General features: G+C 71.1%; 103 protein-coding genes, 2 tRNA genes and 4 pseudogenes (2 of these 109 running past the window's edge). 42 read left to right on the top strand and 67 right to left on the bottom strand.

The features are described 5' to 3' along the window. The 6 genes and pseudogenes from AC0L6Y_RS08510 to AC0L6Y_RS08535 all read right to left on the bottom strand — a co-directional run. Positions 1 to 514: the 5' portion of an SOS response-associated peptidase gene (locus AC0L6Y_RS08510; RefSeq protein WP_473550873.1), read on the bottom strand. 119 nt of this gene lie to the left of the window's left edge; only the first 514 of its 633 coding nucleotides appear in the window; it begins with the start codon at positions 512 to 514; the stop codon falls past the left edge of the window. Between the two features lie 86 nt (positions 515 to 600). Then, positions 601 to 676 (bottom strand) — tRNA-Glu (locus AC0L6Y_RS08515). 52 nt (positions 677 to 728) lie between these two features. Next, complete coding sequence (locus tag AC0L6Y_RS08520; RefSeq protein WP_473550876.1) at positions 729 to 1,652, bottom strand: diacylglycerol/lipid kinase family protein; 924 nt, start codon at positions 1,650 to 1,652, stop codon at positions 729 to 731. A 112-nt stretch (positions 1,653 to 1,764) separates the two neighbouring features. After that, positions 1,765 to 3,834 (bottom strand): annotated as a pseudogene (locus tag AC0L6Y_RS08525) (heavy metal translocating P-type ATPase); the annotation flags it as partial. Position 3,835: 1 nt separating this feature from the next. Next, entirely contained in the window at positions 3,836 to 4,117 is a 282-nt protein-coding gene (locus AC0L6Y_RS08530; protein ID WP_473550878.1) for a metal-sensitive transcriptional regulator, read from the bottom strand. A 53-nt stretch (positions 4,118 to 4,170) separates the two neighbouring features. Then, entirely contained in the window at positions 4,171 to 5,139 is a 969-nt protein-coding gene (locus tag AC0L6Y_RS08535; protein ID WP_473550881.1) for an acetylxylan esterase, read from the bottom strand. Between the two features lie 34 nt (positions 5,140 to 5,173). On the opposite strand from AC0L6Y_RS08535, the gene AC0L6Y_RS08540 reads away from it, so the two are divergent. Then, positions 5,174 to 5,806, top strand: coding sequence for an MBL fold metallo-hydrolase (locus tag AC0L6Y_RS08540; RefSeq protein WP_473550885.1), 633 nt, complete (start codon positions 5,174 to 5,176; stop codon positions 5,804 to 5,806). Between the two features lie 210 nt (positions 5,807 to 6,016). On the opposite strand, the gene AC0L6Y_RS08545 is transcribed toward AC0L6Y_RS08540, so the two are convergent. The 4 genes from AC0L6Y_RS08545 to AC0L6Y_RS08560 all read right to left on the bottom strand — a co-directional run bounded on the left by AC0L6Y_RS08545 (position 6,017) and on the right by AC0L6Y_RS08560 (position 9,313). Next, complete coding sequence (locus tag AC0L6Y_RS08545; RefSeq protein WP_473550889.1) at positions 6,017 to 6,841, bottom strand: sulfite exporter TauE/SafE family protein; 825 nt, start codon at positions 6,839 to 6,841, stop codon at positions 6,017 to 6,019. A 45-nt stretch (positions 6,842 to 6,886) separates the two neighbouring features. Next, positions 6,887 to 8,332, bottom strand: a complete 1,446-nt coding sequence (locus AC0L6Y_RS08550) for an ADP-ribosylglycohydrolase family protein (RefSeq protein ID WP_473550893.1) — start codon at positions 8,330 to 8,332, stop codon at positions 6,887 to 6,889. A 79-nt stretch (positions 8,333 to 8,411) separates the two neighbouring features. Then, a complete protein-coding gene (locus AC0L6Y_RS08555; protein WP_473550897.1) occupies positions 8,412 to 8,834 on the bottom strand; it encodes an A1S_2505 family phage non-structural protein in 423 nt (140 codons plus the stop codon). Further along, positions 8,834 to 9,313, bottom strand: coding sequence for a 5' nucleotidase, NT5C type (locus tag AC0L6Y_RS08560; RefSeq protein ID WP_473550901.1), 480 nt, complete (start codon positions 9,311 to 9,313; stop codon positions 8,834 to 8,836). The genes AC0L6Y_RS08555 and AC0L6Y_RS08560 overlap by 1 nt, the downstream gene beginning before the upstream one ends. 147 nt (positions 9,314 to 9,460) lie before the next feature. Between AC0L6Y_RS08560 and AC0L6Y_RS08565 the strand changes: the two genes are divergently transcribed. Further along, a complete protein-coding gene (locus AC0L6Y_RS08565) occupies positions 9,461 to 10,150 on the top strand; it encodes an NUDIX hydrolase (RefSeq protein ID WP_473550905.1) in 690 nt (229 codons plus the stop codon). 47 nt (positions 10,151 to 10,197) lie between these two features. Here AC0L6Y_RS08565 and AC0L6Y_RS08570 read toward each other — a convergent pair. The 4 genes from AC0L6Y_RS08570 to AC0L6Y_RS08585 form a co-directional block, all read right to left on the bottom strand. Beyond that, positions 10,198 to 10,269 (bottom strand) — tRNA-Gln (locus tag AC0L6Y_RS08570). A 33-nt stretch (positions 10,270 to 10,302) separates the two neighbouring features. Continuing rightward, entirely contained in the window at positions 10,303 to 13,794 is a 3,492-nt protein-coding gene (gene cydC, locus AC0L6Y_RS08575) for a thiol reductant ABC exporter subunit CydC (protein ID WP_473558391.1), read from the bottom strand. Between the two features lie 5 nt (positions 13,795 to 13,799). Next, the gene (gene cydB / locus AC0L6Y_RS08580; protein WP_473550909.1) at positions 13,800 to 14,846 is read right to left on the bottom strand and encodes a cytochrome d ubiquinol oxidase subunit II; all 1,047 of its coding nucleotides are present in this window, start codon (positions 14,844 to 14,846) and stop codon (positions 13,800 to 13,802) included. Positions 14,847 to 14,869: 23 nt separating this feature from the next. Continuing rightward, positions 14,870 to 16,441: a cytochrome ubiquinol oxidase subunit I gene (locus AC0L6Y_RS08585; protein WP_473550913.1), complete on the bottom strand. Its 1,572-nt coding sequence runs from the start codon at positions 16,439 to 16,441 to the stop codon at positions 14,870 to 14,872. A 171-nt stretch (positions 16,442 to 16,612) separates the two neighbouring features. Here AC0L6Y_RS08585 and AC0L6Y_RS08590 point away from each other — a divergent pair, with 171 nt between their 5' ends. The 6 genes from AC0L6Y_RS08590 to AC0L6Y_RS08615 all read left to right on the top strand — a co-directional run bounded on the left by AC0L6Y_RS08590 (position 16,613) and on the right by AC0L6Y_RS08615 (position 24,484). Beyond that, complete coding sequence (locus tag AC0L6Y_RS08590) at positions 16,613 to 16,975, top strand: BlaI/MecI/CopY family transcriptional regulator (protein WP_473550916.1); 363 nt, start codon at positions 16,613 to 16,615, stop codon at positions 16,973 to 16,975. 5 nt (positions 16,976 to 16,980) lie between these two features. Then, complete coding sequence (locus AC0L6Y_RS08595; protein ID WP_473550920.1) at positions 16,981 to 17,748, top strand: M56 family metallopeptidase; 768 nt, start codon at positions 16,981 to 16,983, stop codon at positions 17,746 to 17,748. A gap of 99 nt (positions 17,749 to 17,847) precedes the next feature. Further along, positions 17,848 to 18,567 (top strand): CAP domain-containing protein, encoded by a 720-nt coding sequence (locus tag AC0L6Y_RS08600; RefSeq protein WP_473550923.1) that lies wholly within the window; start codon positions 17,848 to 17,850, stop codon positions 18,565 to 18,567. A 164-nt stretch (positions 18,568 to 18,731) separates the two neighbouring features. Beyond that, entirely contained in the window at positions 18,732 to 21,245 is a 2,514-nt protein-coding gene (locus tag AC0L6Y_RS08605; RefSeq protein ID WP_473550925.1) for an FAD-dependent oxidoreductase, read from the top strand. An 18-nt stretch (positions 21,246 to 21,263) separates the two neighbouring features. Beyond that, on the top strand, positions 21,264 to 23,366 hold the full coding sequence (gene pta / locus AC0L6Y_RS08610; RefSeq protein WP_473550929.1) for a phosphate acetyltransferase: 2,103 nt from the start codon (positions 21,264 to 21,266) through the stop codon (positions 23,364 to 23,366). Next, positions 23,363 to 24,484: an acetate/propionate family kinase gene (locus tag AC0L6Y_RS08615; RefSeq protein WP_473550932.1), complete on the top strand. Its 1,122-nt coding sequence runs from the start codon at positions 23,363 to 23,365 to the stop codon at positions 24,482 to 24,484. The genes pta and AC0L6Y_RS08615 overlap by 4 nt, the downstream gene beginning before the upstream one ends. Positions 24,485 to 24,618: 134 nt before the next feature. Here the strand turns inward: AC0L6Y_RS08615 and AC0L6Y_RS08620 are convergent, their stop codons facing one another. Continuing rightward, positions 24,619 to 24,816 carry a hypothetical protein gene (locus AC0L6Y_RS08620; RefSeq protein ID WP_473550935.1) on the bottom strand — a complete coding sequence of 66 codons (198 nt, stop codon included), beginning with the start codon at positions 24,814 to 24,816 and terminating at the stop codon, positions 24,619 to 24,621. After that, a complete protein-coding gene (locus AC0L6Y_RS08625) occupies positions 24,813 to 25,703 on the bottom strand; it encodes a universal stress protein (RefSeq protein ID WP_473550938.1) in 891 nt (296 codons plus the stop codon). The genes AC0L6Y_RS08620 and AC0L6Y_RS08625 overlap by 4 nt, the downstream gene beginning before the upstream one ends. Positions 25,704 to 25,798: 95 nt before the next feature. On the opposite strand from AC0L6Y_RS08625, the gene AC0L6Y_RS08630 reads away from it, so the two are divergent. The 4 genes from AC0L6Y_RS08630 to AC0L6Y_RS08645 all read left to right on the top strand — a co-directional run bounded on the left by AC0L6Y_RS08630 (position 25,799) and on the right by AC0L6Y_RS08645 (position 30,044). Continuing rightward, the gene (locus tag AC0L6Y_RS08630; RefSeq protein ID WP_473550943.1) at positions 25,799 to 27,538 is read left to right on the top strand and encodes a sensor histidine kinase; all 1,740 of its coding nucleotides are present in this window, start codon (positions 25,799 to 25,801) and stop codon (positions 27,536 to 27,538) included. Next, on the top strand, positions 27,535 to 28,164 hold the full coding sequence (locus AC0L6Y_RS08635; RefSeq protein WP_473550947.1) for a response regulator: 630 nt from the start codon (positions 27,535 to 27,537) through the stop codon (positions 28,162 to 28,164). Before AC0L6Y_RS08630 ends, AC0L6Y_RS08635 begins: the two co-directional genes overlap by 4 nt. 66 nt (positions 28,165 to 28,230) lie before the next feature. Continuing rightward, complete coding sequence (locus AC0L6Y_RS08640) at positions 28,231 to 29,106, top strand: pyridoxamine 5'-phosphate oxidase family protein (RefSeq protein ID WP_473550951.1); 876 nt, start codon at positions 28,231 to 28,233, stop codon at positions 29,104 to 29,106. Between the two features lie 29 nt (positions 29,107 to 29,135). Continuing rightward, positions 29,136 to 30,044 carry a cytochrome b/b6 domain-containing protein gene (locus AC0L6Y_RS08645; RefSeq protein WP_473550955.1) on the top strand — a complete coding sequence of 303 codons (909 nt, stop codon included), beginning with the start codon at positions 29,136 to 29,138 and terminating at the stop codon, positions 30,042 to 30,044. A 7-nt stretch (positions 30,045 to 30,051) separates the two neighbouring features. On the opposite strand, the gene gltX is transcribed toward AC0L6Y_RS08645, so the two are convergent. The 5 genes and pseudogenes from gltX to AC0L6Y_RS08670 form a co-directional block, all read right to left on the bottom strand. Next, positions 30,052 to 31,566 (bottom strand): glutamate--tRNA ligase, encoded by a 1,515-nt coding sequence (gltX, locus tag AC0L6Y_RS08650; RefSeq protein WP_473550957.1) that lies wholly within the window; start codon positions 31,564 to 31,566, stop codon positions 30,052 to 30,054. An 11-nt stretch (positions 31,567 to 31,577) separates the two neighbouring features. After that, the gene (locus AC0L6Y_RS08655) at positions 31,578 to 32,834 is read right to left on the bottom strand and encodes an MFS transporter (protein WP_473550959.1); all 1,257 of its coding nucleotides are present in this window, start codon (positions 32,832 to 32,834) and stop codon (positions 31,578 to 31,580) included. Beyond that, complete coding sequence (locus tag AC0L6Y_RS08660; protein ID WP_473550963.1) at positions 32,831 to 33,619, bottom strand: fumarylacetoacetate hydrolase family protein; 789 nt, start codon at positions 33,617 to 33,619, stop codon at positions 32,831 to 32,833. Before AC0L6Y_RS08660 ends, AC0L6Y_RS08655 begins: the two co-directional genes overlap by 4 nt. A gap of 7 nt (positions 33,620 to 33,626) precedes the next feature. Further along, positions 33,627 to 34,731: pseudogene (locus AC0L6Y_RS08665) on the bottom strand (branched-chain amino acid aminotransferase). Between the two features lie 70 nt (positions 34,732 to 34,801). Then, on the bottom strand, positions 34,802 to 35,854 hold the full coding sequence (locus AC0L6Y_RS08670) for a 3-isopropylmalate dehydrogenase (protein WP_473550966.1): 1,053 nt from the start codon (positions 35,852 to 35,854) through the stop codon (positions 34,802 to 34,804). A 217-nt stretch (positions 35,855 to 36,071) separates the two neighbouring features. Between AC0L6Y_RS08670 and AC0L6Y_RS08675 the strand changes: the two genes are divergently transcribed. Beyond that, a complete protein-coding gene (locus AC0L6Y_RS08675; RefSeq protein ID WP_473550969.1) occupies positions 36,072 to 36,287 on the top strand; it encodes a DUF6458 family protein in 216 nt (71 codons plus the stop codon). A gap of 24 nt (positions 36,288 to 36,311) precedes the next feature. Here AC0L6Y_RS08675 and AC0L6Y_RS08680 read toward each other — a convergent pair whose 3' ends face one another. From AC0L6Y_RS08680 to AC0L6Y_RS08695, 4 genes are all read right to left on the bottom strand, one after another. Beyond that, positions 36,312 to 37,316, bottom strand: coding sequence for a hypothetical protein (locus AC0L6Y_RS08680; RefSeq protein ID WP_473550971.1), 1,005 nt, complete (start codon positions 37,314 to 37,316; stop codon positions 36,312 to 36,314). A gap of 162 nt (positions 37,317 to 37,478) precedes the next feature. Beyond that, positions 37,479 to 39,071 (bottom strand): phosphoglycerate dehydrogenase, encoded by a 1,593-nt coding sequence (gene serA / locus AC0L6Y_RS08685; RefSeq protein WP_473550974.1) that lies wholly within the window; start codon positions 39,069 to 39,071, stop codon positions 37,479 to 37,481. A gap of 173 nt (positions 39,072 to 39,244) precedes the next feature. Continuing rightward, the gene (locus AC0L6Y_RS08690; protein ID WP_473550976.1) at positions 39,245 to 39,550 is read right to left on the bottom strand and encodes a hypothetical protein; all 306 of its coding nucleotides are present in this window, start codon (positions 39,548 to 39,550) and stop codon (positions 39,245 to 39,247) included. Beyond that, on the bottom strand, positions 39,547 to 40,056 hold the full coding sequence (locus AC0L6Y_RS08695) for a hypothetical protein (protein WP_473550980.1): 510 nt from the start codon (positions 40,054 to 40,056) through the stop codon (positions 39,547 to 39,549). The genes AC0L6Y_RS08690 and AC0L6Y_RS08695 overlap by 4 nt, the downstream gene beginning before the upstream one ends. 62 nt (positions 40,057 to 40,118) lie before the next feature. Here AC0L6Y_RS08695 and AC0L6Y_RS08700 point away from each other — a divergent pair, with 62 nt between their 5' ends. Continuing rightward, the gene (locus AC0L6Y_RS08700; protein ID WP_473550983.1) at positions 40,119 to 40,955 is read left to right on the top strand and encodes an FAD binding domain-containing protein; all 837 of its coding nucleotides are present in this window, start codon (positions 40,119 to 40,121) and stop codon (positions 40,953 to 40,955) included. Positions 40,956 to 40,957: 2 nt separating this feature from the next. Beyond that, positions 40,958 to 43,645, top strand: a complete 2,688-nt coding sequence (locus AC0L6Y_RS08705; RefSeq protein WP_473558394.1) for a molybdopterin-dependent oxidoreductase — start codon at positions 40,958 to 40,960, stop codon at positions 43,643 to 43,645. A 653-nt stretch (positions 43,646 to 44,298) separates the two neighbouring features. Here AC0L6Y_RS08705 and AC0L6Y_RS08710 read toward each other — a convergent pair. Beyond that, positions 44,299 to 45,267: an XdhC family protein gene (locus AC0L6Y_RS08710; RefSeq protein WP_473550985.1), complete on the bottom strand. Its 969-nt coding sequence runs from the start codon at positions 45,265 to 45,267 to the stop codon at positions 44,299 to 44,301. 38 nt (positions 45,268 to 45,305) lie between these two features. Here AC0L6Y_RS08710 and AC0L6Y_RS08715 point away from each other — a divergent pair, with 38 nt between their 5' ends. Further along, complete coding sequence (locus AC0L6Y_RS08715; protein ID WP_473550987.1) at positions 45,306 to 46,601, top strand: amidohydrolase family protein; 1,296 nt, start codon at positions 45,306 to 45,308, stop codon at positions 46,599 to 46,601. Between the two features lie 215 nt (positions 46,602 to 46,816). Here the strand turns inward: AC0L6Y_RS08715 and AC0L6Y_RS08720 are convergent, their stop codons facing one another. Then, positions 46,817 to 47,776: a PDR/VanB family oxidoreductase gene (locus tag AC0L6Y_RS08720; RefSeq protein WP_473550990.1), complete on the bottom strand. Its 960-nt coding sequence runs from the start codon at positions 47,774 to 47,776 to the stop codon at positions 46,817 to 46,819. A 43-nt stretch (positions 47,777 to 47,819) separates the two neighbouring features. Further along, positions 47,820 to 48,422: a helix-turn-helix domain-containing protein gene (locus AC0L6Y_RS08725; RefSeq protein WP_473550992.1), complete on the bottom strand. Its 603-nt coding sequence runs from the start codon at positions 48,420 to 48,422 to the stop codon at positions 47,820 to 47,822. Positions 48,423 to 48,628: 206 nt separating this feature from the next. Here AC0L6Y_RS08725 and AC0L6Y_RS08730 point away from each other — a divergent pair, with 206 nt between their 5' ends. The 14 genes from AC0L6Y_RS08730 to AC0L6Y_RS08795 all read left to right on the top strand — a co-directional run bounded on the left by AC0L6Y_RS08730 (position 48,629) and on the right by AC0L6Y_RS08795 (position 62,541). Then, the gene (locus AC0L6Y_RS08730; protein WP_473550995.1) at positions 48,629 to 49,879 is read left to right on the top strand and encodes an amidohydrolase family protein; all 1,251 of its coding nucleotides are present in this window, start codon (positions 48,629 to 48,631) and stop codon (positions 49,877 to 49,879) included. A 2-nt stretch (positions 49,880 to 49,881) separates the two neighbouring features. After that, positions 49,882 to 50,661, top strand: coding sequence for an ABC transporter ATP-binding protein (locus tag AC0L6Y_RS08735; protein ID WP_473550999.1), 780 nt, complete (start codon positions 49,882 to 49,884; stop codon positions 50,659 to 50,661). Continuing rightward, entirely contained in the window at positions 50,658 to 51,482 is an 825-nt protein-coding gene (locus tag AC0L6Y_RS08740; protein WP_473551002.1) for an ABC transporter permease, read from the top strand. The genes AC0L6Y_RS08735 and AC0L6Y_RS08740 overlap by 4 nt, the downstream gene beginning before the upstream one ends. Before the next feature lie 64 nt (positions 51,483 to 51,546). Then, positions 51,547 to 52,719: a substrate-binding domain-containing protein gene (locus tag AC0L6Y_RS08745; RefSeq protein WP_473551005.1), complete on the top strand. Its 1,173-nt coding sequence runs from the start codon at positions 51,547 to 51,549 to the stop codon at positions 52,717 to 52,719. A 47-nt stretch (positions 52,720 to 52,766) separates the two neighbouring features. Then, the gene (locus AC0L6Y_RS08750) at positions 52,767 to 53,513 is read left to right on the top strand and encodes an SDR family NAD(P)-dependent oxidoreductase (protein ID WP_473551008.1); all 747 of its coding nucleotides are present in this window, start codon (positions 52,767 to 52,769) and stop codon (positions 53,511 to 53,513) included. Between the two features lie 23 nt (positions 53,514 to 53,536). Beyond that, positions 53,537 to 55,660 carry a creatininase family protein gene (locus tag AC0L6Y_RS08755; RefSeq protein WP_473551010.1) on the top strand — a complete coding sequence of 708 codons (2,124 nt, stop codon included), beginning with the start codon at positions 53,537 to 53,539 and terminating at the stop codon, positions 55,658 to 55,660. Beyond that, positions 55,657 to 56,253, top strand: a complete 597-nt coding sequence (locus AC0L6Y_RS08760) for a pyridoxamine 5'-phosphate oxidase family protein (RefSeq protein ID WP_473551013.1) — start codon at positions 55,657 to 55,659, stop codon at positions 56,251 to 56,253. The genes AC0L6Y_RS08755 and AC0L6Y_RS08760 overlap by 4 nt, the downstream gene beginning before the upstream one ends. Positions 56,254 to 56,500: 247 nt before the next feature. Beyond that, positions 56,501 to 57,529 carry a methylenetetrahydrofolate reductase C-terminal domain-containing protein gene (locus AC0L6Y_RS08765; RefSeq protein ID WP_473551016.1) on the top strand — a complete coding sequence of 343 codons (1,029 nt, stop codon included), beginning with the start codon at positions 56,501 to 56,503 and terminating at the stop codon, positions 57,527 to 57,529. Next, positions 57,526 to 58,881 carry an allantoinase AllB gene (gene allB / locus AC0L6Y_RS08770; RefSeq protein ID WP_473551018.1) on the top strand — a complete coding sequence of 452 codons (1,356 nt, stop codon included), beginning with the start codon at positions 57,526 to 57,528 and terminating at the stop codon, positions 58,879 to 58,881. The genes AC0L6Y_RS08765 and allB overlap by 4 nt, the downstream gene beginning before the upstream one ends. Positions 58,882 to 58,893: 12 nt before the next feature. Next, positions 58,894 to 59,811 (top strand): factor-independent urate hydroxylase, encoded by a 918-nt coding sequence (pucL, locus tag AC0L6Y_RS08775; RefSeq protein WP_473551021.1) that lies wholly within the window; start codon positions 58,894 to 58,896, stop codon positions 59,809 to 59,811. A 5-nt stretch (positions 59,812 to 59,816) separates the two neighbouring features. Further along, positions 59,817 to 60,323: a nucleoside deaminase gene (locus AC0L6Y_RS08780; protein WP_473551025.1), complete on the top strand. Its 507-nt coding sequence runs from the start codon at positions 59,817 to 59,819 to the stop codon at positions 60,321 to 60,323. A gap of 94 nt (positions 60,324 to 60,417) precedes the next feature. Further along, entirely contained in the window at positions 60,418 to 60,831 is a 414-nt protein-coding gene (locus AC0L6Y_RS08785) for a DUF1761 domain-containing protein (RefSeq protein ID WP_473551027.1), read from the top strand. 29 nt (positions 60,832 to 60,860) lie between these two features. Continuing rightward, positions 60,861 to 61,247 carry a YciI family protein gene (locus AC0L6Y_RS08790; RefSeq protein ID WP_473551032.1) on the top strand — a complete coding sequence of 129 codons (387 nt, stop codon included), beginning with the start codon at positions 60,861 to 60,863 and terminating at the stop codon, positions 61,245 to 61,247. A gap of 82 nt (positions 61,248 to 61,329) precedes the next feature. Continuing rightward, positions 61,330 to 62,541, top strand: a complete 1,212-nt coding sequence (locus AC0L6Y_RS08795; protein WP_473551036.1) for an RNA polymerase sigma factor — start codon at positions 61,330 to 61,332, stop codon at positions 62,539 to 62,541. A gap of 4 nt (positions 62,542 to 62,545) precedes the next feature. Here the strand turns inward: AC0L6Y_RS08795 and AC0L6Y_RS08800 are convergent, their stop codons facing one another. The 3 genes from AC0L6Y_RS08800 to uraD all read right to left on the bottom strand — a co-directional run bounded on the left by AC0L6Y_RS08800 (position 62,546) and on the right by uraD (position 63,978). Next, positions 62,546 to 63,079, bottom strand: coding sequence for a hypothetical protein (locus AC0L6Y_RS08800; protein WP_473551039.1), 534 nt, complete (start codon positions 63,077 to 63,079; stop codon positions 62,546 to 62,548). Positions 63,080 to 63,145: 66 nt separating this feature from the next. Further along, positions 63,146 to 63,472 (bottom strand): hydroxyisourate hydrolase, encoded by a 327-nt coding sequence (gene uraH, locus AC0L6Y_RS08805; RefSeq protein WP_473551041.1) that lies wholly within the window; start codon positions 63,470 to 63,472, stop codon positions 63,146 to 63,148. Beyond that, positions 63,469 to 63,978 (bottom strand): 2-oxo-4-hydroxy-4-carboxy-5-ureidoimidazoline decarboxylase, encoded by a 510-nt coding sequence (gene uraD / locus AC0L6Y_RS08810; protein WP_473551044.1) that lies wholly within the window; start codon positions 63,976 to 63,978, stop codon positions 63,469 to 63,471. The genes uraH and uraD overlap by 4 nt, the downstream gene beginning before the upstream one ends. 16 nt (positions 63,979 to 63,994) lie before the next feature. Here uraD and AC0L6Y_RS08815 point away from each other — a divergent pair, with 16 nt between their 5' ends. Then, complete coding sequence (locus tag AC0L6Y_RS08815; protein WP_473551048.1) at positions 63,995 to 64,573, top strand: nucleotidyltransferase family protein; 579 nt, start codon at positions 63,995 to 63,997, stop codon at positions 64,571 to 64,573. A 31-nt stretch (positions 64,574 to 64,604) separates the two neighbouring features. Here AC0L6Y_RS08815 and AC0L6Y_RS08820 read toward each other — a convergent pair whose 3' ends face one another. Beyond that, positions 64,605 to 65,159: a helix-turn-helix domain-containing protein gene (locus AC0L6Y_RS08820; RefSeq protein ID WP_473558396.1), complete on the bottom strand. Its 555-nt coding sequence runs from the start codon at positions 65,157 to 65,159 to the stop codon at positions 64,605 to 64,607. A 67-nt stretch (positions 65,160 to 65,226) separates the two neighbouring features. Here AC0L6Y_RS08820 and AC0L6Y_RS08825 point away from each other — a divergent pair, with 67 nt between their 5' ends. Continuing rightward, entirely contained in the window at positions 65,227 to 66,177 is a 951-nt protein-coding gene (locus tag AC0L6Y_RS08825; protein ID WP_473551051.1) for an NAD(P)/FAD-dependent oxidoreductase, read from the top strand. A 53-nt stretch (positions 66,178 to 66,230) separates the two neighbouring features. On the opposite strand, the gene AC0L6Y_RS08830 is transcribed toward AC0L6Y_RS08825, so the two are convergent. The 5 genes from AC0L6Y_RS08830 to AC0L6Y_RS08850 form a co-directional block, all read right to left on the bottom strand. Then, a complete protein-coding gene (locus AC0L6Y_RS08830) occupies positions 66,231 to 67,142 on the bottom strand; it encodes a carbohydrate ABC transporter permease (protein ID WP_473551054.1) in 912 nt (303 codons plus the stop codon). Continuing rightward, complete coding sequence (locus AC0L6Y_RS08835) at positions 67,132 to 68,085, bottom strand: carbohydrate ABC transporter permease (protein WP_473551057.1); 954 nt, start codon at positions 68,083 to 68,085, stop codon at positions 67,132 to 67,134. The genes AC0L6Y_RS08830 and AC0L6Y_RS08835 overlap by 11 nt, the downstream gene beginning before the upstream one ends. Next, positions 68,085 to 69,164 (bottom strand): ABC transporter substrate-binding protein, encoded by a 1,080-nt coding sequence (locus AC0L6Y_RS08840; RefSeq protein ID WP_473558401.1) that lies wholly within the window; start codon positions 69,162 to 69,164, stop codon positions 68,085 to 68,087. Before AC0L6Y_RS08840 ends, AC0L6Y_RS08835 begins: the two co-directional genes overlap by 1 nt. 215 nt (positions 69,165 to 69,379) lie before the next feature. After that, complete coding sequence (locus AC0L6Y_RS08845) at positions 69,380 to 71,038, bottom strand: FAD-dependent oxidoreductase (RefSeq protein WP_473551061.1); 1,659 nt, start codon at positions 71,036 to 71,038, stop codon at positions 69,380 to 69,382. After that, positions 71,035 to 72,096, bottom strand: a complete 1,062-nt coding sequence (locus AC0L6Y_RS08850) for a LacI family DNA-binding transcriptional regulator (protein WP_473551065.1) — start codon at positions 72,094 to 72,096, stop codon at positions 71,035 to 71,037. The genes AC0L6Y_RS08845 and AC0L6Y_RS08850 overlap by 4 nt, the downstream gene beginning before the upstream one ends. Before the next feature lie 243 nt (positions 72,097 to 72,339). Between AC0L6Y_RS08850 and AC0L6Y_RS08855 the strand changes: the two genes are divergently transcribed. After that, the gene (locus tag AC0L6Y_RS08855; RefSeq protein WP_473551068.1) at positions 72,340 to 74,052 is read left to right on the top strand and encodes a DUF1349 domain-containing protein; all 1,713 of its coding nucleotides are present in this window, start codon (positions 72,340 to 72,342) and stop codon (positions 74,050 to 74,052) included. Between the two features lie 48 nt (positions 74,053 to 74,100). Here AC0L6Y_RS08855 and AC0L6Y_RS08860 read toward each other — a convergent pair. Next, positions 74,101 to 74,505: pseudogene (locus AC0L6Y_RS08860) on the bottom strand (DUF6855 family protein). A gap of 51 nt (positions 74,506 to 74,556) precedes the next feature. Continuing rightward, complete coding sequence (locus tag AC0L6Y_RS08865) at positions 74,557 to 75,249, bottom strand: hypothetical protein (protein WP_473551071.1); 693 nt, start codon at positions 75,247 to 75,249, stop codon at positions 74,557 to 74,559. Positions 75,250 to 75,299: 50 nt separating this feature from the next. On the opposite strand from AC0L6Y_RS08865, the gene AC0L6Y_RS08870 reads away from it, so the two are divergent. Together AC0L6Y_RS08870 and AC0L6Y_RS08875 are read left to right on the top strand one after the other, a co-directional pair. Then, positions 75,300 to 75,926 carry a class I SAM-dependent methyltransferase gene (locus AC0L6Y_RS08870; protein ID WP_473551075.1) on the top strand — a complete coding sequence of 209 codons (627 nt, stop codon included), beginning with the start codon at positions 75,300 to 75,302 and terminating at the stop codon, positions 75,924 to 75,926. 3 nt (positions 75,927 to 75,929) lie between these two features. Then, the gene (locus tag AC0L6Y_RS08875; RefSeq protein WP_473551078.1) at positions 75,930 to 76,244 is read left to right on the top strand and encodes a hypothetical protein; all 315 of its coding nucleotides are present in this window, start codon (positions 75,930 to 75,932) and stop codon (positions 76,242 to 76,244) included. 21 nt (positions 76,245 to 76,265) lie between these two features. On the opposite strand, the gene AC0L6Y_RS08880 is transcribed toward AC0L6Y_RS08875, so the two are convergent. From AC0L6Y_RS08880 to AC0L6Y_RS08920, 9 genes are all read right to left on the bottom strand, one after another. After that, entirely contained in the window at positions 76,266 to 76,607 is a 342-nt protein-coding gene (locus AC0L6Y_RS08880; RefSeq protein ID WP_473551081.1) for a cytoplasmic protein, read from the bottom strand. Positions 76,608 to 76,665: 58 nt separating this feature from the next. Beyond that, positions 76,666 to 77,958: an allantoate amidohydrolase gene (locus AC0L6Y_RS08885; protein WP_473551085.1), complete on the bottom strand. Its 1,293-nt coding sequence runs from the start codon at positions 77,956 to 77,958 to the stop codon at positions 76,666 to 76,668. Then, complete coding sequence (locus AC0L6Y_RS08890) at positions 77,955 to 79,181, bottom strand: pyridoxal-phosphate-dependent aminotransferase family protein (RefSeq protein ID WP_473551088.1); 1,227 nt, start codon at positions 79,179 to 79,181, stop codon at positions 77,955 to 77,957. Before AC0L6Y_RS08890 ends, AC0L6Y_RS08885 begins: the two co-directional genes overlap by 4 nt. Positions 79,182 to 79,236: 55 nt before the next feature. Beyond that, positions 79,237 to 80,778, bottom strand: coding sequence for an AtzH-like domain-containing protein (locus AC0L6Y_RS08895; protein WP_473551092.1), 1,542 nt, complete (start codon positions 80,776 to 80,778; stop codon positions 79,237 to 79,239). Next, positions 80,775 to 81,833 carry an acetamidase/formamidase family protein gene (locus AC0L6Y_RS08900; protein ID WP_473551095.1) on the bottom strand — a complete coding sequence of 353 codons (1,059 nt, stop codon included), beginning with the start codon at positions 81,831 to 81,833 and terminating at the stop codon, positions 80,775 to 80,777. Before AC0L6Y_RS08900 ends, AC0L6Y_RS08895 begins: the two co-directional genes overlap by 4 nt. 152 nt (positions 81,834 to 81,985) lie before the next feature. Next, positions 81,986 to 82,723, bottom strand: coding sequence for a sulfate/molybdate ABC transporter ATP-binding protein (locus tag AC0L6Y_RS08905; RefSeq protein ID WP_473551098.1), 738 nt, complete (start codon positions 82,721 to 82,723; stop codon positions 81,986 to 81,988). Then, a complete protein-coding gene (gene modB / locus AC0L6Y_RS08910; protein WP_473558405.1) occupies positions 82,720 to 83,544 on the bottom strand; it encodes a molybdate ABC transporter permease subunit in 825 nt (274 codons plus the stop codon). The genes AC0L6Y_RS08905 and modB overlap by 4 nt, the downstream gene beginning before the upstream one ends. Before the next feature lies 1 nt (position 83,545). Further along, the gene (gene modA, locus AC0L6Y_RS08915) at positions 83,546 to 84,388 is read right to left on the bottom strand and encodes a molybdate ABC transporter substrate-binding protein (RefSeq protein ID WP_473551101.1); all 843 of its coding nucleotides are present in this window, start codon (positions 84,386 to 84,388) and stop codon (positions 83,546 to 83,548) included. Next, positions 84,385 to 84,798, bottom strand: a complete 414-nt coding sequence (locus AC0L6Y_RS08920) for a TOBE domain-containing protein (RefSeq protein WP_473551104.1) — start codon at positions 84,796 to 84,798, stop codon at positions 84,385 to 84,387. The genes modA and AC0L6Y_RS08920 overlap by 4 nt, the downstream gene beginning before the upstream one ends. 361 nt (positions 84,799 to 85,159) lie before the next feature. On the opposite strand from AC0L6Y_RS08920, the gene AC0L6Y_RS08925 reads away from it, so the two are divergent. Genes AC0L6Y_RS08925 through AC0L6Y_RS08945 form a run of 5 tightly spaced genes read left to right on the top strand, consistent with a single transcriptional unit; the run spans position 85,160 to position 89,764 of the window. Then, positions 85,160 to 86,254, top strand: a complete 1,095-nt coding sequence (locus AC0L6Y_RS08925; protein ID WP_473551106.1) for a ThiF family adenylyltransferase — start codon at positions 85,160 to 85,162, stop codon at positions 86,252 to 86,254. Between the two features lie 2 nt (positions 86,255 to 86,256). Beyond that, a complete protein-coding gene (locus tag AC0L6Y_RS08930; RefSeq protein WP_473551109.1) occupies positions 86,257 to 87,471 on the top strand; it encodes a molybdopterin molybdotransferase MoeA in 1,215 nt (404 codons plus the stop codon). Further along, positions 87,468 to 88,565: a bifunctional molybdenum cofactor biosynthesis protein MoaC/MoaB gene (gene moaCB / locus AC0L6Y_RS08935; protein ID WP_473551113.1), complete on the top strand. Its 1,098-nt coding sequence runs from the start codon at positions 87,468 to 87,470 to the stop codon at positions 88,563 to 88,565. The genes AC0L6Y_RS08930 and moaCB overlap by 4 nt, the downstream gene beginning before the upstream one ends. Then, a complete protein-coding gene (locus tag AC0L6Y_RS08940; RefSeq protein WP_473551116.1) occupies positions 88,558 to 89,007 on the top strand; it encodes a molybdenum cofactor biosynthesis protein MoaE in 450 nt (149 codons plus the stop codon). The genes moaCB and AC0L6Y_RS08940 overlap by 8 nt, the downstream gene beginning before the upstream one ends. Before the next feature lie 43 nt (positions 89,008 to 89,050). Next, the gene (locus AC0L6Y_RS08945; RefSeq protein ID WP_473551119.1) at positions 89,051 to 89,764 is read left to right on the top strand and encodes an SDR family NAD(P)-dependent oxidoreductase; all 714 of its coding nucleotides are present in this window, start codon (positions 89,051 to 89,053) and stop codon (positions 89,762 to 89,764) included. A 6-nt stretch (positions 89,765 to 89,770) separates the two neighbouring features. Here the strand turns inward: AC0L6Y_RS08945 and AC0L6Y_RS08950 are convergent, their stop codons facing one another. From AC0L6Y_RS08950 to AC0L6Y_RS09015, 14 genes and pseudogenes are all read right to left on the bottom strand, one after another. Further along, entirely contained in the window at positions 89,771 to 90,028 is a 258-nt protein-coding gene (locus AC0L6Y_RS08950) for a MoaD/ThiS family protein (RefSeq protein WP_473551121.1), read from the bottom strand. Beyond that, a complete protein-coding gene (moaA, locus tag AC0L6Y_RS08955) occupies positions 90,025 to 91,092 on the bottom strand; it encodes a GTP 3',8-cyclase MoaA (RefSeq protein ID WP_473551123.1) in 1,068 nt (355 codons plus the stop codon). Before moaA ends, AC0L6Y_RS08950 begins: the two co-directional genes overlap by 4 nt. 163 nt (positions 91,093 to 91,255) lie before the next feature. After that, a complete protein-coding gene (gene ilvC, locus AC0L6Y_RS08960) occupies positions 91,256 to 92,281 on the bottom strand; it encodes a ketol-acid reductoisomerase (protein WP_473551126.1) in 1,026 nt (341 codons plus the stop codon). Between the two features lie 123 nt (positions 92,282 to 92,404). Further along, a complete protein-coding gene (gene ilvN, locus AC0L6Y_RS08965) occupies positions 92,405 to 92,914 on the bottom strand; it encodes an acetolactate synthase small subunit (RefSeq protein ID WP_294181318.1) in 510 nt (169 codons plus the stop codon). Positions 92,915 to 92,917: 3 nt separating this feature from the next. Next, complete coding sequence (locus AC0L6Y_RS08970; RefSeq protein ID WP_473551129.1) at positions 92,918 to 94,729, bottom strand: acetolactate synthase large subunit; 1,812 nt, start codon at positions 94,727 to 94,729, stop codon at positions 92,918 to 92,920. Positions 94,730 to 94,789: 60 nt separating this feature from the next. Beyond that, a complete protein-coding gene (gene ilvD, locus AC0L6Y_RS08975; RefSeq protein ID WP_473551132.1) occupies positions 94,790 to 96,511 on the bottom strand; it encodes a dihydroxy-acid dehydratase in 1,722 nt (573 codons plus the stop codon). Positions 96,512 to 96,622: 111 nt separating this feature from the next. Beyond that, positions 96,623 to 97,576, bottom strand: a complete 954-nt coding sequence (locus AC0L6Y_RS08980; RefSeq protein ID WP_473551136.1) for a GDSL-type esterase/lipase family protein — start codon at positions 97,574 to 97,576, stop codon at positions 96,623 to 96,625. Beyond that, positions 97,573 to 98,973, bottom strand: coding sequence for a sulfatase-like hydrolase/transferase (locus AC0L6Y_RS08985; protein WP_473551139.1), 1,401 nt, complete (start codon positions 98,971 to 98,973; stop codon positions 97,573 to 97,575). Before AC0L6Y_RS08985 ends, AC0L6Y_RS08980 begins: the two co-directional genes overlap by 4 nt. Beyond that, complete coding sequence (locus tag AC0L6Y_RS08990) at positions 98,970 to 99,803, bottom strand: oligopeptide/dipeptide ABC transporter ATP-binding protein (RefSeq protein ID WP_473551143.1); 834 nt, start codon at positions 99,801 to 99,803, stop codon at positions 98,970 to 98,972. Before AC0L6Y_RS08990 ends, AC0L6Y_RS08985 begins: the two co-directional genes overlap by 4 nt. A 10-nt stretch (positions 99,804 to 99,813) precedes the next feature. Further along, a pseudogene (locus tag AC0L6Y_RS08995) lies at positions 99,814 to 100,026 on the bottom strand (ATP-binding cassette domain-containing protein); the annotation flags it as partial. After that, positions 100,026 to 101,102, bottom strand: a complete 1,077-nt coding sequence (locus tag AC0L6Y_RS09000) for an ABC transporter ATP-binding protein (RefSeq protein ID WP_473551146.1) — start codon at positions 101,100 to 101,102, stop codon at positions 100,026 to 100,028. The gene AC0L6Y_RS09000 and the pseudogene AC0L6Y_RS08995, both read right to left, overlap by 1 nt. Next, complete coding sequence (locus AC0L6Y_RS09005; RefSeq protein ID WP_473551149.1) at positions 101,099 to 101,998, bottom strand: ABC transporter permease; 900 nt, start codon at positions 101,996 to 101,998, stop codon at positions 101,099 to 101,101. The genes AC0L6Y_RS09000 and AC0L6Y_RS09005 overlap by 4 nt, the downstream gene beginning before the upstream one ends. Further along, on the bottom strand, positions 101,998 to 102,891 hold the full coding sequence (locus tag AC0L6Y_RS09010; protein ID WP_473551153.1) for an ABC transporter permease: 894 nt from the start codon (positions 102,889 to 102,891) through the stop codon (positions 101,998 to 102,000). The genes AC0L6Y_RS09005 and AC0L6Y_RS09010 overlap by 1 nt, the downstream gene beginning before the upstream one ends. Before the next feature lie 79 nt (positions 102,892 to 102,970). After that, positions 102,971 to 104,482: an ABC transporter substrate-binding protein gene (locus AC0L6Y_RS09015; protein ID WP_473551156.1), complete on the bottom strand. Its 1,512-nt coding sequence runs from the start codon at positions 104,480 to 104,482 to the stop codon at positions 102,971 to 102,973. A 269-nt stretch (positions 104,483 to 104,751) separates the two neighbouring features. Here AC0L6Y_RS09015 and AC0L6Y_RS09020 point away from each other — a divergent pair, with 269 nt between their 5' ends. Continuing rightward, positions 104,752 to 105,723: a LysR substrate-binding domain-containing protein gene (locus AC0L6Y_RS09020; RefSeq protein ID WP_473551160.1), complete on the top strand. Its 972-nt coding sequence runs from the start codon at positions 104,752 to 104,754 to the stop codon at positions 105,721 to 105,723. A gap of 358 nt (positions 105,724 to 106,081) precedes the next feature. After that, positions 106,082 to 109,516, top strand: coding sequence for a polysaccharide lyase family 8 super-sandwich domain-containing protein (locus tag AC0L6Y_RS09025; protein WP_473551163.1), 3,435 nt, complete (start codon positions 106,082 to 106,084; stop codon positions 109,514 to 109,516). A gap of 14 nt (positions 109,517 to 109,530) precedes the next feature. Here the strand turns inward: AC0L6Y_RS09025 and mnhG are convergent, their stop codons facing one another. The 5 genes in view from mnhG to AC0L6Y_RS09050 are tightly spaced (each overlapping or abutting the next) and all read right to left on the bottom strand, a layout consistent with a single transcriptional unit that may run on beyond the window. Further along, positions 109,531 to 109,923 carry a monovalent cation/H(+) antiporter subunit G gene (mnhG, locus tag AC0L6Y_RS09030; RefSeq protein ID WP_473551167.1) on the bottom strand — a complete coding sequence of 131 codons (393 nt, stop codon included), beginning with the start codon at positions 109,921 to 109,923 and terminating at the stop codon, positions 109,531 to 109,533. Next, positions 109,920 to 110,216, bottom strand: coding sequence for an MrpF/PhaF family protein (locus AC0L6Y_RS09035; RefSeq protein ID WP_473551169.1), 297 nt, complete (start codon positions 110,214 to 110,216; stop codon positions 109,920 to 109,922). Before AC0L6Y_RS09035 ends, mnhG begins: the two co-directional genes overlap by 4 nt. Beyond that, positions 110,213 to 110,785, bottom strand: coding sequence for a Na+/H+ antiporter subunit E (locus AC0L6Y_RS09040; protein ID WP_473551172.1), 573 nt, complete (start codon positions 110,783 to 110,785; stop codon positions 110,213 to 110,215). The genes AC0L6Y_RS09035 and AC0L6Y_RS09040 overlap by 4 nt, the downstream gene beginning before the upstream one ends. Next, entirely contained in the window at positions 110,778 to 112,340 is a 1,563-nt protein-coding gene (locus tag AC0L6Y_RS09045) for a Na+/H+ antiporter subunit D (protein ID WP_473551176.1), read from the bottom strand. The genes AC0L6Y_RS09040 and AC0L6Y_RS09045 overlap by 8 nt, the downstream gene beginning before the upstream one ends. Next, on the bottom strand, positions 112,337 to 112,554 hold the 3' portion of the coding sequence (locus AC0L6Y_RS09050; protein ID WP_473551180.1) for a Na(+)/H(+) antiporter subunit C. 253 nt of this gene lie beyond the right edge of the window; 218 of the gene's 471 nt are visible here — the last part of the coding sequence; the start codon falls outside the window, past its right edge; its stop codon occupies positions 112,337 to 112,339. The genes AC0L6Y_RS09045 and AC0L6Y_RS09050 overlap by 4 nt, the downstream gene beginning before the upstream one ends.

Raw genomic sequence — 112,554 nt, forward strand, 5'->3', positions numbered from 1 at the left:
TCAGCGGCATCCGGTCGTGGATCTCGGTGACGTTCGGTGCGGCCGGCCGCGTGACGATCGCGTAGGAGACCATCCAGCTCTCGTCGGGCCGCTGGGTGACGTTGTAGATGCCGGCGAGCGCGAACAGGCCCTCGGCCAGCTCGAACGACCGGCCCTTCTCCAGGTACGAGGTCACCGGAACGAGCGCGCGCCGCGACTTCGTCGGCCCCGACCACGCGCCGGAGGAGAGCAGCTTCTCGACCCGGGCATTGATCGCGGGGAACTTCGCCGGCTGCCCGCCGACCCAGAGCTTCCACCAGGCGAGGTCGATCGTGCGCCGACGCTCCCCCTCGCGCTCCCGCTCGCGCACGATCGGGTTGAGGTTCAGCGCGTGCACGCCGGTCGGCTTGGCGGGCTTCTCGGCGTACTGCTCAAGCCAGGCTGAGAGAGCCGGGGCGCTGCCGCGCTCATCGAGCGTGCCGAAGGCGTCGTGGAGTTCGTCGGCGGTGACCTGCAAACCGTAGCTCGCGCACATACCGACAGTCTGCCGCGTGCGGCCGACGTCGCGCCCAGGAACTCCGGCAAAGAAAAAACCCTCGGCGAACCGAGGGTTTTTTGTGTTGGTGACCCCAGCGGGATTCGAACCCGCGTTACCGCCGTGAGAGGGCGGCGTACTAGGCCGCTATACGATGGGGCCGGATGACAACCGTACGAGTATGCCACAGCATCTGCGGCTCTCCCAAATCGGCTCAGGCGAGCACCTTGAGCGCGCCGGGAACGACCTCGAGGTCGAGCGGCAGAGGTGCGAAACGCTCACCATCGCCGTAGGCGACGATGCCCTTCGCCTCGATCCGGATGCGCTGCGCCTGACGCATGATGACCCGCGGATCGGTGACGTGCGTGCCCTCGAAAACGCGCGGGAAGATGCGCAGGAACGCGAGCCGCGACAGCGGCGTCACGATCATCACGTCGAGCAGGCCGTCGTCGAACTTCGCGTCGGGGGTGATCTTCATGCCACCGCCGAGCGAGGCGTTGTTGCCCACCGAGACCATGAGCGCATCGATCTCGAGCACCTCGTCGTCGAGCGTCAGCCGGTAGCGGATCGGGGCGAGTCGGACGAGTTCGACGAGCAGGGCGAGGATGTAGCGGCTGGGGCCTTTCGGGTGCCGCATCGAGTTGGCGCGCTCGTTGACGATGGCGTCGAAGCCGGCGCTCATCGACCCGGCGGACCAGCGCTCCCCCGCCGGTTCGCCATCCGTCGCGCGCCAGCTCACCCGCATCGCGTCGATCACGCGCGCGGGCTTCTGCAGCGCGGCGACGAGCGTCTCGATCGCGCGCTCCGGGTCGTCCAGCGGGATGCCGAGGCCCCGCGACATGTCGTTGCCGGTTCCGGAGGGGATGATGCCGAGCGGCACCTCAGTGCCCGCCACGAGGTTCGCCCCCAGGTTCACCATGCCGTCACCGCCGACGACGATGAGCGCGTCGGGGTGGGTGGCGACGGCGGCGCGGGCGGCCGCGAGCAGGGACTCCGCATCCGGCTCGGTCAGCGCGGTGACGGTGTGGCCGAGCTTCCGCAGCGCCTCGACGACCCGCGGCCCGACGCCCCGGGTGGAGCCGAACGAGGCGGAGGGGTTGATGGCGACGATGAGGTGCTTCGCCTGCGTCGTCGCCATCCCCCGAGTATGCCAGCGCGCGCGGGCTACCGCGCGAAGCGCACGGCGCGCAGCGCTGCGCGTTGAGCGCCACCACGACGGTGGATGCGCTCATCACGATCGCGCCGACCGCGGGCGGCATCAGGAAGCCGATCCCGGCGAGCACGCCCGCCGCGAGCGGCAGCCCGACGACGTTGTAGCCGGCCGCCCAGCCCAGGTTCTGCAGCATCTTGCGGTAGGTGGCGCGGCTGAGCGCGATCGCGTCGGCAACGCCCCGCGGGTCACTGGAGGCGAGCACGATGCCCGCCGACTCGATCGCCACGTCGGTGCCGGCGCCAATCGCGATTCCGAGGTCGGCGGTCGCGAGCGCCGGGGCGTCGTTGACGCCGTCGCCCACCATCGCCACCCTGTGTATCCCGCCGTTCTGGATGCGCGCCACGGTCGCCGCCTTCTGCTCGGGCAGCACCTCGGCGTAGACCTCGTCGATGCCGAGCTCGGCCGCCACCCAGTCGGCGACGGCGTGCGAGTCGCCCGTCATCATCGCGACCCGGATGCCGCGCTGCTTCAGCAGCTTCACGGCCTCGGCCGACTCGTCGCGCACCGCGTCGGCGAGCGCGAAGAGGCCCAGCACCTGGTCGTCCTCGACGAGGTAGACGAGGGTGTGGCCCTTGGCTGCGAGTTCGCGCTGCTCGTTGACCATCCCGTTCTCGAGCCGCAGGCCGGCGGCCGTGATCTGGCGTCCGCTGACGACGCGCAGCTCGCGTCCGTCGACGATGGCGCTCGCGCCGCGACCCGCCAGCGCCTTGAAGCCCTTGGGCCGGCCGAGCTTGAGCCGCCGGGAGCGCGCCGCGGTCACGAGCGCGCGGGCGATCGGATGCTCCGAGCGCGACTCGACGGCGCCGGCGAGCCGAAGGATCGCCTGCTCGTCCTGCCCGGGCGACGGCACCCAGCGCGAGAGCGCGAGTTCGCCGCGGGTCAGCGTGCCGGTCTTGTCGAAGACGACGACGTTGATCTCGCGCGCCGTCTCGAGCGCCGCGCGCTCCCGGATCAGGATGCCTCGCTGCGCCCCGATGGAGGTCGACAGCTGCGCGACCAGCGGGATGGCGAGCCCCAGCGCGTGCGGGCAGGCGATCACGAGCACCGTGACGACGCGGTTGATGACGAAGGCCGGGTCGTCCGGCATCAGCAGGTACCAGACGAGGAGCGTGATGACCGCCGCCGCGACGGCGACGTAGAACAGCAGCGCGGCCGCCCGGTCGGCGAGAAGCTGCTGCCCCGATTTGCTGGACTGCGCATCCGAGACAAGCCGCATGATGCCGGCGAGCGCCGTGTCGTCGCCGAGCTTGGTGACCTTGATCACGAGGGCGCCGCCCGCGACGACGCTGCCGCCGATGACCGCGTCGCCGGCGCTCTTCGCCACGGCAGCGGATTCGCCGGTGAGCAGCGACTCGTCGAGCTCGGCCTCGCCGTCGATGATCTCGCCGTCGGCGGGAACGCGCTCCCCCGGGCGCACGATCAGCAGGTCGCCGACACGGAGCTCCGCGGTCGGCACCCGCTCGCTCTCGGCATCCGGCGCCGCATGCTCGGCATCGCGCACGCGCTCCGCGGTGTCGGGCACGAGCTTGGCGAGCTCGCCGAGCGCGTTCTGGGCGCCCATGACGGCGCTCATCTCGATCCAGTGCCCGAGCAGCATGATGACCACCAGGGTCGACAGCTCCCACCAGAAGTCCATGCCCTCGAAGCCGAGGGTGACCGCGGCCGAGTAGCCGAAGGCGACGACGAGCGCGAGCGAGATGAGGGTCATCATGCCCGGCGACTTGGCGCGCAGCTCGTGCCAGGCGCCCTGCAGGAAGATGCGGCCGCCGATGACGAAGATCGCGAGGCCGAAGGCGGCGGGGATGAACTGGCTGCCCGGGAAGCGCGGACCGGAGAGCCCCAGGATGTCCTGCAGGCCGGTCGAGAAGACGAGCGTCGGGATGGTCAGGACGAGCGTGATCCAGAACAGCCGCTTGAACCGCGCCGGGTCGTGCGCGCTGTGGTCATGCGCACTGTGGTCGTGCGCACCGTGGTCGTGGGCACCGTGGTCGTGGCTGCCGTGCTCGTGCGCGTCGTGGGTGTGCGCGTCGTGCTCGACGGCGCCGTTCTCGGCCGTCTCGTGGTGGTCGTGGTGCTCGTGCTCGTTCGTGGCAGTGCTGCGTGCCATGTCAGTTCCCTCGGTTGTTCTGCAGCTCGAAGACCGTCAGCAGCTCGGCGACGGCCGCGTCGCGCGATTCGGCGCCCGCGTCGAACATCTCGCCGACGTGGGTGCGCAGGTGATTCTCGACGAGGAGCTTGTTGAGGCTGCGCAGCGAGCTCTGGATCGCGAGCGACTGCGTGATGATGTCGACGCAGTAGTCCTCGTTCTCGATCATCTTCTCGACGCCGCGCAGCTGTCCCTGCAGGATCTTCGTGCGGTGCAGGGCGCGCTTCTTGATGTCCTCGATCACACGTTGATAGTACCCCTAGGGGGTATCAATCGCCGGCAATTGCCACGGAATACTCAGGCAGTGCCGAACACCCCGTGCAGGACCTTCATGGTGCGGGCGAGCCCATCGGCGCCGCCGCTCTCGTGGCCGTTGAACGGCCAGACCGTGATCTGCTTCGCGCCGGCGTAGGCGTTGAACGCGCCGAAGATCGTCGAGGGCTTGCAGGTCTCGTCCATGAGGGCCACCGAGAACCAAGAGGGAGCGCTCGCGCGCGTGGCGAAGTTCACCCCGTCGAAGTAGGAGAGGGTCTCGAGCACCGTCTCGACCTTCTCCCGGTGCGTCCGCAGGTAGCGCACGAGCTCGTGGTACGGCTCCGAGTCGTGGATCGTGATCGCCCGCGGGAAGTCGCACAGGAACGGCACGTCCGGCACCGCCGCGACGAGCCCGTCGACGAGCCCCGACACCGCGAGTGCGATTCCGCCGCCCTGGCTGCCGCCGACGACCGCGACGCGGGAGGAGTCCACCGTGTCGAGCGAGCGGGCCGCGTTGACGGCGCGCACCGCATCCGTGAACACCCGGCGGTAGTAGTAGGTCTCACGGCTGTCGACGCCGCGCGACATGAAGCCGGGAATCTGGGGCCCTGCCGCCGCCGAGTCGGCGGTCGCGCCGGGCGACCAGGTCGAGCCCTGGCCGCGGGTGTCCATGTGGAAGTGCGCGAAGCCCGCCGAGGCGTAGAGCAGGTTCTCGGTGGGGCGCCCGCGGCCTCCGCCGTAGCCGACGTACTCGACCACCGTCGGAAGCGGCCCGCTGCGCTGCGCCGGCAGCCGCAGCCAGGCCTTGATCGGCTCCCCGCCGAAGCCCGGGAACGTGACGTCGAAGACCTCGACCGTCACCAGCCCGGTGTCGACCGGGGTGAGCGTGACCTCGCCGCCCGCGGCCCGCGCCTCCGAGATCGTGCGAGCCCAGAACTCGTCGAAATCATCGGGGGCGATCTGCGAGCTCTGGTACTCACGCAGCTGGGCTTCGGGAAGGTCGGAAAACACAACGCCACGATAGCGGCGCGGGTACGCTCGCCGTGTGAAGGTGACGAAGTACGAACACTCCACCCTGCTGATCGAGCGCGCCGACGACCTGCTCGTGATCGATCCCGGCTCCTTTCTGACTCCACCCGACTTCCACGGCACGGTCGCCGTCGTCATCACGCACGAGCACGCCGACCACTGGACTCCCGAGCAGCTCCGCCGGATCCTGGAGGACAGTCCCGAGGCCCGCATCTTCGGACCGCAGGGCGTCGCGGATGCGGCCAGCGAGTTCGAGGTCGAAGTGGTGACCGCCGGGCAGAGCGTCGAGGTCGGGGCCTTCACCCTGCGGTTCTTCGGCGGACGCCACAACGTCATCCACTCCTCGATTCCGGTCATCGACAACCTGGGCGTGCTGATCGACGATGAGCTGTTCCACCCGGGCGATTCGTACACCGTGCCCGATGTGCCGGTCGCGACCCTGGCGGCCCCGGTCGGGGCGCCGTGGCTGAAGATCGGCGAGGCGATGGACTACGTGCTCGCCGTCGGCGCGACGCGGGTCTTCCCGATCCACGAGATGACCCTCTCGGTCGCGGGGCTGCGGATGCACCGGGCGCGCCTCGAGTGGGCGACGACCCAGAACGGCGGCGAGTTCGTCGTGCTCGAACCGGGGGAATCGACCGTCCTCTAGCGCTGCGGCGCGCGCTCGCATCCGCATCCCCATCCGGCGGGCATCCGGCGGGCATCCGGCGCCCATCCGGCGCAAGTGAGTCGTTTCTCCGGGGGTTTCCGCGACGCACCCCGCACTTTCGGGGGCGCAGCCCACGGAGTGTGCGGATTCTCCGGAGAACGGACACACTGCGGGGCCGCGGCCCCGCGCAGGCGGGCCCTGCCCGCGCGACTACGCGTCGGTGTCGGGCTTGTCGTTGCGGGCGGCGCGGTGCGCCTTGATCGCGCGGATCGAGAGCTGCACCGAGGCGAAGAGCACCAGCAGAGCGAACAGGATCGCGGCGATGCGCGGCTCCATCCAGAACGCGAGGGCGACGCCGCCGAAGCTCGCGCCGGTCGCGAAGACGCCGACGATCAGCCCATCGGAGAGCCGCACGAGCCGGTTGCGGAGGTTCGCGATCGAGCCGGTGGTCGCGGTCGGAATCATCGCCAGCAGCGAGGTGCCCTTGGCGACCAGGTCGCCCATCCCGAAGAGTGCGATCAGGACCGGAACGGCGATGACGCCGCCGCCGATGCCGAACAGCCCCGCCGCGATTCCCATCGCGACGCCGAGGCCCACGAGGCCGACGATCGTCCAGGTCGTGAGCTCGAGGTCGACGCCGCGGGCCGGCGGCTCGAGGATCGTCTGCACGGCGACCACGAGCAGCAGAGCGATGAACAGCCAGCGCAGCCAGCCGATCGGCAGCTTCTTGAGCAGGCGGGTGCCGATGATCGAGCCGACGATGCCGCCGGCGGCGATCAGCAGACCGGCGAGAACGTTGACCTCGCCCTGCGCGAAGTAGCTGGCCGCACCCGCGATCGCGGTCGGCAGGATCGCCACGAGCGAGGTGGCGGCCGCGTGACGCTGGTCGAGCCCCGCCAGCCAGATCAGCAGCGGCACCATCACGATGCCGCCGCCGACGCCGAAGGCGCCGGAGAGCGCACCGCCGATCACCCCCACCAGGGCGAGCGCCAGATAGCGGCGCACGGGCGAAGGGGTGGCGGAATCGGTCGTCATGAAGGCATCCTGCGGGGTTGGGAAGAAGAAAAGACTCCCTTCACCCTAGGGGCGATTCGGGGTGCCCCCGTTCGCGACGATGCGCGCCACCGCCTCGCGGAGGAAGCGCGCCGGCGCGAAGTACGGCAGCGCGCGCTCGACGCCGCTCCACGCCGCGTCGAGCTCCGCGCCGCGGTGCCGCACCGCGTAGAGCGCCGCCACCGCCGAGGTGCGAGACCTCGCCTCGGCGCAGTGCACGAAGACCTCGGTTCCCTCGGCGCGGAGCTCCGCGATCGCATCGGCGGCATCGGCGAGCGTGATGTCGAGGTTGAGGTTCTGCCCGTCGGTGTCGATCAGCCAGACCCGAACGGACTCGATCCCCTCGGGCACCTCGCGGGCGCCGAGACGGCCGAGCGAGACGACCGCGCCCACCGACTCGGGCAGCGCGGAGAGCGCGCTCTGCGAGCCGAGCCAGACCCCCGGATCGTCGGGGTGGCGCACCGGCGCGGTGTGGCGGAACGCGGGGTTCAGCACCGAGTCTCCCGCCGGCCACCCCTGCCCGTCCGACTCCCCGCGGCGGGCCGCCAGGATCGCGAGCCGGACGAGGTCGTGGACGTCGTAGCCGGGCCAGCCGTGGATGCGGCGCTGCCAGGAGAGCGGGATCTGGCTGAGCCCCCACCGGGCGCCCGCGAGCGAGCCGGCGATCGCGGCGACCGTGTCGGTGTCGCCGCCGCCCTGGATGGCACGGCAGACCGCGCTGCGGAAGTCGCTCGCCCCGCTGACGGCGGCGTGCGCCGCCTGGAAGGCCCGCACCACCCAGCCGTTCTGCGCGCGGAGCTCACGGGGGTGCCGCCCGGGCGTCAGCTCGAGAAGGGCGGCGCGATCCGCGCTGGTCTCCAGCCCGTCGAGGAAGGCGCTCTGCTCCCCCGGGTCGAAGCCGCCGGTGCGGATCGCCTGCCGAATGAGCAGGCTCCACAGCGCCACGGCCTCGCCGTTGCTGGGCTCCCAGTGGGTCAGCTGCGCGATGCGCGCCGCGGCCTCCACGAGGTGCCGCTCGCCGCCGTCGTGCAGGTACGCGAGCGCGACCGGGGCGGTGCGCATCAGCGAGCCGTTCCCGGCACTGCGCCCCGACCGCTCATGGAAGCGCTGGGCGGCGGTGCGCGCCTCCTCCTCCGTGGAGGCGCCGCCGATCCCGGCGAGTACCGCGCGGGTCTGCGAGCCGACGTCTTTCGCCGTGCGCGACCAGCCGTCCCATTCGCCGACGATGCGCCCCAGGGTCACGGGGTCGCGCAGCGAGTCGCCGCGCGCGATCGCGTCGAGGATCGGCAGCGCCATGGCGGTGTCGTCCGTCCACTCCCCGACGGCATGCCCGAAGACGCTGATGCCGAACTCGGGAACGAAGTCATCGGGGTGCGAGGGGCCGAACTCGTACTGCGATCCGAGCGCATCGCCGATGGCCATGCCGACGATCGCGCCGGCGGCGCGATCGAGCTGCTGTGCGGTGGGTTTCATGGGGCCTCCTTCAGACCGGAAAGGCGGGGGTGATGGTGAAGTTGTCAAACGGCCAGCTCCTCGAGGTCGGCGAGGGCGGTCATCGCGCGCCGCCGATCAGCTGCGCGAAGGCCGCGGGCAGGGCGACGTTTCCCGGGGCGCCGGCGAACGCCGGGGCGACCTGACCCGGGGTGTACCCGGCGATGCCGCATCCGATCTCGGTGACGAGGAAGGTGAGCTCCGGATGCACGCGCGCGAAGGCCAGGAACGCGGCGATCTCGCCGAGCAGCACGCCCCGCCCGCTCATCGTGTCGATCGCGTAGCTGTGGCCGTGGAGGCCGTGGCCCTCGCCCCAGACGGCGCCGAAGCGGGCGTGCGCGAACGCGGCCGCGCCTCCCTCATGATGGCCGGCGCCGTTGGAGCCGAAGACGAAGATCTCCCCCGGCGCCAGGGCGCTGATCTTCGGCGAGCTGATCAGCTGGCCGGTGCGGTCGATCCAGGCGTTGGGCTGGGCGGCGGGCATCAGACGCGCTCCTTCAGGTAGTCGACGACGGCGGACCAGTCGGCGAAGCGGTCGCTGCCGAAGTGGATCCACTCGCCGCCGGGGTTGTGCTCGGGGAACTCGGCCGCCCCGTTGCGATCCCGGTCGTCGATCAGGAAGTCGCCGCGGTTTAGGTGCTTGTGGTGCGACAGGATGACCCGCTTCCACAGCGGCGTGCCCTCCTCCTGACCGAAGTGGCGCTGGATCCACTCGATCTTCTGGCTCGCTCCCGACATGTTGCCCCACGGCACCGTCGAGAGGACGTAGGTGTCGAAGATCTCGGTCAGCTCGGTGACCGCCTCGATCGCGCCGGGCATCGGGTCCATCAGGGCGAACAGCCCGGGGATCTTGTCCTCATCGCCTCGGTACTGCTCGCGCACGGTCTCGTCGAGTCGCGGGAATGCCGACTCGAAGTCGACGATGACGCCGTCCATGTCGATGTACAGGATCTTCTTGCTCATCTGCTGCCTTCCGTCCTCCGTCGCGACCCGTTCGCGGTCGTGTCGACCACCCGATTCGCTTTGGCTCATTTTTCGTCTATTTCCTCGTGCGGCTCCAGTATGCCCGATCCCGCCGACATTTGGCGAATATTCGTCTAAAGTGGTGGCATGGCGCACCTCACGACTCCGTATCGCGACTCCTCCGGGAAGTCGCTGACCGACTACCCGCGCCCCTCCGTCGCCGTCGACACCGCCGTGCTGACGGTCGCCGACGGTCAGCTCTCGGTGCTGCTGACCCTGACCAACGACGCGGCGCGCGGGGCCGGATCACCGGAGTGGCGCCTGCCCGGCACCTTCCTGCACGAGGGGGAACGGCTCGCCGACGCCGTGCGCCGCTCGCTCGCCGAGAAGGCGGGCATCCAGGGCATCGCCCCGCGACAGCTGCGCGTCTTCGACGAGCCGGACCGCGACGACCGCGGCTGGGTGCTGTCGGTGGCCCACCTCGCCGCGGTGCGCGTCGACCGCATCCCCGCCACCGAGCGCACGCGTCTCGTGCCCCTCGACGAGGTCGGTGATCTCGAGTACGACCACGAGCAGATCGTCGAGGCGGCCGCCGCCGAGCTGCGCGCCGAATACCGTCGGCTGCCCGACCCGGCGCACCTTCTCCCGGATGCCTGGACGGGCGAGCCCGCGGGCGCCGTCACGATCCTCGAACTCCGCCGCCTCCACGAGACGGTGCTCGGCGAGCGGTTCAACGCCGACACGTTCCGCCGCGCCATGCTGCCGAGCCTCCGCGCGACCGGGCAGTGGCGAAAGGGAGCGCGCGGCAAGCCCGCGGAGCTCTACGTTCGCGCCTGAGCGGCAAGCGAAAACCCCCGGTTTCCGCAGAAACTCGGGGGTGAAAGCTGGGGTACCTGGACTCGAACCAAGAACAACTGAACCAGAATCAGCCGTGTTGCCAATTACACCATACCCCAATGGCCTCACCGCAGTGGGGCCGAGGAGTCACTCTACCGTACGGACGCGAGGGGTTCGAATCGAGCGGTCATCGGCGGTACCGACGGACCCTCTCCGGCCCGGCCGAGCAGGATGCGCGCATCCCCCGACTCCGCGTCGGCGGCCCGGTGCGAGACCAGCACGACGATGCGATCGGCGGTCGCCCGCCGCAGGTCGGAGATCAGCGCGGCGGCCCCATCGGCATCCAGGTGGGCGGTCGGCTCGTCGAGCAGAACCACCTCGGCATCGGTGAGGAGCGCGCGGGCGACGGCGAGTCGCTGACGCTCGCCGCCGGACAGCGCCGCACCGCCCGCACCGACCCGCGTGTCAAGGCCGGCGGGCATGCTGGCGAGCAGACGCCGAAGCCCCACGCGGTCGAGCATCTCGCGGATGCTCTCGTCGCTCGGCTCCTGGCCGCGCGGCCGGGCGATGCGCAGGTTCGCCCGAATCGTTGACGAGAACAGCAGCGCATCCTGCGGGCACCACGCCACCCGGCGACGCTCCTCCCCCGCGATCGCGTCGTCGGCCGGCACCTCGATCGGCGCCCCGTCGAGACGGACCGCGCCGGATGTAGGACGCAGCCCGCCGAGCAGCACGGTCAGCAGCGTCGACTTGCCCGCCCCCGAGGGGCCGCTCACCTGCAGCCACTCGCCCCGATCGACGTGCGCGCTGACGTGCTCGAACACGAGCTCGTCGGCGCCGGGCCACCGGGCGGCGAGGTCGCTGAGGACGAGGCCGCGCGCGGCGTCCGCGGGCGGCGCCTCGGCGGGAGCCGCCGCAGCGTCTGCCACCGGGGCGCGCAGCGCCGAGAGCCGGCGCCAGGAGACGAGCAGGCGCGGCGACAGCCGCGTCGCCTCCACGAGCGCGAGCGCCGGGTCGAGCGTGGCCAGCGCGAGCAGGGCGATGACGGCGACGGTCGGCGCGCTGGTCGCTCCGGCCGCGACCAGCGGGGCCGCGAGGCTCGGGACGGCGACGGCAAGCCCCACCAGGGCGACGACGACGACCGCCGCCCCGGCGCCCTCGGCGCGGGCGGCGCGCCGCGCGAGGCGCGACGAGCGGTCGGCCAGACGGTCGAGCTCGGCCAGGGCCGCGGGCGCAAGACCCGACGCCCGCACCTCGTCGGCACCGCGCAGCAGCGCGGCAAGGGCCGCGGTGTGGGCCGAGCGCGCCTCGAGCCGCGGGGCGGCGCCGCGACGGTCGGTGAGCGCGGTCGCCAGCACCGCCAGCCCCACCCCGATGACGAGCGCGAGCGCGACCACGAGCGTCAACTCGGGCAGCACGAAGGCGGTCGTGATGACGACCCCGATCACACTCAGCACGCCGACGACGATCGGGGCGATGACGCGCGGTGCCAGATCGCGCACCTCGTGCACGAGGGTGACGAGGTAGTCGACCGCGGTGCCGCCCTCGCGCAGCCGCGCCGACGCCGCCCCGCGGGCGGCGATCGCGCGCCACACCCGCAGGCGCAGCGCATCGCTGGCGCGGAACACGGCGTCGTGGGTGACGAGACGCTCGGCGTAGCGGGCGACCGCGCGGCCGATGCCGAAGAAGCGCACGCCGACGATCGCGACCAGCAGGTACATCAGGTCGGGCTGCTCGCTCGCGCGCACGATCAGCCAGCCGGAGACGGCGGAGAGCGCCATGCCGAAGCCGGTGGCGGCCACACCCAGCAGGATGGCGAGGGAGGCGCGGGCGAGGATCGGCATCCGGGCGGGTTCGACGCTCGCTTCGCGCGCGGACTCCGCACCCGCCGCGCTCGGCGTGCTCGCCGTGCTCGGCCCCGTGCTCGACTCCGAGTGTGTCGTTTCTCCGGAGGTTTCGGCGCGGTGCGCCGAAACCACGGGGTCAGCACGGCGCTCATCGGCAGAATCTCCGGAGAAGCGAACCGCTGCGACCGGGTCGACGGCGGCGGGCGCGGCGGGCGCGGCGGGGTGCGCGGGCACGGCGGGCGGCGCGATCGGGATGCGAATGTCGGCGAGAGCGACCGTCGCGGGCTCGTGCGAGACGAGCACGATCGGAGCTTCGGTGCGCAGGCGGCTGATCTCGAGACGCACCAGCTCGGCGTGTGCCGCATCCAGGTGCGCGGTCGGCTCGTCGAGCACGACGAGCACGGCGCCAGGCGCCAGCAGCAGGGCGCGCGCGACAGCGACGCGGCGCCTCTCCCCCGGGCTCAGCAGCGCCGGATGCCGCCCGGCGACCGCGCCGAGGTCGAGCACCGCGAGCATCCGTTCGACCTCCCGGGCCGAGGCCCCCGTGAGGGCAAGTTCCTCGGCCGCGGACGCGGCGACCAGCCGCGGCGCCTGCGCTGCGTAGGCGATCGGGCCGCGCGGCACCCGGATGGCCCCGTGCACCTCGGCCTCGGCGGTGAGCGCGCCGACGAGCGCGGCGAGCACGGTCGACTTGCCGGCGCCGCTCGGGCCGGTGAGCGCCGTGACGCTGCCCGCGGGGAAGGCCGCGGTGACGCCGTCGACGGCGGCACCGTCGCGACCCGGGTAGCGCACCGCGAGCGCGTCGACGTGCGCATCGGCGCCGCCGACGCGCCGCCAGTCGGCGTCCGCGGGCTCGCGCACCACCTCGTGGGCACGGCGGAGCGCGCCGAGTCCCCCCTGCGCGGCGTGGAAGGCGACCCCCACCTCGCGCACGGCGGCGTAGACCTCGGGCGCCAGGATCAGCGCCGCGAGCCCGATCTCGAGGCCCAGCTGGCCCTCGACGAGTCGCAGCCCGATGGCGACGGCGACGAGCGCGACCGAGATGGTGCCGATCAGCTCCAGGGCGAGCGCCGAGAGGAACGCGACGCGCAGCGTGGCGAGCGTGCGCTCCCGGTACTCATCCTGAATGCGAGCGAGGGCGCGGGTCTGCTCGCCCACCCGGCCGAGTCCGACGAGCACCGGCAGTCCGCGCGCGAGTTCGACCAGGTGGTCGCCGAGACGCTCGAGCGCGCCGGTGGCCCGGTCGACGCGGTCGCGGGTGTGCATGCCGATGAGCGCCATGAACAGCGGCACCAGCGGCAGGGTGAGGGCGATGATGAGGGCGCTCAGCCAGTCGGTGCCGAGGATGCGCAGGCCGATCACGAGCGGCACGACGGCCGCCGAGACGGCCGCGGGCACCACCTGGCGGTAGTACGCGTCGAGTTCGTCGAGACCGCTGGTGGCGAGCACGACGGTGCCGCCGCCGGTCTCGCCCGGTGCGTCGAGCGCGCGCTCGACGACGTCGCGACGGAGCCGCTGCGTGGAGCGGATCGCCAGGCGCGCGGCCACGGTCTGCGAGGCCCAGCCGAGCGCCGCCCGGGCGAGCACGGCGGCCGCCCCGAACACCGAGGCGTCTCGCCACGCGTCCGTCCCGTCGGCGAGGGCCGTCACGCCGATCGCGATCGACTCGGCGATCACGACCAGCGCGACCGCGCGCAGCACGGCCAGCACCGTCAGCCCGACGAGCGGGCCTGGCCCCCCAACGCCCAGGCCCGCCTCCTCGAACCGCGCTCTCAGCTGGCCGAGTCGCGCGCGCATCCGGCTCACGGCTGGCGCACCGCCGGAAGGATCTCGTGCACCGCGGGGATGTGCTCCCCCGAGATGCGCTTGCGGAACACCCAGTAGCTCCACGCCTGGTAGACGAGCACGACGGGCAGCGCGACCGCTGTCACGACCGTCATCACGCCGAGCGTGTAGTCGCCGCTGGAGGCGTTGGAGATCGTCAGGCTGAAGGCGGTGTCGATCGTCGACGGCAGCACCACCGGGTAGGCGGCGGTGAAGATCGAGGCCGCCCCGGCGACCAGGAACACCGCGATGCCGAGGAAGGCACGACCCTCGCGTCCGGCCCGCGCGGCGACGTAGCCGAGCAGCACGGCGACGACGGCGACGGCGACGAGCGTCCAGGAGGCGACCCCGCCGCTCTGGAACTGCACCACGAGCACCCAGCCGACGATCGGCACGAGCGCGAGGATGCCCCATCCGCTGACGAAGCGACCGGCGCGCTCGCGCACCGGGCCGTCGCTCTTGAGCGCGAGGAAGGTCGCGGCGTGCACGAGAGCGAAGCCGACGACGGCCAGTCCGCCGAGCACGGCGATCGGGGTGAGGAACACGAACGGTCCGCCGACGCGGTCGCCGTTGGCGTCGATCGGCAGCCCCGTCGTGGTGAGGGCGAGACCCGCGCCGATGCCGAAGGCGCTGACGAAGGAGCCGAGGCCGATCGCCCAGTCCCACACCTGTGCCCAGCGGGCGGTGTGGTGCTTGCCGCGGAACTCGATCGCGACGGCGCGGAAGATCAGGCCGAGCAGCACGAGCGTGAGCGGCACGTACAGCGTCGAGAAGAGCGAGGCGTACCAGAACGGGAAGGCGGCGAAGGTGGCGGCACCGGCGGTCAGCAGCCACACCTCGTTGCCGTCCCAGACCGGGCCGATCGTGTTGAGCATGACGCGGCGCTGGCGGTTCTTCTCGGCCGCGTCGCCGCGCACGCCGACGAGCATGTGCATGCCGACGCCGAGGTCGAAGCCTTCCAGCAGCAGGTAGCCGATCCAGAGCGCGGCGATGGCGATGAACCAGATGGTGGGCAGAACGTCCATGTCAGTGTCTTCCGGTTTCCGGGTCAGTAGGCGAACGAGAGGACGTCGGAGCGCTTGTCCGGGTCATCGGGATCGTCATCGTGCGGCGCGAGTTCGGGCATCGCCGAGGCGACACCGCCGCGCACGTACTTGACGAGCAGCCACAGTTCGACGGCGAGGAGCACGGCGTAGACGAGGGTGAGCGAAATCGTGGAGAACAGCAGCTCCCCCGCGGTCACTCCCGGCGAGACGGCGGCGGCGGTGAACATGAACACGCCGTCGATGCCGCTCGGGTCCGGGTTCGGCGCCACCACGAAGGGCTGGCGGCCGAGCTCGGTGAAGATCCAGCCGGCCGAGTTGGCGGCGAACGGGGCGAGGATGCCGAGCACCGCGAGGCGCATGATCCACGGCGAGCGCGGCACGGTTCCCTTGCGCGTCAGCCACAGCGCCACCACTGCGGCGAAGGCGGCGATCGCGCCGAAGCCGATCATCATGCGGAAGCCCCAATAGGTGACCCAGAGCAGCGGCACGTACTGGATCTCGCTGCCCGCGTGCTCGCCGTAGAGGCCGTCGCCGACGAGCGTCGCGCCGTAAGTCTCCTGGTAGTACGGCAGCAGGTCGGTGATGCCGGGCATGTCGGTGACGAAGTCGCCGTTGGCGAGGAACGAGAGCACGCCGGGCACCTCGATCAGCGTGGTGACGCTCGAGCAGTCGGTCGCGCCGACATCGCCGAGGGTCAGGATCGAGAAGCTGGTGCCGGTGTGGCAGGCGCCTTCGGCGGCGGCCATCTTCATCGGCTGCTGCTGGTACATGAGCTTCGCCTGGAAGTCACCGCTGATGGCGACGGCCCCGAAGCCGATGATCGCGACGAGGGCGCCGAGGCGCAGCGACGTGATCCACACCTTGTGGTCGGCGCGGTCGCGGCCGGGGATCTCGGGAGCCTCGCCGACGACGACGCGGCCGGTGGCATCCACCGTGTCGATGCCGTCCTTGCGGCGCTGCCAGAGCTGGTACCAGGAGATGCCGAGCAGGAATCCGCCGGCGACGGCGAGGGAGCCGGCGAGGGTGTGGGTGTAGGCGGCGACGGCGGTGTTGTTGCCGAGCACGGCCCAGATGTCGACGAGCACGGGCCGACCGTCGATCAGCTCGACGCCGACCGGGTGCTGCATCCACGAGTTGGCGGCGATGATGAAGTACGCCGAGAGCCACGAGCCGATGACGGCGGCCCACAGGGTCGCCAGGTGCAGCTTCTTGGGCAGGCGGCCCCAGCCGAAGATCCAGAGGCCGAGGAACGTCGACTCGACGAAGAACGCGAGCAGGCCCTCCATGGCGAGCGGGGCGCCGAAGACGTCGCCGACGAAGCGCGAGTACTCGCTCCAGGCCATGCCGAACTGGAACTCCTGCACGATGCCGGTCGCGACGCCGACGATGAAGTTGATCAGGTAGAGCTTGCCCCAGAACTTCGTCATGCGCAGGTACTGCGGGTTGTCGGTGCGCACCCACGCGGTGTGCATGATCGCGACCGTTGCTCCCAGCCCGATCGTGAGCGGCACCATCAGGAAGTGGTAGACCGTCGTGATTCCGAATTGCCAGCGGGCGATATCTAGGGGATCCACGCGGGGTCTGCTCCTTCTCGTACGACGGGTCCGTGCCTCACGGCCCTGAGCAAGATTGGCGGCACGCGGTGTCCTCACCTAGGGCCGAAGGTCCCGTCCGCTGCTCCACCTCCACGATACCCGTTTTTCTACATGCTGTAGAAGTAGTTCGACGCGGCGTAGAATCGACACATGGCAGGACTGGGGCAGCTTGAGCGATCGGTGATGGATGCGGTCTGGGCTTCGCCCGTCCCCGTCACCGCCTACGACATTCTCGAGCGCCTCGAGGCCGGAGACTCCGGCCGCCCGTTGGCCGCCACCACCATCCTCACCGTGCTCTCACGGCTGGAGAAGAAGGGCTTCGTCGCGAGCGACCGCTCCGCCCGCCCGCACCGCTACAGCGCGACCGCCTCGCGCGCCGACCACGTCGCCGAGCTGATGCACGAGGTGCTGGGCGATGCCGCCGACCGCGGCGCCGTGCTGGAGCGCTTCATCGGCGGGGTGTCCGACGACGACGCGGCCGTGCTGCGCCGGCTGCTGGCGGGCAGCAGCTGAGTCCGATGCTCTTCGCCCTGTCGATCGGCCTGGCGCTGTTCGCGGTGGCGCTCGCGGTGCCCGTGCCGATCGCGCTCGCGCGCGCCGCCTGGCCGAGCGGCGCGCCGGTGCGCGCCCTGCTGCTGTGGCAGGCGATCGGCCTGGCCGGCGGCTTCTCGATGATCGGCGCGTTCATCGCATTCGGCTACGGCATCCTCCCCGCGTCACGCATCGGCGCCGGGATCGCGTTCGGCGCCGCGCTCGCGCTCGCCGGCTACCTGCTCGGGCACCTCGTCGCCACCGTCGTCATCGTCACGCGGCAGCGACGGCGCCACCATGCTCTGCTCGACCTGCTGACCTCGCCGCACCCCACCCGCGCCCAGACCCGCGTGCTGGACGACTCCGCCCCCGTGGCCTACTGCCTGCCGCGCGGGGTCGGCTCGCTCACCGTGCTCTCGCAGGGGCTGCTCGACCGACTGAGCCCGGCCGAGCTCTCGGCCGTGATCGCCCATGAGCGCGCGCACGTCGAACAGCGTCACGATCTGCTGCTGCTCGCATTCCGCGCCTGGCGCAGCGCCCTGCCGTGGTTTCCGATTGCCGTGCGCGCCGAATCCGAGGTGGCGGTGCTGGTCGAGATCCTCGCCGACGACCGCGCCCGCCGCACCGCCAGCGACGAGGTGCTCGCCCGCGCGATCCTCGCGGTGGCGGATGCGCGCGGAGACGGGGTGATCGACCTCGACCATCGCCGTCGCTCCGGTCGATCCGCCGATCGGGTGCGCCGACTCGTCGGCTAGCTCGCGTCACCGCCCCGCGCGCCGCCGAGCCCCGCGGGCGAGAGCCCGCGCGCCGCGATGTGACGGAACTCGCAGAAACCCCGTGTTAGACATGCCCCCATGTTGCGACGCGTCCTCCTCTCCACCGCCACCGCGGTGGGCGCGAGCATGCTGGTCGTCGGCAGCATCTTCCTGCTCGCCCCCGGCTCGGACGACACAGCCGCGGCGCCCGGCGCCGAGACCCCGAGCTCGTCACCGACGACCAGCGCCTTCCGGTTCACCGGATACGGGGTCGATCGCGACGCGATCCTGCGTGCCGCGGACGACGACGCGGACGCCGACAACGCGGAGGACGCCGGCGACGGCTCGACGGCTCCGGAGGGTCCGGCTGCGGCCGACGAGCCGAGCACACCGTCGACCCCGGACTCCGGAAGCGCGGCACCCTCGGGCCCGACGGCCGACTTCTCCGACCAGAAGGCCGCGCTGGCGCTCGTGAACTCGGCGCGCGCCGACGCGGGACTGCCCCCGATGACGATCAACTCGAAGCTGTCGTCCGCCGCCGGTGCGCAGGCCGTGCATCAGGCCAGCAGCCAGCAGATGACCCACGACGGGGGCGGCGGCCTCGGCGCACGCGTGAGCGCGACGGGCTACGCGTGGTGCGCCGTCGCGGAGAACGTCGCCGCCGGATACACCTCGGCGTCGGCGGTGCACAGCGGCTGGATGAACTCCTCCGGCCACCGCGCCAACATCCTGAGCGGCAACACCGAGATGGGTCTCGCCACGGCCACCGGCAGCGACGGCACCGTCTATTGGGCCCAGGTCTTCGGCACCCCCTGCTGACCGGGGCGGCGCCCGCACCGCGCCGGCTGGCCAGCCGCCTCGCTCGGGTGCGCCCGCACTGAGGGACCTTCGGCACTGTCGACGTGCCCGCGACCGCCCTTGACTGGGGTGAGTCGGCTCGCGACAGGCGCGGACGCCGGCTCCCCGGAAGGCGGAGGAACATCGTGAAGCTGGTCGTTGTCGGCGGGGTCGCCGCCGGAGCATCCGTGGCAGCCCGTGCGCGTCGTCTCGATGAGGACGCCGAGATCATCGTGCTGGAGCGCGGCCACCACGTCTCGTTCGCCAACTGCGGCCTGCCGTACCACATCGGCGAAGTCATCACGGATCGCTCCCGACTGCTGCTGCAGACGCCGGAGAGCCTGCGCGAGTCGCTCGACATCGACGTGCGCGTCGCCAGCGACGTGACCGCGATCGACCGTGAGGCGAAGACGGTCACGGTGCACGAACTGGAGACCGGGCGCGAATACACCGAGAGCTACGACGCCCTCGCGCTGTGCGTCGGCGCCGAGCCGATTCGGCCCCCGCTGCCGGGAATCGACCTCCCCGGCATCCACGTGCTGCGCCGCATCGGCGACATGGACCAGATCAAGGCCCAGCTCGACGCCGCGCTCGCCGCCGCGGAGGCGGGCGACCGCGGCCCCGTGCGCTGCGTCGTGATCGGCGCCGGCTACATCGGCCTCGAGATGGCCGAGAACCTGAAGCACCGCGGCGCGCTCGTCGAGGTCGTCGAGATGGCCGACCAGATCCTCCCGCCCCTGGATCACGAGATCTCGGTGCCGTTGGAGCGTCACGCCCGCAGTCGCGGCATCGGCCTGCACCTGAAGACGGCGGCCGCCGCGTTCACCCCGAACGACGACGGCTCGCTCACGGTCGAACTGAACAGCTCCGTGTTCCTGCCCGCCGACCTCGTCATCCTCTCGGCCGGCGTGCGCCCGTCCACCCAGCTCGCCGTGGCGGCGGGCCTCGAACTCGGAGCGCACGGCGGCATCGCCGTCGACACGCACATGCGCACCTCCGACCCGCACATCTGGGCGGCCGGCGACAGCGTCGAGACGCCGCACACCGTGCTGCCCGGCAGCTTCCTCGCCCCCCTGGCCGGACCCGCCAACCGCGAGGCCCGCGTCGCCGCCGAGAACATCTGCGGACGCACGACCGAGTACCGCTCCACACAGGGCACCTCGATCGTGAAGGTGTTCGACATGGTGGCCGGAGGCACGGGCGCGACCGAGCGCCAGCTGATCGCCGACGGCGTCGACTACCGGGCCGTCCACGTGCATCCCTCGGGCCACGCCGGCTACTACCCCGGCACGGCGATGATGAACATGAAGCTGCTGTTCGCGCCGAGCGACGGACGCATCCTCGGTGCTCAGGTCGCCGGCTTCGACGGCGTCGACAAGCGCCTCGACGTCTTCGCGACGGCCCTGCGTGCCGGGCTCACGGTGTGGGATCTGCAGGAGCTCGAACTCGCCTACGCGCCGCCGTTCGGCTCCGCGAAGGACCCGGTCAACATGGCCGGGTTCGTCGCCGGCAACGTCCTCCTCGGCGACTTCGAGCTCTGGTACGCCCAGGACTACCCGGAGGCGGTCGAGGGCGCCCGGGTGATCGACGTGCGCACGCCCGAGGAGTTCTCCATCTGGCACCTCCCCGGCGCCGAGAACGTGCCGCTCGCGACGATCCGCGAGGATTCCGAGGGATGGGATCGGGCGACGCCGATCCGCCTCTACTGCGCGGTCGGCTTCCGCAGCTACCTCGCGCACCGCTCCCTCGTGCAGCGCGGCTTCACCGACGTCAAGACCCTCTCCGGCGGCTCGGAGACGTTCCGCTCCTGGCACGAGCTCGCCCCGGACACGGCCGAGCCGACCCCGGCCCTCATGCCCTACGCCGAATCCGCCGAGCTCCACGCCGCGATCGCGCAGGCGAAGATCGTCGCCGAGGGCAGCGGCATCTCGGTCGACCTCGACTGCACGGGGCTCGCCTGCCCCGGCCCGATCATGAAGCTCGCCGACCAGGTGAAGACGCTCAACGCGGGCGACGAGGTCGTCGTGCACGTCTCCGACCCGGGCTTCGCCCTGGATGCGCCGGCCTGGGTGCGACGCAACGGGCACGAGCTCGTCGACATCACCCCGGAGGGTCCCGGCTACGTCGCGACGATCCGCAAGGGCGGGGCGGCACCCGCCGCCGGCCAGCTCGTCACCGCGGCGCCGACCGCGCCGAAGCTGTCGTTCGTCGTGTTCTCGGGCGACCTCGACAAGATGATCGCGGCCTTCATCATCGCCAACGGCGCCGTCGCGATGGGCGAGCAGGTGTCGATGTTCTTCACCTTCTGGGGCCTCAACGCCCTGCGCCGGGAGGATCCGCCGAAGCGGGACCGCAGCGCCATGGACAAGATGTTCGGCGCCATGATGCCGCGCGGCGCCGAGAAGCTCACCCTGTCGCAGATGCACATGATGGGCGCGGGCACGGCGATGATCAAGAACGTCATGAAGAAGAACGGCGTGCACTCGCTGCCCGAGCTGATCGCCTCCGCACAGGCCGGCGGCGCCCGCCTGATCGGCTGCACCATGACGATGGACCTGCTCGGCATCGCCGAGTCGGACCTCATCGACGACGTCGAGCTGGGCGGTGTCGCCACGTTCCTCGGCGAAGCCGCCGAGTCCACGACGACTCTGTTCATCTAGTCGCGTAGCGTGGGCGACGTGGCTACTCGGATCTACCTGAGCTCCGCCGAAGGCGGCACCGGAAAGTCGACCGTGGCGGTGGGGCTCGTCGCCACCCTCGGGCGCAGCGTCGAGCGGGTCGGGGTGTTCCGGCCGATCGCGCGCTCCACGACCGAGCCGGACTACATCCTCGAGATGCTGCTCGAGCACGCGAGCGCCGACCTGCAGTACGAGGAGTGCCTCGGCACCACCTACGGCCAGGTGCACGACGACCCGGATGCGGCGCTCGCCCGCATCGTGGAGCGCTTCGCCCGCATCGAGGAGCGCTGCGACGCCGTCGTCATCCTCGGCTCGGACTACACCGACGTCGGCACCCCGACCGAGCTGGGCGTCAACGGCCGGATCGCCGCCAACCTGGCCGCCAGCGTCCTGCTGGTCGTCGGCGGTCGCCGCGCCGACAGCGACGAGGCCCGCTCCCCCGAGGACATCGCGGAGGTCGCGGCGATCGCCGCGGGCGAGCTGCACTCGGAGCACGCCGACGTTCTCGCGATCGTCGTCAACCGGGCCGACCCGGAGCGTCTCGACGACGTGGTGTCGGCGGTGCGCCGCTCGACCCGCAACCACGACCTACCGACCTGGGCGATCCCGGAGGATCCCGAACTGGTCGCCCCGCTGCTGCGCACCGTGCTGCACGCCGCCGAGGCCGAATTGCTGCGCGGCGACCCCGAACTTCTGGATCGCCCCGTGCTCGACGTCGTCGTCGCCGGCATGACGCTCGAGAACGTGCTGCCCCGGCTCCTCGAGGGCGCCGTGATCGTCGTCCCGGGCGACCGTTCCGATGTGCTCGTCGGCGCGGTCGTGGCCCACCTCTCCGAGACCTTCCCGTCGCTGTCGGGGGTCGTGCTGAACGGCGGATTCCCGGTGGCGCCCTCGATCGAGACGCTGCTCGCGGGTCTGGACTCCTCGCTCCCCATCGCCCGCACGCCGCTCGGCACCTACGACACCGCGATGCGCATCACGAACGCCCACAGCCGCCTGGCCGCCGACTCCCCGCAGAAGTACGCGCGCGCGCTCGCGCTCTTCGACGGGCACGTCGACTCCGAGGCGCTGGTGAGCGCGCTGAGCCTCGCGCCGACCGCCGTGATGACCCCGGTGCGCTTCGAGTACTCGCTGCTCGAGCGCGCCCGGGCCCAGCAGCGCCACATCGTGCTGCCGGAGGGCGGCGACGACCGCATCCTGCGCGCCGCCGGACTGGTCGTGGCGCGCGGCATCGCGAGGCTCACGATTCTCGGCGACGAGCGCAGCATCCGCGCCCGCGCCGCCGAACTCGGGGTCGACCTCGGCGACACCGCGATCATCTCGACGAACGATTCGGAGCTGCACGAGCAGTTCGCGCTCGAGTACACGCGCCTGCGCGCCCACAAGGGCATCGCACTCGAGCAGGCGCGCGACACCATGACCGACGTCTCCTATTTCGGCACCATGATGGTGCACCTGGGGCTCGCCGACGGGATGGTCTCGGGCGCCGCCCACACGACCGCGCACACCATCCGCCCCGCCTTCGAGTTCGTCAAGACGGCTCCGGGCGTCTCGGTCGTCTCGAGCGTGTTCCTGATGGCGCTCGCCGACCGGGTGCTCGTCTACGGCGACTGCGCCGTGATCCCCGAGCCGACGACCGAGCAGCTCGCCGACATCGCGATCTCGGCGGCCCACACCGCGCGCACCTTCGGCATCGACCCGCGCGTCGCCATGCTCAGCTACTCGACCGGCGAGTCCGGCTCGGGCGCCGAGGTCGACCGCGTGCGCGCCGCCACCGCCCTCGTGCGGGAGCGCGAACCGCAGCTGCCCGTCGCCGGGCCGATCCAGTACGACGCCGCCGCCGACCCCACCGTCGGCGCCTCCAAGATGCCGGGCTCCGATGTCGCGGGACGCGCGACGGTGTTCGTCTTCCCGGACCTGAACACCGGCAACAACACCTACAAGGCGGTGCAGCGCAGCGCCGGCGCCCTCGCCATCGGTCCCGTGCTGCAGGGTCTCAACAAGCCCATCAACGACCTCTCCCGCGGCGCCCTCGTGCGCGACATCGTCAACACGATCGCGATCACCGCCATCCAGGCCCAGCACGGAAGCGAGCCCGCGTGACCCACGTCTTCGTTGTCAACACCGGCTCCTCGTCGATCAAGTACCGACTGCTGGAGCTTCCGAGCGGCGAGGTGCTCGCCTCGGGCATGATCGAGCGGATCGGCGTTCCCGGCTCCGGGGTCGCCGATCACAGCGAGGCGCTGCGCCGCATCCGCGAGGAGCTCGGCGACGTCCCGGTGGACGTCATCGGCCACCGCGTCGTGCACGGCGGCGCCATCTTCGACGGCCCGGCCCTCATCGACGACGAGGTGGAGGCGGCGATCGAACGGCTTGCGGTGCTCGCGCCCCTGCACAACCCGCCCGCTCTCCTCGGCATCCGCGGGGCGCGCACCGCGTTTCCGGATGTCCCCCACGTCGCCGTCTTCGACACCGCCTTCCACGCGACCCTGCCGGTGGAGGCGCGCGAGTACGCGATCGATCGCGAACTCGCCGCGCGCGCCGGCGTGCGCCGCTACGGCTTCCACGGCACCTCGTACCAGATCGTGTCGCGGCAGGCCGCGGCGCTCCTCGACCGGCCACTCGACGAGCTGCGCATGGTGATCCTGCACCTCGGCAACGGCGCGTCGGCGGCCGCCGTCTCCGGGGGCCGCTCGATCGACACCTCGATGGGCATGACCCCGCTGCAGGGTCTGGTGATGGGCACCCGCTCGGGCGACATCGATCCGGCGGTGCTCGTGCACCTGGCGCGCACCGAGGGCTTCACGATCGACGAGCTCGACACGATGCTCAACCGCGAGAGCGGCCTGCTCGGGCTCTCCGGCCACGCCGACATGCGCGACGTGCACGCGGCGGCGGATGCGGGCGACGAGGCCGCCCGCACGACCCTCGACATCGTGGTGCACCGCCTGCGGCACTACATCGGCGCCTACGCCGCCCAACTCGGCGGCTTGGACGCCCTGGTGTTCACCGCCGGCGTCGGCGAGAACGACGCCGACCTGCGCCGCCGCGCCGTCGACCGGCTCGGCTTCCTGGGGCTGTTCGTCGACGACGCGCTCAACGAGTCGGGCGCCCGCGGGGCCCGGCGCATCTCCCCCGACGACGCGCCCGTCGCGGTGCTCGTCGTGCCGACCGACGAGGAGCGCGAGATCGCGGAGCAGTCGGCGGCGTTCGTCGACTAGGCCGGCGCACGCAACGTCGGAGAACCGCCCGCCTCGTCCACGAGCCGTGGACATCCGCGCCGGATGTCCGAGTTTGCGCGGGCTGCGGCGTCAGAGTCCCTCACTCCTGCTGCCGCGGCCGCGAGGACGCTCCGCTAGTCGAAGTACTCGGGCGGCTCGACGCGGTCGATCGGCGGCTGCATGCGCTGCAGGTTGCTCGCCGTGTGGGCCTTGAGCCGGCGCCAGACGCGCACGGGAACCTCGCGCGGGCCCGGAGCGTTCGCGGCATCCGCCGCCCCGGGAAGCCAGCCGGGCAGGCCGGAGTAGTCGTCCATCGACGTGCGCTGGGTCATCGAGTGGTCGCCCCGACATGAGCGTCGGCGTCGAGAACGGCGGGGCCGTGACCGGTGCGCGCGATGAGCACCGGCGCGTTGACGTTCAGCAGCACGTCGTGCAGCACCGAGCCGATCGGCGAGCGCGTCGGCTCGAGCGAGCCCGGGCCGAGCACCAGCAGCGCGCGGTCGCGCGCCGCGTCGAGCAGAACCTCGGCCGGATCACGGTGCGCGATGCGCGCCCGGATCTCCAGCTGCGGCTGGACCTGCCGTGCGGCGCGCACCGCGGTGGTCACCACGTCGTTCTGCGCGGTGTCGGCGCGCACGGTCTCGACCGCGGCCCCCGGGATCCGGGGCGTCGCGTGCAGGAACAGCACCTCGTCGCCGAGCCCGGCGGCCTCGAGCGCCGCCGCGCGCGCGACCGAGGAGGCGGTCACGGCCCGATCGATCCCGGCGACCACGCCGCGACGGAACCGAAGCTCCACATCGGGGATGACGGCCACGTCGCACGGCGCCGCGGTCGCGATCTGAACGCTCCGCGACCCGAGCACCCGACCGTGCAGATAGCCGGTCTTGTGCGTTCCGATCACGAGAAGGTCCTCGGGGCGCACCGCGTGCGCGAGCGCCCACGCGACGCTGCCGTCGGTCAGGACGCTGGAGATCTTGACGTGCGCGTGGTCGACGGCGACCTCGGCCCGGGTGCGATCCAGCAGCTCTCGCGCGGCATTCCGCGCGTCGGCGCCGTAGGTCGAGCCCATCTCGCCGAAGTCGTCATCGACGACGTGGGCGAGGACCAGCTCGTTGCCGTCGCGCTCCGCACGACGCAGCGCCCAGCGCAGGGCGGCCTGGCTCGGCGCCGTGCCGTCGATCCCGACGACGATGCGCCCCCGCGGCTCGAAATCCGTCATGTCAGCCTCAACTCCTGTGGTCTGCCTCGATTCCACGCCACACGGCAGTGGACGAGTAGTGCCGAAGGTCCCAAGCGCGGCGATAAACTCGCGGCGTGCCGGATGACCAGAAGTCACGACCCGCGCCCGCTCCCGGAAACCTCGGGTTTCCGGATGCCCCGCGTTCCGAACTCGAGCGCTCGATCGGCGAGATGCTCGAGCACGCGCAGCGCGTGCTCGACACCGAGGGCCGGCTGCGTCACCTGCTGGCCGCGACGACGATCGTCGTCGAGGAGCTCGAGCTCTCCCAGGTGCTGCGCCGCATCGCCGAGGTCGCCGTCGCCCTGGTGGATGCCCGCTACGGCGCGCTCGGCGTGATCGCCCCGGACGGCACCCTCGAGCAGTTCATCCACGTCGGGATGTCGGAAGCGGATGCCGAGGCGATCGGGCACCTGCCGGAAGGTCACGGCCTTCTCGGCGCGGTCATCGACACCGGGGCCCCGATCCGCCTCGAGGACCTGCACGACGACTCTCGCTCGGTGGGCTTCCCCGCCCATCACCCGCCGATGGACTCGTTCCTCGGCGTCCCGATCCGCGTGCGCGACGAGGTCTTCGGCAACCTGTACCTCGCCAACCGGTCGAGCGGCCCGTTCAGTTCGGAGGACCAGGAGCTCGTGACGGCGCTCGCCGCGACCGCCGGCATCGCGATCGAGAACGCCCGACTGTTCGGCGAGACGCGCCGTCGACAGCGCTGGAGCGCGGCCCTCGCCGAGGTCAGCTCGGCCCTGCTCTCGGGGAGCTCGGAGAACATGCTCCATGTCGTCGCCGACCGGGTCGCCTCGCTCGTCGACGCCGACCTCGTCTCGGTCGTCATCCCGAGCGACGACGGGGAGGCCTTCCTCGTCGACACCGCCCGCGGCGAGGGCGCCGAGGCGCTCACCGCGCTGCGCTTCCCGGCCGCCGGCTCGATCTCCGCGCGCGCGGTCGAGAGCGGCCGCGCGATCGCCACCGACGACAGCGACGACGGGGTGATGTTCGGCGGTGCCGTCGACGTCGGTCCGGTGATCGCGGTTCCGCTCGCCGCCTCCGGGAAGCCGCTGGGCGTGCTGACCCTCTGCCGCCGACGCGGATCGCTGCGCTTCACCGAGGCGGACCTCGAGATGGCCTCCGAGTTCGCGACGCAGGCGAGCGTCGCCCTGGAACTGGCGCGCATGCAGGCCGACTCGCGCAAGCTCGAGCTGATCGAGGACCGCAACCGGATCGCGCGCGATCTGCACGACCACGTCATCCAGCAGCTCTTCGCCACCGGCCTGACGCTGCAGAGCGTCGCCGCCTCGGCGGGCGGTCCGGAGCGCACGATCCTGGAGCGCCAGGTGGAGGCGATCGACGATGCGATCTCCGAGATCCGCACCGCCGTGTTCACCCTGCGCACCCGCTCCGCGTCGCGCGCTCCCTCCCTCCGTCATCGCGTGCTCGACCTGGTCGGCGAGGTCACCGAGAGCCTCGAGTCGGCTCCGCGACTCACCTTCGGCGGCGCCGTCGACCTGCTCGTCGCCGAGGATCTGGCCGACGATGTCGTGGCGGTGGCGCGGGAGCTCCTCAGCAACGTGGTGCGCCACGCGCAGGCGGCGACCTGCGCCCTGGATCTGCGCGTCACCGACGCCGAGCTGACCCTGCGCGTCGAGGACGACGGCCAGGGCCTCGGCGCGGTCACCCGCCGCAGCGGTCTCGACAACCTGGGCGTGCGCGCGCGGCAGCGCGGCGGCACGTTCGAGGTCGCCGACGCTGACCCGCACGGCACGGTCGCGACCTGGTCGGTACCGTTGTCGACGACCCCGAACGGAGCCGACGCGTGATTCGAGTCTTTCTGGTGGACGACCACGAGCTGGTGCGTCGCGGCATCGCCGACATCGTGGATGCCGAACGCGATCTGGAGGTGGTCGGCGAGTGCGGCACCGCCGGGCAGGCGCGCGGCCGCGTCGGGGCCACCCGGCCCGACGTTGTGGTGCTCGATGTGCGACTGCCCGACGGCTCCGGCATCGACGTGTGCCGCGCCATCCGCTCGGAGCACCCCGACATCGCCTGCCTCATGCTCACCGCCTTCGACGACGACGAGGCGAGCGAGGCGGCGGTGCTGGCCGGGGCGTCCGGCTACGTGCTGAAGGACATCCGCGGCAAGAACCTGATCGACGGCATCCGGCTCGTGGCCGGCGGCGGGAGCCTCATCACCCGCTCCGTCTCCGAGCGCGTCGTGTCCCGCCTGGCTCCGGCCGAGGCGCAGGGCGGGCCGGAGCTCACGCTGCGCGAGCGCCAGGTGCTCGACCTGATCGGCGCGGGCCTCACCAACCGTCAGATCGGCGAGCGGCTCGAGCTCGCCGAGAAGACCGTCAAGAACTACGTGTCGGGGCTCCTCGCCAAGCTCGGCCTCGAACGGCGCACCCAGGCGGCCGTGTACGCGGTCAAGCGCGACATCGAGCCCTAGCGGGACCTTCGGCCCTCGCGATTTCCGCGATCCGCGCGCACACTGGCGGAAACGGAGGGATCGGCGATGGTGACGAGGAGCCGAGAGCGCGAACGCGCCGCTCGCGTGCGTCGCGCGCTGAAGGCCTGTCCGGATCTGGATGCCACGCGCATCCGCGTCGTCATCGAAGACAACGTCGTGCACCTGCGCGGCGCGGTCCGGGCCCACTCGGCACGGGTGCTCGCCCGAGCGCTCGCGTGCGAGGTCGACGGCGTCTCACGGGTCGTGGATGAGCTCGTCGTCGCCCCCGTCGCCACCGGCTGGCGACGCAGCGACGACGCGATCGCCCGCTCCGTGCGGTGGGCGCTCGCGCGCGAGCCTGCGGCGGCCGCGAACGTCGAGGTGACGGTGCAGCAGCACGTGGTGACCTTGACCGGCACGGTTCCCGACCGGCCCACGTCTGCAGCGCCTGCGCCACCGCGTGGAGCGCATCCGCGGCGTCCACTTCGTCCACAACCAGCTGCGAGTGCAAGGAGAATCATCATGACCGACGACCCGGTTCGCGAACTCGACCCCGAGGAGTGCTGGCAGGAACTGCGTCGAACATCGCTCGGGCGGCTCGCGCTGTGCGTGGCCGGCGAGATCGACATCTTCCCGATCAACTTCGTCGTCGACGCCGACAACGTGATCTACCTGCGCACCGCGCCCGGCACCAAGCTGCTCGAGCTCAGCATCAATGAGCACGTCGCGCTCGAGATCGATCGCGTGAGCGACACCGATGCGATGAGCGTCGTGGTCAAGGGCCGCGCCGAGCGCGTCGAGCTGCAGTCCGAGATGGACGCCGCCGAGCAGCTGGGCCTGGAGCCGTGGGTTCCCACGCTCAAGTACCGCTGGGTGCGCATCCACCCGGAGTCGGTGAGCGGCCGCGCCTTCGTGCGCGGACCCGAGCCGAGTCGCGATTGATCACTCCCCGGGGCCGCTAGCGTAGGAGCGTGACACGACTTCGCGAGCGACGCTGGTTTCCGCTCGTCTGGCTCATCCCGGCGGCGCTCGTGCTGCTGGCGCTGCTCGTGCTCGCCGCGCGCTGGCTGCGTGAGACCCCCGGCTGGCTCGACTTCGCCGCGAGCTTCCCGGGCACGACCGAGCTTCCCGCCGGCTCCCCCGTGGGCTTCCCCGCGTGGCTGGGCTGGCAGCACTTCCTCAACTCGTTCTTCCTGCTGTTCATCGTGCGCTCCGCGCTCCTGATCCGCGGCAGGCAGCGCCCGCCCGCCTTCGTCACCCGACGCAACGACGGGCTGATCCGCACGAAGGGCGCCCCGCGGCGGCTGAGCATCCACGTCTGGTGGCACCTCGTCGTCGACACGCTGTGGGTGCTGAACGGCATCGTGTACGTCGTGCTGCTGTTCGCCAGCGGGCAGTGGGTGCGCGTCGTTCCGCTCGGCTGGGATGTCATCCCGAACGCCGTCACGGCCGGGGTGCACTACCTCTCGCTGGACTGGCCGGCGCACGAGGGCTGGGTTCACTACAACGCGCTGCAGCTGCTGAGCTACTTCGCGACGGTGTTCCTGGCGGGGCCGCTCGCCCTGCTCACCGGGCTTCGGCTGTCGCCGGTCTGGAAGCACGAGTGGCGCGTCAACCGGCTGCTCACCGAGAGCCTCGCGCGATCGCTGCACTTCGCGGTGCTGGTGTACTTCATCGCGTTCACGATCGTGCACGTCGGCCTGGTCCTCACCACCGGGGCGCTGCGGAACCTCAACACCATGTACGCCGGTCGCAACGACGACTCCTGGCTCGGCGCGCTCGTCTTCGCCGGGTCGCTCGTGGTGATGCTGGTCGCCTGGGTGGTGCTTCGGGTGCCGGTGCAGAAGAAGATCGCCCTGCTCGGCAGCACCGTCCGCTAGGCCGCCGCTACGCCAGGTGCGTGCGAAGCCGCTCGAGCCGCGCGAGCGTGGAGGCCTTGCCGAGGATCTCCATCGACTCGAACAGCGGAGGGCTGACCCGACGGCCGCTGACGGCGGTGCGCAGGGCGCCGAAGGCGACCCGCGGCTTGAGCCCGGCGCCGCCGTCCTCGACCGGGTCGGTGAGCGCCGCGCGCAGCGCCGCCTCGATCTCGACGCGGCCGAACTCGGTCAGCGGCGACAGCGCGGCCTCCGCCGCATCCAGCACCAGTCGCGCCTCGTCGACCGCGTTCGGCTTCGGCAGCGCGTCGGCCTCGAACTCGATCTGGTCGTCGGGGGTGAACAGGAACGCCAGCATGCCGTGCGCCTCGCCCAGCAGGTTGATGCGCTCCTGCACGAGCGGGGCCGCCTCGCGCAGGATCGCCTGCTCGGCGGGCGTCGGCGGATCGCTGACGAGCCCCTCCAGGTAGGGCACGATCCGCGCCGCGAAGTCGTCCGCGCCGAGAAGGCGGATGTGGTCGCCGTTGATCGACTCGGCCTTCTTCAAGTCGAAGCGGGCCGGGTTCGGGTTGACGCTCTCGACGTCGAACGCGGCGACGAGCTCGTCGCGGGAGAACACGTCGCGGTCGGCGGCGATCGACCAGCCGAGCAGCGAGAGGTAGTTGAGCAGCCCCTCCGGCACGAAGCCGCGGTCGCGGTGGTGGAACAGGTTCGACTCGGGGTCGCGCTTGCTGAGCTTCTTGTTGCCCTCGCCCATCACGTAGGGCAGGTGGCCGAAGCGCGGAACACTGTCGGTGACGCCGATCGCGATGAGCGCTGCGTAGAGCGCGATCTGGCGCGGGGTGCTCGAGAGCAGGTCCTCGCCGCGGAGCACGTGCGTGATGCCCATCAGTGCGTCGTCGACGGGGTTCACGAAGGTGTAGAGCGGGGCGCCGTTCGGGCGCACCACCACGAAGTCGGTGAAGCTGCCCGCGGGGAAGGTGATCTCGCCGCGCACCAGGTCGTCGAAGCTGAGGTCGTCGTCGGGCACCCGAAGCCGCAGCGCGGGCTGGCGGCCCTCGGCGCGGAACGCGGCGCGCTCGGCCTCGGTCAGCTCGCGCTCGAAGTTGTCGTAGCCCTGCTTGGGGTCGCGACCGTTCGCAAGGTTGCGCGCCTCCATCTCCTCGGGCGTGACGAAGCTCTCGTAGAGGTAGCCGGCCTCGGTGAGCTTCTGGATGAGCTCCTGGTAGATCTCACCGCGCTGCGACTGCCGGTACGGCTCGTGCGGTCCGCCCGTCTCGACGCCCTCATCCCAGTCGAGGCCGAGCCAGCGCATCGCGTCGAGCAGCTGCTGGTAGCTCTCCTCGCTGTCGCGGGCGGCGTCGGTGTCTTCGATGCGGAACACCAGCTTGCCGCCGGTGTGGCGGGCGTAGGCCCAATTGAACAGGGCGGTGCGCACCAGGCCGACGTGCGGGGTGCCGGTGGGCGAGGGGCAGAAGCGAACGCGAACCTCGGAGCCCGAGGCGGCAGAGAACGGGAGCGACATCGGGATCGAGTCTAGTTGCGCGCGGCGGGGGTGCGGCGAACTGCTCGCCAGGTGAGCGCGACCAGGACCACGACGACGAGCAGCAGCGCGCTGAGCGCGAGACCCGCATAGCCGACGAGGGCGAGCACGGGCCCGGCGAGCGCGCCGCCGACGGCCCCGGTCGCGCTCATCAGCAGGTCGGAGCGGCCCTGGACGATCGTGCGCCGCTCGGCCGGGGCGGACTCGGAGATGAGCGCCGAGGCCGACACGGTGGCGGCGCTCCAGCCGAGGCCGAGCAGCACGAGCCCCACCACGACGGCCGCCTGCGACTCGGCGCCGAGCGCGGTCGTCAGCAGGCTCGCCAGCAGCATTGCCTGGCCGATCGCGATCGTGCGTCCTCGCCCGAGCCGATCGGAGAGGATGCCGAACAGCGGCGCGAGGGCGAACATCCCCGCGACGTGCAGGCTGATCGTCACGCCGACGACGACGAGCGTGGCGCCGTGCGCGACCAGATGCACGGGGGTCATCGACATGACCGCCACCATCGTCGCGTGGCTGAGCGCCAGCGCGATGAGCCCGGTGCGCACCCCGTTCGCATCGGCGACGCTCTCGATCACGGCCGAGACCGGCCGCTCGAGGCGCAGTCGCTCCGCCATCTTGAGCGGGTCCGGTCGCAGCGCGACGAGGTACAGGATGCCCGCGATCGTCTGCGCCGCCAGGGTGAACAGGAACGGGCCCGACAGCTCGGGCAGGCCCACCGCGATGCCGACCGCGTCGGCGGGCGCGATCAGATTCGGACCCGCGATCGCCCCGACGGTGGTCGCCCAGACGACAAGCGCCAGGTCGCGACCCCGATGCCGGGGCTCCGACAGGTCGGTCGCCGCGAAGCGCGACTGCAGGTTCACGGCGGTGCCGACGCCGATGAGCGCCAGCGCCACGAGCAGCAGCGGAAGCGAGACGAGCACCGCGGCGAGAATGCCGACCACGGCGCCGAGCGCCGCGGTGATCGCGCCCGTCGCGAGCGCCGGTGCGCGGCCGGCCCGGCGCGCGAGTCGGGCCAGCGGGACCGAGGCGAGCGCGGCGCCGACGGTGGTCATCGTGGCCGCCATGCCCGACCAGGCGGGCGACCCGCTCACCTGGGTGACGAGCAGGGCCCCGGCCGACAGCGTCGAGCCCATTCCGATCCCGGCGAGCACCTGCCCCGCGATGAGCACCGCCCGCGTACGGCTCTGCGCGCGCCGGACCTGCTCGTCGCTCAGCAGCGGCGAGCCGCCGGCCGGAACGGTCATGCGCCGGGCGTGGCGTCGCGCGCTTCGGCGGGGTTCGTCAGGCGCCCGATGCCCTCGATCTCGATGTCGACGGTCTGCCCGGCGACGAATCCGCCGAGGCCCGACGGCGTGCCGGTCATGATGATGTCTCCCGGCAGCAGCGTCCAGACATCCGAGATGTAGGCGATGAGCTTCGGGATGGAGTGCAGCAGCTCGGAGGTGTTGCCGTGCCGGCGGGCCTCACCGTCGACCCAGCTGTGGATCTCGAGATTCGACGGGTCGAGCTCGGTCTCAATCCACGGGCCGATCGGGGCGAAGGTGTCGTAGCCCTTGGCGCGCGCCCACTGCCCGTCGGCGAACATCTGGTCGCGTGCCGACACGTCGTTGCCGACCGTGTAGCCGAAGACGTAGTCGGCCCAGTCCTCCTCGCGCACCTGCTTGGCGATGCGTCCGATGACGACGACCAGTTCGCTCTCGTGCGTGATGCGCCCCTCGACCGGCGGGATCTTGATCGCGTCGCCCGGGCCGATCACGGCGGTGTTCGGCTTGAGGAAGATCAGGGGGTTCTCGGGCGCGTCGATGTTCGCCATGTCGCCGCGGTGCGCGGCGTAGTTGAGGCCGACGCAGACGACCTTCGAGCGCGGGATGACGGGGGCCAGCAGGCGAGCGTCGGCGAGCGCGACGCGCTCCCCGGTCGGCTGGAACCCCGCGAACATCGGGTCTCCTGCGAGCACCACGATCTCTTCGTCGTCGACGATGCCGTACCGGGGGTCCTCCCCCGCTGAGCTGAAGCGTGCGACCTTCATCCCGGGCCTACTCGGACGCCTCGGCGTCGAGTCGCATCATCCAGCCATGACGGTCCTCGGCGCGGCCGTACTGGATGTCGGTGAGCGCCCGGCGCAGCGCCAGGGCGACACCATCCTCCGGCGTCGGCATGTCGATGGTGAAGTCGGCGGCCTTCAGCGTGCCGATCGGGGTGAGCACCGCGGCGGTGCCGCAGGCGAACGCCTCCACGATCTCCCCCGAGGCGGCGCCCTCGCGCCACTCGTCGATCGAGACCTGGCGACGCTCGACCGTGTGGCCGGCATCCTCGGCGAGCTGCAGGATCGAGTCCCGGGTGATGCCCTCGAGAATCGACTCGCTCTGCGGCGTGACGAGCGTGCCGTCGCGGTAGACGAGCACGACGTTCATGCCGCCGAGCTCTTCGAGGTACTGCTCCTCCGCGGAGTCGAGGAACAGCACCTGCTGGCAGCCCTGGTCGTACGCCTCCTGCTGCGCGATCAGCGACGAGGCGTAGTTGCCGCCCGTCTTCGCGGCACCCGTGCCGCCCTTGCCCGCGCGGGCGTAGGTGGTCGACAGCCAGATCGACACCGGCGCGACGCCGCCCTGGAAGTAGGCCCCTGCGGGGCTCGCGATCAGGTAGTAGTTGACCTTCTTGGCCGGACGCACGCCGAGGAAGGCCTCCTTGGCGAACATGAACGGCCGCAGGTACAGGCTCGTCTCCGGGGCCGAGGGCACCCACGCGCCGTCGAGCGCGATGAGCTGGCGCAGGGAATCGAGGAAGTACTCCGTCGGCAGTTCCGGCAGCGCCATGCGACGCGCGGAGCGCTCGCAGCCGCTCGGCGTTCTTCTCGGGGCGGAACGACCAGATCGAGCCGTCCGCGTGCCGGTACGCCTTCAGACCCTCGAAGATCTCCTGCGCGTAGTGCAGCACGGCCGCCGCGGGGTCGAGCTGGATGGGGCCGTAGGCCTGGACCCGCGGCCGGTGCCAGCCGCCGCGCTCGGACCAGCAGATGTCGACCATGTGGTCGGTGAACTTCTGCCCGAATCCGGGGTTGGCGAGGATCGCCTCACGCTCGTCGGCGGGGAGGGCGGCGGGGTTCGGGGTCACCTGGAATGCGAGGTCCTGGTTCGCCATCGGGAGAAGTTGCATATCGCTGGCCGATCTGTCGGAGTGGAACTAGTCTGCGCCGGAGAGGGGACGACCGCTAGGGAGCGGCCACCGCCGCGGCGATGGCGGCGCCGATCTCGTCGGTGCGGCGGGGCGCGGTGCCTCGCGCGGCGACGTCCGCGGCGACCGCTGCCTCGACCCGCCGCGCCGCCTCCTCGAGTCCGAGGTGGTCGAGCAGCAGGGCCGTCGACAGGATGGCCGCCGTGGGATCGGCCTTCTGCTGTCCCGCGATGTCGGGAGCCGACCCGTGCACGGGCTCGAACATCGAGGGGAAGGTGCCGTCGGGGTTGATGTTTCCCGAGGCTGCCAGTCCGATGCCGCCGCTGATGGCGCCGGCCAGGTCGGTGAGGATGTCGCCGAAGAGATTGTCGGTGACGATGACGTCGAATCTAGCAGGATCGGTCACCAGGAAGATGGTCGCCGCATCCACGTGCAGGTAGTCCCAGGCCACGTCGGGGTGATTGGCCGCGTGGCGCTCGACGGTGCGCGCCCAGAGCGAGCCCGAGAAGGTCAGCACGTTCGTCTTGTGCACGAGGGTGAGCTTCTTGCGGCGCTTCTCGGCCTGGGCGAAGGCGAAGCGCACCACCCGGTCGATGCCGTACGCGGTGTTGATGCTCACCTCGTTGGCGATCTCCGCATCCGTGCCGACGCGAATCGCGCCGCCGTTGCCGACGTAGGGCCCCTCGGTGCCCTCGCGCACGACGACGAAGTCGACCTCGCCGGGGTTCGCGAGCGGGCTGACGACGCCCGGCAGCAGCTTCGAGGGACGCAGGTTGACGTAGTGGTCGAAGGCGAAGCGCAGCTTGAGCAGCAGCCCGCGCTCGATGATGCCGCCCGCGAGCCGCGGATCGCGCGGGTCGCCGCCGACGGCTCCCAGCAGGATCGCCTCGTGCGTGGCGAGCGCCTCCATGTCCTCGGCTTCGAGGATGCGGCCCGTCTCCAGGTAGTGCGCGGCGCTGAACGGGTAGGGCGTGGTCGCGACCGTCACCTCGTCGCCGACGGCGGCGGTCAGAACACGCACCGCCTCGGTCATGACCTCGGGGCCGATGCCATCGCCAGCGATCACGGCCAGGTCCAGGGTGCGGGTCACTCAAGCTCCAAAGTTCAGGGACGTCCAGGTTGTTCCCGGATTACTCCCAGAAAAGGCGACGTCGCCCAGCATTCCGGGGGTTTCCAGCCCTCCCAGCCTAGCCGCGTCGCCGGGCCGCTGCGGGCGCGCTTGCCCTCCGTCGAGAACCCGCCGCTAGCGTCGAGACGGTGCCGGGCCTCACAAGGCTGCCCGCATTTCTGAGGAAAGGGGAATCACCTTGAGTATCGGATTCGGAATCTTTCTGTTCGTCGTGGGAGCCATCCTGGCTTTCGCGCTCAACGTCGGCCTCGACTGGATCGACCTGACGCTCGTCGGCTATCTGCTGATGGGAGCCGGAGCGGTCACCACGATCATCGGCATCGTGCTGTTCTCGCGGCGTCGCACGACCGTCGTCCACGACGAGACGCCGCACCGCGACGAGGTCGACCGCTAGGGCCGACCCCGCCGCGACCAAGCCTCAGCGCGTGCGGTGCCGCGTCGAGCGGCGCATCGCGAGCACTGCGAGCGCGACGGCGCCCGCGAGCACCGCCCCGGCGCCGAGCACGGCCGCCGCGATCAGCGAGTCGGACGTGCCCGTGGCCGCCAGCTCGGCCGGTGCCGCCTCGCCGTCCTCCAGCGGAAGCGTCGGAAGCTCGACCTCGGGCGTCGACGCGGTGATCGAGAACAGCAGCCCGTAGGTGCCGCCCAGTCCGCCGCTGTCGTTGCGGAGAATGCCCGAACCGCCAGCACCGCCGTCGCCATACCAGTCGGCCTTCAGCGTGTTCCAGTAGGTCGTCGCCGGGTCGACGTCGGTGCCGACGGCGGGGGCGGTCGTGGCCAGCGCCACGTTCAGCGAGTTGTGCGGGCCCCCGACGCCGAGCGGCGCGGCCCCGTAGCTCTGGGTGTTGTAGGCGACCGAGACGACGACCCGATCCGGCAGCGTCACCGCGAGGCTCGAGAAGTCGAACGGAACCTCGAACGCGAAGCCGTTGGAGCAGTTCCCGGTCGCCTCGTGGTACCAGCGGCCGTCGCTGCAGTTGACGGCATCCGCGGACGGACGGAACGGCACGTCGACGTCCTGCGTCACCGTCGCGAGCAGCGCGCCGGGGAGCGGGTCCGCGCCCTCGGCGTAGATGTTCACCGTGACCGGGTGGCTGAAGCTCGAACCCGGCGTCGTCTCGCAGGTCGTGCCGCTCCCCGTCTCGCACGCCCAGTTGACCATCACGATCGTGACCGCCTCGAGGTCGCGGTCGGTGCCGGACAGCTCCACGAGGTCGCCGAACTCCGCGGTCTGCGTCGCCTGATAGCCCAGGCTGACGTAGGACGGCGCGAGCGTGTCCGGGATCGCGTCGTAGGCGTCGCTCGTCGCCGCGTGAGCGGCGATCGGCGAGGCCAGCAGCGCCATCGCGCCGGCGGCGAGCGAGACGGCGGCGAGCCGGCGTCTCGGGGTCAGTGAACGGGAAGACGGCTCAGCAAGGAGCATGGGTGTTCCTCCGGGGGAAGGCGAGCATGGGGGCCGCGAGCCGCCGGGATTTCGGGTGCAGGCATGCTCGCGTCAGCTCACGCTAACGCAACAGAGGAATCGTCACAATCGACAGATCTGTTCACCCCGACGAGGCGGAGACTGCCGGTTGATCAGGGGAAACTAGTCGGAGACGACGTCGATCTCGCGCAGCAGGGTGGCGTTGATCGCCTCGCGCACCGACTCGAGCAGCCCCTCGGGCGCCGGCGAGTCGATCGTCAGCACGCTGAGCGCCTCGCCGCCCGCGTGGTGACGTGCGATCTGCATGCCGGCGATGTTGATGCCCGCGTCGCCGAACTGCTGGCCGTACACCGCGACGATGCCGGGCCGGTCGGTGTAGAGCATCACGACGAAGTGCTCGGCGAGCGGCACCTCGACGTCGTAGCCGTTGATCTCGACGATCTTCTCGATCTGCTTCGTGCCGGTCAGCGTTCCGCTCACCGAGAGCTGCGTTCCGTCGCTCGTGGCGCCGCGGATCGTGAGCACGTTGCGGTACTCCTCGCTCACCGGATCCGTGATGAGGCGCACCGCGATGCCGCGCTGCTCCGCGAGCAGCGGCGCGTTCACGTAGCTGACGTGCTCGGTCACCGCGTTCGTGAAGACGCCCTTGAGCGCCGCGAGCTTGAGCACGCCGACCTCGAGGTCGGCGATCTCACCGCGCACCTCGACGTCGATCGAGGCGAGCGGGTCGTCGGCGAGACCGGCGAAGACCTGGCCGAGCTTCTCCATGAGCGGGATGCCCGGGCGCACCTGCGGGTCGATGACGCCGCCGGCGACGTTGACCGCATCCGGAACGAGCTCGCCGCTGAGGGCGAGGCGCACGCTCTTGGCGACCGACACGCCCGCCTTCTCCTGCGCCTCCGCCGTGGAGGCGCCGAGGTGCGGGGTGACAACGATGTTCGGAGCGCTGGTGAGCAGGTCGTCGGTGGGCGGCTCGCTCGTGAAGACGTCGATGCCGGCGCCGGCGATCTCCCCGTCGCGGAGAGCCTGGGCGAGCGCCGCCTCGTCGATGAGGCCACCGCGCGCGACGTTCACGACGTACGCGGTCGGCTTCATCGCCTTGAGCTGCGCCTCGCCGATCATGCCGGTGGTCTCGGGGGTCTTCGGCATGTGGATCGTGACGAAGTCGGCCGTCGAGATGAGCTCGTCGAGCTCCACAAGGCGCACGCCCAGCTGCTGGGCGCGAGCGGCCGTGACGTAGGGGTCGTAGGCGACGATCTCGACGCCGAAAGCCTGGAGGCGCGCCGCGATGAGCGCGCCGATGCGGCCGAGGCCGATGATGCCGACCGTCTTCTCGTACAGCTCGGTGCCGGTGTACTTGGAGCGCTTCCACTCCCCCGCCGCGAGACTCGCGTGCGCGGCCGGGATGTGGCGCGCCAGACTCAGGATGTGCCCGACCGTGAGCTCGGCGGCGCTGATGATGTTCGACGTCGGCGCGTTGACGACCATGACGCCGGCCTCGGTCGCGGCCTTGATGTCGACGTTGTCGAGTCCGACGCCGGCGCGGGCGACGACCTTCAGCTGACGCGCCGCGGCGATCGCCTCGGCGTCGACCTGCGTCGCCGAGCGGATCAGGATCGCGTGCGCCTCGGCGAGCGCCGAGAGCAGCGCCGGACGGTCGGTGCCGTCAACGGAGCGGATCTCGAAGTCGGGGCCGAGAGCCTCGACGGTTGCGGGTGAAAGTTCTTCGGCGATCAGGACGATCGGCTTGGCCACGTGGTCGTTCCTCGGGGTTCGGCGGCCAGAGGGCCGCAAGAGTGCGCCTCGGCGGTGGCGGGCGCGGCGGTACCGAGTTTAGTGGACGCGGGCCGCCCGCGACGACGGTGCGCACACCGACCGCGCTCCGACCTCGCTCCGAAACCGCAGCGGAGGCGCGGTGCCGGGCTCGCTCAGCCGATCGCGGGCTGGATCGCGCTGGCGAACGACACCGCGCTGAGCGCGAGCGCGTGGGTCGCGGCGAGCGCCACGGCGAGGATCAGCGCGCGATCGAACACGGTGACGCACCGGCGCCCCGCGAGCAGCGCGAGCCCGAAGAACAGCGGCGGAATCACCACCCCGGCGATGAGGAGGGGCCACGGGGTGGCCGCGCCGATCCCGAGCAGCTCGTAGTAGGCGGGCAGCACCAGCAGGTTCGAGATCGCCGTGAACTCGGCGAGACCGAACAGCAGCGCGAAGACGAGCACCACGGCGATCATGCGGAGGCCTCCGCGATCACGACGAAGACGAGTGGCCACGGCACCAGAATCGCCGTGCCGAGCGCCCACCAGCCGACGCGCTCGAGCGTCGATCGCGTGCGGGTGAGGGTGAACACGGCGCCGAACCACAGCATGCCCGCGACCAGCGCCATGAACTCGCCGAACTGCCAGGTGACGTCGACGAACAGCTCCGTCGATCCGGAGGAGGTGGACTGCACCGACAGCACCCAGCCGAGCACGATCGCGAGGTAGAGCGCCGCGAAGACGGCGGTGGCGGCGGTGCGCGCGGGGCTGCTCGGCGTGGGCGCGGCTGCCTCGGCATCCGGCTCGTCGCCCGTCTCCGCGTCCATCGGATCCGCCGCGACGGCGTCGCTCGCGGGGTCGGTCGCCGTCGTGCCGGAGCGGCGCGGTGCGACTCCCCCGCGGTCCTCGTCGCCGGCCCAGCTCAGGGCCTCGTCGTCCGGATCGTCGGGTCCCTCGGCGGGGGCGGAATCGCGCGTGCTCACCGTCCCATTGTCACGGTCCGGCGTTACATATCCGACACACACGTGATGTTGACTGTATGAACATGGACCTGATCGAGGTGCGCGCCCTGCGCGCCGCCCGCACGCGCGACGACCTGCGCGTGAACGAGCACGTCCGCCCGCTCGCGGGCGGCACGTGGCTGTACTCCGAACCGCAGCCCGGCCTCGAGGAGCTCGTCGACCTGATGACCCTCGGCTGGACGCCCGTCGACGCCGAGGAGGCGGGCGGGCTCCGCATCGCCGCGACGTGCACGATCGCGCAGCTGCTCGCGCATCCCGCCGACCCCGCCTGGGGCCCCGGCGTCGCGCCGCTGTTTCGCCGGGCCGCCGAGTCGCTCGTCGCCTCGTGGAAGATCTGGAATGCCGCCACCGTCGGCGGCAACGTCTGCATGGCCCTGCCCGCGGGCGCCATGACCAGCCTGACCTCCGCGCTCGACGGCGAGGCGCTCATCTGGCAGGCCGACGGCGGCGAGCGCCGCCTCCCGATCACCGAATTCGTGACCGGCGTGCGCACGACCGCGCTCAGCCCGGGCGAGGTGCTGCGCCGCATCGACCTGCCCGCGCACGCGCTGCGTGCCCGCGTCGGATTCCGGCGCTCCGCCCTCGCCCCGCTCGGACGCTCCGGCGCGATCGTGATCGCCCGGCGGGATGCCGCCGGCAGCTTCGTCGCCACCGTCACCGCCGCCACCACGCGCCCGCACCGCGTCTGGTTCGCCGCGCCCCCGACCGCCGACGAGCTGCGCGAGGCGATCGAGGCGAGCGTCGCCGCGGGCGACGGCTGGTACGACGACGCGCACGGCGCCCCCGACTGGCGCCGCGCACGCACCCTGGCGATGGCGGAAGAGCTGCGCCTCGAACTGACAGCGGAGGAGGCGCGGTGAGCATCCGAGTCGTGGTCGACGGCGAGCAGCGCGAGCTGGAGCCGCGCCCCGGGCAGGTGCTGCGCACCCTGCTGCGCGAGGCCGACGTGTTCAGCGTCAAGAAGGGCTGCGATGCGGGCGACTGCGGGGCGTGCAGCGTGCTCGTCGACGGCACCCCGATGCACTCCTGCATCACCCCGGCCCACCGCGCCGACGGCACCACCGTCACCACCGCGGCCGGGCTCGGAACGCCCGAGCATCCGCACCCCGTGCAGGAGGCCTTCGTGGCCGCGGGCGGCTTCCAGTGCGGATTCTGCACCGCCGGATTCGTGGTCACCGCCTCCGCCCTCACCGACGAGCAGCGCGCCGACCTTCCGAACGCGCTCAAGGGCAACCTGTGCCGCTGCACCGGCTACCGCGCGATCGAGGATGCCGTCTGCGGCACGGCCAACACCGAGACCGTGACGAGCGGCGCCGCCGCCGGGCGATCCGTCGCCCCGCCCGCCGCGCGCCGCGTCGTCAGCGGTCGCGAGGCGTACACGCTCGACGCCGCCATCGGCGTGACCGCCGACCCGGCCGACGCCGCCACCACGACGACCGGACTGCTGCACCTCGCGGTGCTGGGCTCGCCGCACGCGCACGCACGCATCCTGTCGATCGACGCCCGCCGCGCGCTCGCGCTCGACGGCGTGCACGCCGTGCTCACCCACGAGGACTCGCCGCAGACGCTGTTCTCCACCGGCCGCCACGAGGCGCGCACCGACGATCCCGACGACACGCTCGTGCTCGACACCGTGGTGCGGCACTACGGGCAGCGCGTCGCCGCGGTCGTCGCCGACACGGTCGGCGTCGCCACGCGCGCGCTCGACCTCATCGATGTCGAGTACGAGCTCCTGCCCGCCGTCTTCGACCCCGAGGACGCGCGCTCCCCCGGCGCCCCGCTGCTGCACGCCGAGAAGCCCGCGTCGTCGCGCATCGCCGACGCCGCCCGCAACACCGTCGCCGAGGTGCACGGCGAGCGCGGCGACGTCACGGCGGCCCTCGCCGAGGCCGACGTCACCGTCTCGGATCGGTTCTTCACCTCGCGGGTGGCGCACGCCGCCCTCGAGACCCACGCCACCCGCGGCTGGCTGGACCGCACCGGCACGCTCGTGCTGCGCACCTCCACCCAGGTGCCGTACCTGATCCGCGACGAAGTCGCCCGCATCTTCGACCTCGAGCGCGAGAAGGTGCGCGTCTTCGCCACCCGCGTCGGCGGCGGCTTCGGCGGCAAGCAGGAGCTGCTGACCGAAGACCTGGTGACGCTCGCCGTGCTCAAGACCGGGCGCGCGGTGCAGTACGAGTTCACGCGCACCGACGAGTTCCGCATCGCGCCGGGGCGGCATCCGATGCGGGTCGGCGTCACCCTCGGCGCCCGCCGCGACGGCACCCTCACCGCACTCGCCATCGACCAGATCATGGACACCGGCGCCTACGGCAACCACGGCGTCGGCGTCATGTACCACTCCGTCCACGAGTCGGTCGCGACCTACCGCTGCGACAACGTGCGGGTGGATGCGCAGTCCGTCTACACGAACAACCCGCCCTCGGGCGCGTTCCGCGGCTACGGCCTCGGCCAGGTGATCTTCGCGATCGAATCGGCGATGGATGAGCTCGCCCGCGAGCTCGGCATCTCCCCGTTCGAGCTGCGCCGACGCAACGGCGTGCGACCCGGTGATCCGATCCGCACCATCGAGGAGGACTCCGGCGACATCGCCTACGACGGCGCCGACGGACTTCGCCAGTGCCTCGACCTCGTCGAGGCGGCGCTCGATCAGGACGGACCCGAACTCGGCCAGCTGGGCCGCGGCATGCGCTCGCTCGACGCGGGCCGCGACTGGCGGATCGGCGACGGCGTCGCCCTCGCCATGATCGCCACGATCCCGCCGCGCGGGCACTTCGCCGAGGCGACCGTGCGGGCTCTCGACGGGGAGCAGCCGGACGGCGCGCTCTACGAGGTCCAGGTCGGCACCGCCGAGTTCGGCAACGGCACCACCACGGTGCACGCGCAGCTCGCCGCCACGGCGCTCGGGACGACGCCGGAGCGGGTGCGCATCCGCCAGTCCGACACCGCAGTGGCCGGGGCGCGGCACGACACCGGGGCCTACGGCTCCACCGGCGTCGTCGTCGCCGGCAAGGCGGTCTTCGCTGCCGCGACGGCGCTCGCCGCGCAGCTCGCCAAGGGCGGGGAGCGGGTCGCCACCGCCACGCACGACGGAACGCCGCGCACCGTCGCGTTCAACGTGCACGGGGTGCGCGTCGCCGTCGATCCCGGCAGCGGTGAGGTGCGCATCCTGCGCTCCATCCAGGCCGCGGATGCCGGCACGGTACTGAACCCGGAGCAGCTGCGCGGCCAGATCGAGGGCGGTGCGGCGCAGGCCTACGGCTCGGCGCTCTACGAGGAGGTCATGCTGGAGGAAGGACGGATCACCACCGACGTGTTCCGGAACTACCACATCCCCCAGTTCGCCGACCTGCCGCGCACCGAGGTGCTCTTCGCCGAGACGCACTCGGACCTCGGCCCGCTCGGTGCCAAGTCGATGTCGGAGGCGCCGTACAACCCGGTCGCCCCGGCCGTCGCCAACGCGATCCGGGATGCGCTGGGCGTGCGCCCGGTCGAGATCCCGATGTCACGCGACCGCGTCTGGCGCCTCGCCGCGGGTCGCGCGTAGGGCCCGCGCGCTCGCGCTGCGCGTAGGGCCCGCGCCTAGGGCCCGCGCCGCGCGCACCTGGCACGCGCATGCACGCCGCGCAGAGCGCGGGCCGCGCGCGCACCCCACACCCCCGCGAGCGGTGCCAAACGTGCGATCCCGCGCGCCCACACCCCGCTTTTCGCACCGCTCGCGCCCATGACGCCGTGCACCAGCGGGCGGCGTGCGTACACTCGCACCCCGCGCGGGGCAGCCGCGCCGGGCGCCGCGCGCGAGCGCGCTGCGCGCACGCGAGAGCCCCCAGCAACCCCTGACACCCCGCGAGCGGTGCGAAACATGCGATCCCACGCCCCCACACCGCGCTTTTGGCACCGCTCGCGCCCATGACGCCGTGCACCAGCGGGCGGCGTGCGCACACTCGCACTCCGCGCGGGGCAGCCGCGCCGGGCGCCGCGCGCGGGTGCGCCGAGCGCACCCGCGGCCCCCAGCAAACCCTGGCACCCCGCGAGCGGTGCCAAACGTGCGATCCCGCGGGCCCACACCCCACTTTTGGCAACGCTCGCCGGGGGTGGGGGTGAGGGTTGGCGCGGGAAAGCGGGGCGCGGGTCAGCGCGGGGCACGGCGCGGGGAGGGGCGCGGGTCAGTGTGCGGCGCGGGTCAGCGCGGGGCGCGGGTCAGCGGGCGGGACGGGCGGGGCGCGCGTGGATGGCGCCGTCGAGGTCGGCGAGCGGGCGGGCGCTTGCGGCGGCGCGCTCTTGCAGCACCTCGGCGAGGATCGAGACCGCTGTCTCCTCGGGGGTGGATGCCCCCAGGTCGAGCCCGATCGGCGAGTGCAGTCGAGCGAGCTCCTCGCTGCCGGCTCCGAGCTCCGCGAGTCGCGCGCGGCGACGCGCATCCGTGCGCCGCGAGCCCATCGCGCCGACGTAGCGCGCGGGCGAGCGCAGGGCGAGCAGCAGGGCCTCGGCGTCGAAGCGGTCGTCGTGGCTCAGCAGGCAGATAACGCTGCGCTCATCGAGTTCGGTGTCGCGCACGAACTCGGTCGGCCACTGCACGACGAGCTCGGCGCCCGGGAAGCGCTCCGGGGTCATGAACACGGCGCGCGGGTCGCACACGGTCACGGCGTAGCCGAGCGGCTGCGCCGCCGCCGCCAGGGCGACCGAGAACTCCATCGCGCCGACGATGATCAGACGCGCGGGCGGCACCTTCTCGTCGACGAAGAGGCTGTCGCACTCATCGATGGCGAACCCCGCCTCGGTCAGTCGGATGCGGGACGACCCGCCCGCGGACGCGCGTTCGAGGGCGGCGAGCGCCGCATCCGCCGGACGCAGCAGCGCCAGGTGCAGGGTGAGCGCGCCGCCGCAGCTGAGACCGGCCTCGAGCGCCAGTTCCCCCGCCGCGCCGTCATCGGGGACGCCGAACTCGATCACGCGTGTCACGCCGTCGTCGAGGACGCGGTCGGCGACGTCGAGCACGGCGCCTTCGACGCATCCGCCGGCGATCGAGCCGATGACCCGCTCGCCGTCCCACGCCATCGAGGTGCCGAGGGTGCGCGGGGCGGACCCGTCGACGCCGATCACGGTCGCCACGACGAGCTCGCGACCGGCGTGCAGCCGGGCGAGGAGGCGATCCGCGAGCTCAAGCACGACATCAGCGTGACACATTCGGATGTCAGGATCGTTTCGTGATTCTGAGCAACGCGACCGCGATCCTGCACGACGCCGCCACCGAGTCGAGCGGCGAGCTCGTTCTGGACGGCGCGGTCGTCGCCGAACCGGGAGCCGAGCCCACTGGCGAGTCGCTCGACGTCTCCGGATGCGTCGTCACGCCCGGCCTGGTCAACGCGCACCACCACCTGATGCAGTCCGCTTTCCGCACGCTGCCGGGCACGCGCGGGGTTCCGATGGCCGAGTGGCTGCCGACCATGGCCGCGGCATATTCCCGTGTCGGCATCAGCCCTGAGCTGATGCGCGCCGCGGCCTCGGTCGGGGTCGCCGAGGGGCTGCTGTTCGGGGTGACGACGGTCGCCGATCACCACCTGAGCTGGCCCACCGGGCTGCCCGCCGAGGCCTCGGTCGAGCTCGCTCGCGCGACCGCGGAGGCGGCGCGCGAACTGGGCGGACGCCTCGCCTTCGTACGCGGCGCCGCGCGCGACGACCCGAACGAGGCGGCGGCGAGCGCGGAGGCGATCGTGCAGGCGCTGCTGCCCGGGGCATCCGGCGGTGTGTCGGAAGACGGCATGCTGCAACTCGCGGTCGGACCGGCGGGGGTGCACAGCGATCCGCGCGAGAGCTTCGCGCTGCTCGGTGAGGTCGCCGCACGCCACGGCCTCCGGCGCCGCACCCAGTCGAACGAGCAGGTCGACGTGGCGATCGCGCTCGAGAAGTACGGCAAGCGTCCGCTGGACCTGCTCGAGGAGTGGGGCTGGCTCGGCCCCGACGTCACGCTCGCGCACCTGTGCGATGTGACCGATGACGAGATCGCGCGACTCGCCGCGGCGGGCGTCACCGCCACGCATGCCCCCGGCTGCGACGTGCCGATGGGCTGGGGCATCGCCCCCGTCGCCGCACTGCGGGCCGCGGGCATCACCGTCGGCTTGGGCACCAGCGGCGGCGGCTCGAACGACGCGGGGCACCTGCTCGCCGACGCGCGCCTGGCGATGCAGGTCTCGGGGCTGGTCGGCGACCAGCTTCCCGCCCGCGAGGTGATCGGGATGGCGACCGCCGGATCCGCCACCGGCCTCGGGCGCGACGAGCTCGGGCACCTTCGCCCGGGCGCCGCCGCGGATCTCTGCGTGTGGGATGTCTCGGGCGTCGCGGATGCCGGGGTCGCCGATCCGGTCGCCGGCCTGCTGTGGGCGAACCCCGGCCGTCGGCCGCGCCACGTGATCGTCGCCGGACGCGTCGTGGTGCGCGACTACGAGCTGGTCACCGGTGACGCGGCGGCCCTCGCCGCGTCCGTGCGCGAGTTCGTCGCCTGAGCCGTCCCGCTGCCGATCTCGCACACCGCCCGGCGCCGTATCCGCCCCCACACTGTGTCGTTTCTCCGGAGATTCCACGCGCCCGCCCCGGAAGCACGCGGCCTCGACGTGAGCGCACGGCACTATCTCCGGAGAAACGACGCACTGAGCCGCGCTGAGCGGCCGCAAGGTGCCAGCGCGCGGCGCTGAGCGGCGGCGGGCGCCGAGAACGGGGCCTAGAGCTCGAGCACGAGCTTCGGGCAGGCCGCCCGCGAGACGCAGACGTACATCACGTCGCCCCGCTCGCGCTCCTGCGGGGTGAGGATCGAGTCGCGGTGGTCGACCTCGCCCTCGATGACCGGCGTCTCGCAGGTTCCGCACGTGCCCTCGGTGCACGAGGAGAGCACGAAGGCCCCGTTCTCCTCCGCGACCTCCAGGATGCTGCGCCCCGGCGGCACCTCGACGGTCACCCCGGTGAGGGCCAGTTCGACCTCGAAGGCGCCGTCCCACACGGGAGCGGCGGCCTCGACGGCCTCGAAGTGCTCCAGGTGCAGTTCGAGTCCGGCTGCCTCGGCGGCGGCCGAGACGGCGTCGAGGTACTCCCCCGGCCCGCAGGCGTAGACGACGGTGCCGGCCGACGCCGAGCCGAGGACGGCCGCGAGATCGACACGCGTTCCCTCGCCCGAGACGTGCGCGACGAGCCGCTCGCCATGCAGCCCCTCGAGCTCGTCGAGCAGCGCCATCCGCTCGCGGGCGCGACCCGAGTAGTGCACCTGGTAGTCGAGCCCCGCCGCCGCCGCGGCCGCCGCCATCGGCGCGATCGGGGTGACGCCGATGCCGGCCGCGAAGAACAGCACCGGAGCGTCCGCGGTCGGTGCGAAGAAGAAGTGGTTGCGCGGCCCGGCGAGGCGCAGCGCGGCGCCCTCCTCGACAGAGGAGCAGATCCACTCGGACCCGCCCCGACTGACCTCCTCCCGCAGCACCGCGATGCGCCAGTTCGCCGCGGTCGGGTCGCCGCACAGCGAGTACTGCCGCACGAGCCCCGAGGGCATCAGCACGTCGATGTGGGCACCCGGCTCCCACGCCGGAAGCGGAGCGCCGTCGAGGGACGCCAGCTCGAGCATCGTGACCGTGTCGGTCGCGGCGATTCGGGAAACAACGGTGACCTCGGCGTCGGCGGCGCGGGGGCGTGACATGGGTGCCTCTCAGGGGTGTGCGGTGGTGCGATCGTGCGGCGACTCAGAGCGTCGCGGGGTGCTCTTTCACGATGAACAGGCGGTAGCCGCCGTCGGCGAGCGATCGCCAGCGGTGCGGCGTTCCGCCGACGTAGTACAGGGAGTCTCCCGCGCTGAGCTGGAAGACGCCGCGATCGCCCAGGTCGATCTCGATGCGCCCCTCGACGACGTGCAGGAACTCGTCTTCGGCGTGCTCGAAGGCATCCCCGAAGTCGGGGTTGGAGCCGGTGACCATCATCGGGTGGAAGCGTGCGGAGTCGCCGGCGACGAGCATCCGAGCCTCGCCTTCGGCGTAGTGCCCGCGCGTGCCGCCGACAGAGCGCACGAGCGACACGGGGGCGTCCGCGTCGCCGTCGGCGCCACCCGCCCCGGCGAGGAGCTCGACCTGACTGGAGCCGAGCGCGCGGGCGATCTTCTCGAGCGAGGAGATGCTCGGGCGGGCGCGGCCGCGCTCGAGCTGCGAGAGGAACGGATGCGAGAGCGCCGCCTTGTCGGCGAGCTGGACGAGCGTCATGCCGCGCGCGTGGCGCAATTGGCGGATGCGCGCCCCGATTCGCTCGGCCTGAACGTCCGGCCCGGACACCGACGCGGTCTCGATCGGCGACATGGTCCCTCCTCTCTGCTCCAGCAAGGGGTACCACAGCCGACAACGCCGCGACGAACCGGGACCGCCTGAGTTAATACGGCGAAACTGCCGTGTTACGCAACGGAAACGCACCGTCCCTAACTTGAAGCATGTTGAAACTATCAACATTCACCCGCTCGTCACCGGCGCCGCAGCGGCCTCCGCTTTCCCCCCGAGGAGACCCACCCGTGACCCTGTTGCCTGCCTCGATCGCGCTGCTGCGACACGCGCGCCTTGCGGACGGCCAACGGGTCGACGTCGTGATCGAGGGCGACACGGTCGCCGACATCCTCCCCGCGGGCACCGCCGCTCTTCCGGCCGATGCCTCCACCGTCTTGGACCTCGACGGCTACCTCCTCGTCACGGCCGCGGCCGAGCCGCACGCCCACCTCGACAAGACGCGCTCGTGGGATGCGATCCGTCCGCCGATGGGCGACCTGGAGCTGGCCATCGAATCCTGGCGCGCCTACGCGGCCACCATGACGGTCGAGGATGTGGCCGAGCGCGCCCGCGCCCAGGCGCTCGCGATGCTCGCCAAGGGCACGACCGCGATCCGCACCCACGTCGACATCCTGCTCGGCGACGAGCCGCTGCGCGGAGTGCACGCGCTGCTGCAGGTGCGCGACGAGCTCGCCGACCTGATCGACATCGAGATCGTCGCTCTGCCGGGACCCGACATCGACAGCGCGGCCGTCGAAGCCGCACTGGATGCGGGAGTCGACGTCGTCGGCGGTGCCCCGCACCTGGCGCCCGAGCCGCTGGATGACCTGCGCCGCCTGCTGGAGATCGCCGAGCGCCGCGGCCTGCCGGTCGACCTGCACACCGACGAGAGCCTCGACGGCGCCGTCACGTTGGGCGAGTACGCCCGCATCGTGGCGACCTGGACGCAGAACACCTCCGCCGGTCACTGCGTGCGCCTCGGCACGCTGCCGGCCGCCGAGCGCGACGGGCTGGTCAGCGCGGTCGTCGCGGCCGGCATCGGCGTCATCGCCAACCCGATCACGAACCTCTACCTGCAGGGCTGGGGCGACGACGTCGCCACCCCGCGCGGCCTCACCGCCGTGCGCGCCCTGGTGGACGCGAAGGCCCGCTTCGCCGCCGGCGCCGACAACGTGCGCGACCCCTTCAACCCGCTCGGCCGCTCCGACCCGTTCGAGACGGCGATGCTGCTCGTGACCGCCGGTCACCTCACCGTCGACGAAGCCTGGACGGCGGTGAGCGACGGCGCCCGCGAGGTGCTCGCGCTGCCGACCGCGGGCGTCACCGTCGGCGCCGCCGCCGAACTGCTGGCCGTGCGCGGCGCGAGCCTGCCCGAGGTCGTCGCCGAGGCCTCCGCCGAGCGCCTCGTGATCCACCGCGGCCGACTCGTCGCGCGCACCACGGTCTCCTCCGACGTTGCCGTCCCCACTGCCCACCTCACCCCGACGGGAGCGCGATAGCCATGGCGCAGACAGAAGTCAGTCCGACAACAACACCGAGCGCGACGGGCGAGCCGCTGCTCGACTTCGAGAACGTCGAGATGACGTTCCCGAACGGCACGGTCGCCCTGCACTCGGTCGACCTGAAGGTTCGCCGTGGCGAGTTCGTCACGGTCGTCGGCCCCTCGGGCTGCGGCAAGAGCACGCTGCTGCGCATCGCCTCGGGGCTGGAGAGCGCGAGTGACGGAACCGCGTCGCTGGCGACCGACCGCATCGGCTACGTCTTCCAGGACGCGACGCTGCTGCCGTGGCGCAACGTCATGGCGAACGTGGAGCTGCTCGCCGAGCTGCAGTGGGACACGATGGCGGTTCGGCGCAAGAAGGCGCAGGAGGCGATCGACCTGGTCGGCCTGAGCGGCTTCGAGAAGCACCTGCCGAAGCAGCTCTCCGGTGGCATGCGGATGCGCACCTCGCTCGCCCGCTCGCTCACCCTCGACCCGGAGCTGTTCCTCTTCGATGAGCCGTTCGGCGCGCTCGACGAGATCACCCGCGAGCGCCTCAACGACGAGCTCATCAAGCTCTTCGCCGAGAAGCAGTTCGGCGGCCTGTTCATCACCCACTCGGTCTCCGAGGCCGTGTACCTCTCGACCCGCGTCATCGTCATGTCGGGCCGCCCCGGCACGATCGTCGACGAGTTCGAGGTCCCCTTCGACATGCCGCGCGACCCGGAGATCCGGTTCACGGGCGAATTCGCCGAACTCGTCGGCAAGGTCTCTCACGCACTCCGAGGAGCACACTCATGAGCGCCGAATCCACCGCGGTCGCCCCGCGCATCACCTCCGGCCGCGGCGCCGGCCCCGCCAAGATCGGCATCTGGGGTCCGCCCGTCCTGGTCTTCGCCGGGGTGCTGGGCCTCTGGTACGCCATCTCGGCCTCGCTCGGCCAGCGCAGCTTCATCCTGCCGCCGCCGCATCAGGTGCTCGGCGTCTTCCTCCGCGACTCGACCCGCGAAGAGATCTTCGCCGGGCTCGGGGTCACGCTGCAGACGACGCTTTTCGGTCTTCTCCTCGCCGCCGTGATCGGCATCGTGTGGGCGATCGCGATGAGCCAGGCGAAGTGGATCGAGCGCTCGACCTACCCGTACGCGGTGGTGTTGCAGAGCATCCCGATTCTCGCCATCACGCCGCTGATCGCCTTCTGGGTCGAGGACGGCTTCTACGCCCGCAGCGTGGTCTGCCTGCTGATCGCGCTGTTCCCGATGGTGTCGAACACCTACTTCGGCCTGCAGTCGGTCGACCGCAGCCACCGTGAGCTGTTCCAGCTGCAGAAGGCGACGCGCTGGGTCGTGCTGACCAAGCTGCAGCTGCCCGCCGCCTCCCCCGCGATCTTCGCCGGTCTGCGGATCTCGGCCGGGCTCTCGGTCGTCGGCGCGGTCGTCGGCGACTTCTTCTTCCAGCAGGGCGTCATCGGCATCGGCGCCCTGATCCGTCGATACCAGGCACGACTGCAGACCGATGAGCTCTTCGCCTCGGTGCTGCTCGCGTCGCTGCTCGGCGTCGTCGTCTTCCTAGTCTTCGGTCTGATCGCGCGGCTCGCGGTCGGCCGATGGTACGACTTCGGCTGATCCCGAAGTCTCTGCACCACCCCGCACCATCCACTGCACCACACCACATCTCGAAGGAGTACCCATGCGAATCACCCGCACCCGCGGTGTCGTTGTCGCCGGAGTCGCCATCTCGTCGCTTGCCCTTGCCGGCTGCGCGACCGAGGCGACCCCCGCGGAGGAGACGACCGAACTCACCATCGGCTCGATCGACCTCGCTGCGGCCAACTGCCCCGCCGACATCAAGATCGCGACCGACTGGTTCCCCGAGGCCGAGCACGGACACCTGTACGAGCTCGTCGGTGAGAACCCGACCTTCGAGGCGGCCAGCGAGTACTCGGTCACCGGCCCGCTGATGGCCAGTGGCGAGTACACCGGCGTCGACATCACGATCGTCTCCGGCGGATCGGCGCGTCCCGACTTCCTCCAGCCCGACGGCATGCTGTACGCCGAGGATGACATCTTCGCCGGCTACGTCGGCTCGGATGAGGCCGTCGTCCACTCGGGCACCTACCCGACGGTCGGCGTCTTCGCGCCGCTCGAGAAGGACCCGCAGATGATCATGTGGGACCCGGAGACCCTCCCGGACGTCGAGACGATCGCTGACCTCGGCGAGGCGGACGTGCCCGTGCGCGTCTTCCCCGGCGGCTACTACATCGACTACTTCGTGTCGACCGGCGTCTTCTCGGCTGAGCAGATCGACTCCACCTACGACGGCGCACCGGACGTGTTCGTCGGCGCTGGCGGAACGATCGCGCAGCAGGGCTTCGCCTCGGCCGAGCCGTACATCTACGAGAACGAGATCGCTGCCTGGGGCAAGCCGATCGCGTTCGAGCTGATCAACGACGCGGGCTACCCGAAGTACCCGGCCGTCGTCTCGGTGAAGCCGGAGACGATCACCGAGTACGCCGACTGCCTCACCGCCCTCGTGCCGGTGCTGCAGCAGGCCGCGCTCGACTACTACGCCGACCCGGTTGAGACCAACGCGCTCATCATCGAAGCGGTGGAGGCCTACAACACCTTCTGGATCTACAGCGCGGACGTCGCCGAGTACTCGGTCGCCGCTCAGCTCGACCTCGGTCTTGCGGGCAACGGCCACGACGACATCATCGGCAACATCGACCCCGAGCGTCTGCAGTCGCTCATCGACATCGCCACCGAGATGTACGGCGCTGACGAGGAGAAGGGCATCGTCACCGACCTGACGGCGGATGTCATGTTCGACGACTCGTTCATCGACCCGTCGATCGGCTTCTGAGCTCCACCGAACAAGAAACACAGCACAACGCCATGAACGCTCCCTCGGTGACGACCACTCCCCGACTCTCGGGATCCCGAGTCGTCGTCACCGGGGGAGCCCGTGGCATCGGCGGTGCCATCGCGGCCCGCCTCGCGGTCGAGGGTGCAGACGTCTGCATCCTCGACCGGCTGGTGCCGGAGGGCACCGCGCACGCCGCCGCGATCGGCGGGCGCTTCATCGAGGTCGACCTCCTCAAGCCCGACGACATCACGCGGGCGATGGATGAGGCCCTCACCTCGCTCGGCGGCGTCGACGTGCTCGTCAACAGCGCCGGCATCTTCAAGCTGATTCCGCTCCTCGACATCACCGTCGAGGACTGGAACACCATGTTCTCGATCAACACGCGTGCGATGCTCACGACGATGCAGTCGGCCGCGCGCAGCATGATCAACGCCGGCACCGGCGGATCGATCATCAACCTCGCCAGCATGGCCGCCAAGAAGGGCGGCGCCATGGAGGGCCACTACGCCGCGTCGAAGGCCGCGGTCGTCGCGCTCACGCGCGCCGCCGCCCTCGAATGGGGCGAGCACGGCATCCGCGCGAACTCGATCTGCCCCGGCTACATCCTCACCGAAATGGGCGCCGCCACGCGCACCGACGAGCAGATCGCCGAATGGACGAGCTACTCGCCGCTCGGCCGGCTCGGCGTGCCCGACGACGTTGCGAGCCTCGCGCTCTTCCTCGCCTCCTCCGAGGCCTCCTACCTCACCGGCCAAGCCCTGAACGTCACGGGCGGCATGGTGATGCACTAGCACCACCGAAAGGATCCACCCTGATGAGCACCCTCCCCGCCGTCGACCCGGCCCGCGTCGACGCTCTCGCCGCCGAACTGCGCACCCTGCTGGGCGAGCTCGGCGTGAGCAGCGAAGACGCGAGCCTCGAGCGCGCCTCCATCGACGGCTCGCACCTCTCGCCGGTGATCGGCGAGCAGTTGCCGCTGGGTCGCGCCCAGCTGGTGGCGTTCCCGACCACGGCCGAGCAGATCGCCGAGGTCGTCGGCGCCGCCGTGCGCCACGGCGTGCCGATCACGCCTCGCGGAAAGGGCACCGGGAACTACGGCCAGGGCATCCCGATGTCCGGCGGCCTGGTGCTCGACACCTCGAAGGCGCGCTCGATCATCGAGGTGGGCGATGGCTACCTGATCGCGGATGCCGGCGCGACGATGATCGCGCTGGAGCAGGCCGCGGCCAAGACCGGCCAGCAGCTGCCGATGTACCCGTCGACCGCACAGTCCACGCTCGGCGGCTTCGTCTCGGGCGGCTCCGGCGGCACCGGGTCGATCAAGAACGGCATGCTGCACACCGGCTTCGTCACCGCGCTCGACGTGGTGCACGCGGTGCCCGACGCGCAGCTCGTGCACCTGGAGGGTGAGGCGACCGAGCCGTACATCCACAACTACGGCACCGCCGGCATCCTCGCGCGCATCACGCTGCGGCTGGAGCCGCGGCAGGAGTGGCGCGCGTTCCTCGCCAGCTTCGACGACTTCCAGCAGGTGCTCGACCTGATCACCCCGTTCTCGAAGCTGGAGCCGACCCCGCGCCTGGTCTCCGGCGACCTCGCCACCCTCGCCGAGGCGCTGCCGAAGGACCCGGCGATCCCCGCCGGCCGCGCCAGCCTGCGCGCGATCCTCGACGTCGCCTCCGTCGACGAGGCGCGCGCGCTCGTCGAGGCCGCGGGCGGCCGGGTCGAGGATGTCCGTGAGGGCGCCCAGGCCACCGTCAAGCTCAGCATGACCAGCTACAACCACCCGATCGAGTGGCTGCAGAAGGCGTACCCGAACACCTACTTCCACGTCGAGGTCGCCGGCGACGCGCTCACCACCCGCATCGACGAGGTGCACGCCGTCTACGAGGGCGGGATGCTGCACATCGAGGGCCAGAAGGATCGCCCGATCGGCATGCTCGCCGGGCGATACACGAGCGCGGAGGACGTCTACGCGGGCTTCGCGAAGCTCGAGGCGCTCGGCATCGGGTACCACAACCCTCACCAGTGGTTCGTCGACTATGAGCCCGTGCGCACCGCCGAGCTCGCCGAGACGACCGACCCGCAGGGCCTGCTCAACCCGGGCAAGCTGCGAGCGCGCGGCGCCCGTCGCCACCGGCAGCCAGCTGTGAGCGGCAGCACGCGCGAACTCGCCGAGCTCTCCGGCCCGGCGCTGGCGACCACCCTCACCGCCGACTCGATCATGGTGCTGCCGGTCGGCTCGATCGAGCACCACGGCGCCCACCTGCCGCTCGTCACCGACCTGCTGATGGCCGACGAGATGTCGGCGCGCGTCGTGGATGCCGCCGTCGAGACGGGCCTGGATGTCTGGCGGATGCCTCCGCTGGCCTACACCAAATCGGACGAGCACCACTGGGCTCCCGGCACCGCCTGGATCGGCGCCGACACCCTGCTCGCCACCCTGCGCGAGATCGGCGCCTCGATCGCCAACACCCGCGCGAAGACGCTCGTGTTCTACAACGGGCACGGCGGCAACGTGGCGCTGCTCCAGGTGGCACTGCGTGAGCTTCGCCGCCTGCACGGGCTTCGCACCTTCCTCATCAACGTGGCGGTTCCCGCCGGTGACGGGGTCGACGGTCCCGACGAACGCGGCTTCGGCATCCACGGCGGCTGGGGCGAGACCTCGCTCGTCATGCACCTGCGCCCCGACCTGGTGTCGCTCGAGCTCGCCGAGCGCGCCGTCCCCGACCAGATCGCCGACTTCACCCGGATCGGCTTCGCCGGCAAGCCGGTGCAGTTCGGCTGGCTGAGCGACGACTTCGACTCCGCCGGCGTCGTCGGAGACCCGACCGGCTCGAGCGCCGAGGTGGGTGCACGCGTCGCGGCGCAGCTCGTCGCCGACGGCGTCGCCGCGCTCGACGAGGTCTCGCGCTTCTTCCCCGGAGCGTCGCGATGAACCTCAAGCTGCACAACGTTCCCGCCGACCCGTGGGAGCTGCTCCACGAGTGGCTGCCCTCGAACGAGAACCCGGAGCGCCCGGTCGTCACGGTGGCGACCATCGGCCTGGACGGCATCCCCGACGCACGCACGCAGCTTCTGAGCGAGTACGACGAGCACGGCTTCTACATCCACGAGGACTCGCGCTCGCGCAAGGTCGCCCAGCTGGCCGCGAACCCGGGCGCCGCGATCGTCGCGCGCTTCCCTGACGAGGCTCGCCAGCTTGTCATCCAGGGTCTTGCCGAGGTCGCCTCCGCGGAGGAGCAGGCGCGCGCCTACGCGAACCGCTCCGAGTACCTGCAGCAGCTGGCGTGGCAGAACACGATCGAGTTCGCGAGCCTGCCGCAGGAGGATCGCATCGAGTCGTGGGCGGCGTTCAAGGCCGCGCACGCCGACGGGATCGGGCAGCCCCCGACCTGGATCGGTCACCTGGTCCGCCCGCTGCGCCTGAGCTTCTGGATCGGCAGCGCCGAGACGGCGAGCCGCCGCGTCGACTACACGCGCGCGAGCGTCACCGACACGCAGTGGACGGTGAAGCTCCTTGCCGGCTGACGATCTGAGCCGGTCGAGTAGCCGCGAAGCGGCGTATCGAGACCCCGCCGGTTTCGATACGTCGACTCCGTCGACTACTCAACCCGCAAGCGTGAGCCGGTCGAGTAGCGCCGCAGGCGCGTATCGAGACCCCGCCGGTTTCGAGACGTCGACTCCGTCGACTACTCAACCCGCTCAGCACTCCCCCGGTTTCGATACGTCGGCTGCGCCGACTACTCAACCCGCGGGGTTCGCGTGCCCGAAGAGCATGGAGTACGGCCCCTGCGGCGGCGTCGAGTTTGACGGCACCTGCGAGGTCGCCGACCACGCCTGCGTATTCGTCGACGCCGCCACCGTCACCTGGCGCGGCATCGCCCCCGCACTCCGCGAACCCCCGCGCATGATGGCCGACCCGGTGCCCGATCCGGTCCCCTCCGCGGGCGGCGAGGCGATGCGCGAACTGATCGCGAGCCGCCCGATCGTGATCGCCGACTTCCCGGCGCGGGCCCTCGACCCCGACTCGCTGCGCGACTGCGCACGCACCCTCCGCGGGCACGTTGACGTGGTGCTCGCCGGCGACTCGGGCACCGCCCGGGTGCAGTTCCCGCCCGCGTACCGGGCATCCCTGATCCAGGCCGAGGGCCTGGCGGCCTGGATGGGCGTCAACGCGCGCGACCGCAACCGCGTCGCGCTCGAGGCCGAGCTCGCCGCCCTCGCTCACGCGGGCGCCGCGGGCGTGCACTCCGTCACGGGCGACCACCCGCGCATCGGATCACGCCCCGACGCGGCACCCGTCTTCGACCTCGACTCGACCGAGATCGCCGCCCTCGCGAAGCGCGCCGGACACCTCGTGTCGGTGGCCGAGGCCCCGCTCTCGCCGCCGACCGATCAGCGACCCGCTCGGCTGCTGCAGAAGCAGCACGCGGGCGCCGACATCTGCTTCGTGAACCACGCGGGCGGCGTCGAGCCGGTGCGCGAGTTCATCGCGTCGGCTCGGGCTCTTGACGTCTCCGTCGGGTACATTCCGTGCGTGCCCATCATCGTCGACCGCGGCAGCGCGGAGCTCATTCGCGGCTTCACCTCGCTCGCCCTGCCCGAGGGCTACCTCGACGGCATCCTGGCGGCGGACGACCCGCGCGAGGCGGGCATCGCGGCGGCGGCCGAGCTGTCGGCGCGCTTCCTCGAGCTGGAAGGCGTCGTCGGCGTCGACCTCTCCGGAGGCGCCGGCCCCGGCCAGGAGCTCTCCTTCGCCGAGGCTCTCGCCGAGATCTCCGACCGGATCGGGGTGGCGGCATGACGAGCTACGACCTGGTGATCCGCGGACGCGGTCTCATCGACGGCGCGTTCACCGATGTCGAGATCGGCGTCACCGACGGCACGATCGTCGCGATCGCCGAGCACGCCCCGGATGCCCCGGTCCTGTCGGGCACCGAGACGGTCACCCTGGCCGCCGACGAGGTGCTGCTGCCGGGCCTCGTCGACACCCACGTGCACATCAACGAGCCGGGCCGCACCGAGTGGGAAGGCTTCCTGAGCGCGACCGCCGCGGCCGCCGCAGGCGGAGTCACCACCGTGATCGACATGCCGCTGAACTCGGTTCCGCCGACCACGACGCCCGAGAACCTGGCGACCAAACGCGCGGCGGCCGACGGCCAGCTGAGCGTCAACGTCGGCTTCTGGGGCGGCGCCGTGCCGCAGAACCTGGGCCACCTGCGCGAACTGCACGACGCCGGGGTCTTCGGCTTCAAGTGCTTCCTCGCCCCGAGCGGCGTGCCCGAGTTCGAGCATCTCGACGCCGAGCAGCTGCGCGCCGCCATGGTCGAGATCGCCGCCTTCGACGGCCTGCTGATCGTGCACGCCGAGGACCCGCACGTGCTGCACGACCACGAGAACGCCGGCGGAGCCCACTACGCCGACTACGTCGCGAGTCGCCCCGACGACGCCGAGGTCTCGGCGATCGAAGGCGTGATCGCGGGGGTGCGCGAGACGGGCTGCCGGGCGCACATCCTGCACCTGTCGAGCGCTGCGGCGCTGCCGGCGATCCGCGCCGCCAAGGCCGAGGGCCTGCCGCTGACGGTGGAGACCTGCCCGCACTACCTGTCGCTCACCAGCGAGCAGGTGCCGGATGCGGCGACCAGCTTCAAGTGCGCCCCGCCGATCCGCGACGCCGCCAACCGCGACGCCCTCTGGGAGGCGCTGATCGACGGCACCATCGACATCATCGTCACCGACCACTCCCCCTCGACGGCCGAGCTGAAGTTCACGGGCGACGGCGACTTCGGTCAGGCCTGGGGCGGCATCGCCGGGCTGCAGCTGGGGCTGTCCGCCGTGTGGACCGCCGCGTCGGTGGCCGGGGTGCCGCTGTCGAAGGTCGTCGACCTGATGGCGCGCGCCACCGCCGACTTCGCCCGACTCGAGCGCAAGGGGCGGCTCGCGGTGGGCGCCGACGCCGACCTGGCGGTCTTCGCCCCCGACGCCTGGCGCGTCGTGGATGCGGGCGAGCTGCTCCACAAGAACCCGGTGACCGCCTACGACGGCCTGGAGGTGCGCGGCGAGGTCCGCCGCACCTGGGTCGGCGGCGTCGCCCCGGCGGCGGGTGCGGGCGTCATGCTCGAGCGCCCGGCCCCCGACACATCCCCCACAGCCTGAGAGGATTCACCCATGGCCATCTCCCTCACGAACCACCAGTACGGCAAGGCCGAGACGCACCTCGTGCGCATCGTCCGCGACACGGCCCGTCACGAGATCCGCGACCTCAACGTGTCGACGGCGCTGCGCGGCCCGTTCGACGAGGCGTATCTGACCGGCGACCAGTCGCTCGTGCTGCCGACCGACACCCAGAAGAACACCGCCTACGCCTTCGCGAAGAAGCACGGGGTGGCCTCCCCCGAGGCCTACGGCGTCACGCTCGCCCGCCACTTCGTCGACGACGTCGAGCCAGTCGTCGGCGCGCGCGTCGAGATCGAGGAGTTCACCTGGCAGCGCGCCGTGATCGAGGGCGTCGAGCACACCCACACCTGGACCCGCACCGGCCCCGAGGTGCGCACCGCCGCGATCACGATCGAACCGGGCGAGGCTGGCGAGACGGTCACGCACGTGATCGGCGGCCTGAAGGACTTCATCATCCTGAAGTCGACCGGTTCCGAGTTCCACGACTTCCTGCTGGACGAGTACACGACCCTGCAGCCGACCACCGACCGCGTGATGGCGACCTCGCTGACCGCGAAGTGGCGGGTCGACCCGGCCGCGGTGGACAGCGTCGACTGGGAAGCCCTCTACCCGGGCGTGAAGGCGGTCATGATCCGCGAGTTCGCGACCCTGCAGTCCCTCGCCCTGCAGCAGACGCTGTGGCACATGGGCAAGGCGGTGCTGGAGACCTTCCCCGAGCTGGTCGAGATCCACCTGGTGGCCCCGAACAAGCACCACTTCGTCGTCGACCTGGCGCCGTTCGGCCTCGAGAACAACAACGAGGTGTTCCACGCCGACGACCGGCCCTACGGTCTCATCGAGGCGACCATCGCGCGCGACGACGCCCCGGATGCGGGCAGCGCCTGGCGCCACTCGGCAGGCCTCGCATGAGTGGGTTGAGTAGCCGCGACAGCGGCGTATCGAAACCCCCTGCCGACGCCGACCACCTCGCCCGCGCCGTCACCCTCGCCACCGAGAACGTCGCCGCCGGCGGCGGCCCCTTCGGCGCCCTCATCGTGGCCGCCGACGGCACCGTGATCGGCGAGGGTCAGAACCGCGTCACGCGCGACCTCGACCCGACCGCGCACGCCGAGGTGATGGCGATCCGCGCCGCCTGCCAGACGGTCGGCGACTTCTCGCTCGCGGGCGCCACCCTCTACACGAGCTGCGAGCCGTGCCCGCTGTGCCTCTCGGCGGCGCTCTGGTCGCGCCTGGATCGCGTGGTGTTCACCGCGAACCGGCACGACGCCGCCGAGGGCGGATTCGACGACTCCGCGTTCTACGCGATGTTCGAGCAGCCGAGCTCCGAGTGGCAGCACCCGAGCGTCGATGAGGTGCGCACCGAGGACGCCGTCGCCCCGTTCGACGCCTGGCGCGCCAACGAGGCCCGCACCGACTACTGAAAAAAGTTTCCGCGGAGGTGTCGATCCGGTCATCCGCGTGCGTCATGTTCTCGAGAGTGCGGAACGGTTCCGCTTCTTCGAGAGGAACGCAGGAATGGAACTCCAACTCAACTGGGTCGCGATCGCGATCGCCACGGTCGTCGGCATGGGCGTCGGCGTGGTCTGGTTCGCGAAGCCCGTCTTCGGTCGCCCGTGGCGTCGGATGGCCTCGTTCGGCCCCAACGCCGACGCGCCGTCGCCGATCGTCTACATCGCGGCGCTGCTCGGAACGGCGGTGTTCGTGCTGACTCTCGCCGTGGCGACGTCGGTCGTCTCGGCCGCGTTCGGCATCCCGGTGCTGGCGGCCGCCTTCGCGGCGGCGGGCGTGCTGTGGCTCGGGGTGCTGGTTCCCCGCCACGCCGCGATCGCGCTGTTCCAGGACATGCCCCGACCGCTGTTCCTGATCTACATCGGCCACGATGCCACCGTCCTGGTGCTCGCGGCTGTCATCATCGGACTGCTCGGCTGAGCCGAGAGAACCCAGAGGAGACGCACGTCATGGAATACATGCTCATCATCGCGACGGATCGCGACATGCGGGAGCCGAAGCCGGGCGAGGCGGGGTTCGAGGAGTTCGTCGGCGCGTGGGGCGAGTTCACCCGCGAGCTGATGTCGGCGGGGGTCTTCGTCGACGGGGCCGGACTGCAGCCGGTCGACACGGCGACGACGGTGCGCCGCACCGCGGGCGCCGAGCCGACGATCATCGACGGTCCGTTCGCCGAGACGAAGGAGCAGCTCGGCGGCTACTACCGCATCGAGGTGGCCGATCTGGATGCGGCGCTCGAGTGGGCCACGCGCATCCCGATCCCGGCGGGCGCGGTCGAGGTGCGACCGATCGACCAGATGCCGGATGCGGACGGCGCCCCCACGCCGGCGAACGCCTGATCGACGCGGGCTTCTGAGCGCGGGAACTCGCATCGACGTCAACGCCGCGATCACGCGGCTGTCTCGGGAGGAGGGCGGGCGTGTGCTCGCCCTCCTCGCGGGCCGGTTCGGCGACCTCGACCTCGCCGACGAGTGCGTCCAGGACGCGCTCGTGCAAGCGGTCGAGACCTGGGCCGCGGACGGGATTCCCGCGAACCCGGCCGCGTGGCTGTTCACGGTGGCGAAGAACCGCGCCATCGATCGCCTGCGTCGCGAGGCGGCGGAGTCGCGGCGGCGCGAGAAGTCCGCGCACGAGCTGACGCGGGCGCCCGCGAGCGACCCGTCGTGGCCGGGGCACGAACCGGAGGAGGTGGAGATCGTGGAGGAGTCGGAGGTCGGCGACGAGCAGCTGCGGCTGATGCTGCTGTGCTGCCACCCGGCGCTGAACCGCGACGCGCAGGTCGCGCTCACGCTCCGCCTCGCGGGCGGCCTGACGACGCCCGAGATCGCGGCGGCGTTCCTCGTCGACGAGAAGACCCTCGCCCAGCGGATCGTGCGGGCGAAGCGCAAGATCCGCGCGGCGGGCATTCCGCTCAGCATCCCGGCGCGCCTCGACGAGCGCGTGGCCGTGCTCGCCACGGTGCTGGGTCTGATCTTCAACGAGGGCTACGTGGCCCGCACCGAGAGCGCCGCGGGGCTGACCCGGGCCGAGCTGGCCGATCAGGCGATCCGCTTGACGGAGGCCGCGGTGCGGCTGCTGCCGGAGCACCCGGAGCTCGGCGGCCTGCTGGCGCTGGAACGCTACGCCCGCTCACGCGAGGCGGCGCGCACCGACGCCGCGGGAGACCTGGTGGTGCTGGATCGGCAGGACCGCACGCGGTGGGATGCCGAGCTCATCGCGCGCGGCAACGACGCGATGCGCGAGGCGGCCTCCCACGGTCGTCTCGGCCCCTGGCAGCTGCAGGCGCTGATCGCCTCGCTGCACGCGAACGCGCCGACCGCGGCCGACACCGATTGGGCGCAGATTGCGGATCTGTACGCGATGCTCGAACGCATCCAGCCGTCGCCGGTGGTCACCCTCAATCGCGCGGTCGCGGTGGCCATGGCGGACGGGCCGCACGCGGGGCTCGCGCTGCTCGAGTCGATCACCGGTCTGGAGAGCTACCACCTGTTCCACGCCACCCGGGGCGAGCTGCGCGCACGCTCCGGCGATGCGGCGGGCGCCGCCGAGGCGTTCGATCGGGCGCTCGCGCTCGTGGCGAATCCGGCCGAGCGACGCCACCTGCAGCGCCGACGCCTCGCCGTGGGCGGCTGAGGCGTCAGTCGAGCCCGTACTGACGGTGCTGCGCGGCGTCGAGGTGGCGCAGGGTGCGCAGCATTCCGGCGGGAAGCCCGACGTGGATCCAGTCCCACACGACCCGCGCGGCCGCGGTCGCCGTGAACAGCTCGACGTCGTGCAGCGGCCGGTCGCCCGATGCCGCGGCCGGATAGTCGCTCGCGCGGTCGCCGCGGAACACGCGCTGGGCGAAGTCGTTGCTGCCGCCGTTGTGCACCTCGACGATGTACGTCGACGCCTCCCCGCGCTCTGCCACGTTGAAGACCTGCCCCCAGCGCTCTCCGGTGGAGACGCCGCCGATCGCGAAGCCGAATTTCTGAGCGGCCAGCCGCCCCATCAGCTCGGCCAGGTGCGAGACGTCCGAGACGGGAGTGCCGGCGGGCTTGCTCCACAGCACCGGCTCGGCGGGCTGCGGCGCGAGCTCGCGACTGAGTTGCAGTTCCAGCTCGGCGAGCTGGCTCGTGACGGGCGCGCCGACGACGGCGACGTCCGGTGCATCCTGCGCCATCTGCCTCATGCCGGTGCTCCTCTCGCTCGTACTCACAGCGTCTCGGAGACCACCGACATCACGCGGCGTCGCGCATCAGCTCCCGCGGTAGGTGCTGAAGCCGAACGGGTTCAGCAGCAGCGGCACGTGGAAGTGCTCGTCGGGGTCGCGCACGTGGAACGCGATGGTGACGCTCGGGTAGAACGCCTCCACCTCGATCAGGTCGAAGTAGCGCTGCGTGTCGAAGACGAGCGTGTAGATGCCCGCCGCGAGATCCTCGGGGCCGAGCTCCTTGACGCGCCCATCGGCGTCGGTGTGGCCGGTGCCGATCGTGGCGCCGTCGCCGTCGAGCAGGCGCACCGGCACGCCGGCGGCGGGCATCCCGTGGGCGGTGTCGAGAACATGGGTGGTGATGCGGCTCATCCGAGCACTCCCTCGTGGAACATCTGGTCAAGGCGCAGCAGAGCGATCTCGAGCAGCTGCTCGCGCACGTTCTGCAGCTCCGACTCGTGGTCGAGCGCGATGCGGCGGTCGAGTTCGGCGAGGATCTCGGCCCGCGAGCGTCCCGCCGCGCGAATCAGGAACACCCGGTCGAAGCGGGCCTCGTAGGCGGCGTTGCCGGCGGCGATCCGCTCGTTGATCTCGGCGTCATCGGCGTCGACGGAGGCCTGCTCGCGGCGGCTGAACGCCTGCGCCGCCCCCTCGCCGACCGGCTTCTCGCCGATGCGCGGGTGGTGCGCGAGCGCCTCCTCGATCTCGCGATCGCTCAGGTCGGCTCCCGCCGCGGAGGCGACCGAGCGCAGCTCGGCCAGGTCGGCGAACGGAGCCGCCGAGGCGACCTCATCCACCCAGCGCCGCACGCCGAGCGCCGCCGTCAATCCGGCGCGCAGCGCGTCTTCGTCTTCGCCGATCAGGCGTGCACCGCTCATGTGCTCAACTGTAGTCATGGTGGATTTCGCGCGCGTGTCCGGTCTCGTGCTCGCCGCCGGCGCAGGCACCCGCGCGGGCGGGCCGAAGGCGCTGCGGCGCGATGAGGCGGGCACCCCGTGGCTGCACCTCGCTGTGACCGCGCTGCGGGCGGGCGGATGCGCCGACGTCGCCGTCGTGCTCGGGGCGGACGCCGCCGAGGCGCGCGCTCTCGTGCCGGAGGGGGTCGCGGTCGTCGTCGCTGAGGATTGGGAGCAGGGGCTCTCCGCCTCGCTGCGCGCGGGTCTGCGCGCCCTCGAGAGCTCCGCAGCTTCGGCCGCCCTCATCACCCTCGTCGACCTGCCGGGGCTTCCCGCCGGGGTGGTGTCGCGCGTGCTCACTAGCGTGGAGCCGGGCGCGGGCGCGCTCGCTCGCGCGGTGTTCGAGGGGCGCCCCGGGCATCCGGTGCTCCTCGGTCGGGATCACTGGGCCGCCGTCGCCGCGGAGGCGCACGGCGACCGCGGCGCGGGCCCCTACCTGCGCGCCCACGCCGCGCTCGAGGTCGACTGCGCCGACCTCTGGACCGGCGCCGACCTCGACACCCCGCCCCTGCCCTGACCTCCCGCCAGCCCCGACGGAAGGGGCGGGGCTACGGGGAGGCGTGGGTGTGCAGGCGCGCGCCGGACTCGTCGAAGATGCTGATCACCTCGGCCGGGCGCGCGCCGACGGCGCTGATCGAGTGCGGGGTGCGGGTGTCGAATTCGGCCGCTTCGCCGCGGGAGATCACCAGTTCCTGCTCCCCGAGCACCAGCCGCACCTTGCCGCTGAGCACATAGAACCACTCGAATCCGTCGTGGGTTCGCGGGGTGTGCGGTTCCGCCTGCGGGGCGAGCGTGATCTTGAAGGCGAGCACGTTCGAGCTCTCGCGCGTGAGCGGGGCGACGATGCGGCCCGGGAGCCGGGTCGCGGTGCGGTGCACCCGCGGATCGCTCGCCGGCGCGGCAAGCAGATCGTCGACGCGGATGCCGAGCTGGCGCGTCAACGGGATGAGCAGCTCGAGGCTGGCCTGGCGTTTGCCGCCCTCGAGCCGCGACAGCGTGCTCGCCGACATGCCGACGCGAGCGGCCAGCTCGTCGAGGGTCCAGCCGCGGGCGTGCCGTGCGTCGCGCAGTCGTGCTCCGAGGCCGTCGAGTTCGTTCACCATGCCACCACCGTACTTGCCGATTCTGCAAGTTGGGATGCGAATCCCGCCGACCGCGGTTGGATCGAGCATGACCGATTCTTGGGACACCATCATCATCGGCGGAGGCGTTGCAGGTCTCGCCGCCGCTCAGACGCTCGGGCGCTCCCGGCGTCGCGTGCTCGTGCTGGATGCGGGCGAACCGCGCAACCGCACCTCGCCGCACGCCCACACCCTGCTCGGCCACGACGGCATCGCGCCGCGCGAACTGCTCGCGCGCGGCCGCGTCGAAGCCGAGAGCTACGGCGTCGAGTTCGCCGCCGGAACCGTGCGCACCGTGCGCGACGCCGGAGCCGCTCTCGCCGTCGAGCTCGATACCGGCGCAGCCGTCGCCGCCCGCACCGTGCTGCTGGCGACCGGGCTCCGAGACGAACTTCCGGACATCCCGGGGCTCGCCGAGCGCTGGGGCCGCACCGTGCTGCACTGCCCGTACTGCCATGGCTGGGAGGTGCGCGAGTCACGGCTCGGCGTGCTGCTGCTCTCGCCGATGGCGGTTCACCAGGCGCAGCTCGTGCGCCAGTTGAGCGAGCGCCTCACGGTGTTCACGGGAGGATCCGACTCGCTCGACGAGGGCACGCGCCGTCGCTTCGCCGCGCGCGACATCACGATCGTCGACAGCCCGGTGACCGCGATCGGCGGCGCCTCGGATGCCGATGCGCCGATGCGCGTGCACACCGCCGACGGCGCCGAGCACGAGCTCGACGCTCTGTTCGTCGGCGCGCCGATGACGCCGCTCGACGCGAGCGTCGCGGGGCTCGACCTCGCGCGGACCGACACCCCGGTGGGCAGCTTCCTGAGGGTGGATGCGACGGGCCAGACGAGCAACGCCCACGTCTGGGCGGCGGGCAATGTCGCGAACCCCGGCGCCAACTTGGCGATCTCGAGCGCCGCGGGAGTGACGGCGGGCGCCGCGATCAACGCCGCGCTGGTGACAGCCGAGTTCGACAACGCCGAGGCCGCTCGGGCGGGCCGCGCCGCCTGAGCCCGCCCCGCCCCGCCGCGCCCCGCCTGGCGGGCGGGGCGCGGCCGTGGGGGTCAGCCCTTGAGTCCGGTCTGGGCCAGGCCCTCGACGAACTGCTTCTGCGCGAAGACGAAGACCACGAGCACGGGCAGCGCGGTCATGGTGGCCGCCGCAAGCTGCACGTTCCACATCTCTCCGCCGTAGGCGTCCGTGTAGCGCGTGAGCGCCTGCGGCAGCGTGAACAGCTCCGGCAAGAGCAGATACACGGTCGGCTCCAGGTACAGGTTCCACACGTTCAGGAACGTGAAGATCGCCACCGCGGCGAGCGCCGTGCGCGCCAGCGGCATGGCGATCCGCCACCAGATCGCCAAGCGCCCCAGTCCGTCGAGGCGCGCGGCCTCTTCGAGCTCCACCGGCAGCGTGATGAAGAACTGCCGCATGATGAACGTCGCCAGCACGCTCGGCGCGCCGAAGGTGGTCACCAGCAGCAGCGGCCAGTGCGTGTTGATCAGACCCCAGGTGTTGAAGATCTGGAACAGCGGCACGATCGTCACTTCGCTCGGGATCAGCAGACCTGTCAGCACCACGAGGAACAGCGCGTTCTGGCCGGGGAAGGTGATCCGCGCGAACGCGTAGCCGGCGAGCGACGAGATGAGCATCGTGCCGAGCGTCACGAACGCGGCGATGTAGAGGCTGTTGAAGTACTGCTGCGCGAAGGGCTGCAGCGTGAACGCATCCACGTAGGCCTGCAGGGTCGGGTTCGCGGGCCACAGCGTCGGCGGGAACGCGAAGATCTCGCCGACCGGCTTGAACGAGGAGGTGATCATCCACCAGGTCGGGAAGACGAATGGCACCGCCAGGATGCTGAGCACGCCGTAGAAGACGACACGGCGGGCAGGCGCGACGGTGACGCGCCGGGTCGGCGGGACCCGCGTCGCGACCGGCAGCGCCTCGGCTGCCGGGGCGGGTGCGAGCTCAGTTCTCATGGAAGACCCATTTCTTGCGCAGCTGCCACTGCACGATCGTCAGCACGAGCACGATCAGGAACAGCAGGATCGCGAGCGCGGACCCGTAGCCGAACTGATGGAAGTCGAAGGCCTGCTGCACGAGGTAGTAGACGAGCACGGTCGTGGAGATGCCCGGGCCGCCCTGCGTGAGCACGGCGATCTGCGCGAAGACCTGCAGCGATCCGACGATCGTGATGATCAGGGTGAGCAGGATGGTGGGCGAGATGAGCGGGAGGATGATCCGCCCGAAGATCGTGGCGCGTCCGGCCCCGTCGACCCGGGCCGCCTCCTGCAGCTCCTGCGGAACGCCCTGCAGGGCGGCGAGGAAGAGCACCATGTTGAGTCCGACGTTCTTGAAGACCTGCACGATGATGACGGCCAGCATCGCCGTCCACCCCTCGCGCAGCCAGTTCGGTCCGTCGACGCCGATGACGGCGAGCAGGCCGTTGATGCCTCCGTTGTCCTGCAGCAGGAAGCCCCACACGATCGTCCAGGCGACCAGGGAGACGACGACGGGCGAGAAGAAGATGGTGCGGAAGGCGGTGATCCCCCGCCAGCGGCGGTTGAGCAGCACGGCGAGCAGCAGCGCGAGCCCGAGGTTCAGCACCACGAGACCGCCCGAGAAGATGCCGGTAGCCTGCAGCACCGGGCCGAGGCGCGGATCGGTGAACAGCTTCTCGACGTTGTCGAGCCCGACGAAGGTGAAGGTGCCCGCGAGCACGTTCCACTCGTGGAAGGCGTAGTAGAAGATCAGCCCGAGCGGCACCAGCACGAACAGCGTGATGCCGATGAGCTGCGGGGCGACGAAGAGGTAGCCGACGAGCGCGTCACGCTGACGGTGACCCAACCGCCGCCGGCCGGGGGCGCCCCCGGCCCGGGCCGAAGCCCGAGCCGGAAGCACCGAAGGGGTGGATGCGGTCATCAGCCCGCGAGAAGCGACTCGATGTCGCCACAGGTCGTCGCCAGCACGGACGCGATGTCGGCATCGGCCGTCCAGATGGCGTCGAGTGCGGCGCGCACCTGCTGGCTGATCTCGGCCGAGTCGGTGTGGCTGGGCCGCACCTCACCGGTCGCGATGCCGGGCACGACGACGTTCTCGATCTGCTCCGGCGTGAGCAACGGGTTCGCAGCCGAGAGGGTCTCGGCGTTGAGCTGCGACTCGCGCGGCGGCGGGAAGTAGGCTGCGAGCTGCTTCGAGTTCTCGGGGTTCGTGAAGAACGCCAGGAACTCGGCCGCGGCCTGGGTGTTGGCGCTCTGCGAGAGCACGCCGATGCCGGCCTGGCCGGTCACCGAGTACTCCCCCTCGGGGCCTTCCGGAAGCGGGAGCAGGTCCCACCCGAAGCCGCCGTCGGCGAGCAGACTCGCCCGCGAGATCTGGGTGACCGTGAAGGCCGCCTCACCCGCGAAGAAGTCGGCGGTCGTTCCCGGGCCGGGCATCGAGTTCTGCTCGAACGCGGCGGCGTGCAGGAACTCGAACGCCTCCACCATCTCGGGCGAGTCGAAGGTGCACTGGGCGCCGTCGTCGCTCCACGGCGCGGCACCCCAGCCGTTCCAGACGGTGCTGAGGTAGTCCCAGTTGAGGTACTCGAAGTCGCGGATGACGAAGCCGGCCTTGCCGGTCGCGTCGTTCACCGCGGACCCGATCTCACTGACCGTCTCCCAGTTCCAGTCGCCGCTTGCCAGCAGCTCGGCGCCCGAGGGCTGTCCGGCTTCGGCGAGCAGATCGTCGTTGACGAACACGACGAACGGCGAGGTGCTGAACGGGTAGGCGACGAGGTCGTCGCCGCTCATCCAGAGGCCCGCGGCGCTCGGCGAGATGTCGTCGTACTCGTAGCCCTCGACGCTCTGCAGCGTCTCGGTGAGCGGCAGCAGCGCACCGCTCGCGACGAAGTCGGGCGCGGCGTTCTCCAGCACCCACGCCAGGTCGGGGGCGTTGCCGCCTGCGATCTGGGTGGTGATGGTGCTGGTGTAGCCGTCGAAGGGCAGCGGGTCGAAGGTGATCGAACGCGATCTCCGGGTGGTCTGCCATGTAGGCGTCGGCGATCCCGTTGAAGAGCTCGAGGTGCGCCTCGTTCGACGACCAGATGGTCATCCGGAGGTCGATGTCCTCGGTGGGTTCGGCCGGGCCGGCACTCGTGCAGGCCGTCAGTGCGAGCGCGCTCGCTGCTAGCAGGGTGACCCCCGTCAGCTTCCTTGCTGATCTCATTGGTGTTCTCCTAGTAACCGGTGACGTCGGGCCAGTGCAGCTCGACGCCTCCTTGGGTGAGCAGGGTTTGGAACTCCCGCAGCAGCGCGGGAGCGGTGTGGACCGCGCGGGGGCCAACCGCGCGATCCAGGCAGAAGGCTGCTAGCGTTCCTGCCGCCTCGCCGATGTTCCACTCCACCGGGTGGAGCCGCAGGGCCCCGTTGGTGATGTGGGTGGTACCGACGTTCTTTCCCGCGGGAAGCAGGTTCGTCATCCGTTGCGGGATGAGAATGCCCAGCGGAATCTCAAAGGGTCGACTTTCCATGTCGAGGTAGTTGTCGCCGCCCGTGGTCGGGTGCAGGTCGATGCGGTACATGCCCACGCCGACGCTGTCGTCGGTGGTGTACGGCCCGGACTGCCCGGATGCGGCGATCGAGAGCTCGTTCTCGGTGAGGCGCCCGACGGTGAGCATGCGGCGCGACTCGCGGATGTACGGCGCCATCATCAGGCCGTCGGGGCCCTGGCCGAGGTCGCCGCGCAGGCGCAGCCCCGGCAGTCCGGTGCCGCCGTCGGCGCGCGGCGCCTCGGTCTGCAGCCAGTAGAGCATCGCGAGCGACTGCTCGCGGGCGGACTGCATGGCTCGCTCGGCGTCCTCGGCGGTGACGCCGGGGCCGACCAGCGGCGCGTTGATGTGGTCGATCATCGGCCAGTTCACGAGCACGACATCGCTCGGGTAGGCGCCGTCGACGAAGTTGGTGCGGTCGATGATGCGGCGGAAGGTCCACAGCTCGCGGTCGCCCGCATCCTTGCCCTGGTCGGCGACGAGGTCGCCGAGGGGCGCCGGGTTCGGCGTGAAGGTGCGGGTGAAGATCTCGAGGGTGCGCGGGTCGGGCCCGGTGAGCGAGATCATCGGGGCGCCCCAGAACTCGGGCTGCCGCGCGCGCCAGTAGTCGTAGTTGGCGGGCTTGTCGATGGGGTGATCGCCCTCGACGTGGTCGACGATGAAGCACCAGCTGAAGGCCTGCTGGTTGAGCGGCTGGGCCTCGTCGGGGGCGCTCGGCTCCCCGGTGTCGGCGCGGGATTCGAAGCCGGTGACGTGCTCGGCTCCGGCGAGCGGCAGCAGGTCGCCGAGCTCGGTGGCGTCGAGCACGAAGCCCGCCGTGATCGTGACGTCGCGGTCGTCGTCGGTGAGACGCACGGTGACCGAGTCGACCCGGTCATCCGTGACGGAGGCGGCGACCGGCACGGCCGGCTGCAGCACGATGAGGCGGCCGGTGGCGCGATACGGCGCCAGCATCTCGTCGAGGACGGCGACGCTCGCGAGCGGCTCGGCGCAGACCCGGCCGACGAGTCCGTTGCCCGGGTTCAGGGTCGGCAGCGCGCGTGCCGCCGCCGTCAGCGGGTAGTGGCGACGGTAGTAGTCGCGGATGCCGTCGCGCAGCGCGCGGAACCGTGCGGTCACGCCGAACTGCTCGACCCAGCTGTGCTCGTCCGCGGGAACGCCCTGGCTGGTGAGCTGTCCGCCGAGCCAGCGGTACTCCTCGGTGAGCACGACCGTGCGGCCGGCGTCGAGGGCGGCGATCGCCGCGGCGACGCCGCCGAGCCCTCCCCCGACGACGAGGATGTCGCAGGCGAGCTCATCACGGTGTCCGCCGCGCGCCGGGGCGCCCAGTCCGGTTTCGGTGGTCATCGAGTGGTCTCCGTTCGAGGCGCCGCCAGCGTGGCGCCGTCGGTGATGGCGCACGGCAAGGTGATGCGCAGCTCGTCTGCGGGCACCTCCGTGCGGGGGTCGAGGATGCGCCCGAGCAGGGCGAGAGCTTCGGAGCCGAGCTGCGTGCGCGGCGGGCTCAGTCGGGTGAAATCGGGGCCGATCTCGGTGCCGCGCGAGGGGTCGGCGAGCGCGATGATCGAGAGGTCTCGCGGGATCTGGAGGCCCTCCGCCTCGGCGCGGCGGGAGATCGCGAGCGCGTGGGCGGGTGCTTCGACGAAGAGAACGGTGGCGCCGGAGCCGCGGAGGGCCGCCCAGTCGGCGTCGAGGTCGTGCCCGTCGCTGGCGCGCAGGAGCACCGGTTCGGTGCCGCGGCGGGCGAGCTCCTCAACGAGTCCAGCGCGGCGGTCGAGCACCGACTCGCCGGTGCTGTCGAGGTGCAGCATCGCGACGCGGCGATGGCCGAGCTCCCAGCTGCGGGCGACCAGCTCGGCCGTTCCGGTGACGTAGTCGGCGGCCACGTAGGGAACGCCGGCGGCGTCGCGTCGACCGATCGCGACGAACGGGAATCCGCTCTCGACGAGCCGCTCGAGCTCGATGCCGTCCATCTCCTGACCGAGCAGCAGGCAGCCGTCGGCGAGACGGAGTCGGTTGCTCTCGTGGAACAGGCTGCGCCGCCCGCCGCTGACGGGGGCGCTGGTGAACAGGAGCAGGTCGTAGCCGAGCTGCTCGGCCTCGGACTCGATGCCGGTGAGCAGGGCGGCGTAGAAGTCGAGGCTGGCGCTCGGGAAGGCGGGCTCGTAGGTGAAGACGCCGATGAGCCGGTTGCCGACGCCGGCGAGACGGCGCGCGGCGGGATCGGCGACGTACTCGGCCTCCTTGATGACCCGCAGCACGCGCTCGCGCGTCTCGGCGGGGATGCGGCTGAGCGCATCCGCCTTGCCGTTGAGCACCAGCGACACCGTGGACTGGCTCACGCCAGCGAGCTCGGCGATGCGGCGCTGGGTGACGCGCTGCGAGCCGTTCTGCGGGTTCGTCATCGAGGTCCTCGTTCTGTTCGGCGGCGATGCCGGTGGTGCGGTCGGCTCGCGCCGATCAGGCGTGCACCTGATGAGCAGATATTTCTAGAGCCGAGGCGCTCATGCGCATTAGCATCGTGGCATTCACCTGCTAATGCGCATTAGCACTGCGGGTGAGTATACGCAGACGACACGGCGTCGTGTCAACTGCCGGCGACAACGGCGGCAACGAAGCCGCCGCGCCAACGACGCAAGGAGGAATCGATGACGATCTCAGCGCATCGCGCGCGACGAGCTCTTCCCGCTCTTGTGACCGCAGTGGCCCTCGTGGCCGCCGGCGTGATCACCGGGCCGGGCGCCGTCGCGGCACCCGAAGCATCCACGGCCGCGCAGGCGGTCGCACCCCCACCGGCCGGCTGGCCGTCGTTCGGCTACCAAGGGGTGATCACCGACAAAGACGAGATGATCTACAACCCGACGAACGAGTACATCTTTCCAAGCGTGTTCCACGCTGGGGCGCACCTGACCGACCCGCTCGGCGAGTGGTACCTCTATGCGGCACCCCACGACGCCCCCGCGGGCATCATCTTGATGTACGCCGACAGCCTCGAAGGTCCGTGGACGGAGTATGCCGCGAACCCGATCATCGCGAGCAGCTGGTCGCCGCACTACAGCGTCAATCACGTGTCGAGTCCCGACGCGATCTGGAACGAGGCCGCCGGCGAGGTGTTCCTGTACTTCCACGGCGCGAACGACAAGACCCGCTACGCGCACAGCACCGACGGGGTGAACTTCACCTACGGCACGACCGTCGTCTCGAACTCGATGGGCGGGTACGGCACCACCGAAACCAGCTATGCCCGCGTGTTCGAGCACCCCGACCCGGCTTCGCCGTACGAGTACGGGATGTTCTACATGAGCAACCAGGCCGACAACATCCGGCGCATTCGACTCGCGGAATCGGTCGACGGCGTCACCTGGACGGTCGACCCGAACTACGTGGTCGTTCCAGGTTCCGAGGAGGGCCAGAACGTCTCGGGCGCCAATCTGTGGGAGTGGAACGGGCAGCTGTACGTGACCTACCACGCGTCGAGCGGCAAGAGCTACGCCCGCACGATCGACGAGACCCTGCGAATCGTCGGCACCGAGCCGATCGTGCTGCACCAGGCGAGCGGCGTCGGTGACGACGTCGGCCGCGTCGCCTCCCCCGAGATCGTCACCTTCGGCGGCGAGACCTATCTGTTCTACGAGTCGGGCGACCGGCTCGGGGCGACGGTCGCGTGGGCGAAGGACGGCGCCGCGACCACCGATCCGACGCCGGGCACGGGCTTCGGCGGGTTCCCGGAGGATCCCGCGAATCCGGTGTTCGCTCAGTGCGCCGCGGACGGCAGTGACGAGTTCGAGGGCACGTCGCTCGCCAGCGGTGTCTGGGATCGCGAGCTGCGCCCGATGGCGACGAGCGTCGTCGCCGGTGGGACGCTGACGATGCCGACCTCGATCGGCGGTGTCGCGCAGGCGCCGTTGCTGCAGCAAGAGCTGCCGACGGGCGCGTGGCAGTTCACGACGCACGTGCAGATCGATCCGACCCAGAGCTACCAGCAGGCGGGGCTGCTGCTCTACGCGAGCGACACGCATTACGCGAAGCTCGATCTGGGGCACGCGACGCCGGGCCGAACGGTCGAGCTGGTCTACAAGAACGGCAGCAGCAACCGGCAGGACACGGCCGCCCCGCAGGTTGCGGGCGCGACCGAGATCTGGCTGCGCTACACGAGCGACGGCACGAGCATTCGCGCGTCGGTGTCGTATGACGGCATCGAGTTCGATGACTACGGTCGCGACATCGCGGTGGCGAGCGCGGCGTTCACGCACGTCGGTCCGTACGCATTCCGCGGCACCACGAGCGCACCCGAGATCGACACGAGCTTCTCGTGGGTGCGGTTCTCGCCGACCGCAGCCGAGTACGAGAGCTGCATTTAGCCGTGCGACGCGCAGCTCGGGGCGACGGACCGCCCCGGGCTGCGCGCGTCAGATCGCGCGCACTCGGTTGTTGCGGGCCTCGTGGGTCAGCTCGGCGAGGCCGAGCGCCTCGAGAAGCGGGGGCAGGTACATGCCGAAGCGCCCGCGGTAGCCCTTGCGGAGGCCGTACCAGCCGCCGACCGGATTGGATGCGTCACGGCCCCACGCCTCGACCGTGCCGGGGGCAGGCTCCTTCTTCTCGTCGGCCGCCCCGAGGTCGACCCAGTCTCCCTGCTCACGCAGCCACGCGTAGAGGTCGTCGATCGCGCTCACGTGGTACTAGAGCTTCGTCGAGCCGACCTGGCAGACGAGGGCGGGCGGGTCGGCGTCGAAGTCGCGGTACATCGTGTACGCGCTCGACCCGGGCGCGGTGGTCAGCTCCCAGGGCTCGTCTTTGGTGCCGCTTCCGCTCATCGCCGTCTCCTCCGTCGTTGATTCGACGCTACTCTGCGACCCCGCCGGGGGCTAGGGCGCCGGCGGCACGGCGGCGTCCAGCAGCGCCGCGACGTCGTCCGGCAGCTCGCGGAGAATCATCAGCTCGCTGACCTGCCGTGTTGAGCCGTCGGCGGGGATCGCGCCCACGACGCTCACGTCGATGCCGCGCCGGGGCACCCTGACCGACAGGGTCTCGCTCCCCCGCCCGAGGTCGCTCTCGTTCCACCACGCGCGGTCGGCGCTGAGCGCGATGGGGGCGTCGGCATCGGTCCACCGGATGTCGTCGACGTAGGGGCAGTCCGGGGCGACGGCGCCATCCATTGGATGCCAGGTGCGCGTGCTCGCCCGCTCCAACCGGGGCGCCGGCACCCCGACAAGTTCGGCGAGGGCCGGAACCAGCCCGCGAAACGCCTGCCCGAGCTCGTCGATATCGAGGGGCCTGATCGCCCGAGTCACGACCGGCCGCGATCTGTTCGCGGCGCGGCGCGCGTCGAAGGCGATCCGCCGCAGGGCAGCGGGGCGGGTGTGTGTGGCGGCGAGGTCGCGGGCAGAGGCGACGTGCGCCGCGCAGAACCACTCCTCATCGGGCGGGTGACCGACGAATCCCTCGGCCTCGGCGCGCTCCCGCCAGGCGCGCGACTCGTCGGTGGGCTGGAAGCGCACCAGCCCTCCGGCGGGCTCCGCCAGCAGCTCGCCGCAGACGGCGCATTCCGGTGGTCGCATGCACTTCACTGTGCCAGCCGGGAAGCGTCGTCACGCGTATTCTCAACGTCATGTCTCAGAACGAAGCCGCCCAGTACTGGGAAGAGCGCTACTCGACGGCCACCCAGGTGTGGTCGGGCCGCGCCAACGCCTCCGTCGTCGCCGTCGCGAGCGAGCTGACGCCGGGCACCGCACTGGATCTCGGATGCGGCGAGGGCGGCGACAGTCTGTGGCTGGCCGAACAGGGCTGGCGCGTCACCGGCGTCGACATCTCGCCGACCGCCGTGCGCCGCGGCGCCGACGAGGCGGCCCGGCGCGGCATCCCCGCCGACCGCAACACCTGGGTCGCGGCCGACCTGGAGACCTGGACCACCGAGCAGCGCTTCGACCTGGTGAGCGCCTGCTTCCTGCAGTCGAACGTGACGCTCTCGCGCGAGGAGATCCTGCGCCGCGCCGCCACCCTCGTCGCCCCGGGCGGGCACCTGCTCGTCGTGGCGCACGCGGCCCCGCCGCCGTGGGCGAAGCACTTCCACGCCGAGATGCCGACCCCGGCCGAGGAGCTCGCGGCGCTCGACCTGCCGGCGGATGACTGGCAGACCATCGCCGCCGAGGTGCGCGAGCGCCCGGCCACCGGCCCCGACGGCGAGTCCGCCGTTCTGCTCGACTCGGTCGTCATCGCGCGACGGATCGCGGTGTAGCTCGTGCGAGTCCGGCTGCTGCGCATCGACGAGTGCCCGAACTGGGCCGATGCCGAGGTGCGACTGCGCGCGGCCCTCGATGAGCTCGGCCTCTCCGACACCGCCGTCGCTGTGGAGCTGCTCGCGACGCCGGAGGACACCGTCGGCACCGCCTTCGCCGGCTCGCCGACGATCGAGGTCGACGGCACCGACCTGTTCCCCTCCGACGGTGCGACCAACGACCTCGCGTGCCGCGTCTACCGCAGGCCGACGGGGCTCGCCGGGCTGCCGACACAGGAGCAGATCGTGGAGGCGCTCCGCGCGCGCGTCGAGGCGTGACGCCGGGTCGCGGATGACTCCTCAGTCGAGCTGAGGACCCAGACCGCCCGCCGCCCCACCGAGCGACCCGTCCTTCAGCTCAACGAAGACCACGTTCGTCGGAGTGTCGCCGATGTTCTCGCCTCGGTGCTCCTGCGCGTCGAGCCACAGCGCGACACCGCCCGGCAGTTCCACCTCGCGCTGGGTGTCGCCCGAGGTCAGTCGGCGCCGGAACGGCCCCAGCGTGTACATCACGCTGTTGGGGTGCTCGTGCGGCGTGGTCTTGTCGCCCGGCATGTCCGAATAGGACAGGACGCGCACCGCGTCGTTCTCGAAAATCACCCGGTAGTGATCCGGGTTCGTGACCACGGGATCCTTCGTCATGGGCGGAGTCTAGGTCTGGGTCCGCCCGCGCAACAGAACTAGACCGAGCGGTGCAGCCCTACGGCACCAGCCCCGGCGCATCCGCGTCGCCCGCCGAGTAGCGCAGCGCCACGTCGAGCACCGCCGCGTGCATCGCGTTGATCGAGGCCGCCACGTCGTCCAGCCGCACCGACTCGTCTTTGTGGTGGCTGATGCCCCCGGCGCAGCGCACGAACAGCATCGCCACATCGGTGAGCTCGCCGACCGCCATCGCGTCATGGCCGGCCACGCTGAACAGGTCCAGCGGCGTCTCGTCGCCGGTCGAGCGGATGCCCGCCGCGATCGACTCCCGCAGGTGCGGCGCGCACACCATCTCGGGTGCGGCGTGCGTCGACTCGACCTCGAGCGACAGGCTGCGGTCGAGCGCGATCTCGCGGATGCGGCGGCGGATCGCCTCCCACGTCATGTCGCGCCCCTCCGCGGTGGCGTCGCGCAGGTCGAGGCTGAACTCGGCGAGACCGGGGATGACGTTCACCGCATCCGGTTCGACCGAGATGTGGCCGATCGTCGCCGGGCTGTTGTGGTCGCGCGCGATCTGGTCGATCGCGAGGATCATCTCGCTGGCGCCCTGCAGCGCGTCGCGGCGGATCTCCCACGGCGTCGCGCAGTGCCGGGACTCCCCCACCACGCGGATCAGCCGACGCTCGGCGGCGGCGATCGAGGTCACGACACCGAGCGCGCGGTCGAGCCGCTCCAGGCTCGGACCCTGCTCGATGTGCGCCTCCAGGTAGGCGACCACGTCCTCCGGCTTGCGTGCGGCGAGCGGGATGCGCTCCGGGTCGAGCCCGAAGGCGAGCGCCGCGTCGTGCAGCGTCGTGCCCTCGGCATCCTGCAGCTCGTTCCACTCCGACTTCCAGCCGCCGGAGAAGGCGCGCGAGCCGAGAAGGGTCGCACCGAAGCGGGTGCCCTCCTCGTCGGCGAAGGCGACCACCTCGAGCGCGAACGGCAGGTCGACGTGCTCCAGCCGCTCGGCGACCTCGATCGCCACCAGCACCCCGAGGATGCCGTCGTAGCGCCCCGCGCCCGGCACCGTGTCCAGGTGCGAGCCGAGCACCAGCGCGGGCATGTCCTCCGGGTCGTCGGAGCGGCGACCGCACTGATTGCCGGCGGCGTCCTGCCAGGAGTGCATGCCGGCCTCGCGCATCCACGAGGCGGCGATCGCGTTCACGCGGGCGTGCTCGGGGCTGAGGTAGACGCGCTCGATGCCGTCCTCCATCGAGGAGTGGCGTGCCAGCTCGTCGGCGCGCGCCAGCACGCGCTCCGCGGCGGGCAGCGAGTCGATCGCGGGGGTTCCGTCGAGTCCGTGGGTCACGCGGCACTCCCGTACGCGTCGAGCGCCGCATCCACGCCGCCGCCGACCGGAACGGTCACGCCGCCGCGGCGCAACAGCTGCTCGAGCGCCGCGAGGGTCGTCAGCACCGTGTCGCGGCGGGCGTTGTAGCCCATCACGCCGATGCGCCACACCTTGCCGTGCAGCGGGCCGAAGCTCGTGCCGATCTCGATGCCGTAGTCGGTGAGCATCGCCGCGCGCGCCGCGTCGCCGTCGATCCCCTCGGGGATGTGCACGCCGATCACGTTGTTCATGCGCACGCTCTGGTCGCCGAAGATCTCGAAGCCGAGCCCGGCGAGGCCCGCCGCCATTGCGCCGCCGTGCAGGCGGTGCCGCTCGACGGTGCTCTCCAGCCCCTCCTCGAGGATGATGCGGGCGCACTCGCGCGCCCCGTACAGCATCGTGGTGGCCTCGGTGTGGTGGTTGAGTCGCTTCGGGCCCCAGTAGTCGAGGATCTGAGCCAGGTCGAGGTAGTTGGAGCGGATCGGGTTCGCCAGCACCGGGTCGCCCTCGCTGCGGATGCCCGCCTCGATCGACTTGCGGGCCTCGATGACGGCGCGCGCCGCATCCGAGATCGTGATGGGGGCAGAGCCGGAGGGGCCGGCGAGGCACTTCTGCAGGCCCGCGCTCACCACATCCACCTCCCATTCGTCGGTGAGGAAGGTGTTGCCGCCGAGGCTTGCCGTGGTGTCGCTGTAGAGCAGCGCGCCGTGCTTGTGGGCGAGCGCGCCGAGTTCGTCGAAGGGCTGCGCGACCGTGGTGGAGGTGTCGCCGTGCACCACGGCGAGCAGCTTCGGCTTGACCTCGATGAGCGCCTTCTCGATCTCGGCGCTGGTGAAGACGGTGCCCCACTCGCGCTCGATGACGTGCACCTCGGCGCCGCAGCGTTCCGCGATCTCGCGCAGCAGGTGACCGAAGCGTCCGAAGATCGGCACGAGCACCTTGTCGCCCGGCTCCAGCAGCGACACCATTGCCGCCTCGATGCCGGCGCGGCTGGTGCCGTTGACGAGCAGGGTGGCGTCGTTGCGGGTCGCGAAGACGCCGCGGTAGAGCTCCTGCGTCTCGGCCATGTAGGCCGTCATCGCCGGATCGTACTGCCCGACGAGCTGGGCGCTCATGGCGCGCAGCACGCGCGGGTCGGCCGTGATCGGGCCGGGGCCCATCAGGAGGCGGGCGGGCGGGTTGATCGGCAAGGCAGTGGTCACTGCCCCATCTTAGGAAGGGAATGTTTCGGGGATGTTGATCAGAGCAACATTCGAATCAACCGAACAGGTCCGCCGCCAGCTCCACGAGCGCGAGATCGCTGCCTCGCGGCCCCACCAGGCACAGCCCCAGCGGCGCGGGACGGCCGGTCGGGCCGGTCGCGCTCAGCACGGGCACGCTCAGCGCGGGTCGGCCGGCGACGCCCGCCACGCTGCACAGCCGCAGCGTCGCACCGCGCACCGCCTCCAGCTCCTCGGCGGAGGCCAGCGCGCTCGGCGCGGCCGACGACGTCGAGGGCAGCAGCAGGATGCGATCCCCGAGGATCGAGTCGAGACGCTCGCGCGCCACCGCCATCGCCTCGCGGGCGGCCGCCTCGCTGGTGGCACTCATCCCCTCGGCGATCTCGAAGCGCTCGCGCACGCCCGGCCCGAGCGTGCCGGGGTTCGCCGTCACCCACTCGCCGTCGCTCTTCCAGGCCTCGGCGGGCTGGATGGTGCGGAAGATCGTCAGCAGCTCGTCGGGCTCGGGGATCTCGACCTCGGTGGGTGAGAAGCGCGCCACGCTCGCGTCGAAGGCCTCCAGCACCTCGGCGTCGAGGTCGCGGCGCAGCGACGGGGCCACGACGAACTCGGGGGCGAGCCGCTGCTCGGTCGCGCCGAGCGTCGCCTCGACCGCGTTGTGCAGGGTCGCCGGGTCGCGGGTCAGCCAGCCGACCGTGTCGAAGGTGGGCGCGAGCGGCCAGACGCCGTCGAGCGAGACCGCGTCGTGGGTGGGCCGCAGCCCCCACAGCCCCTGGTACGAGGCGGGAACGCGGATCGAGCCGGCCGTGTCGGTGCCGAGCCCCAGATCCGCCTGCCCGCTTGCGACCGCCGAGGCGGGGCCGCTCGAGGAGCCGCCCGGAAGCGCGCCGGGCACGGCGGCGTTCGGCGGGGTGCCGTAGTGCGCGTTGGCGCCCGCGATCGAGTAGGCGAACTCGTCGGTCTGCGCGATGCCGGTCACGTGGGCGCCGGCGTCAAGCAGCGCCTGCAGCGCCGGAGCGGTGCGCTTCGCCGGCTTCGCGGCCTCCAGAAACGTCGGATTCCCGACGCCGAGCGCGAGGCCCGTCACCTCGAACAGGTCTTTCACCGCGATGCCGACCCCGTCCAGCACCCCGTCGCCGTGCGGGGCCACCAGCGGAGTGCCGACAGTGCGCCAGATGCGCGCATTGACCGCCGGGGCGGGCGCGCTCACGTGCGCCGCCGACACCACCCAGCCGAGTTCGGCGTCGCGACGCCAGAGCTGAGTCTGCAGCCCGCGTCCGCCGCGGCGTGCCGCGACCTCCGCCACGACGAGCGCGTTGTCGGCGTTGACCGGGCGCACGTGCAGCGCGAGCAGGTGACGCTGCGGGGCTCCCCCGCGACCGCGTCGGAACGCCGCGATCGCGTCGTGTCCGACCAGCAGCCCGGTGGCGTCGCCGCGCAGCGTGCTCGAGCCGGGCGCGAAGGCGGCGTCGAGGGCCGCCACGTCGTCCGACATGAGGGCGGTCTCGTAGGCGAGCACCGCATCCACGAGCCCTTCCGGCTCCTCGCCACCCTGCGGGAGGCTCACCGACACCGTCATTGGAAGTCCGCCTTTCGAATGCGCGCGTGCACGCCGGTGACGCGATCCACCACCTGCGAGATGTTGAAGTCGGTCGCCGCGCTGAGGTAGGCGAAGGCGTGCTCGGGGTCCATGCCGTGCACCTCGCCGAGCAGGTCGATCGCCGCGCGCACGGCAGCCCGGTTCGCCTCGCCGAGGTCGGCGTCCATGCCGGTCGGCACCAGGAACTCGGGGGTCTCGATGATCGGGCCGTGGCGGCGTGCGACGCGGGCGAGCGGATGCCCGGAGTGCACCCGCCGGAACCGCAGGCGCACGCGCAGCGAGGCCTCCAGCGCGGTGAGTGCGACCTCGCCATCGCCCTGCGCGAAGTGCGGGTCGCCGACGAAGGCGAGCGCGCCCGCAACCTGCACCGGCAGGTAGAGCGTGCTGCCGACGGTCAGCAGCTTGACGTTGATGTTGCCGCCGTGGCGGCCGGGCGGTACCGAGTGCGGGCGGGTGTCGCCTGCGACGGCGACGCCCATGATGCCGAGGAACGGGTCGAGCGGAAAGTGCACGTCGGCCTCACCGCCGGCGACCCGCGGAACCCAGCCCTGGCCGTCGCGGGCGGCGGCGAACACGCTGACGTTCTTCTCGCCGCGCGGGAACTCGCCCGGCAGCGCCCCGCGCCCGTGCCGGTTCGAGATGACGCCGTAGGGCACGCGCGGGATCGTCTCGAGCACGTTGATCGCGAGCAGCTCGCCGGGCTCGGCACCGCGCACCTCGATCGGGCCGGTGACCACGTGCGGGCCGTCGTCGGCGCCGCGCTGGCGCGTCGCGACCAGCGCGACCGCGTCGTCGAGCACCTGCTCGCGCGGAACCCCGTGGCTGGCGAAGAAGGCGGCCGGGTCGGAGCCCTGGTCGTCGAGAAGCCCCTCGTGGCTGAGGGTGTCGATGGTGACCTCGTCGCCCGAGTCGATCGACAGCACCGGCCGATCGGCCTCGCAGGGCAGCACGCCCCAGAACACGTGGCGCGGGTCGGCCGGAAGATACGGCCCATCCCCGTGCGGGCCGACCCCCGGCTGCAGAATCTCAAGCATCAGCCCAGACTACGACGCGCGGTGCGTCGCTTCTCCGGAGTTCTCCACGACCGCATCCGTGTCTCCGGGATGCGTTCCCGCCGAGAGCGCGGAATCTCCGGAGAAACGGCACACTGGACGCGCTCGCGGCCGCACGTCACTCGGGCGGGGGCTCACTCGGGCGGGGCGCTGAACAGCCGGGCGACGTACGGGGTCGCCGGATGCGCGCGCAGCTCGGCCACCGTTCCGCGCTGCGTGACCGTGCCTGCTTCAAGCACCAGCACCTCGTCGCCGAGCGCCTCCACATCGGCGCGCGAGTGCGTGACGATCACCGAGGGGATGGGCAGTCCGCGCAGCAGCTCGCCCAGTTCGGCGCGCACCTCCGCGCGCACCTCCACGTCGAGCGCGGCCATCGGCTCGTCGAGCAGCAACAGGCCGGGCTCGGCGGCGAGCGCCCGCGCGAGCGCCACCCGCTGCGCCTGGCCGCCCGAGAGCTCGGCCGGGAGCCGCTCGGCGAGCGCCGTGAGTCCGAAGCGCTCCAACCACGGCTCCGCCGCCGCACGACCGGCGGCGCGCCCGCTGCGCACCCGCGCGGCGAAGCCGATGTTGTCGCGCACACTCAGGTGCGGAAACAGCACGTAGTCCTGGAACACCAGCCCGATGCCTCGTCGCTCCGGCGGCAGGTCGACGCCCTCGCCCGCCAGCACGCGCCCGGCGAGCTCGATGGCGCCACCCTCCAGCGGATGGGTGCCCGCCAGCACGGCGAGCGTCGTCGACTTGCCCGCCCCGTTCGGCCCGACCAGCGCGACCGGACGGCCCGGCGTCGCCGTCAGGTCGAGGCGCAGGTCGACGTCGCCGCGGTGCGCCTCGAGGTGCGCGAGGAGCCCGCCCGCTGACGTTGCCGCGCTCACGCGCGCACCCCCGGCATCCACCGGTCGCGCAGCGCCAGGATGACGGCGAGCGCCACGGCGAGCAGTACCAGCGCCAGCACGATCGCCGCATCCGGGTCGGACTGCAGCGCCAGGTAGCTCGCGATCGGCAGCGTGCGGGTGACCCCGGGCAGGCTGCCGGCGAAGGTGATCGTCGCGCCGAACTCGCCGAGCGCGCGGGCGAAGCAGAGCACCGCACCGGCGGCCACCCCGGGCCCGACGAGCGGGAGGGTCACCAGTCGGAACGCCTGCGCGCGACTGGCGCCGAGCGTCGCGGCGGCGAGCTCCGTGCGCCGGTCGGCCGAGAGCAGCGCGCCCTCCACGGCGAACACCAGGAAGGGCATCGCGACGAACACCTGGGCGATCACGACCGCGCCCGTCGTGTACGGGATGCCGATGCCCAGCTCACCGAGCACCCCGCCGAGCACACCGCTGCGGCCGAGCAGCAGCAGCAGGGCGATGCCGCCGACCACCGGCGGGAGCACCAGCGGGATCGTGATCGCCGCGCGCAGCAGACGTCGCGGCATGACCGGCCAGCCGTGCGAGCGCGCCAGCACCATCGCGAGCGGGACCCCGAGCAGCAGAGAGATCAACGTCGAGAGCGCGGCGGTGCCGAGCGACAGCGCCAGGGCGGGCCCGACCACCTCGCCCGTGACGATCTCGACCGCGCGATCCCACGGCGCGCGCAGCACGAGCGCGACGAGCGGCAACACCAGCAGCGCGAGCGCGAGCCCGGCGCCGACCACGACGAGGAGCGGGAGCGCGCGGCGCCGGGCCGCCGGGCGAGTGTTCCGACGCGACATCTCAGGAGACACCGAAACCCGCCTCCTCCAGGAGCGCCTGCCCCGCCTCCGACAAAACGAAGGCCACGAACGCGGCGGCGGCATCCGGGTTCGGCGGCTCGGTGAGCGCGGCGATCGGGTAGCGGTTGACCACCGCGGCCGCGTCCGGAATCTTGATGCCGACGACCGCGGAGCCTGCCGCCTGAACGTCGGTGCGGTAGACGAGTCCGGCATCCGCCTCGCCGAGCAGCACCTTGGTGAGCACCGCCTTGACGTCGGATTCGAGGGTGTCGGGCGCGGCGGTCACTCCGGCGAGCGCGAGCAGCTCGGTACTCGCGGCGCCGCAGGGCACCGCCTCGTCGCACAGGGCGATCGCCAGCTCAGGGCGGGCGAGATCGGCCAGGCTGTCCACCTCGCCGGGATTGCCGGCCGGCACGACGAGTTCGAGGGTGTTCGTCGCGAGGATCGGCGTCTCGCTCGCCAGCCCCGCGTCGACCACGCGCGCCATCGCGGACTCGTTCGCGGCGGCGAACACGTCGGCGGGTGCCCCGGCGAGGATCTGCTCGGCGAGGGCGCCGCTGCCGCCGGCGCTCACGATCACGTCAACGTCCGGATGCTCGGCCTCGAACGCGTCGGCCATCTCGTCGAAGACCTCGGTGAGCGAGGCCGCGGCGAGGACGGTCAGGGGTCCGCCGAGCGCGCCCTCGTCGGCGTCGGTCTCGGCGGGCGCGGCGCATCCCGCGAGCAGCAGAGCGCTGACCGCTCCCAGGCCGAGGGCGGGGGCGAAGCGGGCTCGGGCTGCCTTGCGCCCGCGGGTTACGCGTGTCGCGCTGGCCACGCAGGTGGCGCCGGTTGAGTCGGTCACGCGCGCTCCTCGGGACGCTCCACCGTCACCACGGTCGCCTTCGCGCTCGCAACCGCCAGCACGCCCACCTCGAGCCCGAGCTCGTCGGCGGCCTCGCGGCTCATCAGCGAGACCACCCGGAACGGCCCCGCCTGAATGTCGACCTGCGCCATCACCCCGTCGCGCGTCACCGCGGTGACGATGCCGGTGAAGCGGTTGCGGGCGGAGACACGGGCTGCGGGGAAGGCATCCGCGAGCGGCGACTCGGCGGCCAGTTCCGACATGAGCGGCGCAAGGTCGGCGCCGTCGATCACCTGGCGGCCGTTCTCGCCCCGCCGGATCGGCAGACGTCCGCTCTCGCCCCAGCGGCGCACGGTGTCATCGCTGACCCCGAGCAGGGCCGCGGCCTCGCTCACCCGGAACTCGCTCATCGCGCGCCTCCTCGTTCAATCACCCGCATCTGCGGTTCTATCGGTCAAATCTATCCGCATCTGCTGGAACGCACTGGCTTGCCTCGGCCTCCGGCTCCCCCGCCCGCACCGCGGCCCGGCCACCCGCCACCCGCACCCCGACACCCGCACCGCGTCCCCCGCCACCCGACCCCCGACCCCCGAACGCAAACTCGGAGATTCGGGCCGGCGGTCCACGACTCGTGGACATGAATGCCAGATCTCCGACTTTCGGACAAGGAGCGCCGGGACGCACACCCGAGCGGAGCGCGGACAACGCCGCGCCCGCCGTCACGACCGCACCAACCCGGTGCCGGCATCCCCGACCTGGAAGAATCAGTCCATGCCCCTCGACCCCGCCGCACCCCGCTTCGCGCGCCAGCGTGTCCTCGACGGATTCGGCGCGAGCGCGCAGGAACGGCTCGCCGCCGCGCACGTCGTCGTGGTCGGCGCGGGCGGACTCGGCTCGGCCGTGCTGCCCGCGATCGTCGGCGCCGGGGTCGGCACGATCACGATCGTCGACGATGACACCGTCGACGCGAGCAACCTGCACCGCCAGACTCTGCACCGCGCCGAGGACGTCGGGCGATTGAAGGTCGAATCGGCGACCGAGGCGCTGCGCGCGATGTCGCCCGACACCGTCATCCGCCCGGTCGCGGAGCGCTTCACCGGACGCAACGCGCTCGACCTGCTGCTCGACGCCGACCTGCTGATCGACGGCAGCGACAACGCGCCCACCCGCTACCTCTGCAACGACATCGCGGCGGTGCGCGGCATCCCGCTGGTGTGGGGGTCGGCGGTCCGCTACACCGGCCAGGCCGGGGTCGCCTGGGACGAGCGCGGCGTCGACTACCGCGACCTCTTCCCCGAAGCGCCGGATGCCGAGAGCCTTTCCTGCGAACTGGTCGGCGTGCTGCCCCCGGTCTGCACCGTCATCGGCGGGGTCATGGCGGCGGAGGCGATCAAGCTGCTCACCGGCATCGGCGAGCCGCTGCTCGGCCGCGTCGCGATCTTCGACGCGCGCAGCGGCAGCATGCGCGAGGTGCGCTACGAGCGCGAGCCGGGAGTCGTGCGTCCCGGCTCGATCGAGGAGCGCACCGCCGAGCGCGAACTCGACGGCTCGACCTCGATCGACTCCCCCGCCCTCGCCGCGGAACTCGCCGGCGACCGCCCCCCGATGCTGATCGACGTGCGCGAGCCGCACGAGCACTCCTTCGTCGCACTGCCGGACTCGACGCTCATCCCGCTGCGCGACATCCTCGCGGGGGTCGACCCGCTCGACCGCGACGCCGACATCGTGCTCTACTGCCACCACGGCGTGCGCTCCGGGCAGGCGCTCGCCTCGATGCAGACGCTCGGCTTCACGCGCGTGCGCCACCTCACCGGCGGCATCGACGCCTACGCCCGCGCCGTCGACCCCGCGATGCCGAGGTACTGACGATGCCCGGCTCCGCCGCCTTCCGCCGCACCGCGCCGGAGCACCGCGACGTCGTCCGGGCCCTCCTCGCCCCGCTGCGGGAGCGCGCGGCCGAAAGCGTGTCGCTGGAGGACGCGCTGGATCGCGTGACCGCCCACGCGGTGACCTCCCCGGTCGCGCTGCCGCTGTTCCGCAACTCGCAGATGGACGGCATCGCCGTCCGGGCCGCCGAGCTCTCCGCCGCGACGGCCGAGACCCCGGTGCTGCTGCCCCTCGTCGGCGAGGTCGCGGCCGCCCCCGGCGAGCCGGCGCCGCTGGTCCCCGGCACGGCGGTGCGCATCATGACCGGTGCGCCCGTGCCAGCGGGAGCGGATGCGGTGGTGCGCGTCGAAGACACCGAGGATCGCGGCACCGAGGTCGCCATCCTCGTCGCCCCCTCGCCCGGCCTGTACGTGCGCGAGGCGGGCTCCGACCTGGCCGCAGGAGCCGAGCTGGTGCCCGCCGGGCGCCGCCTGCGCTCGCGCCACCTCGCCGCCCTCGCCGCCGCGGGACTCACCCACGTCGACGTGCAGACGCCGGTGCGCGTCGCGATCATCTCGACCGGAAGCGAACTGGTCGCCCCCGGGACTGAGGCCGGCCCCGGTGAGCTGTTCGACGCGAACGGACCGGCGCTCGTCGCGGCCGCCCGCAGCGTCGGCGCCGAGGTGGTGCTGAGCGGTCGGGTGCGCGACCAGGCCGACGACTTCGCCGCGCTGCTCGACGCCGCCCGCGACGCCGGCGCCGAGCTGATCGTCACGAGCGGCGGCGTCTCCATGGGCGAGCACGAGGTGGTGCGCGAGGTGCTCGAGCCGCGCGGCGCCCTCGTCGGAAGCGTCGCGATGCAGCCGGGCGGACCGCAGGGCACCGCGGAGTGGGAGGGCATCCCCGTGCTGTGCTTCCCCGGCAACCCGGTCAGCTCGCTGCTGTCGTTCGAGCTGTTCGCCGCGACCGTGCTGCGCGAGATCGCGGCGCTGCCGGCTGCCGTGCACGGCCGCGAGCCGCTCGCGCACGCACTCGACTCGGTCGCTGGCAAGCGCCAGTACCTGCGCGGGGTCCGAGGCGCCGCCGGGGTCGCGACCGTCGCGGGCCCCGGCTCGCACCTGGTGGCCGCGCTGGCCGCCGCCGAGCTGCTGATCGTCGTGCCCGAGCACGTGACCCACCTGGACCCCGGCGACATCGTGGAGACTGTCGAACTATGACCAAGCCGAAGCTCACCCACCTCGACGCCGCCGGTCAGGCGCACATGGTCGACGTCGGCGCCAAGCCGATCACCCGTCGCGTCGCGCTCGCGGGCGGGCGGCTGCTGACCAGCCCCCAGGTGATCGACCTGATCCGCGGCGAGGGGATGCCGAAGGGCGACGTGCTGGCGACCGCGCGGCTGGCGGGCATCCAGGGCGCCAAGCGCGTCGACGAGCTGATCCCGCTCGCCCACTCGCTCGGACTCGACTCCGTCGACGTCGACTTCGAGCTCGGCGAGCGCGAGATTCAGATCCGCGCCACCGCCGCCGTCACCGGCCGCACAGGCGTCGAGATGGAGGCGCTGACGGCGGTCGCCGTCGCGGGCCTCACCCTGCACGACATGATCAAGGCGGTCGACCCGCTCGCCGAGCTCGGCGAGATCCGACTGCTGGAGAAGACCGGCGGCAAGCACGGCCACTGGACCCGCGAGTCGAGCGGGTTGAGCGCGACCAGCGGGTTGAGCGCCGAAGGCGGGTCGAGCGCGACCAGCGGGTTGAGTAGCGATCCGCAGGATCGCGTATCGAAACCGCTCGACGCGTCCCGGGGCCTCGATACGCCGACTGCGTCGGCTACTCGACCAGCGGCCCCCACCGCCCTCACCCTCGTCTCCTCCACCCGCGCCGCGGCCGGCACCCGCGACGACACCACCGGCCCGGCGATCGCCGCCTGGCTCGACGCCCACGGCTTCACCGCCGCTTCCCCGCGCGTCGTCGCCGACGCCGACCTCCCGGCCGCCCTCGCCGAGGCGCTGGCCGAGAAGCCGGCCCTCATCCTCACCACCGGCGGCACCGGCATCTCGCCCACCGACCGCACCCCTGAGGCGACCGCCGCGGTGCTCGACCGCGAACTCCCCGGCATCGCCGAGGCCCTGCGCGCCGCCGGCCGCGCCGCCACCCCGACCGCCGCGCTCAGCCGCGCCCTCGCGGGGATCGCGGGCTCCACCCTCATCGTGAACCTGCCCGGCTCCACCGGCGGCGTGCGCGACGGCCTCGCCGTGCTCGAACCGCTGCTGCCGCACCTGCTCGATCAGCTCGCCGGCGGCGACCATGAGTGACGACGCGCCCGCGACCGACGACGCACCCGGGCTCGTCGCGCTCGCGCAGGTCACCGAGGACGTGCTCGACCGCGCCCGGATCGAGGACTCGGTGGTGACCGCCGCTGACGGTGCCGTGGTCTGCTTCGCCGGAGTGATCCGCAATCACGATCACGGCGACGGCGTGCTCGCCCTCGACTACCGTGCCCACCCCGAGGCGGAGCGCTTCCTGCGTGAGACGTGCGCCGAGATCGCGGCCGAGACGGGCCTGCGGGTGGCCGCCGTGCACCGGGTCGGACGCCTCGAGATCGGGGATGCCGCCCTCATCGCCGCGGTCGCCGCGCCGCACCGCGCCGAGGCCTTCGCCGCCTGCTCGCGCCTGGTCGACCTGATCAAGGAGCGCGTGCCGATCTGGAAGCGCCAGCACCTCACCGACGGCGTCTCGGAGTGGGTCGGACTCTAGGCGGCACCCGCCATCGCGGGCATGCGCACGGCAGAATGGGCGCATGGATCTCGGACTGCAGAATCGTGTCGCCCTCGTCGTCGGCGGGACCGGCCGCATCGGCGCGGCCACCGCGCGCCAGCTCTTCGCCGAAGGGGCGACGGTGGTGCTGGCGGCCCGCAACACCGAGAAGCTCTCCGCACTCGCGACCGAGCTCGGCGTCGACTCAGTCGTGCTCGACGCCGCCGACGACGCCTCGGTGACATCCGCGATCGACGAGGTGCTCGCCCGGCACGGGCGCATCGACGTCGCCGTGCTGACCGCGGCGCCGCCGGTCTCGACGCTCGACCCGGCGCGCGACCTCGAGGCGGCGCACCTGCTCGAAGCCATCGACGGCAAGTCCCTCGGGTTCCTCCGTGTGGCCACCGCGCTCCTGCCGCACATGACGAGCGCGGGCTTCGGACGCATCGTCGGCGTCAGCGGACAGATCGCCCGCATGACGACGACCCTCGCCGGCTCCGTGCGCAACGGCACCCTCAACACGATCGCCAAGACGCTCGCGGACTCCGCCGCCGGCACCGGCGTGACGATCAACGTCGTCAACCCTGGTCCTGTGCTCGATGAGACGCAGCACCCGGCGCCCGAGCGGGGGCGACCCGGCGAGTCGAGCTACGCCGAGGTCGCGTCGCTGATCGTGTTCCTCACCTCGGTGGCGGCGGGCGGTGTCTCCGGCGAGGAGATCGCCGCCGGCCACAAGCTGCTCGGCATCGAGAGCTAGACCGGCTCAGCCGCCCGCAAACGGCGGCAGCACGTCAACCGCGGCGCCCAGCGCGCGGGCGTCGTCGCGCGAGACGACCCCGTCGACGAGGAACGACCCGGACGTCATGACCCGATCCATCTCGGCGCCGTAGCGCTCGCGCAGCGCGGCGCGAAGATGCCCGACGGTGGCCGCGGCCGGCAGCATCAGCGTCTCGTCCTCGCGACCGGCGACGTCAGCGGCCGCCGCGAAATAGCGAACGGCAATCGAACGCACGGCAGTCATCCCCCGATCGCCCCCATGGATCGCACCGGGCGCGCGAAGTCCGCCGCGTCGATGCCGTGTCCGGCCTGCTTGCCCCACATCGCGGCGCGCCAGCGGTCGGCGATCTCCTCGTCGCTCGCGCCGCCGCGCAGCAGCGCGCGCAGGTCGGTCTCGTCGTCGCCGAACAGGCAGGAGCGGACGGTGCCCTCCGCGGTCAGTCGGGTGCGGTCGCAGGCGGCGCAGAAGGAGCGCGTGACCGAGGCGATGATGCCGACGGTGGCCGGTCCGTCATCCACCTGCCATTCCTCGGCGGGGGCGGACGGATCCTCGCGCCCCACCTCCGTGAGCCGGAAGCGGGCGCCGAGCACGTCGAGCAGCTCGGCGGCGGGCACCATGTTGGCGCGCTGCCAGGCCTCGTCGGCGTCGAGCGGCATCTGCTCGATGAAGCGCAGGCGGGCGCCGTGCTCGATCGCCCAGTCGAGCAGCGCGGGGGCGTCGCCGAGCGTCTCGCGCATCAGCACCGCGTTCACCTTCAACGGGCCGAGTCCCGCCGCGTACGCCGCCGCGATGCCGCGCAGCACCGCGGGAAGCCGGTCGCGTCGGGTGAGCCGCTCGAAGTGGGCGCGGTCGATCGTGTCGAGGGAGACGTTGATGCGGTCGAGGCCGGCGTCGCGCAGCGCCGCCGCGCGCTTGTCGAGGCCGATCGCGTTCGTCGTCATCGCGAGCGACGCCTCGGGTGCGGCCTCGCGCGAGAGTGCGATGATCTCGACCAGGTCGGCGCGGGTCAGCGGCTCACCGCCCGTGAAGCGCACGTCGTGCACGCCCAGGTCGCGCGCCGCGATGCCGACCAGTCGGGCGATCTCGGGGGCGCTGAGCAGCTCGTTCTTCGGGATCACCGGCAGGCCCTCGGCGGGCATGCAGTAGGTGCAGCGCAGCGAGCAGGCGGAGGTGATCGAGACGCGGAGGTCGTGCGCGATGCGTCCGAAGCGGTCGATCAGCGCATCCGTGTCGGGGCGTCCCGCCGTCGACGGGGCAGCGCTCGGGTCGCGGCGCACGGCCGGCATCCCGAGCCCCAGAGAAGTCATGCCTCCAGCCTACGGTCGCCCGTCCTGACAATGCTCGCCATGCACGCCGAGCGCGCACCGCACCCGCACGCCGGGCGGGCGCCCAACGGACGCCGAAATGACGCAAGGGAGTGCCGCGCGCGGCACTCCCTTACGTCAGGGATGCATCCCTGCCGCCGAAGAACTAGCGGGCGGCGGAGCCGTCGGTGTAGTCGGCGTCCTGCTGCTTCCACGCGAAGAGGGCACGGAGGTCCTTGCCGGTCTTCTCGATCGGGTGCTGGGCACCCTTCTCGCGCAGCGACATGAACTCGGGCGCGCCGGCGTCCTGGTCGTCGATGAAGCGCTTCGCGAACGCACCGGACTGGATGTCGGCGAGAACAGCCTGCATGTTCTCCTTGACGCTCGGGTCGATGACGCGCGGGCCGGAGACGTAGTCGCCGTACTCGGCCGTGTCGGAGACCGACCAGCGCTGCTTGGCGATGCCGCCCTCCCACATCAGGTCGACGATGAGCTTCAGCTCGTGAAGCACCTCGAAGTAGGCGATCTCGGGCTGGTAGCCCGCCTCGACGAGGGTCTCGAAGCCGTACTGCACGAGCTGCGAGGTGCCGCCGCAGAGCACGGCCTGCTCGCCGAACAGGTCCGACTCGGTCTCTTCGGTGAAGGTCGTCTTGATGACGCCGGCGCGGGTGCCGCCGATCGCCTTCGCGTACGACTTCGCGAGGTCCCAGGCCTGGCCCGAGGCATCGTTCTCGACCGCGATGATGTCCGGGATGCCACGGCCGGCGACGTACTCGCGACGCACCGTGTGGCCCGGGGCCTTCGGGGCGACGAGGATGACGTCGACGTCGGACGGCGCCTCGATGTAGCCGAAGCGGATGTTGAAGCCGTGCGCGAAGGCGAGGGTCTTGCCCGCGGTCAGCTTGTCCTTGATGCTCTCGTTGTAGATCGCGCGCTGGTGCTGGTCCGGCGCGAGGATCATGATGACGTCGGCCCACTCGGCGGCGTCGGCGACGCTGAGCACCTCGAAGCCCTCTTCGGTGGCCTTGGGGGCCGACTTCGAGCCGTCCTTCAGACCGATCTTGACCTCGACGCCCGAGTCGCGGAGGTTCATCGCGTGGGCGTGGCCCTGCGATCCGTAGCCGACGATCGCGACCTTCTTGCCCTGGATGAGGGAGAGGTCGGCGTCCTTGTCGTAGTAGAGCTCTGCCATGAGGGGGTTTCTCTTTCTTCTTGTGTGGGTCGAGCAGCCCGCGAACGGGCGTATCGGAACCCGTCGTACGGGGTGCTGGTTTCGATATGCGGCCTTCGGCCGCTCCTCAACCAGCGGGTTTGTTCAGTTCTTGAGCACGCGCTCGCTGATGCTCTTCGCACCGCGACCGATCGCGAGGAGGCCCGACTGCGCGAGCTCCTTGATCCCGTAGGGCTCGAGCACGCGCAGGAAGGCCTGCACCTTGCCCGAGTCGCCCGTGACCTCGATGACGAGCGCATCCGGTGCCACGTCGACGACGCGCGCGCGGAACAGGTTCACCGCCTCGAGGATCTGCGAGCGGGTCGTGTTGTCGACGCGCACCTTGATCAGCAGGTGCTCGCGCTCGACCGCCTGGGTCGGGTCGAGCTCGACGATCTTGACCACGTTGATCAGCTTGTTCAGCTGCTTGGTGACCTGCTCCAGCGGAAGGGCGTCCACATCCACCACGACGGTGATGCGGCTGAGGCCCTCCAGCTCGGAGTGGCCGACCGCGAGCGACTCGATGTTGAAGCCGCGGCGGGCGAACAGTCCGGCGACGCGGGTCAGCAGACCGGGCTTGTCTTCGACGAGCAGGGAGAGAACGTGACGCGACATGGCTTACTCCTCCTCCCACTCGGGAGCGTGATCTCGGGCGTACTGCACCTGCGAGTTGCCGACGCCCTGCGGGACCATCGGCCACACCATCGCGTCGCGGCTGACCACGAAGTCGATGACGACGGGCCGGTCGTTGGTCTCGATCGCGAGCTTGATCGCCGCGTCGACCTCTTCGGGCTTCGTGACGCGGATGCCCAGGGCGCCGTACGCCTCGGCGAGCTTCACGAAGTCGGGCACCATGCGGGTCTGCTCGGTGGCCGAGGTCGAGCCGGTGTTGAGGTCGGTGAACGAGTGGCGGCCGTCGTAGAACAGCGTCTGCCACTGGCGCACCATGCCGAGGCTCGAGTTGTTGATGATCGCGACCTTGATCGGGATGTCGTTGATCGTGCAGGTGGCGAGCTCCTGATTGGTCATCTGGAAGCAACCGTCGCCGTCGATCGCCCACACCAGGCGGTCGGGCTGGGCCACCTTGGCGCCCATCGCGGCGGGCACCGAGTAGCCCATCGTTCCGGCGCCGCCGGAGTTCAGCCACGACATGGGCCGTTCGTACTTGATGAACTGCGCGGCCCACATCTGGTGCTGGCCGACGCCCGCGGCGTAGACCGCTTCGGGTCCGGAGAGCTCGCCGATGCGCTGGATGATCGCCTGCGGCGCGAGCAGCCCGTCGTCGGGGTCGTCGACGAAGCCGAGCGGGAAGTTCGCCTTCAGCTGGTTGAGACGCGTCCACCACTCCGAGTAGTCGGGGGTGACGTTCTTCGACGCGGTGGTGAAGGCCGCCAGCAGCTCGGGCAGCACCTCCTTCACGTCGCCGACGATCGGCACATCGGCGGTGCGGATCTTGCCGATCTCGGCCGGGTCGATGTCGACGTGCACGACCTTCGCCTCGGGGGCGAAGTCGGCCACCTTGCCGGTGACGCGGTCGTCGAACCGCGCGCCGAGCGCGATGATCAGGTCGCTCTCCTGCAGGCCGAGCACCGCGGGCACCGTGCCGTGCATGCCGGGCATGCCGAGGTGCTGCGGGTGCGAGTCGGGGAACGCGCCGCGCGCCATCAGGGTGGTCACGACGGGCGTGCCGGTCTTCTCGGCGAGCTTCAGCAGCTCCTTCTCGGCGGCGCCGCGGATCACTCCGCCGCCGACGTACAGGATCGGCTTCTTCGCGGCGGCGAGCATCTCACCCGCGGCGACGATCTGCTTGCCGTGCGCCTTCGTCACCGGGCGGTAGCCGAGCAGCTCGACCTTGGGCGGCCAGATGAACGGGGCCGTCTTCTGCTGCGCGTCCTTGGTGATGTCCACGAGCACCGGGCCGGGGCGGCCGGTGGTGGCGATCTCGACGGCGGCGGCGAGCACGCCGGGCACGTCTTCGGGCTTGGTCACCAGGAACGAATGCTTGGTGATCGGCATCGTGATGCCGACGATGTCGACCTCCTGGAACGCATCCGTTCCCATCGAGGTCGAGAACACCTGGCCGGTGATCGCCAGCAGCGGCACCGAGTCCATGTAGGCGTCGGCGATCGCCGTCACCAGGTTGGTGGCGCCCGGGCCGGAGGTGGCGATGCAGACGCCGAGCTTGCCGGAGGCGGAGGCGTAGCCCTCGGCCGCGTGGCCGGCGCCCTGCTCGTGGCGCACCAGGATGTGCCGGATCGCGGTGGAGGCCATCAGCTCGTCGTAGAACGGCATGATGGCGCCGCCGGGAAGACCGAAGACGTCGGTGATGCCGAGCTTTTCGAGCGAGGCGAGGATCTGCCCCGAGCCGGTGAGCTCGGGCGGGCCGGCCTTGCCCGGCGCTGCCGGGGCCGGTGCGGAGTCCGCAGTCATGGATGAGGTCCTTCGAAAAGTGTCTGATCGATCCGCCGGCCGGCAGATCGGGAGCGCAAGCTACCCGGTGACCGCGCCTTCCGCAGCGGAATGCACGAGCTTCGAGTACTTCGCGAGAACGCCACGGGTATAGCGCGGAGGAAGTGGAGCCCAGCCGTCTCGGCGGGCTGCCAGCTCGGCCTCGTCGACCAGTAGGTCAATGGACCGGGCGGCGATATCGACCCGTATCAGATCACCGTCGCGGACGAATGCGATCGGACCTGCGTCCACCGCTTCGGGAGCGACGTGGCCGATGCACAGGCCGGTTGTGCCGCCTGAGAATCTGCCGTCGGTCAAGAGTAGTACATCTTTTCCGAGGCCTGCCCCCTTGATGGCGGCGGTGATGGCGAGCATCTCGCGCATGCCGGGACCGCCCTTGGGGCCTTCGAAGCGGATGACGACGACGTCGCCGGCGGTGATCTCGCCGTTGGTGAGCGCATCCATGGCGGCACGCTCACGCTCGAACACGCGCGCGGGGCCCTCGAAGGTCTCGGCGTCGAAGCCGGCGGTCTTCACGACCGCGCCCTCGGGGGCGAGCGAGCCGTTCAGGATCGTCAGGCCTCCGGTGGCGTGGATCGGGTTGTCGAGCGCGCGCAGCACCTTGCCGTCGAGCGGCTCGATGTCCATCTCCGCGAGGTTCTCGGCGAGGGTCTTGCCGGTGACGGTGAGGGCGTCGCCGTGCATGAGTCCGGCATCCATGAGGGCCTTCATCAGCGTCGGCAGGCCGCCGTGGCGGTCGACGTCGTTCATGACGTACTGGCCGAAGGGCTTCAGGTCGCCGATGTGCGGCACCTTCGAGCCGATGCGGTTGAAGTCGTCGAGGGTGAGGTCGACCTCGGCCTCGTGTGCGATCGCGAGCAGGTGCAGCACGATGTTGGTCGAGCCGCCGAGCGCCATGCCGACCGCGATCGCGTTCTCGAACGCCTTCTTGGTGAGGATGTCGCGCGCGGTGATGCCGAGGCGCAGCAGGTTGGTGACGGCCTCACCGGAGCGGTGGGCGAAGTAGTCGCGACGCGCGTCGGCGGCGGCCGGGCTCGCACTGCCGGGCAGCGAGAGGCCGAGCGCTTCGGCGACGGACGCCATCGTGTTGGCGGTGTACATGCCGCCGCAGGCGCCCTCGCCGGGCGCGAAGGCGCACTCGATGCGCTTGGCGTCGGCCTCGCTCATCTTGCCGGCCTTGACGGCGCCGACCGCCTCGAAGGAGTCGATGATCGTGATGTCCTTCTCGGTGCCGTCCGAGAGCTTCACCCAGCCGGGGGCGATCGATCCGGCGTAGAGGAAGACGGAGGCGAGGTCGAGTCGCGCCGCCGCCATCAGCATGCCGGGGATCGACTTGTCGCAGCCGGCGAGCAGCACCGAGCCGTCGAGGCGCTCCGCCTGCATGACGGTCTCGACGCTGTCGGCGATGACCTCACGCGAGACGAGCGAGAAGTGCATTCCCTCGTGGCCCATCGAGATGCCGTCGGAGACGGAGACGGTGCCGAACTGCAGCGGGTAGCCGCCGCCGGAGTGCACGCCCTCCTTCGCCGCCTGCGCGAGACGCGCGAGGCTCAGGTTGCAGGGGGTGATCTCGTTCCACGAGCTGGCGATGCCGATCTGCGACTTGTCCCAGTCGGCGTCGCCCATGCCGACGGCGCGCAGCATGCCGCGGCTCGTCGTGGCTTCGATGCCATCGGTGACGGTGCGTGAACGGGGCTTGTGATCGACTGCGGGCGCGCCCGAATCGGCAGATGTTTCCGGCATGTGTCGAGGGTATCGCGTTGGCGCGGTTCCCATGGCGTCCGGGCTCGGGGTCCCGTCAGCGCGCCGCCCCGCCGAGCGCGTCCGCCAGTCGGGGCGCCAGACGTCGAGCCATCAGCTCATAGCCTTCGCTGTTCGGATGGAGGCGATCGGGCAGCGCTGCGCCTCGTTCTCGTTGAGGATCTCCAGCCCGTCGACGATGGTGATGGGAATGCCGTCGAGCTCCGCCGCGCGCGCTGTCGCCGCCGCGACGATGCTGCGGATCTCGCGCAGCGTGAGTCCGTCCGCATTGGGCGTCGACTCCCGGTCCGGGCACGCGATGGGTGTCACGACGACGAGCGGCGTCGTCGGGTGCCCCTCGCGCACTCGTCGCACGAACCCCGTCATGGCGGGTCCCAGCGAACGAGCCGAGAACGTCCGCTTCCCGTAGATGTTGATCCCGACACACAGGCTGATCAGGTCGGCGGGTGTTGCTCGAAGGTGATCCGCCACCGCGGGATCCAGGTGGCACTGCCCGGCGAGTCCGAGGTTGGTGTGCCGCCATCCCCGCGAGGCCGCAACCCTCCACGGCCAGGCATCGCTCGGACCGCTGGCACCGATCCCTTGCGTGATCGAGCTGCCGTACGTCAGCCAGCGGGGTCCCGACTCGGCCGTCGGCACCGGATCCTGATCGCCGACGAACGCGAGCGCCCCCAGCCGCGTCGGGGTGTCGACCGGGAGTGCGACGACGAGGTCGACGCGCCGTCCGGGCAGCGGGATGCGGGCGGTCTGCCAGCCTGCCGCGAGCGCGACGCGCTCCCAGATGGAGCCATCGACCACGATGTCGAGGCTCGACGCGGGCTCTGAGATCCAGATCTCCAGCTCGAGCAGGCTCGCCTCCGTGGAGACCGAGAGATGCACGCCTGCCGGCGTGCGCACCTGTGTCAGGAACTGGTCGTCAGCGACCGCGTCCGTCGCGGCGTCGGGCAGCCGCCGGAACTCGACGGCGCTGCGATCCTCGACAGCGCGCGGGAGCGCCCCTCCCCGCCAGGGCAGCTCTGCCGCGTAGACGCGGTGCCGTGACCTCACGGCGCGACGGGGCGACGGTCCGCCTGCACGGCCGCGCGGCGGTCGTCTTCGACGTCGGCAAACCACTTCGCGAGCTGGCGCGTCATCGAGGCGACGCGTTTGGGCTGCGACTCGGCGAGATCAGACGCCTCGGCCGGATCGGATCGGAGGTTGAAGAGCATCGGTGCCGCGTTGGCGGGCGCCGTGGCCAGGGTGGGGCGAGCGCCGACGGTCTCCGGGTTGAACAGGCCCGGGTCTCGCTTGATCGCTTCGTCGAGGCGATCATCGGCCGGCGTGGCGTCCAGGGAGAGCGGCCACGCGGGCCACAGCAGCTTCCAGTCGCCGTCGCGCATCGCCGCATTCGACGTCGCGAGCGGTTCGTAGCGCGTCCACTGCCAGAAGCGCGTCGACTCCGCCGCCCGCGTGCTGCCTTGAAGCACGGGCAGAGCGCTTCGGCCGTCGAAGCTCTCCGGGTCGTAGCGAACGCCTGCGGCGTCGAGCAGGGTCGGGAGCCAATCGGTGAAGTGCACGAGCGAGTCGAGGGATGTCCGGCCTTCGATCCCGTCGGGCCACCGCATGATGAAGGGAACACGGATGCCCCCTTCCCAGACGGTCTGCTTCGCTCCCCGCAGGCCCGCGTTGTAGCGCACCGTCGACTCCTCGCCTTCGCCGTCGAGCTGTGGCCCATTGTCACTCATGAACATGACGATGGTGTTGTCGGCGAGGCCGCGCTCCTCCAGCGTCTGCAGAATGCGACCGATGCCGAGATCGACGCGCTGAATCATCGCGTAGATCGTTGCCACTCGGCGACTCACTCCCGGCTTCAGGAACTGGTCGATCTCGGCTTCGGGCGCCTGGAACGGGAAGTGCGGCGCGTTGTAGGCGAGGTGCAGGAAGAACGGCTCGTTCTGGTGGCGCTCGATGTAGTCGATTGCCCCGCTGGTGAACACGTCCGTCAGGTAGCGCCCGTCGGCGGCGAACGGGGCGCGGTCCCGTTCCAGGGTCCACTCCCAGTAGTCCTGCCACCCTCCGCGGAATCCGAGGAACTCGCCGAAGCCCCGGTTGAGCGGGTGATAGCGGTCGTCGAACGCGCCGTTGTGCCATTTGCCCACGAGCCCGGTTGCGTAGCCGGCGGCGCCGAGGTAGTCGGCGATGGTTCGACGCGCTGTCGACAGCCGGTCCGTGCCGTAGGCCTCGAGCGTGTCGATGACTCCCCCGCGCTGCGGGTACTGCCCGGTCAGCAGCGCGGCACGCGCCGGCGCGCAGACGGGAGACGCCGAGTAGTGCTGGGTCAGGCTGACGCCATTCGTCGAGAGCTGGTCGAGCACCGGCGTCGACGATGCGCCGAAGTTGACGCTCGACAGATCGCCGTAGCCCATGTCGTCGACGACGATCTGGATGATGTTGGGGCGTGTCATGCGCGCGCCCCCGCTGCCGCCGTCGGGGCAGCCGACACCATCTGCTCGGAGAAGTGGCACCGCGCCTCCTGGCCCGGCGCGACCACGGCGAGATCCGGGTTCACGGTGGTGCAGATCTCGGGGTTTCCGAGTGCTGCACGCAGCGGGCATCGGTTGCTGAACCGGCATCCGGACGGGACGCGCAGCGGACTCGGCACCTCGCCCGACAGGGGCACCGACACCGGCTTGCCACGCAGATTCGGCTCGGGAGCCGCGTCCAGCAGGGCCCGCGTGTACGGGTGGCGAGGTGCGCTGAAGACCTGGGCGGCGGGGCCCTTCTCCACGATCTGACCGAGGTACATCACGGCAACGACGTCGCTGATGTGGCGGACCACCGCAAGGTCATGAGCGACGAACAGATACGACAGCCCGAGCCGCTCCTTCAGGTCGTCGAAGAGGTTCACAATCTGCGCCTGCACGCTCACGTCGAGCGCCGACACTGGCTCGTCGAGCACGAGAAGGCGCGGGCTGATCGAGAGAGCTCGGGCGATCGCGACACGCTGCTTCTGTCCACCCGACAGATCGCGCGGGTGCCGACGCGGGTCGACCATGCCGAGCCCCACTTCGTCCAGAAGCTGAAGCACGGCGTCTTTCCCGCCTCGCTCCCGGAAGGTCCCGGCGAGTTTCATCGGCTCGGCAATCGACGCGCCCACGCTCATCCGAGGATCGAGGGAGCTGTTCGGGTCCTGGAACACCATCTGGACCTTGGCGCGCAGCTCGCGCGACCGTTGGCGGTCGGCGGTTGCCGGGTTGATTCCGTTCGATCTCGATCGTGCCCGAGGTCGGGGCATCGATCATGGTCGCGATGCGCGAGAACGTCGACTTGCCGCACCCCGACTCGCCCACCAGTCCGAGCACCTCGCCCGCGCCGATCTCCAGGTTCACGTCATCGAGAGCGCGAACGGTGAGGCGGCGCCCCTTCCGCATCACCGGGAAGTGCCGAGTGACGTCGCGGGCGGAGAGCACCGCATCGGTGCCGTCAGCGCTCTCGGCCTTCGTCGTTGCATTTCCCATCAGACGGCTTCCCCTTGATCCGCGTCGGCCACTCGCGGCGCTTCGTCGTTGAAGTGGCAGGCACTTCGATGCCCGGTGCGCTCCTCGGGCGCTCCCACATTGCGCAGGCTCGGCTCCACCTCGACGCAGGAGTCCCGCCCCTGTCGACGCTCGCACCGCGGCGCGAAACGGCACCCCACGGTGATGCTCCCGAGCGCGGGCGGCGAACCGGGAATCGAGACGAGGCGTTCGCGCACCAGATCCAGACGAGCGATGCTTCCGAGCAGACCGATCGTGTACGGATGCTTCGGGTTCGTGAACAGCTCCTCGACCGTTCCCTCCTCGACGATCCGGCCGCCGTACATCACGGCCACCCGGTCGGCGATCTGCGAGACGAGCGCCAGGTCGTGCGAGATGAAGACGGTGGCGACCCCGTCCTCGGTCTTCGCATCGGCGATGAGCTTCAGCACCTGCGCCTGCACGGTGACGTCGAGGGCGGTGGTCGGCTCGTCGGCGATGAGCAGGCTCGGTCGTTTGGTGCGCGCGGTGGCGATCATGGCGCGCTGCCGCATGCCGCCGGAGAACTCGTGCGGGTACTGGTCGGCGCGCAGATCAGGATCGGGAACCTGCACCGATTCGAGTGCTTCGATCACGCCGCCGCGGCGGTCGCGACGCGACTCGCCGGCGAAACGGCCTCGACGGGCCTCACCCACCTGCGCCCCGACGGTCATGGTCGGGTTGAGCGCCGCGAGCGGGTCCTGGAAGACGAACCCGATCTCCTTCGCCCGCACCCCGCGCATCGCACGCGGTGACAGGTCGAGCAGATTCGTGCCGTTGAACTCGACCGCGCCGCGCGCGTCGACTCCGCGCGGGAGCAGCCCCGCGATCGCGAGCGCGGTGAGGCTCTTGCCGGAGCCCGACTCGCCGACGATCGCGAGGGTCTCTCCCCTGTGCAGCGTCAGATTGACGCCTCGAACGGCATCTTCGCGTCCGCTGCGGAGCATCACCGCGACTCGCAGATCGCGGACCTGAAGAAGCGGCACTGCGTCGCCATCCGTTCGGTCGCGCCGGTCGGTGCGGTCCTGAATATCGGTCATCGTGCATCCAACTTCGTGTGAAGGCCATCGGCGAGGGAGTTCAGCCCCAAGACCATGAGCGTCAGGGCGATTCCGGGGAACAGGCCGTACCACGGGGCCTGGCTTGAGAACCGCAGGCTCTCGTTGAGCATCTGCCCCCACGAGGGCATCGGCGGCTGGGTGCCCAGGCCGATGAAGCTCAGACCGGCCGCGATGAGGACGGCTGCCCCCATCGAGATCGCGAGCTGCACCAGCAGCGGGCCGGAGATATTGGGAACCACGTGTCGCGCGATCACCTTGAGGTGCGAGGCCCCGGCCATCCGTGCCGCGATCACGTAGTCCTTGGATCGCACCGTGAGCGTCGAGGCGCGGCTGACACGGGCGAAGCTCGGGACCGTCGCGATGCCGATCGCGATCGCCGCGACCGTGCTCGAGGAGCCGAACACCGCCGCGAAGGCGATCCCGAGGACAAGCGCCGGGAAGGCGAACAGCGCCTCGGCGAATCGCATGATGATCGCCTCGGTCGCGCGCTGGAAGTAGCCCGCAAGGATGCCGCCGGCGGCCCCGAGACTCGCGCCGAGCGAGACGGCGATGACGCCGATCTCGAAGGACGCGCGGGTGCCGAAGACCACGCGGCTGAAGATGTCCCGACCGAGTTGGTCGGTTCCGAACCAGTACGTCCAGGACGGGCCCACCAGCTCATCGCCGCGGTACTGCTGAATGGGGTCATGCGGCGAGATGAGCGGCGCGAACACCGCAAGAATCACGAACATCGCGGCGAGCGACAGTCCCAGAGTCAGTTGGAAGTTCGCGCGGGGCCGCGGAAGCCAGGCGAGTCCGCGGGCGAAGCGGTCACGCCACTCGGGCCTCCCGATGCGACGGGCGGCGCGCTCGCGCGCCTCGAGGTCGAGCGCCATTACGCTTTCACCTCGCTTCGCAGCCGCGGGTCGAAGACGCCGTACAGCAGGTCGGTCAAGATGTTGAGAACCACGAACACCACCAAAGACAGCATCAGAATCGCTTGGATGACGGGGTAGTCGCGCGCCGAGACGGCTTCGAGCAGCTGACGGCCGACTCCGGGCCACGAGAACATGCTTTCGATCACGACGGCGCCGCCGAGGAGGTTGCCGATCTGGATCGCGAAGATCGTCAGGATCGGGATGAGAGCGTTGCGCAGAATGTGGCTGAACACGACCCTGCTCGGATCGACGCCCTTCGACGCGGCCGTCGTCACGTACAGCTCCTCGCGCACCTCCACGACGGATGCACGGGTGAACCGGGCGAGAACACCGGCCTGCGTGATGCCGAGGCACAGCGCCGGAAGGGCGAGCGTCTGCAAGGCCCGGCCCGGGTCTTCCGCGAACGGCACGTAGCCGCCGGAGGGCAGCCACCCGAGGGTGACCGCGAACAGCAGGATCAGCAGATAGCCGAGCCAGAACGGCGCGATGCCCATCATGGTGGCCGTGAGCGCGGACAGCACGTTGTCAAGAACGGTGCCGCGACGCAGTCCGGCGAGCACGCCGAGGCCGATGCCGACGACGATCGCGACGAACAAGGCCGCCAAGACCAGAGCGAGCGTCGCGCTGAATCGGTAGCCGACCAGCTCGATGACCGGCTGCTTCGAGATGAGTGAGGTGCCGAGGTCGAACTGCAGCAGCTGGCCAATCCAGGTGAGGTACTGCTGCCACAGCGGCGCGTCGAGCGCGAGAGTCTCGCGAATCGCCGCGATGGTCTCCGGGCTGGCGTCGGGTCCCCCCAACGCCAGCGCCGGATCCCCCGGGATCGCCCGGATCAGGGCGAACAACGCCACGCTCGCAATCAAGAGGACGGGGATGCCCCTGCCCACTCGACTGATGACGAATCGAAACATGGCGTTGTGCCCTTCTCCGCTACTTGCTTGCGCTGGTGAGGTTGAGCGCGAGATCGCCGTTGCCGAGGGTCAGACCCTCAAGGTCGGCAGCCATCGCCAGGGCTCGCGGCTGGTTGGCCATCGGCAGGTTGAACGCCTGCTCGGCGAGGAACGCAGCCGCGGCGCGGTAGGCCTCCATCCGCTCTTCACGCGTGGTGCTGAGCTGGCCGTCCGAGATGAAGCCGCGCCACTCATCCGAGTCGAAGCGCGTCGGGTTCTCGGTGCCGCGGAAGGGCAGCGCGCCGAAGGCGAACGCCGGGTCCTGGTTCGCGAAGCCGTAGCGATGTCCGACCATGCCGGTGAAGTCGGCGGCGATGGCGGTGCGGATGATCTCCGTCTCCTCCACCTCGCTGATCGTGAGGTTGACGCCGATGGTGGCCAGGTCGGCCTGGTAGACCTGCGCGAAGTCCGCGAGCTCGCTGACAGTGGCACGGTTGATGACGAACTCGATATCGAACCCGTCCGCGTAGCCGGCCTCGGCGAGGAGGGCTGCGGCCTTGTCCAGGTCGAACTCGCAGGTCTCCATCGCGGCGTCGTAGGCCGGGCTGCTGGCGGGCCACATGATGCAGCTGGACGCCGTCACGCCGTTCAGGAAGGTGTCGGCGAAGCGCTCGCGGTCGAGCGCGTAGCCGAGTGCCTGGCGCACCCGCGGGTCGGCCGTCGGGCCCTCCGCCGACTGCACCATGATGTTGAAGTTTCCGGCACCGGGGACGATCAGGGTCTTGGTCGTGCCTTCGCTCAGCCGGCTCACGTCGCTGAACGGCACCTGGTAGGCCACGTCCACACCACCGCTCTGCACGGCAGCGACAAGCGCACTGGAGTCCGGGTAGGTGCGGAAGTCGATCTCGCTGGCGAGCGGCGCCTCGCCCCAGTACGACTCGTTCGGCACGAGGCTCAGCGCGCTCCCCGGGTCGAACGTGTCGATGATGTAGGGGCCGGTGCCGATCGGAGCGCTGTCGATCACGTCGAACGACTCGGGCGAGATGATCACGATGTTGTTGAGCAGGGAGAAGATCTGCGGCGTCGACGAGGCGAGCGCGATCTCGACCGTCGACTCGTCGACGGCGGAGAACTCGGCACCCCCCAGCACGCCGGCGCCCTGGAGACCGGTCTCCGGGTCCTGCGCGTACTCCAGGTTCCACACGACCGCGTCGGCGTCGACGCTCGTGCCGTCGGAGAACACCACATCATCACGAAGGGTGAGCGTGAGCGCGGTCGAGGCGTCGTCGATCTCCCACGACTCGGCGATCTGCGGTTCGGGCTCGAGGCCCTCCGTGAGCGTGATCAGGGTGTCGAACAGCGACCGCTTGACGGCCTGCTGCGGGTCGCCGATCGGGTACGGCTTCAGCGACTGGATGGACGAGGTGATGCCCACGGTCAACCCGCTGGAGCCGTCAGAGCTGCCCCCGGTGGCGGCGCCGCTGGCGCAGCCGGTGAGCGCAAGTGCGGCGACCAACAGGCCGGGCACCGCGATGGATCGCGACAAGTGCATTCGAGAACTCCTTTGTTCTGCCAGCCTCATGACTGGCTGATCGAGTGGTGCAGGGGTACGTCGATGTCGTCAGTCCCACATCGGCGCTCGATCGACGGTAGCCCGGTTGATCGAGTCGAAGTACCCTTCGGGGTCTATCAATCGATAGGATCTTGCTATCGTCACGCCGTTGCCCCGCGTCACGCGAGAACCTGAAGTCGCACCAGCGCCGGTGCGCCTTTTCGCCCCGTCGAGAGGCCACCTGGCCTATCAATCGATGGGAAATTTCGATGAATCAACGCAGGCTCGAGTGCTTTCTGGCCGTGGTCGACGAGCTGCACTTCGGCCGCGCGGCGCGGCGGATGGGGATGACCCAGCCGTCGCTGAGCGCGCAGATCCGCGCGCTCGAAGAAGAGATGGGCGTCGTGCTGCTGGAGCGCAGGAGCCGGCGGGTCGAGGTGACGCAAGCAGGACGAGCGCTCGCTGACGGGGCGCGATCGGTGCTCGTGGAGATGGACCGCGTGTTCGCCACGACGCGTGACGTGGCGGCCGGGCGCACGGGGCGCCTGACGATCGGCTCGGTCGGGGCAGGATTCAACGGCATCCTCGCCCCGGTTCTGCGCCGACTCCAGGTCGAGCTTCCGAACCTGCAGGTCACCCTTCGCCAGGATTCCTCGAGCCTGCACCAGGTGCAGGCGATCGCCGACCGAACGATCGACGTCGGGATCCTGAGAACGGCGCGCCCGCACAGCGCGGTGACAACCGAGCTTCTCTACAAGGAATCGTTCATCGTCTACCTGCCGAGCGGTCATCCGCTCGCGCGATCGGAGCAGCCGCTCAAACTGGCGCAACTCGCCAGCGAGCGCTTCGTGACGTGGCCCCGCGAGCTCGGCCCCGAGTTCCACGACTCGATCACGAGATACTGCCTTGCCGCGGGCTTCAGCCCCACCGGGCCCGCCACCGGATACACCACGGAGGCTCAGCTCTCACTCGTCGCCGCGGGCCTCGGGATCTCCTTCCAGGCCGCGTCCAACGCGAATCTGCAGCGTGCGGGCGTCGTCGCGATGCCGTTGGGCGAAGACGACATGGTGACCGAGCTGTTCGTCGCCTACCCCGCGACGAGACCCACCCCGGCCACCACCGCGTTTCTTCGTCTGGCCAAGGAAGCGGTCAAGGTCGGGCGCTTCGGCACACCGCCACATGACGGTCAATGGCCAGCGGCGATGTCCGACCGCGTCCCGGTGCGAGCCAGTCGCACCTGAGCCTGCGGCCCCAGGTCGAGGTTGACAGTTCTCGTGTCTGCCGTAGCTTCGGTTCGCACGCGACACAGCGAACGTTGTCGCGACGGAATCGAAGGGGATTCACGTGACGATTCATCGCTCTCTGCTGCGGCAACTCGCGGCCGCAGTACTCGCCACAGCTCTGTTGGCGGCGACTCCGGGAACGGCCGCAGCAAAGACACCTGGCATGGCGGTCGGGTCTCCGGTGTCGTCCCACATGCTCGCGGCGGGAACAGGTTTCCAGGCTCCGCCGAGTGATCCGACCTACGCGACCTGCGCTGCGCCGGGTTCGGATGAGTTCACGGGCGCGACGCTCGATACCGCCACGTGGTCCAGCAGCGTGAACGGGCCCGTTAACCACACCGTGACCGGCGGCCACCTGGTCCTCCCGACCGAGCTCGTCGCCCCCTCCACGGCATCGCTGATCCAGCAGCCCCTGCCCGGAAGCGTCTGGGAGGCAACGACCAAAGTCACCGTCGCCCCCGTCGCGAGCTACCAGCAAGGCGGGCTCATCCTCTGGGAGAACTCCAGCGAATGGATCGTGCTCGACGTCTACTACTCCAGTGGCGAACGTCGCATCCAGTTCAACCACAGCGGATCCAACCCCGGATACGCCGTCCTGCCGGTTGCAACCGGAGACATCTTCTGGTTCCGCATGACCGCCGACGGCACCACAGTCTCCGGCGCCTACTCCACCGACGGCAGCACCTTCACCCCGATCGGCACCCCCGCCGCCACCGGCGGGAGCTTCGCCCCCACCCACATCGGCCCGTACGCCGGCCGCGGCACCTCCAGCGCCGGCGCCGAAATCGACGCCGAGTTCGACTGGTTCCGCCTCAGCCCCACCGCCACCCAACTCGCCGACTGCGATGGGCCGATGTATGAGTTCTGTGCGGCGGCAGGATCGGACGAGTTCGACGGCGCCACCCTGGACACCGCCACCTGGTCCAGCACCGTGAACGCTCCGGTCGCGCACTCCTTCGCAGCCGGCCATCTCGTCCTTCCGACCGAGCTGGTCTCCCCCGCAACCGCCTCACTCATCCAGCAGCCCCTGCCCGGGAGCATCTGGGAGGCCACCACGAAAGTGACGGTGGAACCCGTCGCGAGCTACCAGCAAGGCGGACTCATTCTCTGGGAGAACTCCAGCGAATGGATCGTGCTCGACGTCTACTACTCCAGTGGCGAGCGTCGCGTCCAGTTCAACCACAGCGGATCGAACGCCGGCTACGCGGTGCTTTCGGGCGGAGTCGGCGACACCTTCTGGTTCCGCATCGCCGCTGACGGAAGCACCTACACCGGCGCCTACTCCACCGATGGCGAGACGTTCACCCCGGTCGGCTCCACCGTCTCAGCCGGCGGAAGCTTCGGTCCCACCCATGTCGGCCCGTACGCCGGCCGCGGGACCTCCAGCGCGGGCGCCGAGATCGACGCCGAGTTCGATTGGTTCCGCTTCAGCCCCAACGCCACCGAACTCGCCGACTGCGGCTACGGCACCAGCACCACACCGGAGGACCCGTACGAGTCGGCCCGCGAGAAGTGGCGCACGATCCTCGTCGGCACCGCGGCGATCGATCCTTCGATCGAGCCGTACGCATCCGTGATCGCGGGTCTCGACACGGACGCGAGTGCCTACCGCGACGCGCTCGATCTCGCTGCGGAGACCGAGCCTTGGGCTGACCTCAGCACATCGAACCAGTCGGACGCGTTGGCCGCCTTCCGGCGCCTCACGCTGATGGCGACAGCGTGGGCGACTCCGGGCAGCGCCGTCTACGGTGACGACGACTTCCGCGACGACACCATCACCGCCTTCGAGTGGATGCTGTCTCATCGCTACTACGACGGCATGCCGCAGGGCAGCAACTGGTGGTTTCCCGAGATCGGCTTCCCCCTTGAGGTCAACTCGATCGTCGTCCTGCTCTTCGAAGAGCTCTCGCCGTCGACCATCGACAACGCGATGGATGCGGTCAACGACTTCAGCCCGTGGGTCTCGATGACCGGAGCCAACCGAGTCTGGAAGGCCATGGTGGTCGGTGTCCGTGGCGTCATCGTCGAGGACGCGGCCAAGCTCAACTCGGCGCGCAATGGCCTCAGCAACGTCTTCGACTACGTGACGAGCGGAGATGGCTTCCACCGCGACGGCTCTTTCCTGCAGCACAACTACTATCCGTACACAGGTGGGTACGGTGTCTCCCTCGCGACCAATATCGGCCAGTTGCTTCTGCTGCTCGACGACTCGCCCTGGGAGGTTGTCGACTCGGATGTCTCGCACGTCTACGACTGGGTGACCGAGGCATTCGATCCGGTCATGCGCAACGGCGTGATGATGGACTCGGTTCGAGGACGAGAGATCTCACGCGAGCACAACCAGGACGATGTCTCCGGCGCGACTGCTCTTCGCGCGATGCTGACGATTGCCGAAAGCGCCCCAGCGGGCACACGGGACGAGATCCGAGGTGTCGTCGCGCGGCATCTCGACTCCGGCGACAACCCCGGCTTCTGGGGCGGCGGCTCGCTGTTCGTCCTGGAGCTCGCCGATTCCGCGACCGACGGAAGCGTCGGCGCTCAGCTCGACGGCGATTGGGCCTTCAACGCGATGGCAAGGTCGGTGAGCCACCGCGGGTCCTATGCGGCGGTAGTCGCGATGTCCAATCCGCGGATCGCGACGTATGAGTCGATCAATCAGGAGAACTACCGGTCCTGGTACACCGCCGACGGAATGACTTACCTGTACTTGGATTCCGATGTCGATCAGTACAGCGACGATTTCTGGGCGACGGTCAATCGATACCGCCTCGCCGGAACCACCGTCGATACGGTGGCCAGAACGAACACCTCTGGAGCATCGAGTCGCCCGACCGGCGAGTTCTCGGGCGGGGCCGCCGGAGATGCTGGCCATGCGGCGGTCGCGCAGATGACGCTCGACGCCTACGGAAGCGACCTCGAAGCGAACAAGGCATGGTTCTTCTTCGACGATGAGTACGTCGCTCTGGGAAACGGCATCAGCGCCACCCAGAGCGGCAACGGCTGGGATGGCGCGCCGCGACGAATCGAGACCACGATCGACAACCGTCGCGTGGACTCCGGCACGGTGTCGTTGCTCGTCAATGGCTCGCCCACCGCGCTGACCGACGGAGTCGCGGCGAGTCATGCCGGGGCCGACTGGGCGCATCTGACGAGTGACGGGAGCACGATCGGCTATGTGTTCCCCGACGGCGCCGATATCGACGTTGAGCGCGAGGTGCGCAGCGGCAACTGGTACTCCATCAACCAGGCCAGCGGCACCGCGACCACGCGGACGAACGAGTTCGCCTCGCTCTGGTTCGATCACGGCACCTCCCCCGCCGCCGCCGACTACTCGTACATCGTGCTGCCGAACGCGAGTTCGGCTTCGACCTCGGCCTACGCCGCGAGTCCTGACGTTCGCATCCTCGAGAACTCGAGCTCCGTGAGCGCCGTGGATGAGTCGTCGACCGGCGCCGTCGCGGCCGCGTTCTGGGCCAGCGGCAGCGTGATTCGCGATGGCTCGACGTATCTCGCCAGCGATGCGATCGCATCCGTGACGATCGAGAGTGACGGCGGCGACACCGTCATCACCGTCGTCGATCCGACCCAGACGAACACAGGAACGATCTCGCTCGAGCTGTTCGTGAGCTCGACCGCGACCGTCAGCGCGTCGGCCGGTGCCACAGTCACTCAGCTGTCGCCGACGACGAAGATCAGCTTCGACGTGTCAGGCGCACGAGGCAAGGCCTTCGTAGTGCGTGTCGCGCCATAGAAGGGCGGCGCGGGTCACGACGCTGGGGGCTGGCCCTCCGCCGCCGCATCCCGCTCCTCGGCCCGCGAGACGTCGTCGACGAGCTCGTCGCGCATCAGCAGGTCGCGGCGCACGTTCTTGCTGCGGTAGCCGGCGCGACCGATCATGTGGGCGGCGACGGGCGCGGTGAACAGCTGGAAGATCGCGATCGGCACGAGCGCGAGGAGCGTCGCCCAGGTGCGGGTGGCGAGCGCGATGGCGATGATCACGAGGATCAGGCCGAGGATCTGCGGCTTGGTTCCGGCGTGCAGCCGACTCAGCGAGTCGGGGAAGCGCAGCAGGCCGACGGCGGCACCCAGCGACAGGAGCGAGGCGAGCACGAGGCAGACGCCCGCCGCGAGGTCGAGGATGACATCGAGATCGATCATCGGTCGGCCTCCTGCTGCTCGCCGGGCTGCGATTCGACGGGGCGCTGCGAGACGAAGCGCGACACGGCGATCGTGGCGATGCTCGCCGACACCGCGATGACGAGCATGACGACGAGGTTGCGGGTGTGGCCGGAGACGACCATCTCGGCGCCGACGACGAGCAGCACGATCGTGAGCAGCACGTCGGCCGCGATCATGCGGTCGAGCACCGTCGGACCGAGCACGACCCGGATGACAGCGAGGGCGGCGGAGAGGGCGAAGATCACGCCCGCAATGGCGATCAGCACGGTCATGAGGCTCGGCACCTCTCCAGGTCTTCGCGCGATCCGACGGCGCGCACGAGACGCGCCTCCGTGTCGAGCACCGTCCGGCGCGCCCGGTCGAGGTCGCGCTCGGTGCGCGCGCCGAGCACGTGCACGAACAGCGCCGCGCGGTCGCGGTCGATCTCGATCACGAGCGACCCGGGCACGAGCGAGATCGCGGTGGCGGTCAGGGTGACGACGAAGTCGGAGTGCGAGCGCAGATCCACCTCGATGATCGCGTTGCTGCGGATCGGCGGCCCGAAGGCCCGCGCGGCGACCGCGAAGGAGGCCACGAACAGCTCGGCACCGAAATGGGCGAGGAACACGATCAGCCAGAACGGGTTGAAGCGCCCCGAGAGCTCGACCGGCGGCAGGTAGAAGAACTGGGTCGCAGCGATCGCGACGAGGACGCCGCTGACCAGGCTGAGCCACGACACGGTGCCCCACAGCAGCATCCACAGCACGACGAGCGTGACGAGCAGCGGAAGCTGCTGGAGCAGCCGGAACCGCACCGCCTTGCGGGTCACGGTGTGCGGGGTCATCTCCTCAGGCTCACTCATCGAGGCCCTCCGGGAAGACGGCGTCCTGATAGAAGTCGCCTTCGAGGTTCTGTCCGGCCCGCTCGCTCAGGTCGTAGAGCGGTCCGGCGAAGACGGTGAGCGCGAGCCCCACGCCGACCATCGCGATGGTGACGCCGGTCATGATGCGCGGGGTCGTGGTGGCGACCGGCGCCGTGATGACCGCGCCGGTCGGCGCCGTCTCCTCGTCCACCGGGGCGTCGAGGAGCTCGGGCGCGGGGCGCCAGAACGCGGCGTTCCAGACGCGGATGAGCGCGTACAGGGTGAGCAGGGAGACGAGCGCGCCGGCCGCGACCCCGACCAGCGCGAGCGGCTCGCCCGCCTCGACGGCCGCGGTGAACAGGCCGATCTTGCCGAGGAATCCGGAGAACGGCGGGATGCCGCCGAGGTTCAGCGCGGGGATCAGGAAGATCCCGGCGACCAGCGGCGAGATCGCGAGCAGTCCGCCGAGCTTCGGCAGCGAGGTGCTGCCGGCGCGCCGTTCGATGAGTCCCGCCGCGAGGAACAGCGTCGTCTGCACCACGATGTGGTGCACGACGTAGTAGATCGTCGCCGTCGTTCCTGCGACGGTTCCGAGCCCGATGCCGAGGATCATGTAGCCGATGTGGCTGACGAGCGTGAAGCTCAGCAGTCGTTTGATGTCGCTCTGCGCGACGGCGCCGAGCACGCCCACCACCATGGTGATCGTCGCGACGGTCAGGAGCAGCGGGTTCAGCTCGGGCCCGGGGAACAGCAGCGTCTCGGTGCGGATGATGGCGTAGACGCCGACCTTGGTCAGCAATCCGGCGAACACGGCGGTGACCGGCGCGGGCGCCGTCGGGTAGGAGTCGGGCAGCCAGAACGACAGCGGGAACACGGCGGCCTTGATGCCGAAGCCGAGCAGCAGCATCACGTGCAGCAGGATCTGCACGTCGGTGGGGATGGATTCGAGCCGGTCGGCGATCTGCGCCATGTTCACGGTGCCGGTGGCCCCGTAGATCATCGCGATCGAGCCGAGGAACAGCGCCGACGACACCAGGCTGACGACGATGTAGGTGGTGCCGGCGCGGATGCGCTCGGTCGTTCCGCCGATGGTGATGAGCACGTAGCTGGAGACCAGCAGCACCTCGAAGCCGACGTAGAGGTTGAACAGGTCGCCGGCGATGAACGCGATCGCGACCCCCGCGGCCAGGATCAGATAGGTCGGGTAGTAGATCGTGACGGGAGTCTCGGCGTCGCCGTCGGCGAGACCCTGGCCGACGGAGAACAGCAGGACCGCGAGCAGCACGATGGCCGAGATCGCGAGCAGCAGCGCGGCGAGCCGGTCGACGACGAGGACGATGCCGTACGGCGCGGCCCAGCCCCCGACCTCCATCACGAGCGGACCGCCGGTGTCAGCCGCGACGAGCATGACGATGCTCACGGCGAGCATGCCGACCAGCGCGGCCACGGCGAGCACGCGCTGCGCCCGGGCGCGCCGACCGAGGGCGAGCGCGGCTCCGGCGCCGATCAGCGGGAGCAGCACCACGAGGGGCACCAGCGCCACGGGGGCGTTCATCGCGCGACCTCCGTCTCGGTGCTCGGCGGGGTCTCGGGCTCGCCGTCGCCGAACTCGCTCGACTCGCCCGCGACGTCGTCGCTGTACTCGGTGTGCTCTCCCGCCGTCGACGCGGTTCCGGCGCGCATCGCCAGGTCGTCGGCGTCGTCGGAGAGCGTGTCGGCGCGGGAGAGCAGCCACGACCGGTAGATGAGCGCGAGCAGGAACGCCGAGA

It is taken from the genome of Pseudolysinimonas sp. 10J20-29 (assembly GCF_055809595.1).

Coding starts and splice junctions, on each gene's coding strand:
- AC0L6Y_RS08745 (WP_473551005.1), top strand. CDS start 51,547: ATGCGAATCACCCGCACCCGCGGTGTCGTTGTCGCCGGAGTCGCCATC.
- AC0L6Y_RS08755 (WP_473551010.1), top strand. CDS start 53,537: ATGAGCACCCTCCCCGCCGTCGACCCGGCCCGCGTCGACGCTCTCGCC.
- AC0L6Y_RS08930 (WP_473551109.1), top strand. CDS start 86,257: ATGCCCGGCTCCGCCGCCTTCCGCCGCACCGCGCCGGAGCACCGCGAC.
- AC0L6Y_RS08725 (WP_473550992.1), bottom strand. CDS start 48,422: ATGTCGCCGATCGAGACCGCGTCGGTGTCCGGGCCGGACGTTCAGGCC.
- AC0L6Y_RS08590 (WP_473550916.1), top strand. CDS start 16,613: ATGGCAGGACTGGGGCAGCTTGAGCGATCGGTGATGGATGCGGTCTGG.
- AC0L6Y_RS09000 (WP_473551146.1), bottom strand. CDS start 101,102: ATGACCGATATTCAGGACCGCACCGACCGGCGCGACCGAACGGATGGC.
- AC0L6Y_RS09040 (WP_473551172.1), bottom strand. CDS start 110,785: ATGAGTGAGCCTGAGGAGATGACCCCGCACACCGTGACCCGCAAGGCG.
- AC0L6Y_RS08600 (WP_473550923.1), top strand. CDS start 17,848: ATGTTGCGACGCGTCCTCCTCTCCACCGCCACCGCGGTGGGCGCGAGC.
- ilvD (WP_473551132.1), bottom strand. CDS start 96,511: ATGCCGGAAACATCTGCCGATTCGGGCGCGCCCGCAGTCGATCACAAG.
- AC0L6Y_RS08835 (WP_473551057.1), bottom strand. CDS start 68,085: ATGACCGCATCCACCCCTTCGGTGCTTCCGGCTCGGGCTTCGGCCCGG.
- AC0L6Y_RS08760 (WP_473551013.1), top strand. CDS start 55,657: ATGAACCTCAAGCTGCACAACGTTCCCGCCGACCCGTGGGAGCTGCTC.
- AC0L6Y_RS08850 (WP_473551065.1), bottom strand. CDS start 72,096: ATGACGAACCCGCAGAACGGCTCGCAGCGCGTCACCCAGCGCCGCATC.
- AC0L6Y_RS08700 (WP_473550983.1), top strand. CDS start 40,119: ATGGACCTGATCGAGGTGCGCGCCCTGCGCGCCGCCCGCACGCGCGAC.
- ilvC (WP_473551126.1), bottom strand. CDS start 92,281: ATGGCAGAGCTCTACTACGACAAGGACGCCGACCTCTCCCTCATCCAG.
- AC0L6Y_RS08680 (WP_473550971.1), bottom strand. CDS start 37,316: ATGCTCCTTGCTGAGCCGTCTTCCCGTTCACTGACCCCGAGACGCCGG.
- uraH (WP_473551041.1), bottom strand. CDS start 63,472: ATGAGCCGCATCACCACCCATGTTCTCGACACCGCCCACGGGATGCCC.
- AC0L6Y_RS08985 (WP_473551139.1), bottom strand. CDS start 98,973: ATGACACGCCCCAACATCATCCAGATCGTCGTCGACGACATGGGCTAC.
- AC0L6Y_RS08790 (WP_473551032.1), top strand. CDS start 60,861: ATGGAATACATGCTCATCATCGCGACGGATCGCGACATGCGGGAGCCG.
- AC0L6Y_RS08925 (WP_473551106.1), top strand. CDS start 85,160: ATGCCCCTCGACCCCGCCGCACCCCGCTTCGCGCGCCAGCGTGTCCTC.
- AC0L6Y_RS08815 (WP_473551048.1), top strand. CDS start 63,995: ATGGTGGATTTCGCGCGCGTGTCCGGTCTCGTGCTCGCCGCCGGCGCA.
- AC0L6Y_RS08825 (WP_473551051.1), top strand. CDS start 65,227: ATGACCGATTCTTGGGACACCATCATCATCGGCGGAGGCGTTGCAGGT.
- AC0L6Y_RS08895 (WP_473551092.1), bottom strand. CDS start 80,778: ATGACGGTGTCGGTGAGCCTCCCGCAGGGTGGCGAGGAGCCGGAAGGG.
- cydC (WP_473558391.1), bottom strand. CDS start 13,794: ATGCGCGCGCGACTCGGCCAGCTGAGAGCGCGGTTCGAGGAGGCGGGC.
- AC0L6Y_RS08945 (WP_473551119.1), top strand. CDS start 89,051: ATGGATCTCGGACTGCAGAATCGTGTCGCCCTCGTCGTCGGCGGGACC.
- moaCB (WP_473551113.1), top strand. CDS start 87,468: ATGACCAAGCCGAAGCTCACCCACCTCGACGCCGCCGGTCAGGCGCAC.
- modB (WP_473558405.1), bottom strand. CDS start 83,544: ATGTCGCGTCGGAACACTCGCCCGGCGGCCCGGCGCCGCGCGCTCCCG.
- AC0L6Y_RS08640 (WP_473550951.1), top strand. CDS start 28,231: ATGGTGACGAGGAGCCGAGAGCGCGAACGCGCCGCTCGCGTGCGTCGC.
- AC0L6Y_RS08830 (WP_473551054.1), bottom strand. CDS start 67,142: ATGAGAACTGAGCTCGCACCCGCCCCGGCAGCCGAGGCGCTGCCGGTC.
- uraD (WP_473551044.1), bottom strand. CDS start 63,978: ATGAGCGGTGCACGCCTGATCGGCGAAGACGAAGACGCGCTGCGCGCC.
- pucL (WP_473551021.1), top strand. CDS start 58,894: ATGGCCATCTCCCTCACGAACCACCAGTACGGCAAGGCCGAGACGCAC.
- AC0L6Y_RS09045 (WP_473551176.1), bottom strand. CDS start 112,340: ATGAACGCCCCCGTGGCGCTGGTGCCCCTCGTGGTGCTGCTCCCGCTG.
- allB (WP_473551018.1), top strand. CDS start 57,526: ATGACGAGCTACGACCTGGTGATCCGCGGACGCGGTCTCATCGACGGC.
- AC0L6Y_RS08550 (WP_473550893.1), bottom strand. CDS start 8,332: ATGAAACCCACCGCACAGCAGCTCGATCGCGCCGCCGGCGCGATCGTC.
- AC0L6Y_RS08855 (WP_473551068.1), top strand. CDS start 72,340: ATGACGATCTCAGCGCATCGCGCGCGACGAGCTCTTCCCGCTCTTGTG.
- AC0L6Y_RS08950 (WP_473551121.1), bottom strand. CDS start 90,028: ATGACTGCCGTGCGTTCGATTGCCGTTCGCTATTTCGCGGCGGCCGCT.
- gltX (WP_473550957.1), bottom strand. CDS start 31,566: ATGTCGCTCCCGTTCTCTGCCGCCTCGGGCTCCGAGGTTCGCGTTCGC.
- AC0L6Y_RS08820 (WP_473558396.1), bottom strand. CDS start 65,159: ATGGTGAACGAACTCGACGGCCTCGGAGCACGACTGCGCGACGCACGG.
- AC0L6Y_RS08565 (WP_473550905.1), top strand. CDS start 9,461: ATGGCGCACCTCACGACTCCGTATCGCGACTCCTCCGGGAAGTCGCTG.
- AC0L6Y_RS08990 (WP_473551143.1), bottom strand. CDS start 99,803: ATGCCCCGACCTCGGGCACGATCGAGATCGAACGGAATCAACCCGGCA.
- AC0L6Y_RS08740 (WP_473551002.1), top strand. CDS start 50,658: ATGAGCGCCGAATCCACCGCGGTCGCCCCGCGCATCACCTCCGGCCGC.
- AC0L6Y_RS08940 (WP_473551116.1), top strand. CDS start 88,558: ATGAGTGACGACGCGCCCGCGACCGACGACGCACCCGGGCTCGTCGCG.
- AC0L6Y_RS08880 (WP_473551081.1), bottom strand. CDS start 76,607: ATGACGAAGGATCCCGTGGTCACGAACCCGGATCACTACCGGGTGATT.
- AC0L6Y_RS08900 (WP_473551095.1), bottom strand. CDS start 81,833: ATGCTTGAGATTCTGCAGCCGGGGGTCGGCCCGCACGGGGATGGGCCG.
- mnhG (WP_473551167.1), bottom strand. CDS start 109,923: ATGATCGATCTCGATGTCATCCTCGACCTCGCGGCGGGCGTCTGCCTC.
- AC0L6Y_RS09020 (WP_473551160.1), top strand. CDS start 104,752: ATGAATCAACGCAGGCTCGAGTGCTTTCTGGCCGTGGTCGACGAGCTG.
- AC0L6Y_RS08735 (WP_473550999.1), top strand. CDS start 49,882: ATGGCGCAGACAGAAGTCAGTCCGACAACAACACCGAGCGCGACGGGC.
- AC0L6Y_RS08765 (WP_473551016.1), top strand. CDS start 56,501: ATGGAGTACGGCCCCTGCGGCGGCGTCGAGTTTGACGGCACCTGCGAG.
- AC0L6Y_RS08870 (WP_473551075.1), top strand. CDS start 75,300: ATGTCTCAGAACGAAGCCGCCCAGTACTGGGAAGAGCGCTACTCGACG.
- AC0L6Y_RS08800 (WP_473551039.1), bottom strand. CDS start 63,079: ATGAGGCAGATGGCGCAGGATGCACCGGACGTCGCCGTCGTCGGCGCG.
- moaA (WP_473551123.1), bottom strand. CDS start 91,092: ATGACTTCTCTGGGGCTCGGGATGCCGGCCGTGCGCCGCGACCCGAGC.
- AC0L6Y_RS08520 (WP_473550876.1), bottom strand. CDS start 1,652: ATGGCGACGACGCAGGCGAAGCACCTCATCGTCGCCATCAACCCCTCC.
- AC0L6Y_RS08555 (WP_473550897.1), bottom strand. CDS start 8,834: ATGCCCGCCGCCCAGCCCAACGCCTGGATCGACCGCACCGGCCAGCTG.
- AC0L6Y_RS08655 (WP_473550959.1), bottom strand. CDS start 32,834: ATGACCGTTCCGGCCGGCGGCTCGCCGCTGCTGAGCGACGAGCAGGTC.
- AC0L6Y_RS08595 (WP_473550920.1), top strand. CDS start 16,981: ATGCTCTTCGCCCTGTCGATCGGCCTGGCGCTGTTCGCGGTGGCGCTC.
- AC0L6Y_RS08620 (WP_473550935.1), bottom strand. CDS start 24,816: ATGACCCAGCGCACGTCGATGGACGACTACTCCGGCCTGCCCGGCTGG.
- AC0L6Y_RS08690 (WP_473550976.1), bottom strand. CDS start 39,550: ATGATCGCCGTGGTGCTCGTCTTCGCGCTGCTGTTCGGTCTCGCCGAG.
- AC0L6Y_RS08920 (WP_473551104.1), bottom strand. CDS start 84,798: ATGAGCGAGTTCCGGGTGAGCGAGGCCGCGGCCCTGCTCGGGGTCAGC.
- AC0L6Y_RS08625 (WP_473550938.1), bottom strand. CDS start 25,703: ATGACGGATTTCGAGCCGCGGGGGCGCATCGTCGTCGGGATCGACGGC.
- AC0L6Y_RS08785 (WP_473551027.1), top strand. CDS start 60,418: ATGGAACTCCAACTCAACTGGGTCGCGATCGCGATCGCCACGGTCGTC.
- ilvN (WP_294181318.1), bottom strand. CDS start 92,914: ATGTCGCGTCACGTTCTCTCCCTGCTCGTCGAAGACAAGCCCGGTCTG.
- AC0L6Y_RS08865 (WP_473551071.1), bottom strand. CDS start 75,249: ATGCGACCACCGGAATGCGCCGTCTGCGGCGAGCTGCTGGCGGAGCCC.
- AC0L6Y_RS08560 (WP_473550901.1), bottom strand. CDS start 9,313: ATGAGCAAGAAGATCCTGTACATCGACATGGACGGCGTCATCGTCGAC.
- AC0L6Y_RS08660 (WP_473550963.1), bottom strand. CDS start 33,619: ATGAAGGTCGCACGCTTCAGCTCAGCGGGGGAGGACCCCCGGTACGGC.
- AC0L6Y_RS08545 (WP_473550889.1), bottom strand. CDS start 6,841: ATGACGACCGATTCCGCCACCCCTTCGCCCGTGCGCCGCTATCTGGCG.
- AC0L6Y_RS09015 (WP_473551156.1), bottom strand. CDS start 104,482: ATGCACTTGTCGCGATCCATCGCGGTGCCCGGCCTGTTGGTCGCCGCA.
- AC0L6Y_RS08720 (WP_473550990.1), bottom strand. CDS start 47,776: ATGTCACGCCCCCGCGCCGCCGACGCCGAGGTCACCGTTGTTTCCCGA.
- AC0L6Y_RS08970 (WP_473551129.1), bottom strand. CDS start 94,729: ATGACTGCGGACTCCGCACCGGCCCCGGCAGCGCCGGGCAAGGCCGGC.
- AC0L6Y_RS08845 (WP_473551061.1), bottom strand. CDS start 71,038: ATGACCACCGAAACCGGACTGGGCGCCCCGGCGCGCGGCGGACACCGT.
- AC0L6Y_RS09035 (WP_473551169.1), bottom strand. CDS start 110,216: ATGACCGTGCTGATCGCCATTGCGGGCGTGATCTTCGCCCTCTCCGCC.
- AC0L6Y_RS09005 (WP_473551149.1), bottom strand. CDS start 101,998: ATGGCGCTCGACCTCGAGGCGCGCGAGCGCGCCGCCCGTCGCATCGGG.
- cydB (WP_473550909.1), bottom strand. CDS start 14,846: ATGGACGTTCTGCCCACCATCTGGTTCATCGCCATCGCCGCGCTCTGG.